Below are 115,343 nucleotides of genomic sequence, written 5' to 3'. Positions count from 1 at the left end.
TGAGACAAACCTGATTTTACAGAAACGGAGTCACATCCCCAGCGCCTTCACGCAGGACTTCGAACCCATCTTCCGACATATCGATGACAGTGGTTGGCTTTTCACCTAAATAACCACCATGAATAATCACATCCACTTGATGCTCTAACAGGTCGCGAATATGTTCAGGGTCCGACTCGGCAAATTCTGCGTTTGGCATCACTAAACTGGTCGACATCAACGGCGCATCTAACGCCTCGAGCAGTGCTAAGGCAATCACATTGTCTGGCACGCGGATACCAATGGTTTTTTTCTTGTCATTTTGCAGACGACGGGGCACTTCCTTACTCGCCTTAAAAATGAAAGTGTACGGCCCTGGCGTGCAACTTTTTAGGATGCGATAGGCCTGATTATCCACCTTGGCGTAGGTCGCTAATTCAGATAAGTCGCGGCACATTAACGAGAAATTATGATCATGCTCGATTTGACGAATGCGAGTAATGCGCGTCATTGCGTCTTTCTCACCGATCATGCAACCGAGGGCATAACCCGAATCGGTTGGATACACAATTACGCCGCCGGACTTCAGCACAGCCACGGCTTGACTAATCAAACGTGTCTGTGGATTTACTTCGTGTACATAAAAAAATTGACTCATGGTCGTTCCACCCAAGATCCCGACTGCCAGACCCAATCAATACCTTGAGGCTGGTAGAGATTTTTACCTAATTCAATCCAATTGCTTGGAAAGTGAAAATCACTTCCTATCGATGCAAGCAACTGATTTTGGACACTCAGCGCCACTAAATTGGCCCTATCATCCACCGTTTGCTGGCCGAGCACCACTTCCATGGCATCCCCACCAGCTTCTTTAAATTCTCGCACTAAACGCTTTAACCACTTGGTAGACAGCTTATAACCACTCGGATGGGCCAATACCGCGAGCCCACCCGCGTTGTGGATCACCTTAATTGCGCTGGCCATATCGCCCCAATTATTGGGCACATAACCCGTCTTACCACGGGCTAAGTAACGCTTAAATACACTGGGCATATCCACCGCATAACCGTGATCGGCAAGCCAACGAGCATAGTGACCACGGCTTAACGCTGCGCCTGCCGCAATTGCTTTTGCGCCTTCATAGGCGCCTTCGATCCCGGCTTTAGCCAATCGATGGCCGATTTCTTCGGCGCGAAGCTCACGTAACTCACGCTGGTTTTCTAAAAACGTTAATAACTCTGTGTGGGTTTCATCAAAATTGAGCGCCACAATGTGAATATCATAACTATTCCATCGGGTTGAAATCTCAACCCCAGAAATCAGCTTTAACGGTTCGGTCTGCGCTTGATTGAAGGCGCGGGCTTCACTTAAGCCTGCAACCGTATCGTGATCCGTTATCGCAAATAACTGCACGCCCTTTTCAAGGGCTCTGGCGACCAGCTCGGACGGCGTGAGATGACCGTCGGATGCGGTCGTGTGGCTGTGCAAGTCAGCCAAGATGCTTTGAGTATTCATGCCGTTATTGTACGTTAATTTAAGATGAAATGTGCATTTATCTCACACTTTATCCAGCAGGAACCGCATTTGACACAGTGAGTTAGCCACATGAATCCATCATTTTGAAAAATATTCAATTGACTTTCGCCTCAGGCTCATGTTTTCTATAGCTCAACTAACGAATTATTGAGACCCTTTTGAATGACCCATACTAACGCTTCTTTCAACATCATTTGGTGGTGGCACTTCCCAACGTAGCGGGTGGTGTGAAGCTCTGTGCTCATTTGAAAGTAACAGAATCAACAAAAGCCCGCAGAAATGCGGGCTTTTTTGTTGGTGCGAAAAATGTCTGCAACGCGGTAAACGGATAAAAGCGAGATAACAGCATGACCCTAAAGACATTTAATCAGGTTACCCAAGCCGATGGAGGGAATTTCCCCTCACCTCCGCAGACATTTGCACGTTCACATACGATCAAGGCCACCTTGGCATACCATAGCGATCCGCTGCGTTTGTACCAACACATCACTCAAGATGCGCCCCATACCATGTTGTTGGAATCAGCAGAAATAAACAGCAAGGAAAATCTTAAGAGCATGGTGATGACCCATGCGGCGCTGATGATCCGCTGCGACGGGTATTGTTTACGCTTTAGCGCACTGAGCGACAATGGTGCCAGTTTACTTGCCCCCATCGAGCAATTTTTTAGTGCTCGCTCAAGCCAAACTCAATGCCAACGCGATGGCCACAACTTAGTGGTCACGCTACAAAAAGACACTGAGCTTAAGGACGAAGATGCCCGCTTAAAGTCCACCTCGCCACTTGATGGTTTACGCTTGTTTGTTAAACATATCGACTGTGGTCAGACGCCAGCATTCGAAGACTTATTTTTAGGTGGCGTACTTTCCTACGATTTGATTGATACAGTGGAGCCACTGCCTAAAGCACCAAATGGTGCAAATGATTGCCCTGATTATTTATTTTATCTTGCCGAAACCTTAATTCTTATTGATCACAAGCAGAAACAAGCCGAAATCATCACCCACAATTTTAGTGAAGGTTCTGCAAAACTGGTTGAAGTGACCCAAGCCTTAGCCAAACGAGCTAGCCACATTAGCGCTGACTGCCAAACCTTAGCCAATGATATAGAACCTGCGCCCGCGCTGGTTGGGATAACAGCGACTGAGCAAGTCAATATCAGTGATGAGGCCTTTAAACAAACCGTTATCGATTTAAAAGAACACATTATTGCGGGCGATATCTTCCAAGTGGTGCCCTCACGCAGTTTTAGCCTGCCCTGCCCAAATACCTTAGGGGCTTACCGCGCACTACGTTTAACCAATCCCAGCCCCTATATGTTTTATTTCAGGGGCCATGACTTCACCCTGTTTGGTGCCTCGCCAGAGAGCGCGTTGAAATATGAAGCCAGCAATAATCAGGTCGAAGTCTACCCGATTGCAGGCACCCGTAAGCGCGGCAAAACCGCCAGCGGCGAGATTGATTTCGACCTCGATAGCCGTATCGAACTCGAATTGCGTTTAGATAAAAAAGAGCTCTCCGAGCACTTAATGTTGGTCGATTTAGCCCGTAACGATATCGCCCGTATCAGCCAAAGCGGCAGCCGCAAAGTGGCCGAGTTACTTAAAGTCGACCGTTATTCCCACGTGATGCATTTAGTCAGCCGCGTCACAGGTCAACTACGCCAAGACTTAGATGCACTCCACGCCTACCAAGCCTGTATGAATATGGGCACTCTGGTTGGCGCCCCGAAAGTGCGCGCCTCGCAACTCGTACGTCAGGCGGAAAAGACCCGCCGAGGCAGCTATGGTGGCGCAGTGGGTTACCTCAATGCCCTTGGGGATATGGACACATGTATCGTTATCCGCTCCGCCTTTGTGAAAAACGGTGTAGCCCATATCCAAGCGGGTGCTGGCGTGGTGTTTGATTCCGATCCCCAGAGTGAAGCCGATGAAACGCGCCAAAAGGCGCAGGCGGTGATTTCTGCCATCAAGATGGGCGCAGGCTTGGATGAAAGCCATCAAGCAACTGCGACCACTTCGACTGAACAACCAAGATAAGGAGCCTAAGATGAAACTCTATTTACTCGATAACTTCGACTCCTTTACCTACAACTTAGTCGACCAGTTTAGAAGCCTTGGCTGTGAAGTGGTGATCTACCGTAACGATGTTGCCGCCGACTATATTGCCGACAAGCTGTTGGCGGAAACCGAGCCTAGCGCCTTAGTCTTATCGCCAGGCCCAGGTGCGCCCCATGAAGCGGGCTCCATGATGGCGCTAATAGACAAAGTCGCGGGCAAAGTGCCTATGCTTGGGATCTGTCTAGGTCATCAAGCCATGGTGGAATATTACGGCGGTAAAGTGGAGCGCGCGCCTTTTGTCGTGCACGGTAAAGCCAGTCCCACCTTCCATAATGGTGAAGGCGTGTTTGCTAACTTACCTTCGCCCTTACCTGTCGCCCGCTACCACAGTTTAGTAGCCACAAAAGTACCTGATTGTCTTGATGTTATTGCCACCACAGAAGATATGCCTATGGCGATTTTGCATGCCGAGCACAGGGCAGTCGGTTTTCAGTTTCATCCCGAATCCATCTTAACGACCTTGGGCAGCACATTGTTAACCCAAACCTTAAGCTTTTTGACTCAAGACATCGCCCACAATACCGCAGGAGCGCAATAATGAATGCAACATCGATTCAGCCCCTGCTCGATATTTTGTTTCAGGGCAAGGCATTAACACGCGAGCAAACCGCCAGCCTCTTTAGCACCCTTATCCAAGGTGAAATGAATGAAACCGTGATGGCGGGCATGTTAATGGCGCTTAAAGTTCGCGGTGAAACCATTGCCGAAATCAGTGGCGCCGCCGATGCGATGCGCGCAGCCGCTAAGCCTTTCCCCTATCCAGCTTCAAGCCGTAGCCAAGGGATTATCGATATCGTCGGTACCGGCGGCGATGGTTTTAATACCATTAATATTTCCACCACTGCCGCCTTTGTCGCCGCAGCTGCTGGCGCCAAGGTTGCAAAACACGGTAATCGTTCCGTCTCGAGCAAATCGGGCTCGTCAGATTTACTCGCCCAATTTGGCATCGATTTAACTATGTCACCCGAGCTGGCGGGCCGCTGCCTCGAATCACTCAATCTGTGCTTCCTGTTTGCGCCCCACTACCATGGCGGTGTCAAACATGCAGTGCCTGTGCGCCAAGCCCTGAAAACTCGCACCTTATTCAATGTGTTAGGGCCATTGATTAACCCAGCGCGCCCAGAATTTATGTTGCTTGGGGTATATAGCCCAGAGCTAGTGACGCCTATCGCCCGCGTACTGCAAGCCCTTGGCACGCAAAGAGCCATGGTGGTACATGGCAGTGGTTTAGATGAAGTAGCGCTCCATGGCAGCACACAGGTCGCCGAACTCAAAGACGGTGAGATTATTGAATATCAATTAACACCGGCGGATTTTGGTGTGCCTCAAGCCCACATTACTGAGCTTGAAGGGGGCGAGCCTGCACAGAACGCCCAAATCACGCAATCGATTTTGCAAGGACAAGGCAGCGATGCCCACACCCATGCGGTTGCCATCAATGCGGGTTGTGCCTTATATCTGTGTGGCCTATCGGACTCAGTCAAAGCCGGCACCGCCCTTGCGCTCAATACCATAAAAAGCGGCAAAGCCTTTGAATTACTGAATCAACTCGCTAAAGTCAGCAGCGAAGCACAGGAATAATGACCATGGCACAGGTTCAACAACCCGACGCGCATCGCTCGGAAGATAATCAAGCATCGCAGGATGTAAGGGGTAGCATGCAAACCAGTACCGCAAAAGCCAACGTTTTAACCCGTATCGTCGATACTAAGGCCGCCCATATCGCCGCCCTTAAGTTGCGTTTTCCTGAAGACAGCTTAACCCCAAAAATCTCGGACCGTAGTCTATTTGCCGCCTTAAAAGCCCCGAAGGCGGGTTATATTTTAGAGTGCAAAAAAGCCAGTCCATCCAAAGGCTTAATCCGTAGAGACTTTGATGTCGAAGCCATCGCCTCGATTTATGCCAAGTATGCTGCGGGGATTTCGGTCTTAACCGATGAGCAATTTTTCCAAGGGGACATGGGCTATATCCCGAAAGTGCGGGCCAAAGTGAGCCAACCGATTCTGTGTAAAGACTTTTTTGTTGATGAATATCAAATCAAGTTGGCCGCACATCAGGGCGCCGATGCGATTCTACTGATGCTTTCTGTGCTCGATGATAAGCGATATCAGCAACTTGCCAGCGAAGCGGCCAAGTATCAACTCGATGTATTGACCGAAGTCAGTAATGAGGAAGAACTAAGACGAGCCATCGCCTTAAATGCACCAATTATTGGCATAAATAACCGTAACTTGCGAGATTTAAGTACCGATTTAGCCACCACAGAAGCCCTTGCGCCACACATCGGCAGCGATCGCGTGGTGATCAGCGAATCGGGCATTTACACTAACGATCAAGTACGCCGCTTAAGTCCATTGGTCGATGGCTTCTTGGTCGGTAGCTCGATTATGGCCGAAGAAGACATTGATTTAGCCTGTCGTAAATTGATCTTCGGTCACAATAAAGTCTGCGGTCTCACCCGACTTGAGGATATTCAAGCAGCAGCCACTGCGGGCGCAGTTTATGCTGGACTCATTTTTGCTGAAAAATCACCACGAGCACTCACAAAAGATGCCGCCAAACAGTTAGTCGAGCAATACCGTGCCGCCAACTTGCCCGCCATTGAGTTTGTTGGCGTATGTGTGAATAGCACGCCTGAGTTCATGGTGAGTATCGCCCAAGAATGTGGCTTAGCCGCGCTGCAACTGCACGGCAGCGAAACTGAGTTGGAAATTGCCGAGCTAAGCCAATTGCTGCAACAGGCCGGACTGAACACCCAAATTTGGAAGGCGATCAGTGTCGATGCTCAAAGCTGCGAACTTGCTGCTATGCCAAGAGGGGTGCAGCGTTATCTCTTTGATAGCAAGAATGACGCAGGTTTTGGTGGCACGGGGCAAGTCTTTGATTGGCAACTCCCCATTGCCCATAAAGCCGAGGCCATGCTCGCGGGTGGCCTCAATGCGGACAATGCTGCCCGTGCCAATGCTCAAGGGTTTTACGGTTTAGATTTTAACTCTGGCCTCGAAACCGCCCCTGGCATTAAGTCGGCAGAGAAGATCCAAGCGGCATTTAGTCAATTACGACTCTAGACCCACTTTTATAAAAAACTGTGCAAAGCACAGGCTAGCAAGAATTGAAACTCGATGGCGTTAACCTAAACCGCCATCGAAACAAATAAATAGGATAAGGAACAAGGTATGTCACAGTTAAAGCTTAACCCTTATTTCGGCGAATACGGTGGTATGTATGTACCGCAGATTTTAGTCCCCGCCCTCAAGCAACTTGAGGGTGCTTTTGTCGACGCACAAACCGATGAGTCCTTCCAAGCCGAGTTTACCGACTTACTGAAAAACTACGCGGGTCGCCCCACAGCGCTCACCTTAACCCGAAATTTAAGCCCCAATCCCATGGTTAAAATCTACCTCAAGCGGGAAGATTTACTCCACGGCGGCGCCCATAAAACCAACCAGGTATTAGGCCAAGCGTTACTGGCTAAGCGTATGGGTAAAAAAGAAATCATTGCCGAAACGGGTGCAGGCCAACACGGTGTTGCCACCGCCCTTGCCTGTGCACTGCTGGGATTAAAATGCAAAGTGTATATGGGCGCGAAAGACGTTGCCCGCCAATCACCTAACGTATTTAGAATGCGGCTGATGGGCGCCGAGGTTATCCCTGTAACCTCTGGTTCTGCCACCTTAAAAGACGCCTGTAACGAGGCGATGCGCGACTGGTCTGGTAGCTACGAAAAAGCCCACTATCTGCTCGGCACAGCTGCTGGACCACATCCGTTCCCGACCATAGTGCGTGAATTCCAACGTATTATTGGTGAAGAAACCAAAAAACAAATACTTGAGCGCGAAGGTCGCCTGCCCGATGCGGTCATCGCCTGTGTCGGCGGCGGCTCCAATGCTATCGGGATGTTTGCCGACTTTATTGATGAAGCCAATGTTGAGCTGATTGGCGTCGAGCCTGCGGGTAAAGGTATTGATACCCATATGCACGGCGCGCCGCTAAAACATGGTAAAACCGGGATTTTCTTTGGTATGAAAGCCCCATTGATGCAGGACAACGAAGGCCAAATCGAAGAGTCTTACTCGATTTCAGCAGGATTAGACTTTCCCTCGGTCGGCCCACAGCATGCCCATTTGAACGCCATCGGCCGTGCCCGCTATGAATCGGCCACCGATGATGAAGCCCTAGAAGCCTTCCAATTACTGGCTCGCAGCGAAGGGATTATTCCGGCGCTCGAATCGGCCCACGCCCTAGCCTATGCAATGCGTCTGGCGAAAGAGTGCACCAAAGAGACCATTTTGGTTGTCAACCTCTCAGGCCGAGGCGATAAGGATATTTTCACTGTGTCAGACATTTTAAACGGTAAAGAGGAATAACTAAGATGAGCAGCATTTCAAACCAAACTATCCCTCATCAAGCTGGCCGTTATCACGCCGCTTTTAGCCGTTTAAAAGCCGAAGGCCGCGGCGCCTTTGTGCCCTTTGTTACTTTGGGTGATCCTAGTCCTGAGCTGTCACTGAAAATTATCGACACCTTAGTGCAAAACGGTGCCGATGCGCTGGAGTTAGGCTTTCCCTTCTCTGATCCGCTCGCCGATGGCCCCGTGATCCAAGGCGCAAATCTCAGAGCCTTAGCCGCGGGTACAACACCAACAGCCTGCTTTGAATTGCTGGCCAAGATCCGCGCTAAATACCCTGAACTTCCAATTGGGTTATTGCTGTATGCGAACCTCGTATTCGCCAATGGCATAGATGCTTTTTATGCCAAAGCGCAGCAAGCGGGCGTGGATTCAGTGTTAATTGCCGATGTGCCAGTTGAAGAAGCCGCACCATTTATTCAAGCGGCCAAAGCCCATGGCATTGCGCCAATTTTTATTGCGCCGCCCAATGCCGACAGTGACACCCTTGCGAAGGTCAGCCAAAGTGGTGAAGGCTATACCTATCTATTGTCCCGCGCTGGCGTAACAGGTACAGACACTAAGGCAGGTACGCCCGTTGAAGAAATTTTAGCTAAGCTGCAAGCATTTAATGCGCCGCCACCGCTATTAGGCTTTGGGATTGCAGAGCCTGCTCAAGTGAGCGCCGCCATTCAAGCAGGCGCCGCGGGTGCAATTTCTGGCTCGGCCGTGGTGAAAATTATCGAAACCTATCAACAGGATGAAGTGAAACTGCTCGCAGCATTAGGCGATTTTACCCGCGCGATGAAAGCGGCAACCTAATCTATTCATCTGAATAACATCCCGATTTAGGGCCAAATCAGCAGAGTTGGCCCTTTTTTATATATTCCCCATAGCAGTAACAACCATGGCTAGCACAGAATCAACAGCATCTTAAAACTGTCAAACCCAAGGCTTATATTAGGATCTATGTCTCATGCGTTTACGAGATAAATGTTAATATAGCGCAAATAATATCGACGCTTTTGTTATGGTAAATGGACTTTATATGCAGTATCGGATCTATATTCTCGACGTCACACCTTGGGGCTGTGGTTTTCAAGGTGAAGTCGCTGCCCAATGGGATAATGGCGCTCCAGTGTGGTTTTACTATCAAGGCAATGATCAACAAGCTAAGCAACGTTTCCCCGTCAATCAATGGGTGACGGTTGAACTGTTTGGCCGTTTAGCCAAGGCAAATTTGCAAACCGACATTATTGAACATCGCCAAAGTCTGCAATTCCCCAAACATAATTGTCACTTTGAGGCCTCGGGACAAATTGTTGAAATCACCCAAACGCCTGATGATACTGTGTATTTACTGCAATCAAGTTTCACCCTACCCTTTGATAATGAACTCGGTACCTCACCAATTTCTCGCGGTCATTGGGTCAACGTTACTGGGGAATTATGGGCAACCAATTGGCAAGCCTAGGCGATAAAACGATTAGTTCTGATTATTCACCCAACGCAAAACGACCAGTATCGGTCTGTATCACCATAGCTTTTGCCGTGTTTTGCTCCTAAAATGGCGAACGGATTGCGCTTTGGGTTTACATAAATACATGTAAATCTTAAGCACTAATCAGCAAGCTCTTTCGCCTAAGTCACACCCTGTTGAGGTTTCCATGTCCAGCTTACACTCTGTACCAACAAATAAAAGCCGCACTATTTTTGGTACACCAAAGTTACCCGCAAAATACGCCACAGTTGTGATGCCATTTTTTCTTTCTATTTTAATGAGTTGTATCGTTTCTGGGATCAGTACTTTTAATGGTGTCGGCGCATCAGCACAATTTGTTGAGCTCTGGTTGAGCGCATGGTTTATCTCTTGGGTGGTGGCATTCCCGACTCTGCTGATGGTATTGCCCCTAGTGCGTAAACTTACCGCCGCTTTTGTGCAATTACCTTAGGCCTTTGCTTCTCCCCCTGCTTTTGACTCCACAAAAAGCCATTTTTAAGATGGCTTTTACGTTTGCTTATCCACTCTTTTATGGCTGACTAGCAGTGTTAATTGACGAACTAATTCGGATTTACAGTCGATTTACACTCAGCAGTTATTCACACTTTCGTTGCCTCCTCAAAAGCCACTAAAAGCAATTAGAGCAAAATCTCTCCAACCAAAAAAACAACTTAATCAACTGTTTTTAAATAAATATTATTTTTGTTGATATATTTAGACACCTCTTAAACCTTCCTTCTTCCCCATTGATCAACTCACTGACAAACCGTATTTCAGCCTTTTATTTGACAGTCAAAAGTACGACTCATCCGACAAGCGGCAAATGAGAATGATTTGCATTTGTAATTTTTATAATGCTAATTTATTCCTCGTTGCACTGAGCGAGTAATAGCAAAACAAGCGGTAAAGCTCCTGTTCGGCAGCACAAAAGAATGATTCATAAAGTAACAGTAGAGAGGTCCACTCATCTACTCATCCATCAGTCGATGGTGGCTGCAACCGTTTTAATAGGAATTCAAGGAGGCGTAAGTGACTACCCCAAAAAAGGAAACTGATCGTACGATTTACGATCTACTCGGCATTGGCATAGGCCCATTTAATCTAGGACTGGCGGCTCTATGTGAACCTCTTAATAACTTCAGCTGTTTATTTTTAGATACTAAAACCGAGTTTGATTGGCACCCGGGTATGCTGATCAACTCCTCTCGATTACAAACACCTTTTATGTCCGATTTGGTCACTATGGCCGATCCGACAAGTCGTTTTAGTTATCTTAACTTTGCCAAACAAACAGGCCGACTCTATTCCTTTTATATCCGTGAAAACTTCTTTCTCCCAAGGCATGAATATAACCAATATTGCCAATGGGTTAGTACACAACTATCCAATCTGAGATTCAGTTTTAAGGTCACACAATTAGATTACAACGCCGGTGAAGGCATCTACCATGTTACGGGAGTAGATAGACGCAGTGGTAAACCCCACACTTATCTCTGCCGCAAACTGGTATTAGGTACTGGCACGACTCCCTATCTACCCGATAATTGCCCAATTCAAGACCCGCGTGTCATGCACAGCGCCAGCTATATCCGGCAAAAAGCCTACTTGCAAAGCCAAAGTGCTATCACAGTGATTGGCAGTGGCCAAAGTGCTGCGGAAATCTTTTACGATCTTCTACAAGATATTGAAATATATGGTTATCAATTAAATTGGATGACCCGCTCGCCACGCTTTTATCCGCTGGAATACACCAAACTCACCCTAGAGATGACCTCGCCAGATTATGTTGATTATTTCCACGAGCTGTCGCCGGAAAAACGCCATCACTTAATCGCAGAGCAAAAGTCACTCTACAAGGGGATCAATGCCGAGCTAATCAACGATATTTATGACCTCCTTTACCAAAAGCGTTTAGTCAGCGATATCCAATGCCAGCTGCTGACTAACGTGGCACTGACAGCAATCGACACCTCGGGCGACAAGCTGACACTCAAGTTCAACCACCTCGAGCAAGAATATGCCTTCGAGCAACTGACAGGTGCCGTCGTCTTAGGCACTGGCTATCAATATCGTTTACCTGATTTTATTCAAGGAATTAAATCACAAATCGAATTTGATGATCGTGGCCAACTCGCCATCCAGCGTGACTATGGCATCGATGTCAGAGGCGATATTTTTATCCAAAATGCGGGCCTACATACCCATGGCATTAGTTCACCCGATTTGGGTATGGGCTGCTATCGCAATGCCATCATTCTGCAAGCGGTTTTAGGTTACGCCCCCTATCCGATTGAAACGCGGATCGCCTTCCAAACCTTTGACCCCAACAACATCAACGACGCGAAAAACCAACCCGTCGAAAGCAACACTCACTCAGCGGTTGCGTCTTCTAAGCCTTGTCAGGAGTTAAATCCGTCAGCCAAGCCCACGCAACAACCCAGTAATGAGCCACAAACCGTGCTACGGATAAGCCCTTCTGGTGGCAGTACATCGGCCTTAATGGCACCGAATAAGGAGGCACTGTAATGGCCAGCCAATGGAGCCAACGCTGTTTAGATTTGCTCTCAAAACAGATTGTAATCAATGAGTTTGTGCTTAAACCACTGAACCTTGAGCAAGACATTGCCATGCTGCAATCATGGCTTAACCAAGACTATGCCAAGTTTTGGGGCATGCAGGGGATGAGTCTTGATGCACTTGCTCAAGCGATGGCGCCAAGCGAGCACAAGCTCTCGCTGATCGGTGAATGGCAAACCAAACCGCTGTTTATGGTGGAGTTATACGATCCCTCCCATGACGAAATTGGCCTGCACTATCAGGTTAAGCCGCTCGATTGCGGTATGCATTTAATCCTTGCGCCGATTGAAGGCAAACCCGTTCATGGCTTATCCCGCCAAGTGATGGAGGCTATCGCCCAACTTGTCCTTGAAACCCTCGCGTTTACGCGACTGGTAGTCGAGCCAGATCAGCAAAATCACAAAATTCACCGCTTAAATTGCCAGATTGGGATCCGCTACCAAAAAGCCATCCAACTCAGTACCAAAGCTGCGTTTTTAGGTTTTTGCAGTGCCCAAAGCCGCCAGACGGCAACTCAAGCCGCCCCCCAATTGCCGAGTAAAAATCGTCCTGTTACCCAGTCACTTTTAACCTTATCACTTTGTAGGTGAACCGATGAACTTAGCCACTAACGCCTTATTACTCAAACGATGCGCCCAAACCGAGTTGCCGAATATCGAGGCCTTACCCTCTTACGCCCATGTGCCCGTCCATTTAACGCCCCAACATTGGCAGGCAGCCAATCGCCATTTAGTGAAAAAAATCCTCTGTGAGTTTACCCATGAGAAGCTCATCACCCCACAGATTTACGCCCAAGGCGCAAAGGTAAATCACTATGAGCTCAGGTTAAATCACTGCACGTATTACTTTAGCGCGCGCCATTATCAGCTCGACCACCTTGATATCGCGACAGATTCTATCCGAGTCACCAGTGCGGGCACTGAAAGACCCCTCGATGCCATGAGGCTGATAATCAGCTTAAAAAATGTGCTTGGCATCAGTGAAACCCTGTTGCCCACTTATCTTGAAGAAATCACCAGCACCCTCTACAGCAAGGCCTACAAGTTGGCCCATCAAGCCATCCCCGCCGCTACACTCGCTAAGGCCGATTATCAAACTATTGAGGCGGGCATGACCGAGGGGCATCCGGTGTTTATTGCCAACAATGGCCGCATTGGTTTTGATATGCAGGACTATTACCAATTTGCCCCCGAGAGTGCCAGCGCGCTTCAGCTAGTGTGGATTGCGGTGCGTAAGGACAAAACCACCTTCTCCTCCCTCGAAGGATTAGACCATGATACCTTGCTAAAACAGGAGCTTGGTGAACAGTTCACCGAGTTTCAACAACACTTAAGCGCACTGGGGCAAGCGGCCAATAGCTTTTATTTTATGCCCGTTCATCCGTGGCAATGGCGCGAAAAGATTGCCCGCACCTTTGCCGGCGAAATCGCCCGCGGCGACATTATTTACCTTGGCCAAAGCCAAGATTGCTACCAAGTTCAGCAATCGATCCGCACCTTCTTTAACTTAAGTGCGCCGCAAAAATGCTACGTCAAAACCGCGCTTTCTATCTTAAATATGGGCTTTATGCGCGGGCTTTCGCCGCTGTATATGAGCTGCACCCCGCAGATCAACGCTTGGGTAGCCAACCTTATCGAAAGCGACAGCTATTTTGCCGAGCAAGGTTTTGTGATCCTCAAAGAAATCGCCGCGATTGGTTATCACCACAGGTATTACGAAGAGGCACTCACCCAAGATAGCGCCTATAAGAAAATGCTGTCGGCGCTATGGCGTGAGAGCCCACTACCGCATATTGAGCCACAGCAAACCCTGATGACCATGGCAGCGCTATTACACATAGATCATCAAGAACAGGCACTTATTACTGCGCTAATTGAGCACTCAGGCTTAAGCGCCAAGGAGTGGGTCAAGCGCTATCTCAAGCTCTACTTATCGCCGCTACTGCACGCTTTCTTTGCCTATGATCTGGTGTTTATGCCCCATGGCGAGAACCTGATTTTAGTGCTTGATGCCGGTATCCCAGTCAAAATATTGATGAAGGATATCGGCGAAGAAGTCGCAGTACTCAACGGTAGCGAGCCACTACCTAAAGAGGTGCAACGCCTGGCGGTCGAGCTTGAAGAAGAGATGAAGCTCAACTATATCTTGCTCGATATTTTTGACTGTATTTTCCGTTACTTAGCGCCAATTCTGGATAAGCAAACCGCGGTGAGCGAAGCGCTATTTTGGGAGTTGGTGGCAGACAATGTACGCGACTATCAAGCGCAGCATCCGCAGTTGGCGGACAAGTTTGCACAATACGATCTCTTTAAAGACAGCTTCGTCCGCACTTGCCTGAATCGCATTCAGCTTAATAACAACCAGCAGATGATTGACCTTGCCGACCGAGAAAAAAATCTACGCTTTGCGGGCGGACTTGATAATCCGCTGGCCGCCTTCAGGCAAAGCCATGCCATTGGCTCAGCAAATAAGAAGCTAAAACCCTAAAGCATTTTCAACCTTGAGTGGGCCTGCGCCCACCCTGGGCACTCATCTGTGCCCAAAAACAACCTAGTCAATCAAACCGCCAAAATGGAATTTAAGATCATTATTATGAAAACCTTCGCCCTCAACCGACTCGCTGCTCACTGCCAACTCGCCATCACACGCCCAGAGCTTATCCTCTGCTCAGCCATACTCAGCATGCCCTATGCTTATGCAGATACTAGCGATACCCAGAAAAAATCCACCAAAGACATTGAAATTATTAATGTCGTTGGTGCTAAGGATCTCCACGATAAGCGCTACAAAACCCCAGCGATGAACACGGCAACAGGCCTAGATTTGTCTTATTTAGAGACGCCGCAATCCGTCACCTCGGTCACTCGCCAAATGATGCAAGATCAGCAGTTAAACAGTGTGATTGAAGCTATGACCAGCGTTGCCGGTATCAATGCCCGGCCGATGGATAACGACAGATACAGCATCAGCTCGCGCGGGATTGCGGTCACCAGCATTCTGTACGATGGCGTGCCAACCACCTATGACACCCGTTTTAACTACGGCGATAACCTTATCGATACCGCCATCTACGAGCGGGTGGAGATTGTCCGTGGCGCCACAGGGTTAATGACAGGTGCGGGTAATCCCTCGGCCGCAATTAACCTTATTCGTAAACGCCCAACGCAAGAATTTATGGGCAGCACTTCAGTGAGTGTCGGCTCATGGAACAATCTGCGTGGCATGGTCGATTTATCCAGCGGCTTAAACGACAGTGGCAACATTCGCGGTCGTGTTGTCGCCGCCTATCAGGATAAAGAATCCTTCCAAGACAGATACCAGCAGCAACGCACCACCCTCTATGGCATTGTTGAAACCGATATTAGCGACAGCACACTGATGACCTTAGGAGTCGATTATCAAGACACCACGCCCGAAGCCACTATGTCCGGCGGTCTGCCGCTGTTCCACAGTGATGGCAGCCGTACAAATTACGATCGCGCTACCTCCACGGCCCCCGATTGGGCCTCGGCGCATACCCAAGGGCTCAATACCTTCGCCAGCCTTGAACATCGTTTTGATAACGGTTGGGAGCTAAAAGGCACCTACAGTTATGGCGATAACTCACTGGAATATAATGTGCTGTGGGCTACGGGTTATCCAGATCCTGTGACCAATCTTGGTGCAACCGCAGGTTCCATCGCCTATATTGACGGTAGCCGAACCCAACATAACCTAGACCTACGGGCGCAGGGAATGTTTGCCCTGTTTGGCCAAGAACATCAGCTCACTTTTGGCTGGACGGGTCAGCGCCAAGAGTTTGCCAACCCTTACTATTATCCTACGGCCGCAGTGCCGCCCTTGGGAGATTTTCGCGATCCCAACTTCCAATATCCAAAACCTCAGTGGAAGGAGACTCACACCACGGGCTCCTTCGGCGAAACCGAGCAAAGCGCCGCCTATGTGGCCACGCAGCTTAATCTGACCGATGCCTTGGCATTGCTCGCAGGGCTGCGCCTTAATCAGTGGCAAACCGACCAAGATAACTTTGGCAGCATGTATGACTTTAAGGTCGACAATGAGCTCACCACCTATTTTGGCTTGACCTACGCTCTGGGCGAGCAATACTCGCTTTACGCCAGTTATACGGATATTTTCGCGCCGCAAACCTTGCAGCGCATCGATGCCAGTTACATCGACCCCGTCAAAGGCAAAAACTACGAAGCGGGCATTAAAGCCAGCTTAATGGATGAAAGCTTAGATATGTCGTTGTCGGTATTTGAAATTCGCCAAGACAATGTTGGTGAACGCACCGGAGATGTACTGCCAGGCACCACTATCCCAGTGTATCGAGAGGTTAACGGCACTAAAACCCAAGGCTTTGAGTTTGAATCCACAGGCAAAATCACCGATGACTGGAATATCTACTTCGGCTACACCCAATTCAGTACCGATGATCCTAAGGGCAATCGCATCAACACCACTTCCCCTCGCCAGCAGCTAAAACTCTTTACCACTTATACCTTTAGCGGCGATTGGAACAAGTTGCAGCTTGGCGCTGGGGTCAATTGGCAAAGCCGAGTCTATCAAACCGTGAACTCGCCCTTAGGCAGAGTCGAGGTTGAGCAAGACTCCTACGCATTAGCAAGCTTAATGGCAAGTTATGCCTTTACCGAGCAGCTAAAGCTAAGCGCCAATGTGCACAACGCCTTAGATAAAACCTATTACAGCCAAGTGGGGCAATATAGCCAGTTCCAATATGGCACCCCGCGCAGCATGAGCGTGAATTTGGATTATCGCTTCTAACAGGCTGTCGATAACCAGCTGTTCATCAATGAAAACTGCGGTGAGTAGGCTCACCGCAGTTTAATCAATTCAAGCCAAAGGAGTGATTATGGCGCGCCAAAGGGAAACGCTACCGACCTTAGCCAAGCTTTCCAGAGGAACTCAACCTGATCATACCAAGCAGTGTCATCACAAACCCTCACAGAGTGTAGGCACTGTAGGCGGCGCGCAAACAACCGACTTAACAGCGCTAAGCCCTGCGGATTTAACTCAAGTCGCCAAAGCGTTTAATCAACGACTGGCGCTGCGTGCCCCATTTTATGCCCAGCATTTTGTGGCAACCACTAAGCCCCAAGGACTCAATATTGATACTTGGAGTCAGCCAGCCGTGTATCAATCGCTATTACTGGATTTTGCCAAGGCCTATCCTCCTTTAGCAAAAACCATATCTTCCATCCCGACAGAAAATATACCCGAGCAGATTTTGCTCAGCCATAGCCATAATTCCAAAGCCCTGCACTCGCTCTGGGGACAGTGGTATTTCGGTCTGTTAGTGCCCCCCATGTTGGAATGGATTATTAACGCGCCGCACTCGCTCGCGAGCACGATTGAGCAAATTGAGCTGATTGATATAGCGCCTGAGCATTTTTATCTTCGGCCCCACAATTCGGGCAGAGTCGCAGGTTTTGAGTTTCAATTAACACCCACTCCTAAGGTGAAAACCGCCATAGTGAAAGCCGCCATAGTTAAATCCACGGTCGTAACGCCACCCCGCGAGCGACAACTTATTAAGTGGATTCAAAGCCATCTAATCCCTAGCGTTGAGCGATTAACCGGTCTAAGCCCAACTCCCGCAAAGCTGTATTGGAGCCATTTAGGCTACCTTATTCACTGGTATTTAGGCGAAATGGCATTGCCAGAAATTGAATTTGAGCACCTCAAGGCGCTGCTATTTAACACAACATCCTTTGACGATGGCGAGGTTAATCCACTCTATAACAGCATTAATCTGCTACCCGCCCTAGTTGCTGACGTGGGCAATATTCGCCGCGTGTGCTGCTTAAGGTATCAACTCACGAATAGTCATCGCTGCGGCGATTGCCCGTTAGCTACGCGCGCCCAAGCAAAATGTGCTGCTCACGCTTAGCCTTATCGGTCGCAGCTCGCAGACTTGATGGACTATATGGATTACAACAGCCGTTGCCGCCGCTTTCATGCAACAGTTAGCAATCGGTCACCTTTCACGGCTTTTTCCCTCTAGCCCCCCGTGCTACACTCAAGCCCACGTCTTCTTAACACGATTATTTATGAAACAACTGCTTGATTTTTTGCCACTCGTTATCTTTTTTGCCGTCTATAAATTTTTCGATATTTATATCGCCAGTGGCGCCTTAATCGCAGCCACCGCACTGCAATTAGTCGTGACCTATGCGCTGTATAAAAAATTGGAGAAGATGCACCTGATTACCTTCGCTATGGTGACAGTGTTTGGCACCCTCACCTTAGTGTTCCATGATGATGCCTTTATCAAGTGGAAAGTCACTATTATTTATGCATTATTTGCCCTAGCCCTTGGCGTGAGCCAACTACTCGACAAGTCGATTTTAAAGTCCATGTTGGGTAAAGAGATGAAGGTGGCCGATAAGATTTGGGCACATGTAACTTGGTACTGGGTAAGCTTTTTTGCCATCTGTGGCCTAGTCAATATCTATGTCGCCTTTAGTCTGCCATTAGAAACTTGGGTGAATTTTAAAGTGTTTGGCCTCACCGCCTTAACCCTGATTAATACCGTAATCACCGTCTTTTACCTTTATAAACATCTTCCCGAAGATCAACGCAAGGAACTCAAATAATGTGGTATATGATTTCAGCTCAAGATGTTGAGAACAGCTTAGAAAAACGTTTAGCAGCACGCCCTGCACATTTAGCACGCTTACAGGAACTGGCCGATGAAGGTCGCCTGCTCGTTGCCGGTCCACACCCGGCTATCGATAGCGAAAATCCAGGTGATGCAGGGTTTAGCGGCTCATTAGTGGTTGCAGATTTCGATTCGTTAGCCACAGCTCAAGCCTGGGCAGATGCCGATCCTTACTTCGCGGCGGGCGTATATCAAAGCGTTGTGGTTAAACCCTTCAAACGAGTTCTGCCTTAATGAAAATCGTTTCTTTCAATATCAATGGATTGCGTTCTCGCCTGCATCAATTGCAAGCGTTAATCGACAGCCATCAGCCCGATATTATCGGTCTGCAAGAAACCAAAGTGCACGATGAAGCCTTCCCGCTCGCCGAAGTTGAGGCCATGGGTTATCACGTGCATTACCACGGTGGCAAGGCACACTATGGCGTTGCCATGCTCTCCAAAGTCGCCCCACTTAAGGTGCAAAAGGGCTTTGCAACCGATGAAGAAGATGCCCAGCGCCGCATGATTATCGGCACCTTTGCTCAGGCAAATGGCCGTCCGCTAACTGTGCTGAATGGTTATTTCCCTCAGGGCGAAAGCATTGACCATCCGACTAAGTACCCTGCTAAGCGTAAGTTTTATCAGGACTTAATGGCGCATTTGCACGCTAATCATAGCAACGATGAAGATATCGCCATTATCGGGGATATCAATATTTCGCCCATCGATTTGGATATCGGCATCGGTGAAGTCAACCGCAAGCGTTGGCTAAAAACCGGAAAATGTAGCTTCCAACCCGAAGAGCGTGAATGGCTCAAAACCCTGCAAGATTGGGGACTGGTGGATACCTTCCGTCAACTGCACCCCGACCGCAGCGAGCGTTATTCATGGTTCGATTACCGCAGCAAAGGCTTCGATGATAACCGCGGCCTACGCATCGATGTGATCTTAGCTACGCCGTCACTGGCCGCGCGTTTAATCGAATCCGACGTCGATTACGATCTGCGCGGCATCGATAAACCCTCAGATCACGCGCCAATTTGGAGCTCCTTTAAAGAAGCCTAACTCGCTTGAGTGTCTACTTTAATCGATATAAAAAACATCGGCCTAAGCCGATGTTTTTGTTTGTCATTAAAATATAATCTCCGATTAATGATTGAGTGATTACATTTGATCATCGACATACTGAGATTAACCTGACACAGAAATTTGAACGGCCTCTTGGATTTCTATGTTTTATTTTCTGGTGATAGTGACGATTGTGAGGCCTTATCAATGAAGGGAGAGCGAAATTTGTCACTTAACGTTGTAAAAGAAAGCGTTAAAATTACACCATTAGAAAAATAGAAGATTTGTACAATAAAAATTTCAAAAGCGCTGTACGCCGCAACACCTTCAAACAATGAAATTGACAAGCTGATTAAACTTAGAATTGCAAATATATTCCTCGCTATCAGGTTAAAACTTAGCATAATTAAAGCCGCAACCTGCAAAGGACCAATTATGGACAATTTAAGCCAATGCGGAATTTGTGAATTAAAACCGTGCCATTCCATCGCATTGACGATGTCACTATGATACTCCCAACCACCAGTCATATAGTTCAAGAAGAAACTAGCAAAGCAAAGAATGATAATTGATATTCTATAGATTGTTTCAGACTGCATCTAAACTCCATTTCGCAATAAGAAAATAAATCCTGCCATCCGTATTAGCTCAACAACATAATGCACTTTCTGTTCTTCTACAACCTGCACAGGCCAAAGTAGCTTGGATGAGCGTCATCAAAAGTCGCAGGACCTTATCTGAGGAAAAATCGAGCTAATGCTTTAGAAAAAAATTGAGACTGACATAGCCTCAAGGTCGCACGTGAGCCTTTAGCTTTCTATCTCGACAACGTTACTCACCCTATTACCTTTGAATAGCAAAACGACTGTGGGTATAAGTTTTTTGGCCAAATGTACAGTCAATTTACAGTTAAACTAAATGAACAATATTGTCTAATTTTAAGAATATAAAAATGGCGGTACATCAGATGTAACCGCCATGTTTATTTGACTATTACGCTTCGCCAAGGGAGCGAGATTCAGCTTCAAAGCTAATGAGGACTCATAGAGCTAATCCACATAAAAGCAACCACTTAGCTAGTGCGGTACTGTTTAAGGATCCCTTCGAGTTCAACCGAGGCATGTTGCAAATCATGTGCTAGGGTGACACTGCGCTGTGCTGTTTGTTTAATGGTATCGGATTGATGACGGATCTCATTAAGCTGGCCAGCAATATCGCGAGCGGCAACGCTTTGTTCTTCCGCCGATGCAGCAATTTGGCTACTCATATCAAAGACGGCATTTACCGATTGCGCCATCCCTTCAACATCGTTACCCACTTCAACAATGGCACTGCGGCCTTCATCGGCGCGGTCCACAATCTCGGTGGTGATATTGGAGAGCTGACGAGTGCCCGATTGCAATCCTTCGATCATCGCTTGGATCTCAACTGTCGCTTGTTGAGTACGTCCCGCTAAGGTACGCACTTCATCGGCAACCACCGCAAAACCGCGACCTTGCTCACCTGCGCGCGCCGCTTCAATGGCCGCATTCAGCGCCAGCAAGTTAGTCTGCCCAGAAATACTATTGATGGTTGTCACTACCGCATCAATAGCCGCCGCATCCTTAGATAATTGTTCTACCGATGAAAAGGCTGCACCAATTTTGGTTGAGAGCAAACCAATACTGTCCACCGTATGGCTAATACGCCCTTGGTTGGCACTCATTTGGCTGGCGTTATCTTTAGTCTGTAGTGAAGTGTTACTGGCATTAACCGACACTTCTTCAATCGCCGAAGTCATTTGCGCCATGGCCACAGCCACTGAATCTAAAAATTGATGCTGGGCACCAATTAACTCACCGCTGATTTTTGCTTGCTGATTAAACTCATCGGCAGCGAGGGAAAGTGTTTGGGCATTATTGCGGATAGCGCTCACCATTTCGCTCATGTTATCGGCACAGCGGTCAATTTCGCGGGCGATTAAGCTGAAGTCATCAGTACCGAAAAAGTTTAATCTGAAACTTAAGTCGCCATCGGCTAAGCGTTTGATGGCCATGTACATATCCCACAGACCACCGCCGAGGGAAGTTGAAATCCAATAGCTTAATTGGAATAAGGGCAATAAACCGATTAATGCAAGCCAAAACATCAAATTAGCATCGCTGCGGCCATCACTTTCCCATTCGGACACATTTTGCGACAGTGCGAGCGCGCTGCCAGATGCCACCGTGGCGCTGGCGGTAACATTATCCCTTTGGCGCTGCGCCTCAGTTTGGCGAGAGACAACACTCAGCCCATTGTCTCGGGCAAATTGTGATAATGCATCGCCCTGCAACTGTTGCGCATTTGCGACTTGGGCAAAGGTATCAACCGTCGCCTGAACTCGAGCCAAAGAGGCTGCTTCTAGGTTGCGGTGAGCATGTTGGTAATTGATAAGTGCGATGGTAGCCGTGATTAACGCCACCATAGAACAGACAATCCAAAATTTGCCGTTAAGACTGAACTTGATCAATATGGCATCAATGGTGCGAAACTGGATTTGTTTCATCTTGATATTTCCTAAGACCTAAAGCTATCGGGTACTAAATCAGCATTATAGCTCATCTATTCGATCACTCAGTTACCGCATGGCTATCATGCGAACACAAAAGTGATGGAAGATTAATCGGCACTGGCGATTTCAGAACCTGTTGATGCTGACCATTTTTGGCGAAGAGTGATTAACTGCGCCGTCAATAAGCTCATGCAAAAACCTAACAGGGCGCCTAACACTAAAGGCGGCACAATATTGGCCACATCCCCAGCCATAGCAAAGGTAATACAACAGCCGATAAAGGCACCGGGAATAAAACTGAGTTTTTGATAACTGGCCTGTAGGCACATTGCCGAGGTAGCGATACCCGTAAACAGATAACCCGCCACAGGCGATACGAAAAAACTGCTACCGCTGATAATGAGCCAAGCCCAAAACACACCGGAGAGATTGGTGCACCACGCCATCATCACGCCTTGAAAACCGGCCTTCGGCTGAGCAAAAAACGTGCTACAACCTAAAAAGCCAATCCAAGTAACAAGATGAAAAGTATCTGCGATACCACACCATATTGCGGCTAATAGCCCCGCAGAAATAGCGACCTGCCAACGATTTTCCATGATGACCCCTTTATTGTTTTCACGGAAGTTAACTACTCAAATGCGCTCAAGGTGCGGCTGTATTATGGTGTTATAGCGCCCTTCACTTCCGTGTCGATCAATTTTTAGTAGGGATCTGCAATCGAAAACTGACTCACAGGCCGACTAGTAACCGATTCAAATGAATGTGTACGCGAGTCCGCATACCTTAGGTCACTTGAGTAAACATATTGGTTAAATTACCTCTATTCTGGTAACAAAAACCTGATCTATTGCTAATTTTCGGCATTAATGCCCGTAAATTTGCTAACAAGCAATTTATTTGTGGTAAAAAAACGAAAAAAGCGCTTATTAGGCGCTTTTTTGCTCACTCAGGTGTCGTTTACAACATCACACCTTTAACTGTTTATTAACCGGCAGGTCTCGGATCCTAAGGCCTGTTGCGGCAAATATCGCATTGGTCAGACTAGGCGCCACCGGCGGTACGCCGGGCTCACCCACACCCGCAGGTGGTGCATCCGAGTCGATAATGATGATCTCCATCTCGGGCACTTGGGGTAGACGTAGCAAGGGATAATCATGGAAGTTAGACTGCATCACCTTACCCTGCTGGTAACTGATCTCACCCATTAGCGCCAAGCTTAAACCAAATACTATCGCGCCTTCGGTCTGTGCTTTCACCCTATCGGGGTTAACCACAGTACCAGCATCAATCGCGGCAATGGCATTCAGCACTTTAAGCTGCTTATCCTCACCGACCTCAACTCGTATCGCCACCGCCACCACACTCACAAAACTGCGATGCACGGCAAAGCCCCAACCTTGATGTTTACCCGCTTTAGGCGCCTTAGCCTGAGCTTGTTCAACCGCCTCAATTACCTTGAGATAACGGCCAACATCGACGGGATGACGATTTAAGTCTTCACCATAGTTACCATATTTAAAGCCTTGGTTCTCAAAGGTCTCTCGCCTTGCTTGCCCCAGCAAGCTACGCCACATATCGGGGCAAGATAACTTGGCTTTATGGGCCATTTCATCGACAAAACTGCCCACGCCAAACCCGTGTTGGATGTTACATACCGAGCGCATCCAACCAATACGGCTATGGGCGCTGGCCTTTACAGCCTCATAGCGTAAATTTGCCAGAGCAAAGGGCACATCGACAAAACCTAAGTCCAACTCACCGCCGGATGGATACTCGACGCCCTCGGCAAAGGTGGAGCTGATCGACGGGAAGCCCGTACGCGCTAATAGCGCCGTCGGTTTGTTGTTGGCATCGAACAAGGCCTGATAACACTGGGCACTGATGGCATGGTAATAACCGTTTTGGATCTCATCCTCACGGCTCCAACTCACCTTCACCGGCCGTTTAAATTGCTTAGAGAGTAGCGCCGCCTCCACACTGAAATCTGGTTTGGACTTGCGCCCAAAGCCGCCGCCCAGAAGCGTGACATTCACTTTCACCGCATCCTCGGCGATACCTAAGGCCGCGGCCACATTTTGCTGGGTACTCTGCGGTGTTTGTGTCGATGCCCAAATTTCACAGCCCTTCTCGGTCACATTGGCGGTGGCCACAGGCGGCTCAATGGAGGAATGGATAAGATAAGGCACGGTATAAATCGCCTTGAGGGTATCATCCTTCGGCCAGGTTTTGACCTCATCACCAACTTGACGTACCACCTTGCCAGGGGCTTGTACCTTGTCCACCAGCTCTTGCAGATAGGTTTTAGAATCGTGGCTACTGTTGGCAGACTCAGTCCAGCTCACTTGCAAGGCTTTACGTCCCTGCAGCGCGCTCCAAGTATTTGTCGCCACCACAGCTACGCCGCCTAAGGCTTGAAAAGCGGGCGCGCCCTTGGGCGTTGGCAAACGGTACACATCGACCACGCCCGCTACGTTGCGCGCAGCACTATCGTCAAGACTTGCCACATCGCTCCCCAATACGGGTGGGCGCATAATGCTGGCATAAAGCATGTTATCCACTTGGATATCATAACCATAGATAGCCTTTCCCGTGAGCATGGCCTGCATATCGACTATCTGACGCGAAGCCCCTATTTGCTTGAAATCCTTAACCGCCTTTAATCGCAGCGAATCAGCCGCAGGCAGTGGTAACGCCGCCGCATCGAGGGCTAATTCGCCAAAGCTGGCAGAACGGCCAGATTTGGCATGCAGCACTTGATGATCTTTAGCCTGCACTTCACTCACAGGGACTTTCCAGCGGGCTGCTGCGGCTTGCTCAAGCATGGTTCGAGCCATCGCGCCCATCTCACGCATGCGATCATAGTTTTCGCGGATACTGCGACTACCATCGGTATTTTGGCTGGCGTAGCGTTTATCGGCGAGCCCTTGAATAGGCACAATTTTATCCCAATCAGCCTCTAGCTCTTCGGACAAAATTTGCAAAATCCCCGTGCGGATCCCCTGACCCATTTCGGAGCGGTGGCAGGTCAAATAGACCTTGTCGTCCTCACCGATGGCGATAAACAGATTGAGCCGCGCCTGTTGGTCCTGTGCCAATGCCATTGGACTCCAACTGAGGCCACTGGCACCAAGGGCGAGACCGCCCCCGACGGCGCCGAAGAGTTTTAACACATCGCGGCGACTGATATTTTCAACTGCGGTGAATGTACTCATCTTAGCCCTCCTGTTTGGCATAGCTTTGCAGCGCCGCTTTTATCCGAGGATAGGTACCGCAGCGACACAAATTACCCGACATCGCAGCATCGATTTGTTCCGCCGATGGTTTTGGATGCTGAGTGACTAAAGCCGCTGCTGACATTAATTGCCCCGCCTGACAATAACCACACTGAGGCACATTGTGTTCGGCCCAAGCATTTTTAAGCTTTTGATTACTCAGCCCTTCGATCGTAGTCAGTTGTTTACCCTGCACCTGGGATAAGCTGGTTAAACAGGCGCGCACAGGCTGACCATCTACATGCACGGTACAAGCGCCACAGAGTCCGGCGCCGCAGCCATATTTAGTGCCCGTTAAGCCTAAAATATCCCGTAACGCCCAGAGGATAGGCATATTGGGATCCGCATTTAAGGTAAAGGATCTGCCATTAATGGTCAGGTTTAGGGAAGGCATCGCAAGGCTCTGGTCCTGTGCCGCCTCCGAGGATGGTATTGCCATAACTCACTCCTTAAGTGCCAACCACGACGCAAGATCGGCTTTAGTATCAATATCAATCGCGGCATGGGGCAAAGGAACAGCCACTAACTCACCCACATTTGCCAGTTGTTTTAAGATGGATTTGGCGCCGCGATCGCCAGTCAAATCCGTTAATAAATCGAATATTGAGGCATTAAAAATAGCAGGGGCGCCTAATTCATCCAACGTCCCTTGTTCATCCAACGTCCCTTGTCCATTCAACATCTCAGCTTCGTTCGTATAAAGAGCGGCCACAGATTGTTGACTCGTCTGCCAAGTCTCAATCACCTGCCGATAGTCTTCAAATGTCAGCGCGACTTGATCCGCTAAGGTGAGTAACATGCCATCAAACTGCTGCGCTTTTGCAAAGTCCGCCGCAACTCGCAGAGACGACGCCAAACCTGTTTGCCAATTAGGATTATCAAGCAACGTCAGTTTTAGCGCTCCGAGAGCGTCAAGTTGCGGACGCAATAATGTTTGATGGGCACCAAGCACTACCAACAGTTCTGCAGTGACTTGATTAGATGCTCCCATTACTAATGGAGCCGAGGTGAAGCGAGCCAAACGGTCGATATGGCGTTGTAAGATACTATGCCTTTGCCCCTCACTCGCCGCTGTTGATAAACGTTGTGCCAGCTTCGCCCCCTGAAAGCGCCGACTCTCGCCTGCCGCGAGCACAGCAATGAGCAATCTTTGCCTGATGCGCATTAAGGCATCATTCCATCGAGCGAGGAAAATGCCGCGCCATGAAGCACCCCATGGCATTGGGCCAAGATACTCAAGGCAATGGCGCTCGGTAACTCGCCACCAAGAGCAAGCCCCGCAGGTGCCGAGAAAAAGCCACTAAACGACTCAGTATTGAGTTCGGCCATCGCCAGCACTTTATCCCGCCGATGAGCGGGCCCCAAGAGTGCAACATATTTAAGATCAAAAGGTTGAATAGCTTTGAGCGCCGCCGCATCCAAATTCAGGTGATGGTGCATGACCACGGCGCAATCTAATTGCGCGACAAGCGCTTCGGCATCATTAAGGCTTTGCTTGACGATATGGGCATGGGGAAAGTCGGCACTTCTCGCGTAGGCGGTTCGCGTATCAAACACGCTCACCTGCCAACCTAAACTGTGGGCAATCGCTGCCACAGGTTTAGCATCTATTCCTCCACCAAAAATCCCTAAATGAAATCGTGGTCTGAGTGGGATGATAAGCGCCTCCCCTTCAGGCTGGCTGAGTATGCCCGCCTTTGGAAAGTCCGCCGTAGGAAAAGGGGCACTTTGCGCCGGATAAAACTGTGCAGCGTAACTGCGAGCATCGCTGCCCGCAGGCACTAAGGGCAATTGATAGTAGCCCGACAGCCCCTTGCGAAACGCTTGTACTATGTCCACTAGCCCAAGATCATGATTTTCTTTAAGCAGAGGGATCAACATGATATCGACTTTACCACCACAACCTAGGCGGTAGCTGGCATCGGATTCATCGGTCGCATCATAGGTGATACAAGTAATCTGTTGCGATTGCATGGCTTGCTGCGCATGACGGCGAAGATCGGCCTCTAAACAGCCACCACTTAATATCCCTGCGCCTTGGCCAAACTCGTGGAATATCATCATGGCGCCGGGTTTACGGTAGGACGAGCCTTGGATATGGGTAATCACCGCCAGCACCCATGAATCATCCGCGAGGGGCAACCAATGTTCTAATAAGTCTTCCATTTGGTGATCCATCGACATTGACTCCCTCTCTATTTCGCTAACTTAGGGACACATTTAATGCATCCACGATTGAAATCAGCGTAACTGATTAAAAAATTATCTTTATGTAGAACAAGCTAACAAAGGAAAATTGAATTTAAAAGGGCAAAAGCGGGGAAACACAAAATAGCTAAAGGATAAAGCTGACATCCCTGTCAACAAGTGGGAGATAGCCTTGTACTAAGGGTTAAAACTGATACTCTCCAGCCTTAGTTCGTAGTGCTTGGGATTGATTATCTAAGCTAATAGAGGTGAATTCGATTTGCTCAATAATTTGTGACACTTCGCGGGAATTATCACGGATCACCATAAGACTGGTGGCAATATCCTTAGACACCAGAGATTGCTCTTCGGTTGATGCCGCTACTTGGGTATTAATCCCATGAATCGCCGCAGTGCTATGGCGAATATCATCAAAAACCGTCACGATACGTTGCAATTCACCTGAGGCTTTTTTCATTAAGTTAGCCGCTTGGGTGACTGAGCTGCCCACCTGATTGGTGCGATTTTGTAAACTGGCAACAATATCATCAATTTCCTTGGTAGAATCTTGAGTGCGCTGTGCGAGTGAACGCACTTCATCGGCTACCACCGCAAAACCACGCCCTTGCTCACCCGCCCTCGCCGCCTCAATGGCGGCATTGAGTGCCAATAAGTTAGTTTGCTCAGCAATCGCTTTAATCACACTTAATACATTACTGACTTGAGTGCTCTCATTCACCAAATGCTGCATCGAATCTTGGGTGGTCGTAAATTCACTTTCGAGCACCGCCATCGCATTCAATGCCTCTGAAACCGTATCCTGACCAACGCCCACATGGGTCTCATTTTCCGCTGCCCGAATTTCGGCGTTCGAGGTGCTCTCACTAACATGCACTAAGGTGGTCGTCATTTCTTCCATCGCGCTCGCACTGGCATCGAGCTCTTTGGCGACTCGGTTTGAGCTTTGACGGGAAACTTGAATCGAAGCTTTGGTTTGTTTAGCGAGATCTGCCACCTCCTTCGCAATACTGTCCGTCGTCGCTAATGAACTGGCTAGAGATGAAATGAATAAATTAATTTGGCTAACAATTTCCCCAATTTCACCCTGAGTCGAAACTGAGATCCTACGGGCAAGATTTTTAGACCTTTGAATATCAAGTAATTCGCGACAGGTTTGTACGAGTGGAGTCACAATCCTACTTTTAACAATAATAAAGCCGCCAACGGCAACTAAAATCACCAAAAAGAGTACAAACTGCGAACCATTGAGTGCCATATTTAAAGAATCCAATCGATTACTCACCTCACCCTCAGTGCGTTTATCCAAGGCGGTAAAAAACTGATCGATCGGCTGCATAATCTTGGCTTTTTCACTATGATATTGATCGCTATGTAGTAATTCCCTCGCCATCGCGAGATTCGGCTCACCTTTAATGCTGTAGGTTTGGGTATTTGGGTCGATAAAAATTCCTTTCACCGCGTTCATCGCCTTGACCTCAAGGGCGACTAAAGCATCAGAATTTTGCTGTGCCTGCTCGAGATAATGGAACTCCTCATCGGAAAACCCCAAAGCCTTCATTTGGCTTTTGATGGCCACTCTGGCGCCATCTGGCTTAGGTTTATCGCCATAACTGAGCACCAAATCCCAATAAATCTGGTGATATTTTTCCGGCCTAGGTTTTTCACCGTTACGAATGGCCAGAATATCCATATACATTTTTTCGTACTTTTCATCCCCAGTCACCGCATAGGTACGGGCGAGTCTGGTCAAATCATCAGAACTTTGCCGAAGTTCATCAGCAATTTGGTAGGATTGATAGCGAATATTCGCAGCATCATTAAAGAGTTCAATCTTAGATTTGACATTAAAACTCAGCACCGCCGTAATCACTGCACTAGCGACGATTGTGGAAAAAACAACACTCATCATCGTTTTTGTATTCATAGTTACCCCGATAGACACCTACAACGTTAGCTTTAAGTCTAGTCAGTAAAATGTAGCTAAAACGTAAAAAAACAGAATTTTGATGAAATAATACACAGAGTTACGAGCGATTCTCAGTTGCGTAAATAACCGATACTTGGTTTAGGTCAAAATATAATGCTTAAAAATAGATAGTTGCGGATAAATCTAACTAAAAAGACCCAAGATGTGTGTCAAGCAGAGATGAGGTCTGCAGGTTTAATCAGGCACAGTAAATATGAATTGTACCTGATTAGAACTCGCATTTTGGCTGATATTAAGTCAATCGACGCAGTGTTATGCAACTTAGAGCAGTAACTGATCAGCCACAAAGGGATTATGTTCACGCTCTTCGCCAAAGGTAGACATAGGTCCGTGGCCAGGAATAAATTCCACGTCAGCGCCTAAAGGCCAGAGTTTAGAGGTGATTGAATGGATCAAGCTTTGATGATTTGACTGAGGAAAATCAGTACGGCCAATCGAGCTTCTAAAGAGAATATCTCCGACCCATGCAAGCTTGGATGAGGCCGAATAAAACGCCACATGTCCTGGTGTATGGCCAGGGCAATGCAGCACAGTCAAACTTTGCTCGCCTACGGTGACGGTATCGCCATCACACAGGTATTGATCGGGTTCAAAGGCATCACAGTGGGGAAAACCAAAGTTTTGACTCTGTTTAGGCAGATTTTGAATCCAAAACTTATCCGCCTCATGTGGACCAACGATGGGTACATTCGTTTGTTGTGCTAATAACTTAGCACCGCCAACATGATCAATATGACCATGAGTGAGTAACACTTTTTCAAGGGTCAGCCCTAATTTAGTGACTTCACCTAAAATACGGTCAACGTTCCCTCCCGGATCGACAACCGCTGCATGCTTAGTTTTTTCACACCAGATCAAGCTGCAATTCTGCTGGAAAGGTGTCACAGGAATAATTTGGTACTTCATAGCTTCAATCTCGTGTTATCCATAGCCGATAGATTACGCTAAGAGGGTTATCATGGCTCAATTTTTTATAATAAAAATTGATCTCAACCAAAGGCTAATCAAATAATCCTAACTTGCGACAACAGGGCTTTTGTATACAATCTGCCATAAATAACAAGCCTAGCCCTTAAGGTCAATTGATGAAACCCGATATGATGCTCGCTAGTGTTTTCGCCAAGAAACACACATTTACTTTGCCACTCAACTACCAACAACCCATTGGTGAGCAGATTACTGTGTTTGCGAGAGAACTTTGCGCCATTGAAAATAAAGATAAAAAATTACCCTATATCGTCTTTTTCCAAGGAGGTCCTGGCTTTGCCGCTATGCGGCCCGCCAGCAATAGCGGCTGGATCCGTCGAGCACTCAAAGAGTTTAGAGTCTTATTGCTCGATCAACGGGGCACAGGCCTTTCTAGCCCCATCAATTATCAGAGCCTCAGTCACTTACCCCCTGAGCAACAGGCCGAATACTTAAGCCATTTTAGAGCCGACAATATCGTCCGTGACGCCGAATCCATTCGCACCCAGCTCTGCCCCGCCGACAAGTGGGCTATCCTCGGTCAAAGCTTTGGTGGTTTCTGCGTGCTGCACTACTTAAGTGCTGCGCCTCAGGGCGTAAGTGAAGCCTATATCACAGGTGGTATTCCTTCCCTCACGCGCAGCAGTGATGAGGTTTATCAAGCCACCTATCAGCGCGTACTCGCCAAGAATAAGGACTTCTTCCAGCGCTTCCACGATGCGCAGCATCTGGTGACTCGCCTCGCCAAACATTTACTCGAACATCCAGTGCAGTTAGCCACGGGTGAACGCCTCACGGTTGAAATGCTGCAACTGCTTGGCATTAATTTAGGCATGGAGCAAGGCCCTGAGTCAGTCTACTATTTACTTGAACAGGCCCTAGTGCACTCGCCCCAAGGTGATTATGTCAACCCGCTGTTTTTAAATCATTTCTGCCAATTACTCGACTATAACACCAACCCAATTTTTGCCCTGTTACACGAGGCCATCTACTGCCAACACAGTGCGTCACAGTGGTCTGCCCATAGGGTACGGGAGCAGTATCCGGCCTTTAACTATCAAGTGGGTAAGCCTTTCCTGTTTACTGGCGAGATGATTTACCCTTGGATGTTTGAACAATTTAGCCATTTAGCGCCACTTAAAGCCGCAGCCAATATTCTTGCCCATAAAACGGACTGGCCAGCGCTATACAATCTTGAGCAGCTCAGCCAAAACCGCGTCCCAGTTGCGGCCGCGATTTATAGCGAAGATATGTATGTAGAGATGGATTTCAGCCTAGAAACCGCCAAACAGGTAGCGCACCTAAAGTATTGGTTAACCTCAGAATATGAACACAATGGTATTCGAATGGATGGCGAGCGGATCTTAGATAAGCTTATCAGTCTCAACCGCGGTGAACTCTTAAGATAAATGTTAATTTTAAGGGTTAATTAAGTAAAAGCTGTCATTGTGTGCAGGCTCCTCATCCAAATGAGTGATTTTGGCTACAACGTTCAACGACCTATTTTCCGTGAGAGTAATCCGAGTTGGATTACTCTTTTTTTTGCTGAAAAAATGCACTCAACAAAGTTGAGTGCATGACAATAATCGTCAAAATACAGGGGAGCGGGTGTTTAACGAGGATGAAATTAACGTTTCATTTGAGGATAAGTAAACTCATGGCATTGATTGCAATAGACTTTACTTTCTTTGTGTTCCTGATGGCAGTAAGTACAAGGCAGATCAGTACCATAGTGCAGACTGTTATGGGGATTCGGCTCAACCGAATGACCCGCATCCGCAGGGCGCGCAGTCAACTTAGCCACGTCCTCGGGTGAACCATGACAACGACTGCAAGTCGCAGCATCGGGAACGGTTTTGCGTTTTGCATCACCGTGGCATGCCGCACAATCGACTTTACCATCGGCTCCAGTCATTACCTCTTTATGGTAATCCTTGATATTCATTGCATTAGCAGCCATAGGTGCTGCCAGTATGGCACCGAGTAATAGAATAAATACGGGTTTTAACATCAGAGTCTTCCTAGGCGGGGCATGGTGCCCCGCATCGGCGCTGCCCGCCCCCGTTAACCCGCCATCACAGAAGGTATAGAGTCATCAGGCTTGGGCGGTCGCTTTGCTCGTTCGCCGTCTAGGGACGGTCGGTTTAGCTGTTGTGGATGTGGAAGATGCTGCGGCTGAATTTCTAGCATTTCCTTTTTTAGCGCCCGTTCCGGCTTTTTTCCCGCCAGCAGCGCCTCTGGTTCCCGCTTTTCGATAGACGGACTTTTTAGCTGCTCGCTTAAAACCCTGTCCTTTTAAGCCATTGAGGGCTGAGGGTAATTGGGCGCCCGCATTTTCGATTAAGTGATTTAGCGTCCCCAGCAGTGGCTGCATAAATCCTTGATAAGAGATTTCCTTATGGCAGATGCCATTTAGGCTTGCCTCCCACAGCGCCGTCATATCGGGCGTGGTGGCACTAAGGGGTAAGCTATTGATTAAACCTTTACCCACCTCAGTTGCCACAATCGACTTTCCCAGACGCTGAATAAATCCCCGTTTAAATAGCAGTTCAATAATGCCTGCGCGGGTCGCTTCCGTCCCTAAGCCATCGGTTTCCTTTAAAATTTTGCGGATCTCGGGGTCAGTCACATAACGATTAATCCCCGTCATGGCGCTCAGCAAGGTCGCATCGGTAAAGGCTTTGGGGGGCTGAGTTTGCTTCTCGACCAATTCACCGTGGTTGCAGTGAAGGATTTGTCCTAGGGCTAAAGGCGGTAAAATGCCACAAAACACCTCATCTTCTGCATCCTTATCGGTACTTTTATCATCAGTATTTTTAAGCGATTCTCGCCCCATAGACTCTTTATGTTCATCAGCTTCCCGTGCAAACAGTTGTTTCCAACCTAGGGATTTATCCTGTCTAGCCTTCGTTTTAAAGAGACCACCTTCAATCGTCACTTCGACCGCCGTTTCACTGTAGCAATAGGCGGGGTAAAACTGCGCCAAATACTGGCGGGCAATATGTAGATAAAGCTGCCTTTCCCGCTGGCTTAAACTGCCTAAATTGGGCTGTTTTTCCGTTGGAATAATGGCGTGGTGGGCATCGACTTTTTTATCATCCCACGCCTTAGATTTAAGCCGAGGATTCGGCGCCTCAGCGTGTGCGACTAACTCGGGCGCCCCCCCCATAATGGCCGCTAATACACTGCTTGCTAGACCATGTTGCTCTGTAGGTAAATAACGGCTGTCAGAGCGCGGGTAGGTAATCAGCTTATGGCGCTCATATAAACTCTGGCAGGTATCGAGCACGTCCTTAGCGCTCATCCCAAACCGCTTGGCTGCATCAATTTGCAGTGCCGATAAGCTGTAGGGTAATGGCGGATTCTGCTGTTTATCCTTAGTGCTTAACTGGGTCACTTTGGCGGGTTTATCGGTGATCCGACGCACCACATTTTGTGCTAAGCCCTTAGCAAGCACTCGCCCTTCTTCGTCCATATAAGGTAAACAGGCTTCACTGGGTTGCCACTTCGCAGTGAAAGATTGTTGTTTATCCGTTACTAAATGCGCTAAGACTTCATAAAAGGGTTTAGATTGAAATCGCGCGATTTCCTCATCGCGGCGCACGATAAGCCCAAGGAGCGGGGTTTGCACTCGACCGACGGATAGCACGCCCTGATAGCCGACCTTTTTCCCTTGGATGGTGTAGGCCCGTGTCATATTCATGCCATAGAGCCAATCGGCACGGCTCCGGGCAAGTGCAGAAGTAGACAAAGGAATAAACTCACGGTTACTACGAAGTTGCGACAAGGCACGTTTCACCGCCTGCGGGTTTAAGTCGCTGATAAGGAGTCGCTGCGTTTGCTGTAATTTATCGCCCGTCACGCCCAAATAGGCGATTACTTCATCAACCAATAATTGCCCTTCTCTGTCTGGATCACCCGCATTCACTAAGGTATCGGCCTGTTTTACTAGCTTTTTAAGTACAGTGAGTTGGCTACGGGTCGCGACCTTAGGTTTAAGCTGCCACTTCTCGGGCACTATGGGTAAATGCTCAAACTTCCACGATTTGAACTCGGGGTTATAGGCATCGGGCTCGGCCTGTTCAAGCAAATGCCCAACACACCAAGACACGCAGTTTCCTTGGGCGTCTTCAATAAACCCGTCACCTTTTTTGTGGGGTTTTGGTAGCACATCGGCGATTGCGCGCCCAAGACTTGGTTTTTCAGCAATATAGAGGATCATATCTACATTAAACACTGGATATAATTACAGTGTAATTTAGCCCAAAGCAGACAATAGTGCAAACAGCCTTCTTTAGCTCAAGAGCCAATTTAGCTCGTTAAGCTCTAACTGAACACTAAAGCTGTGTAAATTTAGTTGAGAATAATTCTCATCTAAATTTATTATTCCTTCCATCACTTAAAGAGAAATCAGGAAAAAGAGATGAATACACTGACACTGACCTTGCCCTATCATGCTAAACCCGCATTTAAACCAGCATTAGTATTAAGATTCAATCAATTAATGCTATTTCATAGCCTCTTATTACTGGCATTAAGTCTGCTTTGTGGGATGGGTCTTGAAACATTAAATCTTGAGGTTCCGTTCCTCTCTTGGGCTTTTATCCTGTTTCTACCTGTAGCTGTAAGTCTATCTTTGCTATTAAAACATCGCGTTAGCCGCCGTAGCCTGGCATGGCTCTTTGGACTGTGGATGCTGTTATGGCTGGTAATTTAAGCCAAGTTTTCTTTGCCTTGCACAAATACCGTCCCCGCTATCCACTGTGGCTGAGTTAATAGTCTCAATCAATTCGCCTTATCTCCCCCGCTTTTCTCAATGATTCAAGTTGCTAGATTACAAATCTCAATGCAGCAGAGATAACACGCTGCAAAATAAAGCTCCTCAGTAACCCCATCAAATAAAGAACGTTAAATTATCAAATATTTAACAACCTTAGCTATGAAGTAACTAAAAAAATCGTTATGTTGAAGCTCTTGGACGCACACACGCGTTTTAACCTTAGGCCTAATTGGCTGTTTAGTACCCAAAATCACCTAAAAAAATCTTAAAAACTCTGCAAAAAACAACAGAATATTGGAGTTGAATTATATGAATGAGATTGTTAATGCGGTCAACAATATCGTCTGGAGTCCCGCGCTCGTTTATCTTTGCCTCGGTGTAGGACTCTTTTTCTCCCTGCGCTCACGCTTTTTACAGTTACGTCATTTACCCGAAATGATCCGTCTAATGTTTGATGGCAAAAGCACCGATGCTGGCGTGTCTTCCTTCCAAGCTTTAGCCATGACCTTAGCCGGTCGTGTTGGTACTGGTAATATCGCTGGTGTTGCCACGGCGATTACCTTTGGTGGCCCTGGCGCTCTTTTTTGGATGTGGATGGTAGCGTTTCTGGGCGCAAGCTCAGCATTTGTTGAATCCACCTTAGGCCAAGTCTACAAAGAAAAAATCAACGGTGAGTACCGCGGCGGCCCCGCCTTTTATATTGAAAAAGGCTTAGGCATGAAGTGGTACGCTTGGACATTTGCCATTGCGACCATTTTTGCCTGCGGGATTTTACTGCCAGGGGTACAAGCCAACTCCATTGGTTCAAGCTTAAAAACCGCCTTCAATATTGACCCTAATGTCACAGCAGCCATTCTTGCGATGCTATTAGGTTTTATTATTTTTGGAGGGGTGAAACGGATTGCGCAGTTCGCCAGTACTGTAGTGCCTTTTATGGCGCTCGGCTATATCATTGTCGCCTGCGTGATTATCGCCCTTAACATTGGCCAGCTGCCCGATATTATTCTGTTGATCCTAAAAAGCGCCTTCGGACTCGATGCAGGCTTTGGTGCGATTTTAGGTCTTGCGATTATGTGGGGGGTAAAACGCGGTATTTACTCCAACGAAGCGGGTCAAGGTACTGGGCCGCACGCTTCTTCTGCCGCCGCAGTGAGTCATCCAGCCAAACAGGGGTTAGTGCAAGCCTTCTCAGTGTATGTTGATACCCTGTTCGTCTGCTCAGCCACTGGCTTTATGCTGCTGATCACGGGCCTGTATAACGTGCAGGGCCCTGATGGCGCAGCACTTTATACTGGGATTGCGGGGATTGCGGCGGGCCCTGGTTATGTACAAACCGCAATGGAAAGCATGATGCCAGGCTTTGGTAATATGTTCGTCGCCGTTGCGCTATTCTTCTTCGCCTTCACCACCATTGTGGCCTACTACTATATTGCCGAAACAAACATCGCTTATATCAATCGCAAAGTGAATCGTCCTTGGCTTACAGTGGTACTGAAAGTGGTGCTAATGGCCTCCACAGTCTATGGTACAGTGAAAACCGCAGACTTGGCTTGGGGGATGGGTGATATTGGTGTAGGAATTATGGCGTGGTTAAACATTATTGCCATTATTCTCCTGCAAAAAATTGCCTTCACTTGTCTTAAAGATTATGAATCTCAGCAAAAACAAGGTATTGAGCCACAGTTTGATCCTGAAAAACTCGGTATTCACCATGCGGACTATTGGGTTGAGCGTAAAAATGCGCAGGATGAGCTAACACACAGCCAATCCAACGAGAATCCAAAAATCTCCTAAGGATTAAAATTCCAAACAAAAAGCCAGTGACTTATCACTGGCTTTTTATTGTGCATTTTAAAGTGTGCCGACGCTTAACGCTAAGCACACTCTTTCATCTTAAGCGTTTCGTCTTATGGATGGCAGACGTTGTGTAACTCAAGGTTAGTGCCAATATCCTTATTGCGGTCAGCTTTGGCATCATCGTTACGAAGCTGCGTTAAATGATCGAGATAGGACTGATCAACGTCGTTAGTGATGTAGTGACCATCAAATACTGACGTTTCGAAACGTTTGATCTCTGGGTTTTCCATTCTCACCGCTTCGACCAGATCCGGCAGATTTTGGAAGATAATGCCATCTGCGCCGATAAGCTTAGCAATTTCATCGGCATCACGACCGTGTGCGATAAGCTCATTCGAGGTTGGCATGTCGATACCGTACACGTTTGGGAAACGAATTTCCGGTGCAGCCGAAGCAAAGTACACTTTCTTCGCCCCTGCTTCACGGGCCATCTCAATGATTTGCTCTGAAGTAGTACCACGTACAATGGAATCATCGACTAACAGGACATTCTTACCTTTAAACTCAGTGTTGATGGCATTGAGTTTACGGCGTACCGATTTTTTACGCTCTTGTTGGCCAGGCATAATAAAGGTACGGCCGATATAACGGTTTTTCACAAAACCTTGGCGGTAAGGTAAGTCCATGCAACGGGCGATTTCTAATGCGATATCGCATGAGGTTTCCGGAATTGGGATCACCACGTCGATATCATGGTCGTACCATTCTTTTTTGATCTTTTCACCGAGCTTAGCCCCCATGTTCACGCGGCTGGCGTAAACCGAGACATTATCGATAGTCGAATCTGGACGCGCAAAATACACAAATTCGAAGATACAGGGCGAGTAGCTTGGCTCTTTTGCACATTGGCGAGTGTAAAGATTACCGTCGAGGGAAATATAAATCGCTTCACCCGGCGCGACATCACGCATCACTTCAAAGCCGACAGCATCGAGTGCCACACTCTCAGAGGCAACCATATATTCAGTGCCAGTTGGGGTTTCGTGCTTACCCAGCACTAAGGGGCGAATGCCGAAAGGATCGCGAAACGCCACTAAACCTTGGCCAACAATCAACGCCACAACGGCATAAGCGCCACGGGCTTGTTCATGCACTTTAGCGATAGTGTCAAACACTTCATCAGCCGTCAGTGCTAAGCTCGTGGTTTTTTGTAGCTCATCGGCGAGCAGGTTTAACAACACTTCGGAGTCGGATGTGGTATTCACATGGCGACGCTTTTTAATCAGGCCTTCGGCTAATTCAAGCGTGTTGGTTAAGTTACCGTTATGGGCTAATGAAATCCCAAATGGCGAGTTAACATAGAAAGGTTGCGCCTCTGACGCGCTGGAACTGCCAGCAGTAGGATAACGCACATGACCAATGCCCGCATTGCCCTGTAAGCGCTGCATGTGTTTGACTTCAAATACGTCTTTGACCAGACCATTGGCTTTACGTAGTCTGAAAGCACCACGATCAACGGTGACAATACCTGCCGCATCCTGACCTCTGTGTTGAAGCACAGTCAGTGCATCATAAATGGTCTGATTAACCGATGATTGGCCAACTATTCCGACGATACCACACATGGGTAAGCTTCCTCATTGTAAGATGTTCTATGCCCTTTCATGTGAAATATAAGTAAAACACGAAGTAACTGCCCAGCCATTTGAGCAGCGACCTTCGCCTCGATTTGAGTCTGCACCAATAGCGCGACAGAGTTCAAAGCAGACTTATTTTTCATCACTTAGGATAAATTTATTGTCTTTTTTATAGTTTGGGTACAAAGCTGGAGGTGTTTTCCAAATAGTTAAAGAACCACTGGATTACAACGCCAAATTCGGGCACTAATACAGAATCCTTCCACCATTGGGCGTTAGGTGAGCCTGTAAAAGCATCCATAAAAAACAGCAGCGCGCTGACAATCAACGCGCCCCTAATAGCACCGAAACACAGACCTAAAAGTCTGTCAGTGCCAGATAATCCGGTTTTAACCACTAATTGCCCAATGATGTAATTGATAAGGGCACCGAGTATTAATGTGGTGATAAAAAGAATGGCAATAGAAACGCCATTGCGCAGCATCTCATCGTTCATTTGTGTCAGATGGATGGCGAGGTCTTGGTAAAATTGACTGGCAACAAAGAAAGCAGCAAACCATACCACTAACGACATGGCTTCTTTGGCAAATCCACGGATCAGACTAATAAGAGTCGATAACCCGATAACGAAGATGATAGCGTAATCAATCCAAACCATTGAGATGGCTTTCCAGCATAGGCTTTAAGACGGCGCGATTCTACCAGAGACTGAAACGATTCTCACCCCTAGAGAGGTAAATAAATTATTTCAGCCTCGGCAGTTCTGCATTAAGATTCCAACGGATTAAAAGGCACAATCCGACCTTTTAAACGTGTCAGACTTTCAACTTCTTCTTGTATTTTCTTCAACTTAACTTCTGACACATCTGGCCCCACAAACACTTTAGTCAACACGCCATCCTTTGGTGTGTCTGGAATTGTGTACGCCTTGTAACCACTTTTACGCAACTGCGCCACTAGCGCTTTCACATTGGCGGCATTGCTAAATGCGCCCAGTTGCAGAGTAAGTCCGGGCTTTAATGAATCACGACTCACCACTTTTATGCCATCGTCTTTGGCAGGTTTTGCAGATTCAGTTTTCGCCGTTTCGGCCTTAGGCTTTTCAGCTTTTGCAACCGTGGTTGGTTTAACCTCTGGCTTTTTAGGTTCGGTTTTAGCTATCGCAGGCTTAGGTGCATCTTTTTTAGATTCAGACTTTGCCGTTTCAGTTTTTGCCGTTTCCTTCAACTCAGCCTTGGCATCAGTTTGTACGGCCTGTGGCTTAAGTTGCTCCTTAGCCGCAGCTTGCACGGGTTCAGATGCAGATTCAGGTTTAGACTCTGGCTTAGCATCCGCGCCCACTGCCTGTGCTAATGTCGCCTCATCATTGGGAGAAGGCTCTTCTGGCATAACATCTTTGCCATCCACTTCTTGCGCAGATAGCACTTCAAACGTGTCATCGGCATTTTTATGCGCTATCGCGGTAGGACGTAAGGGAATTTCGGCAAATTGCTCCTCTTGCCGCTCCTTCTTACCGTCTAAAATATCCGGCAAAAAAATCACCCCGAGGGCGACCAGCACCACAGTGCCGACTAATCGATTATGAAACTGGCTAGACAAAACGGTTATCCTGCTTAAAGAGAGACTTAAAACCTGCCACAGTGTAAAAGGAGCCAAACACAATTACCACATCATCGGGTTGAATTTGCGCTTTTAATGCCGTCCAAGCCGTGGCGATATCCTCGAATTCGAGGGCCTTAGTGTCTTGCGCTAAGGTTTGACGTAGCAAGCTGGCATTAGCGCCACGCTCGCCCTGTAAACTCACTAAGTACCAAGTGTCAATTAAGGGCGAAACCACAGGTAATACGCCGCCAATATCCTTATCCTTTAGCATACCGCACAGGGCAAACACTCGCTTACCCGCGACGATGGGCGTGAGTTGCTTGACTAAAAACCTTGCCGCATGGGGATTATGAGCCACATCGAGTAAAATCAGTGGCTGTTCGCTGACTTGCTCCAAACGTCCAGTTAAACGGGCGCTGCTGATGCCTTTGGCAATAATATCGGCAGCAATATGTGGCCAACCCTGTTCGACAATGGCAATCACTATCGCAGCATTGGGTAATGGCAATGTGGGGAGACTAAGCTGTGTTAATTTAAGTACTTGCCCTTGATAGTCCCAAGTGTTGCCATTTTGCTGATAGGTAAATTCTGTCCCGACTCGATACAACTTGGCGCCTAGGTGTTGGGCGACATCATTGACGGTATGGGGCAAGTTTGGCTCGCCGACAATGGCAGGTTTTCCTTGGCGAAAAATCCCCGCCTTTTCGCGGCCAACCAGCTCACGGGTATTACCCAAATACGCCTCATGGTCTAAATCAACCGAGGTCACAACGCTGATATCAGCATCAATCATGTTAGTGGCATCTAAACGGCCGCCAAGACCGACTTCTAAGATCACCACATCCAGCTTGGCCGCTTTAAATAGGATTAAGCCCGCCAAGGTGGCATATTCGAAAAAGGTCAGCGAAATCTCGCCACGTGCCGCTTCAATCTGTTCAAAAGCAGCGACAAAGGCATCATCGCTAGCGTCCTGACCGTTGATGCGCACCCTTTCATTGTATTTGAGCATATGGGGCGAGCTGTAGACGCCCACCGTCAACCCTGATAAACGCAGGATGTTCTCTAGCATGGCGCAGGTCGTGCCTTTACCATTGGTGCCAGCAACAGTGACAATTTGACTTGGCCCTAAATCCAATACATTAAGGCGCTCGGCAACCTTAGAAACCCGAGTTAATCCCATGTCGATTTCGGTTGGGTGAATCGATAATAAATACGCGAGCCATTGATCCAGTGGCGCGTTTGCTCCTGGCGCAACTAAGGCTGTCAATTCACTTGGGGCTATTGTCATCGGTTATTTCCTTCCTTCGAAACGCATTTAAGCTCTGCCACTATAAAAGCCATTAATCCAACATAAACAATGGCCCAAGCGCTAACTTTGGCAATTGATATTGCTCCGGATATGTCACATCCACAAGATAAAGTCCGTTCGGTTTAGCCGTTGCCGCGGCTTGATTTCTATCTTTTAGTGACAACAGATCCGCCATCCAAGTCAATGGCTGGTTGCCAAGCCCAATCTCCAGCAGCGAACCGACAATATTACGCACCATATGGTGCAAAAAGGCGTTGGCAGATATATCGACGATCACATACATGCCCTGACGCGTCACTTTAACACTGTGCACATTGCGAAACGGGGTTTTAGATTGACATTGAATAGCACGAAAACTGGTAAAATCCTGCTCGCCGAGCAGCGCCTGCGCCGCAATATGCATTTTATCAACGTCGATATCACCATGATAATGGCTGACGCCGTGGCGTAGGATCCCTGGGCGAAGATTATGATTGTAAATCACATAGCGGTAACGTCTAGCCGTGGCCGAAAAGCGGGCATGGAAGCTCTCATCTACCTCTTTTACCCAGCGTACGGCAATATTATCGGGTAAATTGGCATTTACACCTAAGGTCCAGGCACCTTCGTTACGTACGGCGTTGGTATCAAAATGCACGACCTGCCCCGTTGCATGAACACCAGCATCGGTTCTTCCTGCACAAAACAAGCTAATGGGCTCGTTTGCCACCTTAGACAAGGCTTGTTCTAATTGCCCTTGTACTGAATCGACTTCGGCCTGACGCTGCCAACCAAAATAGCCACTGCCGTCATATTCAATACCTAATGCAATCCGCATCACACATCCTCACAATTAATTTAGCGGCGCATTTTATCACAGCAGCCCGTAAAAAAAACGGCGCTGTGAGCGCCGTTGATCGTTAACATTAAAGCTTAATGCCAGTTCAAACTTAGCCGATCTCTTTAAGTAAACGAGCCGCTTCGTCCTGTTGACGCTCATTACCATCAATTTGAACTTCACGGAGTAGCGCTTTGGCGCTGTCACTGTCATCGATTTCGATATAGGCACGGGCCAAATCGAGCTTAGCGTTAACAGAGTTCTCTTCATCGTCTACATCAATCATGGCTGCATCACCAATCAGGGCACCCACATCACTCATCTCCACATCCATTTCAGGATAGAGATCTGTCTCTGTGTTGTCCTGCTCGGCGTCGTTAAGCAGTTTTTCAATATCGATATAGCCATGTTCGTTTTGGAAACTAGTCAAATCATGCTCAGGTACAAACTTCTTCGACTGACGTGACTCCTGCGCATCTAGCGCTGCTAATGCTTCATCGACCGTGAGAGTATGCTCATCATCGAGAGCAAAGCTATCTTCTGGTGTTAATACCTCATCATCTTCAACTTCGGTATTGGCACTAAAAGCAGCAAGCACATTGTCGTCACTTAAATCGATATCGTCATCAGTATCTAAGTCCGCCCTGAAAGCAAACTCAGGAGCGACATCCTCATCAACAATATCATCATCTTTGTCAGTGATAATCTCGAATGTAGGCTCAACCTTATCAATCGGTTCGTCTAAAACAAATTCCAGAGGTTGACGCGGGGAAACCGCCTTCGGATCGACAGCGATAGGATCCACGGGTGCAACAGGTTCGGATTTAGGATTGTCGGTTTGTGCGCTAGACGTAGGCGCAAAGTTAAGCTCAGTGTCCCAATCCAGTACATGTGGATCTTTACTCTTGTTAGCTTTTAAGTCGTTAAAGAAAGAAGCCTCTTTCTCTTTAACTTTTGCCGCTGCGGCAGCTGTCGCTGCCGTTAAAGCTGCTGTGGCGAGTACCGTATCATCCGCTTGATTATCAGCATCGAAACCGGTAAATGTTGGCTCAATTGCGATTTCGTTTGGATTATCATCTGGGCTCTTCGCAATCGTATCGCTAAGCTCAAAGGTATCATCCGTACCATCAATCGCATGGGCAGCACCGATGCCCTTGAGTAAGCCTTCATCCTCGAGCTTATTATCTGTTTCAGGGTAGGTGGTTTCGAGGTCGAAATTAAACTCATCCGCGTCGGCTTCAGCCTGCTCTGGCACATCAAATTCGGCGAGAAGAGATTCGAGATCATCATCTGCAGACGATAACTCTTCAGGTAATGCCGTTTCGAGCTCTGCTGCCAGCATATCGTGAGGGATGTCGGATTCATCGCTAGATGTTTGTTGTTCCGCCGAATCTTGGGCCTCAAAACCTGCGAGCAACTGGTCAAGATCATCATTGACTGGTGGGTCGGTGTTTAGTTCATCTTCCAATTCGGCAGCAATGGCTGCTGCAAGTGCAGGATCATGCGTGGTTGGTGCATCCAAACCTGCAAGCAGAGAATCAATATCGTCGGATTCAATGACACCGATATCATTAAGTTCAGTATCTAATTCTGCCGCGATTTCATCGCTTAAATCAGGCTCTGGCGCTGCTGGTTTATCAAAATCTGCCAGTAACGCATCAATATCGTCGGTTTGCGCGACCCCTAGCTCTGCTAACTCATTATCTAATTCAGCAGCAATTTCATCGCTAAGATCGGATGCTGTAGTGGTGTTTTCCTTACCATAATCCGCTAATAATGCATCGAGGTCGTCCTCAGCCACTGGCTCAGATACCGAATCGGTCATTTCAGATTGATTAAACCCGGCGAGCAAGGCATCAATATCATCTTCAGCCGTTTCAGTTAACGCTATATTTTCAAGTTCATTATCTAATTCCGCAGCAAGCGATACGGTTAAATCTTGATCGGTATCTAACTCTGCTGCATCAACCACCTCTTGGTCGGCTGGAATATCAAATCCCGCTAATTCATCAAGGTTCTCATTAGTAGATGGCGCATCAGGCTCTTCGGAGCCAAGCCCTGCCAATAATGCATCAAGATCCTCTTCTTCGAGAATATTACCTGATTTGGGTTTTTCTTCCGCAAAGGCTTCCTCTTGGTCGCCCATGGCCTCAGCCCAGAGATCATCTAAGGATTGGCCTTCGTCCTCTTCAAATTGTGGTTCTGCCGCAGTGTTAACACCTGGGTCAATAAACATTTCAGAAGCGATGTCCATCTGCTCATGGCCATCGGTCATTTCATGCTCGGGTTGTAAACTCACGCTACCGACATCTAATAAGCTATCGATGGAATCGGCATGGTCAGTGTCTAAATGCACAGCCATATCGTCAAGATCATCGTCATCCATCGCCAGCACTGATGCTCCCGTTGCCACACCAGCAGCACCTGTCGCCATGGCTACCTGCTGGGCTGCTAACTCACGGCGTTCTTTATTACGCTTGCGACGAAGCATCCAGAACACAAGCAGCAGTAGTAACAATGCAGGGACTACCGCTGCTGCAACCAATAACAGCGGATTATTTATCAAGTTTCGCCATAGATCTTCAGGCTCAGTAGGCGTTTGCGGCTGCGCATCGGCATCTGATGGGGCTTGAGCAGCTTCCACCTCGGCCTTCAGTGCAAGATTTTGCTTTTTACTCGCCTGTAAGGTTTCCTCTAATACCGCAATTTGTTGGTTTAAATCCTCAATTTTGGCTTTAAGGGCTTCAACATCGGCATTTCTTACCGCGAGCTGGTCTTGTGCTCTGGCTAACTCATCAGTTAAGGATAAATTTTTGCTCTCCGCGGCCTCAAGGCGAGTATTCACATCGGAACTCACCATTTTCGGCGCAGCGGGTGGCGTCGCAACGGCATCCGTTTTAGCAACTTCGGTCTTAGCCGCTTCGGGTTTAACATCGACTTTAGGTTGAGGCTCTACCTTAGGTTTATTTTCAACTACGGGAGTGACAACAGTCGGTTTAGATACTGGTTTAGTCGCCGCTTTGGCGGTATTACGGACTTGCTTATCGCTGCGTTCGGCGCGAGCAATCGCTACACTATTGGGAATGGATAACATCACTTCTTTCGAAGGGATCAGCAAAATCATGCCACGTTCTAGGCTGTTATAACTGTCGGAGTTAAACGCATGGGGGTTAGCATCAAATACTGCGGCCATCACTTGATAAACACTGACACTGGCATCAGGACGGACTTTTTGCGCAATGCTCCAGAAGGTGTCCTTAGAGGTCGTTGGCCCATATTGATGATTGACCTGACGGATCTGTCCGTCTGGACCCATGATTTTTAAAGGTTTTATTTTGGGAGTATCAGCAGCTATCGCAGGATCAATAAAAGAGGTCGTGGAAGAAACAGCTAAAACGGTGGCCATCAGGCCCACAAGATACGAAGTGCGAAATTTCATCAATCCTTCCCTTTGAAGCGCTATTTAAGTTATCTCGCTGATAACAGGCTTTAGGCAATTGTATTTATTGAGATTACTATAAACTAGAAATCCCAGCCCTGCTACTGTTCACAATTGTAAAACAAAAAAAGCCTGCTGGCAGCAGGCTTTTTCATTGGGCATCAATTGCTACTTAAGACTTAGTAATAATCTCTCACTAAAATCTCGGCAATTTGCACACTGTTTAAGGCTGCGCCTTTACGAATATTGTCCGACACTACCCAAAGGTTAATACCGTGAGAATGGGAGATATCCTTACGCACACGGCCCACATAAACAGGATCGGTACCCGCTGCATGGGTCACAGCCGTTGGATATTCGTCATCGGATTCGAACAATACCACTCCTTCGGCATTACGCAGTAAAGCTTTAATATCTTCTGCATCGGCGACTTGACGCGTTTCGATATGTACGGCTTCTGAGTGACCATAGAATACCGGCACGCGCACAGCAGTCGCGTTAACGAGAATGTCATCGTCGCCAAAAATCTTCTGGGTTTCCCAGACCATTTTCATTTCTTCTTTGGTGTAGCCGTTGTCCATAAATTTATCAATTTGCGGCAATACGTTAAACGCGATTTGCTTTGGATAAACTTCAGCGTCAGCAGGCAGACCTTGCAGCAGCTTAGTGCATTGTTTTGCCAGTTCTTCAATCGCTTTTTTACCCGTACCAGAGACAGATTGATAAGTCGCCACGTTAATACGACTGATGCCATAAGTGTCGTAAATCGGTTTTAGAGCCACCAGCATTTGGATGGTCGAGCAGTTCGGGTTGGCAATAATATTACGGTTGCGGAAATCAGCAATCGCATGGGGGTTAACTTCAGGCACAACCAATGGAATATCAATGTCATAACGGAAGTGAGAGGTGTTATCGATCACCACACAACCCGCTTCAGCTGCGATAGGCGCCCACTTGGCCGAGACATCACCACCGGCAGAGAAGAAGCCTAATTGCGCTTGGCTCCAATCGAAGGTTTCGACGTCCAAAATGGTAACTTGTTTGCCATGGAAGCTGACCGTTTCACCGGCGCTACGGCTACTGGCTAAAGGATATAAGTTCGCAACCGGGAAGTTACGCTCTTCGAGGATCTCAATCATTGTTTGACCCACTGCACCCGATGCACCTAAAACGACAACATTAAATTCCTGCGACATAATTACCGACCGACTCCTGAAAAACCTAAATTGGACAACCAATCTACCTCAGATTGGCCGTGATAAGCCAGCGCCAATGCACTAAATTCGCGTCTATGTTTGTGATTTTTTCTCATAGTGTCGAAGCCATTCGACCTTGCAAAGCCATTTCGGAATACGGCATCGTCATCACGCAGGTCGTAGACGAATCTTGCGAGCTGTAATAGGGCTTTTTCATCGGGGACTTGTTCGAGTTCAACCGCCTTAAAATGAAATGGAGGCAATAGCTCGGATAAGCGTTTAGTGGCCGGAATGGCTAACAACTCACACAATTTTTGGTACAGCATAAAAGTGCCACGAGCCTTACCTTCTAAGCTGTAACCGGCGATATGTGGGGTGGCAAACTCAGCAAAAGGCACCAACTCCGGCATGGGATTTGGCTCCCCTTCCCATACATCGAGCACCAATTTAAGATCATCCCTTTGCTGCTTAACCTTAATTAAGGCTTGATTATCAATTACATCACCGCGGCAACAGTTCACCAACCACGTATTAGGTTTAAGACTCATTAGGCGCGATTCATCGAATAAATGCAGTGTCTTATGCTCGCCAGTGCGAGTGATGGGCACATGTAGGCTGATGATATCCGCTTCAAGTAATAGGGTATCAAGGCTCACAAAATGACGGGGATCGCCCTCGGCCGCTTTGATGGGGTCATTGAGTAATACCTTAATGCCGTAGGCTTCGAGGCATTTGGCCGTCGCGCTACCAGTATTGCCCGCGCCGACAATCCCCACGACTTTGCCCTTGAGCGGCGAGTTAAACCGCGCCGCCAGTTCTAACATCGCAATAAAGGCAAACTCCCCGACTGCGGTCGCATTACAGCCGGGCGCATTCGAAAAGGGAATGCCACGCCCAGCAAGGTAGGCCAGATCCACATGATCAGTCCCTATAGTTGCGCTGCCGACAAACTTAAGTTTTGGATTGGCATCTAACAGTGCGGCATTGACTCGGGTGACAGAGCGCACCAGCAGCACATCGGCATCTTGCACCTGCTCAGGCGTTAGCGTGCGGCCATTGACTGGAATTATCTCGCCTAACGCCCCAAATAAGGGTTCGACATAGGGCATATTTTCATCGACAACAATCTTCATGGGGACCTTTCTGATAAAAATGGGCTAGAGAGTGAGTAGCCAAGGATTCTAGCAAGACTCTGATCATAAACCCAATCCCTGAGTCGCATTGCTCAATTTTAGCTAATAAAAAAGGAAGCCGAAGCTTCCTTTTTTAACAAAAATAATAGTTTACTTATATTTGCGCATCACTAACGTTGCGTTAGTGCCACCAAAACCAAAGCTGTTGCTCATGACAGTGTTTAGCTCTGCATCGCGGTATTCACGCACGATTGGCATGTCCTTCGCAGCTTCATCTAAGTTATCGATGTTGATGCTTGGGGCAATAAAGCTGTTTTCCATCATGATTAAGCTGTAAATCGCTTCATGTACGCCTGCGGCGCCTAATGCATGACCCGTCATAGACTTAGTCGATGCAATCGGTGGACACTTGTCTTTAAAGACTTCACGTAGTGCTTCTAATTCACGCACGTCACCTACTGGAGTAGATGTACCGTGGGTGTTGATATAGTCAATTGGTGTGTCCACATCGGCCAGTGCCATTTGCATACAACGCACCGCACCTTCGCCAGACGGAGCCACCATATCGTAACCGTCTGATGATGCACCATAACCAATCACTTCAGCATAAATCTTCGCGCCACGAGCCAGAGCGTGCTCTAACTCTTCAACGATTAAGATACCGCCACCGCCAGAGATAACGAAACCATCACGGTCAGCATCATAGGTGCGAGAGGCTTTTTCTGGAGTGGCATTGTATTTAGTCGATAGCGCGCCCATCGCATCAAAGCCCATGGTCAGTGTCCAATCCACTTCTTCCGAACCGCCCGCAAACACCATATCTTGCTTACCCATTTGGATAAGTTCAACGGCGTGACCGATACAGTGAGCACTGGTCGCACAGGCTGAACTGATTGAGTAGTTCATACCTTTAATTTTGAAGGGTGTCGCTAAACAAGCGCTGGCCGTGCTCGACATAATGCGTGGCACGATATAAGGACCCACGCGTTTTACGCCTTTTTCGCGTAGAATATCAGCCGCTTGCACTTGGTTAGAAGACGAAGCGCCGCCTGTACCCACAATCAACCCTACGCGAGGATCTGAATATTGCTCTTCAGTTAACTGAGCATCCTTAATGGCTTCTTGCATTGCAATGTAAGCATATGCCGCAGCATCGCCCATAAAACGCAGCGCTTTACGGTCAATCAGCTCTGAAGGATCTAATTTGATATTGCCCCATACATGACTGCGTAGTTGCATTTCTTCAAACTGAGCGGAATGTGTAATACCACTACGGCCCGCTTTAAGTGACTCAGTCACTTCTTGCTTGTTATTACCGATACTTGAAACAACACCCATTCCGGTGATCACGACTCTTTTCATTTTATTGCTATCCATTGTGTACATGTCAGTACCTACTTTTTGCTGAGCCAATAGTATCTGTTTTGCTTCAATTAAGTGGTCAGCTTTCCATAAAGGCGGGTAAAATAATGCCTAATATGAGACCGAGAGTATATTTCTTTGACTGCTAAGCCCCAAAAATCTTACCAATTTAAGCGTGATTACCCGCAACTAATCAACCTTTATCCCCCATGCGCATTGACTACTGCACAGTCTCTGGACAATTTTACTCTCCTTCAACTCTCTCGCTTACCGACGCAATCAACTCAGCTCATTCAGGGCTTGCACGTCATGGGGCAATGGGGATTAGGCGATGGACTCGAGCTACTCTCTTTACTGCATCACTGGCAAACGCATACTCAACCTCAAGGCAAAACGCGTCTGTTAGTCAAAGTGTTTGAGCCCAATCCCATTAACGATTACGAACTTAAATTACTTTGGGATCAATCGCAAAGTTTAATTTCCAAGCCTCATTTACAACCCATTGCCAATGCCATACTTAAGGCAAAGCCTGCGCGCATTATAGGGTGCCAGAGATTAATTTTTGATGACGGCCTAATCACAGTCGATTTGCATTTTGGCGATCTGAACACAGCAGTTAGCCAACTCCCCCACAGTACTTCTCATCCCATTCAGCAATGGCTGGTTTTACCGCATTTACCTGCGCAGCTAAATGGTAAGCAGCTCTGGCAAATGGCGCGCTTGAGTGCGGATGATGCCCTACTGATTGGGCTTAATCTTAGTGAAACAGCGCAACACCTTGCCCACAGTTGCGGCTTTAGCACGCTTGACGTCAGCCAAGACGCTCTCAATGAAAATACCTGCGACTCACTGCGAAGCCAGATTATCAGCGACAAGATTCTGATCCATGAGCGTAAATTGCTGCGTCAACAAGCCGATACCGTTCAGGCATTTACCCCAAAACCTTCGGCACTCGCCACTAAAGAGCAGCCAATTGCCATCATAGGCGGCGGACTCGCGTCAGCACATCTGATGCTATCACTCGCCGAACGAGGCCAAAGTAGCATATTGTTTTGTAAGGATAATGAGTTAGGCCAAGGCGCATCTGGTAATCGCCAAGGGGCGATCTATCCCCTACTCACGCCAGAAAATGATGAACTTAGCCGTTTTTTCCAACAGGCGTTTCTATTCAGTCGCCGCCGAATCGAGGCGCTGAGTCTTGCATCAACGATGGGCACGAACGGAACATCTGGCGTGACACCAATTTCCCATGATTTTTGTGGTGTGCTGCAAACGGGTCATGATGAGCGCAGCCAACAACGGCTCGATAAAATCATCCAAAGCCAAGACTGGCCAGTGGAAATCGCCTACGCCGTAGATGCGAATGAAGCCAACGAAATAGCTCAAATAGGGATTGATAAGGCTGGATTTTTCTATCCTCTTGGAGGCTGGGTATGCCCATTTGAATACGCCAAGGCGTCGGTAGATAAGGCCTCTCAACTTGCCCATGTGCAGTGCCATTTCAATACCGACATCACCGAAATCAAGTGTGATACAAATGCTTGGTATCTCCACACTCAAGGCCAACGTTTTGGACCATACAGCCAACTCGTGCTCGCCAATGGCGCGCAGCTGACACAGTTTTCGGCCAGTGAACGTTTGCAGATAAGTCCGTTTCGCGGCCAAGTGAGCCACGTCCCCGCCCAATTTAAACTGAGCCAATTGGCGACCGTGTTATGCGCGAATGGTTACCTCACGCCGAGTCATCAAGGCTTGCATTGTCTTGGCGCCAGTTATGTAAAAGCGGCAGCTCACCTCGATTTTTGCCCGCAGGAGCAACGGGAAAACCTAGGCAAAATGCAAGAAAGCTACCCCAATCAAGCCTGGGTTGACGATATCGACATCAGGGGCAATAGCGCCCGAGTTGGCGTGCGCATGGTAACGCGGGATCATTTCCCGATGATGGGCTGCGCGCCCGATGTGGCTGAAATATTGGCGCGCTATGAACAGCATCAACTCAATCAGCAGCAGGCCGAACAAAGCAAGCATTATTGGCAAACAACCCCAGCTCCCATCCTCAATGGCCTTTATATCCTAGGTGGTTTAGGGTCGCGGGGGCTAAGTTCAGGGCCGTTGGCGGCCGAATGCTTAGCGGCACAATTAACCGGTGAGCCGCTGCCACTGGATTGGCCAACCTTAAATAAACTCAACCCAAATCGGATGTGGTTACGCAAATTACTAAAGGGTAAAGCACTTTAGTAAAGTGCGGCTTGAGTAAAATAGCCAATTAAAACAAAGACTGATCATTGAGTTTAATCAGGCTTGCATCTTAACGCTTTAATAATTGGCAGCCCAATACAAAAAGGATTAAGCAGTGCTTAATCCTTTTTGTATTTAGACTGAGTATTAACTATTAAGCGTTAACCCTAGAGCGAAGTACCCTGCTTAGTCGTTTTTACTCGAGTGCGATTATTATTGTCGCGACTTTGACGGATCAAGGCATCACCATCGAACTCGGTTTGAGCAGATACTTGCTCACGATGGGCTTTCGCTAATCTATCGTACAGCAGCACATTGACCGACGCAGCCAGATTCATGCAGCCTACCGTCGGCACATAAACCACGGCATCCGCCCTATCGATAATCTCTTGGCCAATGGTGCCATCCTCAGGGCCAAACACATAAAAGGCTTTCTCGGGATGCACAAACTCAGGTAAGGGTGTCGCCCCTAGGACTAAATCCACGCACACCAGCTTAGTGTCAGAGGGGAGCGCATCGAGTAAGGAGGCCACACCAGTCAATGGAATCCGCTCGGCGGCGCTCTGCGTATCGGCGTTATATTGCTGCGGCCCACGGGCGGCATATTCATAGCGTTTACCCGTGTAGAACACGGCATCGACACCATAACAACCCGAAGCGCGCATAATGCCGCCTACGTTCGTCGGGGTTTTCGGATTGACTAGACCGATATAAACCGCTTGCGGCCCCTCAGATTCAGCCATGGCATCAACCGAAGTCGTCGTGGATATACTCATTAATTAGGCCGCTAAATGACTAACAATCTTGCCATGTAATTGTGTCCAAGCCGCTTCCACTAATGCAAAATCGGCATCATTTAATTCTTGGCGCGCGAGGGCTAAACAGTCGGTCATTTTTTCAAGTAAGGCTTCTAACGTGCTCTCGCCTTCGTCTTCGAGTTGCGATAACACCACCGCCACATGGCCTTGCAGATAACCGCAGGCAAATAAGGCGTCGTCATCACCATGGCTTACGACAGACTCAATCCACTGTTCTAGTGCTTCTTCATACTGCTCTAACATCGGGTCAAACTCTCCAATAACGTATTTCGCCCAAATGGCCGCTGGCCCCTCGGTGCTTGCAATCTCCGAGGAGAATAAATCTGATTAGTCGGGGTTGGCCACCTGATACATCACATAATCATGGTAACCCGTCGTCACTTTGTAATAGCCACAAAGCTCACGATCTAATTGAGGGTCGCCACTATCCACAATTAAGGGGCGTCCTTCAAGTGCTTTTAGCTTAGTTTTTGTGGCGAGGATAATAATATTGTCCTTACCGAGGCGGCGGATCAGCTCTGGCGACAACTGCTGGTTGCCACGACCGAGAATATGCCCCTGCCCGCCAATCAAGGTAATAACCAGTTTTGCCGGCTTATCTTGAGTAAAGTCGAGCAACTGCTTGGCGGTTAAATCACTCGCCACCAAGGCTTTATCTTGAATAAGATCAACCCCCAACAGGGTGTTATCGAGCCCAAGCTCTTCCATTACAAAGGCGACCGTGCTGCCCGAGCCCATAATGTACAGCTCGTCTTCCATTTGCTGGATAACATCGGCGGCAATATCGGCAAGCACGAGCTCATCGACCTCTTTTCCGCCCATCTTTACTGCTTGTACATAACGGGGTTCAGCGGGCACTAATAGCTCACCAAAGCGTTTGGCGCGCACCGTGCCTTGGCGAAAAGCTACTTCATCGATATCCATCACATCGGCACTCATCAGGCTGACTAACTCACCCTCAAGCAACATTTTGACCACCATACCCGCAGCATGGGGCGTGATGCCGTAAACACCTGAATGGATTTTTACTCCAGCAGGAACACCAAGCACGGGTAATTTATCGTCGATAACGGCTTGTTCAAACACGCTATACACATCACGCGCCGTGCCATCGCCCCCCGCAAACAGTAATAAATCCAACGGTTCGTTCAGCAAGGTACGCACTACGGCTTGCGTGTCGACGGCTTGGGTTTTATCCGGAGTTTGATACACCACACGGGTGTTAAAACCTAAGGCGTTGGCGGCATCCTCCCCCATCACACCTGAGGCGGTAATGATTTCGATATCTTTGGCAAAAGGGGCAATCACTTCTAAGGCTTGCATCATACGCTTTATCGCCTTGGGCTCGGCGCCTAAGGCAAGGGCTTCTTCTGCCACGCCATCGCTGCCCTTAAGACCCACACTGCCACCTAAACCCGCCAGTGGATTGATGACTAAGCCTAAACGAAACCGGATCACCTTAACCTCTCTTGTTCATTATTCTAGTTTTTACAATGAGTTACTTTCAAAATCAATATAAGCTTATGCAGCAACCGCTTGCGCCCTATCCTTAGGGATCAAAAATACCGCTAACATGGCCGCAAAGGCACAGGCCGCCGCAAATACCCAAGACCATACAGCGCCGCTACCATCACCCCAGATATAACCGCAAATCCAAGTGCCGAGTGCGCCGCCAACCCCAAAGCTTAAGCTGGCATACAGGGCTTGCCCTTGGCTGCGATGACTGGCATCAAAATTTCGATGCACAAATTGAATCGAGGCCGCATGGGTCAAGCCGAAGGTGAACGCATGCAGCACTTGGCTTAAGCCCAGCAATAACATGCTCTCTACGCCAAAGGCGACCAACAACCAGCGCACGGCGGTCATGGCAATACTGACGACAAGCAAGGTATTGACGCCATAACGTCCAAGCAAGCGAGGCGCAAACATAAACATCACGATTTCGGCCATTGCACCGAGGGCGACAAAAATCCCCGCGGCCGCTTCGGTATAACCCGCCTGCTTAAGATAGAGCACAAAGAAACCGTAAAAAGGCCCTGCGCTCATCTGTAATAACATCGCCGACACCATGAACCACAGAATGGGTTTAGTCCATTTAAGTGGCTGGCGCTCTTGTCCTTGTGGGCGCATAGCCCGATTGGCTGGCAATGGCAAGGCACACACCAGCATCCCTGTAAACAAAACTAAACCAATATAGGGCAACACCTCGGTGCCCCATTGACCAATGGCAAAACCGGCGCCGACCACTAAGCAGATATAGCCAATGCTGCCAAAGCTGCGGATTTGTCCATAGCGGCTGGCATTTTCACCTAAGGTTTCGAGGGTGATCACCTCAAGCTGCGCCAAAATCGCGTTCCAGAAGAAGGTATACAGCGCAAGGCTGAGCGCCATATACACAAAACCACCGTGGTAGAAAAAGCTTAAATACGCCAGCATCGCCGCGCCCGCGCCCATCTTAACCAATTCAGAGCGCATGCCTGTGCGATCGGCCACCTTCGCCCACACATTGGGAGCCACGATACGGGTCGCCATTAAAATCGCGAGCAAAAAACCGATTTCTTGAGGGTTAAATCCCCGGTTTTCGAAGAAGACCCCAAGGTAAGGGATCATAGTGCCGAGAATTGAAAAGAAGAAAAAATAACAGGCACATAGCCAGCGTAACTGCTGGCTTGTGCTAGAGATTGTAGGCATTAACGCATTCCATTTATTACACAGCCGCTATGCATCTTTATTCCATGCAGACTGTCTCATTCATCGCGCCTATCTCATGCCGAGAATCGGTGTATGACTGCGAACATCCTGATTTTGAGCTCTGTGTCTTAACAGATGATCCATCAACACAATCGCCAGCATAGCTTCGGCGATCGGTACCGCGCGGATCCCGACACAGGGGTCGTGACGACCTTTAGTCACCACTTCTGCCATTTCACCTTGGGCCGTCATGCTTTGACCCGGCACACTGATACTCGAGGTTGGTTTTAATGCGATATGAGCAATAATCGGTTGACCCGATGAGATGCCGCCGAGGATGCCGCCCGCATGATTAGATTCAAAACCCTGCGGCGACATTAAATCGCGCCCTTCTGAGCCCTTTTGCGTCACAACCCCAAAACCATCACCAATTTCCACGCCTTTTACCGCGTTTATGCCCATTAAGGCATGGGCGATGTCGGCATCGAGCCTATCGAACACAGGCTCACCCAGTCCAACAGGCACGCCCGTCGCCACCACCGAAATTTTTGCACCAATGGAATCACCGGATTTTTTCAGCTCGCGCATATACTCATCCAGCGCCTCGAGCTTAGTCGCATCGGGGAAGAAAAAGGCGTTCTGCTCGATTTGACTAAAATCGAGGGTCTCGGCACTAATCGGTCCAAGTTGCGACATATAGCCTTGGATATTAATCCCATGCACTTGCTTTAAATACTTTTTCGCCACAGCGCCTGCAGCAACCCGCATAGCGGTTTCGCGTGCCGATGAACGGCCGCCACCACGGTAATCACGCAGGCCATACTTTTGCTGATAGGTGTAATCGGCATGTCCTGGACGGAATAAATCTTTGATATTGGAATAATCTTGGCTGCGCTGATCGGTGTTTTCGATCAAAAGCCCAATGGAGGTGCCCGTGGTTTTGCCCTCAAACACACCGGATAAGATCCGTACTTCATCAGGCTCACGACGCGCGGTGGTATAACGGGATGTGCCAGGACGACGGCGGTCTAAATCATGCTGCATATCGGCTTCGGTGAGTTCGAGCCCTGGTGGGCAACCATCAATAATACAACCGAGCGCCACACCGTGACTTTCACCAAAGGTAGTCACCACAAAATTTTGACCAATACTGTTTCCAGACATCCGCTTTTTACACCTTAAATGATTTGCTTATCGCTCCGCGCCCAGCAATGGCTGGACAATTCTTTTTCCCGCTGCAAGCCTAACTGGCAGCGGGAAAAGACTCAACCTAATTTATTATTGCGCGTCGCGATAAATAGCAAAAAGCGATTGATGTTCGACCAGTTGGTCGCGCGTCAACACAAACACACCGTCACCGCCGTGTTCAAAGTTAACCCAGGTAAACGGCACTTCAGGGAATTGCTCCATCAGATGCACCATAGAGTTACCCACCTCAACCACTAAAATCCCTGTTGGTGTCAGGTATTGAGCCGCATTCGCTAAAATGCGTTTGGTTAAGTCAAGGCCATCACGACCGGAAGCTAACCCAATGGCTGGCTCATGGTGATATTCATCTGGCATATCGCCGATGTCTTCTTCATCAACATAAGGCGGATTAGAAACAATCAAATCGTATTGTGGACCTTCAGGAATGGCTGAAAACAGATCCGATTGCATCGGGAAAACTCTGTCCATCACCCCTAAGGTTTCAACGTTGATTTGCGCCACATCGAGGGCATCTTCGCTGATATCGAGCGCATCGACCTCTGCTTCATCAAATTCGTAGGCACAGGCAATCGCAATACAGCCACTGCCAGTGCATAAATCTAAAATACGATTAACGGGTTTGCCATATAACCAAGGACCAAAGCGATTGGCAATCATCTCGGCGATAGGTGAACGAGGTACCAATACGCGCTCATCCACATAGAATTCAAGCCCTGCAAAGCGCGCTTTATTGGTTAAATAAGGCACAGGCAAACGCTCACGTACGCGGCGAATGATCAGCTCAACGATTTTGTGTTTTTCACTGCTGGTTAAGTTACTTAAAATCACTTGTTGACCGATTTCTTCGGGCAAGTGCAGCGCATGAAACACTAATGCGATGGCCTCATCCCACGCGTTATCCGTCCCGTGGCCATAGTACACATTGGCATCATTAAAGCGGCTCACCGCCCAACGCAACATGTCACCTATGGTGCGTAACTCTGTCACAGCTTCATCTACAAAGATCTTATCCAAAACGCTCTCCCGCTTGTGTGTTCGTAAACATTGTAACTGAACTCTGTTCAGAAACCATAGGATTCAATAGAATACCCGCCATGAATAAAGACGATGATAAAGAAGGCATGGCGATGTTTTCGGCGCTGATCGAGGGGATAAAACCTATCGACCAAGATAAGCGGCATTTTCGCACGCCCCTAAAAACCAAACAGGAAATAGAACTGAAAGAGCAGCAACTGCATGCTGACAGTTATTTCTCAGATACTTATCAACCTCTGCTGCCCGTTCAGGGGCCAATGCGTTGGCTCGACGAGGGTGTCGACAGTCTCGAGCTTAAACGCTTAAGACGAGGTGATTACCAACCGGATTTATTGCTGGACTTACACGGTTACCGCCAATCCGAGGCTAAACTCGAACTCGCGGCGCTGATCCAAGCCTGCGTAAAACAGCAAAGCCAATGTTGTTGTGTGATGCACGGTTACGGCACTGGCATACTAAAACAGCAGGTGCCTATGTGGTTGGTGCAACATCCTATGGTAAAAGCCTTTCATCAGGCCCCCAAAGAATGGGGTGGCGATGCGGCGCTGCTAGTACTTATCGATATTGGCGACCAGCCGCATCGACGTTAATGGACGAATTAATCCTCTAAAAACAAAGGGCCCACTGATGTGAGCCCTTTGTTTTATCGAAGAAATTAACTAATGCTGTGGGGCGCATGCTGCCAAACAATGCAGGCCTGCTCGGCATGTTTATCTATCAGAGTAATTCCTGAGGTGGCAAATAAGGGCGGCTCAACACCTGCGACTAACTCACTAACCAAATAGCCTAAGAGCGGCATATGGGAAATCACCAGCACTTTATCGGCCTTATACAACTCGGCATAGGCAACAATTAAGGCGGCCACATTGGCGGGATCGCCTGAAGGCACTAAATCATCCACGACCAGCCATTTGCGTGGTTCGGGGAAATGCTGACTCAATTCTTGCCACGTTTGCTGCGCACGTAAATAAGGGCTGACCAAAACAAGATCAAAATCGCTGACACTTCGGGCTAACCAGTTACTCATTAAGACAGTATGGTGTCTTCCTAAATCGGTAAGCGTTCTGTCCCTATCCGACTGAGCATTAAATCCAGCGTCACCATGTCGCATCAAAAATAGCTGCATACTTCTCTCGCTACCCACACTTGTTTTTGTTTTATCCCAATTGTAGCCCTAAAATGGATTTCAACAAACCTTGTAAGGGTTAATCTTTAGTCGATAAACACAAGAGATATTTGCCAAAAACCATTAAGACTATCAATATATAACAAGCCATCGTTACCGGAGTGTCTCTTTGCAAGCCTCTCAGTCTATTTACAAAAGTCCAAACGATCATCGTCAGTACCGTTATCTCGTGTTAGATAATGCCCTGCGGGTATTATTGGTCGAAGATTTGGACGCCAGCCAAGCCGCCGCTTCCATGGCGGTGGCCGTAGGACATTTTGATGATCCTGTGGATAGACCCGGTATGGCGCATTTTTTAGAGCATATGCTCTTTTTAGGCACGGAAAAATTCCCCGACTCCGGCGAGTATCATGCCTTTATCAATCAGCATGGCGGCAGTAACAATGCTTGGACCGGCACAGAGCACACCAATTTCTTTTTTACGATCAACGCCGACGTATTTGCCGACTCCCTAGACAGATTTAGCCAATTCTTTATCGCCCCCAAATTTGACCTCGACCTAGTCGATAGGGAGCGCCAAGCGATTGAATCTGAATTTAGTTTAAAGCTGAAGGACGATATCCGCCGCACCTATCAAGTGCTTAAAGAAACCGTCAATCAACAGCATCCGTTTTCAAAGTTTTCCGTGGGCAATTTAGTCACGCTAGGCGGAGAACAGGCGCAGGTCAGAAGCGAGCTATTAGCATTTTATCAAAGCCATTACAGCGCCAATTTAATGACGCTCTGTTTAGTCGCACCTATGCCGTTAGATGAGCTTCAGGCGCTTGCAGTGCAATATTTCAGTACAATCAGAAACTTAAACTTAGTCAAACAGTATCCCGATGTACCGCTGTTTTCTGAAAACGAACTGCTTAAGCAAATCAATATTGTCCCCTTAAAGGAACAAAAGCGTTTAAGTATCAGTTTTAACTTTCCTGGCATCGATCACTACTACAAACGTAAACCACTCACCTACATTAGCCATATTCTCGGTAATGAGAGTAAAGGCAGCCTGTTGTCGTATCTTAAAGAACAAGGTTTAGTGAATAATTTATCGGCAGGTGGCGGTGTCAATGGCTATAACTTCAAGGACTATTGCATTGGCCTACAGCTCACAGATAAAGGCATGAGCAATATTGAAGACATTGTTTGCAGCTGTTTTGAGTATATTGAGTTAATCAAAACTCAAGGCCTTGAAGACTGGCGCTATTTGGAGCGAGCAAATCTGCTAAAAATGGCATTTCGCTATCAAGAACACGTTAAATCCCTCGATTTGGCCAGCCACTTAAGCATCAATATGCACCACTATGAAGTGGAAGATCTGCTCTTTGGTGATTATCGTATGGATGGTTTAGACGTGCCCGAAACACTCGAGTTATTGGCACTAATGACACCGCAAAACATGCGGTTGCAACTTATTGCACAGTCCGTTAAGAACGACCGTAAAGCTAACTGGTATCACACGCCATACCAAATTTTGCCGATAAAGCCTGAGTCCCTCGCCCGTTGGCAAGTCACTCAGATTCGTCCAGAACTCCAGTTACCCACAGCGAATCCCTTCATTGTGGCTGATTCTATTGCTCGTCCCGATAAAAGCGAAGTCGCAGTCCCTGTTATCGTTGCGGAATCCACGGGATACCGGATTTGGCATAAAAAAGACGATGAATTTAATGTCCCTAAAGGGCATATGTATTTATCACTCGACTCTGAGCAAGCAAGTAAAACCCCCAAACATGCCGCTCTCACCCGCTTGTATGTCGAGATGTTACTGGATTATCTAACCGAGCCTACTTATCAAGCTGAAGTCGCAGGATTAAGCTACAACATCTATCCACACCAAGGGGGCATAACGCTACATTTATCCGGTTTTACCGGTAATCAAGAGACGCTGTTAGCTTTGCTTATCCATAAAGCAAGAGAACGTAATTTCACCGAAGAACGGTTTGCCTTAATCAAGTCTCAGCTGTTACGTAGTTGGCAAAATTTAGCTCAAGCTAAGCCGATTTCACAACTGTTCACCAGCCTGACAGCAACATTACAGAAGCGCAGTTACGAACCAGCCAGAATGGCCCAAGCACTTGAAAATATAACCTTAAATGATCTACATAACCATGTAAGGGCATTTTACGAAAAAATTTATCTAGAAGGATTAATTTACGGCGATTGGTTAGTCTCAGAGGCGCAGGCACTCGGCAAACGTCTGGAGCATATCTTGTCCCTCGTCTCTAGCCCTAGCGCAGAATCCACCCGTGAATTAATTAATTTAACCGGACAAGGCACCCTTTTAAGAGAACTGGCGATAGATCATCAAGACAGCGCCATTATCGTCTATTACCAATCAGCAAGGGCAACGCCAGAAAAAATGGCACTGTTTAGCTTACTAAATCACGCGATGTCCTCAACCTTCTTCCATGAACTGCGTACTGAAAAACAATTAGGCTACATGGTTGGCACAGGTTACCTTCCGCTGAATCGCCATCCTGGACTCATTTTCTATATTCAATCACCCACAACGGGTCCACTGCATTTACTGGAAGCAATCGACGAGTTTATCGCGGACTTTAACTATGCAGTTATGCAAATAACGAATGAAGAATGGGAAAGCACAAAACAAGGACTCATCAACCAGGTAATGGAACATGATGCCAATCTTAAAACTCGTGGCCAACGTTATTGGGTGAGTGTAGGTAATCGAGATTATCAGTTCAATCAACGGGAACTGGTTGTGGCTGAAATCAGCAAGCTCACCCGCCCCGATTTAATCAAGTTTATGATGCAAAAAATGCGCACGAAGCATAGTGATCGCTTAGTGCTTTTTAGTACCGGTTCTGAGCATGTATCTCAATCAGCCCTCAAATCTGACAATATGATTACCGATCTAAAACTGTTCAAACAAAACGCTGAAAAGTTCAATTTTTAACCTAAAAAAAGCTGCTAGATCATTAATCCAGCATTTACTGTAAACAAACAAAACCGCTGCATTCATGCATTTGTGCAGTAGTATCTCTGGTCTTTGTAGTAAAAATTAATGTAAAACATGGTCAATCCATCCCTCAGATCAAATGCTGCACACTATCTAACGCCATCTGTCTGCAATTTAAAGGAATTTTTACATTATCACTTTTGACAAAAGCTTCTATTTCTGGAAAAGTGATGTAACACAATTGTTTCATGGCATCCTCGGACAATACTAAGAACAACACTATGCCAAAAGCACTCTTACAAATAATTATCCTTCATTGCTTGTTTTTAAGTACTTTGATTCTATCTTTCTATACTTCAGCATTTTCTAGTGAGGCCTCCCCTCAAGTGATTTTACAGTCACAGTCATTCGGAGTGGCACAAGGCCTTTCGCAAGGCACTGTAACCTCAATAGTTCAAGATAATGATGGTTATCTCTGGATTGGTACATTTAACGGCCTTAACAGATTTGATGGAAGAAACTTCAAAAATTTTTATGCTGATGAAACAAGTTCCGGATTACCTAGTTCATTTATTCGAAGTTTACAATTAGATAAGAATGGTAAACTTTACGTAGGTACAGATAAAGGTTTGGCAGTATATGATAAAAGTAAAGATTCATTCATAACATACGGCCCTCCATTTGAAAATAAGCCTATTTGGAGTATAAACACCACTTTAGATAGCCTAATCATTGGTACCGACAACTCAATAATAGAAATTAATGGGAATAATAGTTTTAAAATATTTTCACCAAAAGGAATTGGTGAAATAAAAAAAATAATAAAGAGTGGTGATAGTTATGTATTTAAAGACTACTCAGGAAAGTTGTTTGAATTAAATAAAAACAAACTAAAACTTATTAAAGAAAATATTATAGATATTGAACAAAAAAATGCAGACACTATTATACTATCCTCAGAAGATGGTCTTTTTGAATTTAATGGAAATATTATAAAAAAAATAGACAATCGCCCATTCTCACAACTAGGAAAAAACCATCAAAATATATACGGAATTTCAGAAAACTCTATAGTTGACATTACTTCAACAAAAAAAATAGGTTTGATACCAGCATTCGCTCCAGACAAAAACACTTATTTTTATATAAATAAAAGCTACTTTACATTTGGCAGTATTGACCAAGGTTTTTCGATTATAAAAAAGCAAAACAATCTAGTAAAGCAAACTACTCTTGTTAACAACAGCATTTGGCATTTAACTAAAAATGAAAATGGTTTTCTCGTTTCATCGGATTCAGAATATATAACTCTTTTTGATGAAAACTTCCAGAAAAAAAAGGACTTCAATACACATACCGTAGGATATAAATATGCAGTATTGATCGGGAATAACCTTTTTTACGGAACGAGGCATGGTTTGTTTTTACAAAATAATGAATCAGTTACTATGCTTAGTTCAGAAACTATCTCATCATTATCCCAAAGTGATGATGGTTCGCTTTTATCTGCGGGCACACCTAATGGAAAGATATTAATAATAAAAAACTCTAGTATAATAAAAACCATTGACACAAAAAGAAACGAGCCAATTTTTGATATAGAAATAATATCTGAAAATTTACTTTACGTTGCAAGTCAAGGTGGTTTAAGAAAATATGAAAATAGCAATGAGACTATAATTAGCGAACAATTAACCTATAGTATTGAAAAAGATAAAAATAATATTTTATTTGGTACATCCACAGCACTAATGCGTTATAACCCATTAACTGAAAAAAATGAAAAAATACTTTCTAACAATAAAGAAATATATTCAATTGTGAATGATGCTGATTTCATCACACTATCTTCACTAGGTGAGGTAATTGTTTACAACAAGAATAACCAGACTTCATACACGTTGAATACATCAAATGGAAGTCAATATGAGTATAACTCACCCAGCGCAATAAGAATTAATAATGTTATTCTATTAGCAGGTGTAAATGGGATAAGTATTGTATCTCCAGAAGAAGTTACACATTATATAAAAAACCAAAAAATAAGCAAAGCTGAGATAATAAATTTTTCAGTTTTCAATATAGCACAAGAAAAAAATGGAAAGTACTTAAAACAACCAATTGATGTAACAAGTGAAATAACACTTAAATATTCCGAATATCCTTTTTCATTTGACTTCTTAACACCAATGTCAGATGAGTTCTCTACAAACTATTATTATAGAATGCAGGGACTGTCGGATACATGGATTTATTCTAATGGAAATAACTCTGCAACTTATACTAACTTATCTCCTGGGAAATACGTTTTTCAAGTTTATGCTATAAACAAGCTTTCTGGAGAAAAGTCACCTGAAAAAGAAGTGAATATAATAATAACGCCACCTTGGTGGTCTTCAACTCAAGCTAAAATATTTTACTTTATTATTCTAATTTTTATCACCCTATTCATCTTTAAAGCTATACTAAGAAAAAGAGAAGTCCAGCGACAAATAGCTTTAAGTGAGGAGCGCCTAAAGCTGTCTCTCTGGGGAAGTGGCGATGAAATGTGGGACTGGGATATAGAAACGGGTAATATTTTCCGCTCGAATATTTGGGGTGCATTAGAGTTTCCAAGGGATGGCCACCGTTCAGGTAATAATGATGAAGAAAGTAACATTCACCCCATGGATCAGGAACGCGTCAGAGAAGCACTGAATAAACATTTCTATGGTGAGACAGATCACTTTGAAGCGGCATATAGAGTTAAGGGCAAAGATGATAGCTGGATCTGGATTTTAGATAGGGCCAAAATTGTAGAAAGAGATGATAAAGATAATGCCCTTCGAATGACAGGTACTATTAAAAATATCAGTCAATTTAAACAAAAAGAAGAACAATTAAAACTGTTCGAAAAAGCCATCGAAAATATTTCAGAAGGCATGTTTATTCTCGACAGCGAGTATCGTTTTGTCGAGGTCAACGAAGCATGTTGTAGAATTTCACAGCGAAATAGAGCTGATTTTATTGGTAATTTGCTTACCTTTGAATTATATCCAGAGTCCTTCTCAAATCAGATCCGCAGTATGCTGAAGCAGCAAGGTCGATGGGCGAGTGAAGTCGAAGCTAGTCGTGGTGATAAAAGCCATTTCCATATGGAGCTCACCATAGACGCGATTTACGATGAGTCGGGCGAACTATCACACTATGTAGGTGTTTTCTCCGACATATCAAGACGTAAACAGCAGGAAGAAGAGCTTCGAAAACTCACCAACAATGATTTACTGACTGGCCTGCCAAACCGTTCAAACTTACAAGTCACATTAGGGAACTTAGTCAATAAAGAAATTAATCATGCATTAATGGTACTCGATTTAGATAATTTTAAGCGTATTAATGACTCATTAGGTCATCAAATTGGCGATCAATTACTTAAACTGGTATCTGTCAGAATAAAATCCTCCGTACCGAAAAACACGAGCATCTATCGTTTAGGTGGAGATGAATTTGCCATTGTGCTCGATAAAACCTCTGATATAAGTGCCTGCGCGGCAATTGCGGGACGAATTATTGAAGCTTTTAAAGCTGTATATGAAATAGGCAATGAGCAACTTGTTTTGGGTGCAAGTATCGGGATTGTACTTTATCCAGAGGATGAACAGAGTGAACAAGCATTACTGAGAAAGGCGGATATTGCCATGTACCATGCAAAATCGGCTGGCGGTAATTGTTACCAATTCTACTCAGAATCTCTTAACCAACATGCGATTAAGCAATTAGAAATTGAAAATCTTATCAGGGAAGGTTTAAAAGATGATTTATTTGAGGTGTATTACCAGCCTAAAGTTGATCTAAAGCATGGTCATGTTACCGGAATGGAAGCCTTAGTGAGATTAAATCATCCAATCTTAGGACTTATTCCACCGAATGATTTTATTCCTCTTGCAGAAGAAAATGGCCTCATTATTGAAATTGGTGAAATTGTACTCAGAAAAGCCTGTTTTGCCGCCCAAAAATGGCGTGAACTGGGTCTGTTTAAAGGGAGAGTCGCCGTCAATTTATCGTCACGTCAGTTTGCACTGCCCGATCTGCAACAACGAATTGAATCTATTTTACGATTAACACAATTGCCAGCAGCACATCTTGAACTCGAAATCACCGAAGGGACGGTGATTAAACAACCGGAAATGGCCATTACCGTTATGCAGCAACTGACGAAAATGGGTGTCAATCTAGCATTAGATGACTTTGGTACGGGTTATTCGTCACTTTCTTACTTAAAACGATTCCCTATCCATACGCTAAAAATCGATAAAGCCTTTGTCGATGATATTGATAAGTCAGATCGTGATTTGAAGATGGTCGATTCTATTATCACCATTGCTCATAATATGGGACTATCAGTGGTTGGAGAAGGTGTTGAACAAGCAGCACAGCTAAATATCCTACGCGCCCTAAACTGTGAAGAAATACAAGGTTATATCTTTAGCAAAGCGATTAATGAGACCGAGTTTACTCAATTGCTGCAAGATGACCGGAGTAAATTCATGCCCCACCACAACATTATTTGATCATCTAATTATCTCTCTGTCGGTAGTTTGAAACATTGGCACAACATCTGCAAATAGATGTCCAGTGTCAAAAAATAAAATATTATCAACTACCCTGAGAGATAAAACGATGAAAGGAATTCTTACCGCAGCAGCTTTACTGTCTACTATCGGCTTTGTAACAACTGCCGCAGCCATTGAAACAACTGTAACTGTAGAGAAAAGCCTCTCTCAAACTGTTGTGTCATCTGAAGCGACTAAAGAAGTTGATCAAGAAGTCGCTGGTCATCCGTATGTCAAATTCAAACCATTTGAAGTCGCTGGCCACCCGTATGTCAAATTCAAACCATTTGAAGTCGCTGGTCATCCGTATGTCAAATTCAAACCATTTGAAGTCGCTGGCCACCCGTATGTCAAATTCAAACCATTTGAAGTCGCTGGTCACCCGTATGTCAAATTCAAACCATTTGAAGTCGCTGGTCACCCGTATGTCAAATTCAAACCATTTGAAGTCGCTGGTCACCCGTATGTCAAATTCAAACCATTTGAAGTCGCTGGTCACCCATATGTGAAATTCAAACCATTTGAAGTCGCTGGTCACCCGTATGTCAAATTCAAACCATTTGAAGTCGCTGGTCACCCATATGTGAAATTCGCTAACTCAAATACTGAAATAGCGTAATTTAACTGTAAATTGAGGTCACAGAATATGATTAACTCACTAAAAAAAGCACTTGGTTTCGCAAAGCCTGTTCGTAAAAAAGTAAAATTACCAGAAGGCTTAAACCACCTTGAAGTGATCCCAGCAAAGGGTTGGTGGAATTAATTCCATCTAAATCTGAAAACATTATCGTTTAGATAGTCTAGAGCTACTCAGCTAGCGCGCGGCCTAGACCAATAAAAAAGGAGCATCAAGCTCCTTTTTTATTAGTCACATTTACGACAAATCATATCTATATTAAGCGGTTAGACTTCCGTCAGAACTCTGACACACTCTTCTTAGTGCAATACGCTTATGGGAGGAAAAGAGTGGAAATGCTAAGGGCCCTAGTATAAATCCCATTACAGCCCAATAGCTTACCGTTAACCCAGCTCTAAAAGCCGCAATCCCAAAACACCACGAACAACTCACCGACAAGGCAGCAACTATATAAAACATCAATCCCACAGCAACCTCTTTAATCGACTAAGTCCTGATATTGAAAACCCAAAATAGCAGTTTGCTATACAAATGGACTCCGAGCGAGGCTACTTATAAGCATTAATCAACATCAGATATGCACATACGGTATAACAGCACAACTGCCGTAATAGGACGCCATAATACAAGATCCCCCCAATAAATGTGAACGTTTTTTAGGCAAAACGTAGCCTTGAGGCAATAAAAAAGCGGCATAGCATTGCCGCTTTTTTGACCAAAACATCTAAGTATTAGAAGAAGCGAGCTTTTTCTGCCGCCATCCCCTTAAGGCGTGGGCAAGGCTCAAATCGATCGCCATATTGCGTTTGATAACGTTCAAGTATTTTGACTAAGTTATCCGCGCCTAAAGTATCGATATAATGGAATGGGCCACCTAAGAATGGTGGGAAACCAATACCAAAGATTGCGCCAATATCACCATCGCGCGGTGAGGCAATAATGCCTTCATCTAAGCAGCGCACAGCTTCATTGAGCATTTGCACTACACAGCGTTCCGCTACCGCGCTCATTTCTTTATCGACACCAGGCTTGATGCCTAATACGCCATACACACTTTCATCGACGGCTTTTTTCTTGCTGGCAACACCATACTGATAAAAACCTTTGCCGTTTTTACGGCCCTTTCTATCGTCGCTTAACAGCTTGTCGAAAGCAGCTGGGGCTTTAAAACGTTCGCCAAGCTCTTTTTCAAGAATGGGAGCGATTTTAGCGCCCACATCAATACCGACTTCATCAAGCAAAGTGATAGGGCCAACGGGGAAACCAAACTTCACTAACGCTTTATCGAGATGTTCAACACTTTGCCCTTCTAGCAGCAATTGTGCGGCTTCGTTCATATAAAGCGCGAGGATGCGGTTAACATAAAACCCCGCACCATCTTGTACTACGATTGGTGTTTTACCCTGTTTACGGGCAAAGGCAACCGTGGTGGCAATGGTTTCTGGGGAGGTTTTGGCGTGGGAAATCACTTCCACCAGCGGCATTTTTTCTACTGGCGAGAAGTAATGTAAGCCAATCACATTTTCAGGACGGCTAGCCGCTTGTGCAATTTGACCAATGGGTAACGATGAGGTGTTAGACGCAAAAATCGTGTGCTCACCGCATTCACGCTCAATGTCTTTTACCATTTGATGTTTGAGCGCTAAATCCTCAAATACCGCTTCCACAACGATGTCGGCATCTTTAACGCCTTTATACTCAGTGGTTGTAGTCATCAGCGCCATTAAATTGTCGCGTGCAGCTGGCGTCATATGACGACGTTTAACACCTTTATCCAATAATTTATAGGCGTAGGAAAGCGCGTTGCTTAAGCCCTTTTCGTTAATGTCTTTTACCCGCGCAGGAATTTTAGCCTTAGTCGTCGTTACCGAAGCAATACCACCGCCCATCAAACCGCCCCCTAAGATCACGGCTTTTTTGACTTTACGTGGTGTTGCCCCTTCGGCGCCAGTTTCTTTCTTCATCTCTGTGGTGGCAAAGAAAATACTGCGTAGCGCCTCTGATTCTTTCGACACCACCAGCTCAGCAAAATGGCTGGCCTCCACCTCAAGCCCTTTTTGCATCCCCTTCGCCATACCTTGGCGCACACAATCGATAATTTTTGCCGGCGCAGGATAGTTACCTTGGGTTTTCTTAGCGACTTGCTTGGCGGCTTGATCGAAAATAATGTTACGACCAAACCCTGTGCCTTCGAGTAATTGATTGACCAGCGATTTTTTAACTGGTTTCGCCGTGCGCTTACCCGCAAGCGCCATTTCCACCGCGGTTTGAAGTAGAATCGTCTGTGGTACTACGTCGTTGACTAAGCCCATCTTTAACGCTTGTTTAGGACGAATTTGTTTGCCAGTCAACATCATATCTAGCGCAGTGGTAATGCCCACTAAACGAGGCAAACGCTGAGTACCGCCGCCACCGGGTAATAAACCGAGTTGCACTTCGGGTACGCCCAGCATGGTCTTGCCATCATCACTGCATACACGTTGATGACAGGCAAGCGCAAGCTCTAAACCGCCTCCTAAACAGGCGCCATGAATAGCTGCAACCACAGGGATATTTAAGGCTTCTAACTCGTTAAACACCACATGCCCTTGCTGGGATAAGGCTTTGGCATCGCCCGCCGTTTGGCAAGCATCGAGCATAGAGATATCAGCACCGGCAACAAATGAATCTTTTTTACCCGAAATCAGCACTAGGCCACGGATACTACTATCACGTTTAATCTCAGACAGGATCTCACTGATCTCAGGGCCAAACTCTGCCTTGAGGGTATTCATGGTTTCGCCGGGTACGTCCATCGTTAGAATGGCGATACCGTCTTCACGGCGGGTTAAATTAAATGTCTTTTCCATCGCCATTACTCCACTTCCACAATCATTGCAGCACCAAGACCACCCGCAGCACAGGCCGTTGCCAGACCCGTTCCGCCGCCACGACGTTTAAGTTCACGACAAACCTGAGTGATTAAACGCGTACCTGTAGCCGCAAATGGATGGCCATAGGCTAAGGAACCACCGAGCACGTTAAATTTGCTCATATCGATGTCGCCAATGGCGCGGTTGCGGCCAAGTTTTTCTTCGGCAAATTTTTTGGAGGCAAACATCTGCATATTCGCTAGGGTTTGCGCTGCAAAAGCTTCGTGCATTTCGATGAGGGTTAAATCCTCTAATTCCATGCCGGCGCGCTTTAATGCCAATGGCGTCGCATAAGATGGGCCCATTAGCATGTCTTGCCATACATCAATGGCGGTAAATGCGTAGCTCTTAATATAACCAATTGGTTGATAACCTAAGGCTTTAGCACGCCCTTCACTCATCAAAATGATCGCCGAGGCGCCATCGGTCAGCGGCGTACTGTTCGCTGCAGTCACACTGCCATGCTTTTTATCGAAAGCGGGACGCAGTTTGGCGTAAGAGCTTAAATCGGAGTTTTCACGAATATTATTATCGCGCTCAATAAACTGTTTGTAGGGTGGGACATGGGCCACCATCACTTCTTCACGCAGATGGCCTGAAGCCCAAGTTTCACTCGCCAGCGTGTGGGAGCGGTGCGCCAGCGCGTCTTGGTCGGCGCGGCTGATGTTGTAAGTCTTGGCCATTTGCTCGGCGGTTTGTCCCATGGACAAACCCGTTGAATACTCGGCAACGGCAGGTGGCACAGGCAATAAATCTTTAATGCCTAAACGGCGAAAAATCTGTAATTTTTGGCCAAATGTACGGGCTTTGTTCAGATCGACTAAAGCATGAGCAAGTTTTTTAGACACACCAATAGGTAATACAGAAGAGGAATCGGCGCCGCCAGCAATGCCGATGTCGATATTGCCGGTCATGATTGACTCGGCCACATTCACCGCGGATTGGAAACTGGTCGCACAGGCACGGGTCACGCTATAGGCATCGGTAGACACATCCATACCCGTTCCTAATACGATTTCACGGGCAATATTCGGTGCCGCAGGCATTTGTACCACCTGACCATACACGAGTTGCTCAATCAATTTAGGATCCAGTTCGCTACGAACAAGCAGTTCGTTAACCACCATTTTACCCATATCGAGCGCCGATACTCCGTGGAATGCGGTCGCCTGTTTCGCAAATGGCGTTCTTAAGCCCGCCACAATAGCGATACGCTCACCCTTTGCATTAGTTACCTGTTGTCTATCACTCATTTGTCACCCTCTTTATGTGCGCTATCGCTGAGAGATTTCAGGCGGCGCTATCGATTTCCATGTTTGCCCTGCTGTTTGGCACCAAAAAAGCCTAATAACAGGTCTGACCATTAAAGTGTGATCTGATTCTAACTTCTTGTCAGCAAGTTTTAAACACCTGTTTGTTTTTTTAACACTAGCCAAACCCTTAGGGAATTCTTTACCATATTCGTTGTCTTAAGCCCACACACGTATTTTCAATTGATATTTTCAACCTAAAAACGAGTAGCATCATGCCTTTGAGTCGCTTCCATGCATTACGCACTTACCTAAATAAGGTTGTTTTAGGGCAGCCAGTACTGACCGAAAATCTGCTCATTGCCCTCATCGCCAATGGCCATTTATTAGTAGAAGGTCCACCAGGACTTGCCAAAACCCGCGCGGTTAAAGCCCTTTGCGACGGAGTTGAAGGCGATTTTCACCGGATCCAATTTACCCCCGACTTGCTGCCTGCCGACTTAACAGGAACGGATATCTATCGCTCCCAAACCGGTACCTTTGAATTTGAAGCTGGTCCGATTTTCCATAACCTGATCCTCGCCGATGAAATCAACCGTGCCCCCGCTAAGGTGCAGTCGGCGTTATTAGAGGCTATGGCCGAAGGTCAAGTGACTGTGGGGAAAAATAGTTATAAATTGCCACCGTTATTTTTAGTGATGGCAACGCAAAACCCCTTGGAAAACGAAGGCACTTATCCGCTGCCTGAAGCTCAACTCGACCGTTTTTTAATGCACCTGAATTTGGATTACCCAAGTGGCGACACTGAGATCGAAATCTTGCGTCAATCCCGTAAGGAAGCACTCACCCACGAGTTGCCAACCACAGAGCCGATTGCTCAAGCGGATATTTTTGCCGCCCGTGATGAAGCAATGGAAATCTATCTAGCTGAGCCGCTAGAGAAATACATAGTCGAAATTATTATGGCAACCCGCCAACCCGCGCGTTACAGCGACGAACTGGCCAAATGGTTAGAGTACGGTGTGAGTCCTCGTGCGACGATTTCGCTTGAACGCTGCGCCCGCGCCAGAGCCTGGTTACACGAGCGCGATTTTGTCTCTCCCGAGGATATTCAAGCTGTTGCGCCCAATGTATTAAGGCACAGACTGCTGCTGAGCTATCAAGCGCAGGCCGAAGGGGTCAGCCGCGACCAAGTGATTAACCATATTTTGACTCAAGTCGCCGTGCCTTAGACCTGAACGCCATAAAACAGTCCCATAGCTATGTGTTCAGGTGGCGAACAAACTAACGTTAAGTTAAATAAATGGCTTTAAATGAGTGACTTTGAATGAATAACAGTGCGCTAAACGCATCCCTACATAATGATGTTGCACAACATGGCTTACCTCTTAATGGTTTGCCCTTGTTTGCCGACGGGTTGCATTTAACCGAGAAAGAACTGCTCGCCTGCCAGACCATAGCTCGGGCGATCCCAGAGCGTCACAGCCGGGCACGCGCCAATCTGGCAGGTCATCGCAGCAGTCTAATCAAAGGCCGCGGGATGGAATTTGCCGAAGTGCGCCATTATCAGCAAGGTGATGATGTCCGCACCATAGATTGGCGCGTCACCGCCCGCACTGGGCAAACCCACACCAAACTCTTTATCGAAGAGCGCGAGCGCCCTATTCTGCTGCTGCTCGATTTAAGCCAGAGTCTGTATTTTGGCTCGAGTTTGCTGTTACAGTCGGTTCAAGCGGGGCATCTGGCTACCACGCTTGGCTGGAACGCAATTAACCACGGCGACCGACTCGGCGCCTTAATCGCCTGCGAATCGGAGCACCTTGAATTAAAACCCCGCAGTCGCCGCCAAGGGATATTGCAGCTCATCTCAGGCCTGCGCCGAGTGCACGAGCAGCAACTCAATCAGCTCGGCAGTCATCCGCGCGATCCTGATCATATCCTGCGCGCCTGCCAGCGGTTGCAACGCATCGCTAAACCGGGCTCATTAATTTGGATCATCACCGATGGCAGCCATTTTACGCCGCAATGTATCGCGCCGCTGACAGAACTCAAACGCCACTGTGATATTGGCGCGTATTTGATAACAGACCCTTTGAGGCAAGGTAACCTGAATTTGCCTAAACAGTTCAGTTTACCCGTCCGAGATGGGGAGCAAGACTTAGTGTTGACTCGCCATAGCTATCAGGCGTGGCTTGCGCTGCAACACCAGCAACAGAATGACTTTATTACCATGATGCAAAAGCTTAGGGTACACACCCAATTTATCGATGCAGGCTTACCGCTTGCAGAGCAATTAGCATTGCTGCAGTAACCACATGGCAGAGAAGCAATTCAGTTGACAATGAACAGAAAGAATAAGTGAGTCCAAAGCGTGAACCCACAAACTTTACCGCCAGCCTCGGATAAGGCTGTAACGCCAAATCCCATGTTGGCGGATTTGCAGGATATTATTCTCCCCGATCCTATTGGTGCTTGGCCATGGGCCGTAGGCTATTGGTTAGTACTTGCTATCCTGCTGGTGCTAATCATCAGCGCGATCCTTTGGCTTAAAAAACGCGCCGCTTACTTAGCGCCGAAAAAAGCCGCCCAAGGTTTGTTTGCAGCACTTGACCCCAATTCAAGCCAGTACGCCTCGGAAGTCAATCAGCTATTAAAACGAACTGCACTGAGTTACTTACCAAGGGAAGAAATAGCGAAACTCGACGGCCCCGCTTGGGCAACTTGGTTAGATAGCCATTTGCCCGCAAAACAGCGCGGCCGCATTGGACCCTTATTGGAAAAGCGCCATCAGGCTAAACCACTAAACGCCGACGAGGCCCGTGAGTTACAGGCCCTCGCCCGCAGCTGGTTTGCCTCAAAAGCCAAATTAAGCGCACCGATAATGCACGCGGCTACAAACCCAAACCCGGCTACGTCAGCAGCATTAACACCGGCTCCAGCAAAGCCTGCGGAGGAGCAATGTTAACTTTAGCCTGGCCTTTTGCATTCATTTTACTGCCTTTACCTTTTATTTTTTGGCGTCGCCAATCAGTACATGCCGAAGGTGCGCGCCTGCAACTGCCCGGTATTAGTCAAACGGGCAAGGCCAATATCACTAGCCACAACCGCCAAAGCCGTAAACGCTATTGGTTAATGTGGTGCTTGTTAGTGCTTGCTATCGCCCGTCCACAATGGCTTGGTGATCCAATTGAGCTCCCTAGCCAAGGTCGCGATCTCATGCTGGCGGTGGATTTATCCGGCAGTATGCAGATTGAAGATATGGTGATCGACGGCAAAGTGGTCGACCGTTTTACCCTCATCCAACACGTGGTCAGTGAGTTTATTGAACGCCGCAAAGGCGATCGTATCGGTTTGATTCTATTTGCCGATCACGCCTATTTACAGGCACCACTGACTCAAGATAGACGTTCCGTTGCCCAGTTTTTAAAAGAGGCCCAAATCGGCCTCGTTGGTAAACAAACGGCGATCGGCGAATCGATTGCACTCGCGGTAAAACGTTTCGATAAAATGGATGAGAGTAACAGAGTATTGATTTTATTGACTGACGGTTCAAACAACGCCGGCAATATCGATCCTGAGCAAGCGGCCCAAATTGCCGCCAATCGTAAAGTGACGATTTATACCGTTGGCGTGGGCGCCGATGTCATGGAAAGACGCACCCTCTTTGGTCGTGAGCGCGTCAATCCGTCAATGGATTTGGATGAAAACCAACTGCAGCAGATTGCCGATGTCACCCACGGCCGCTATTTCCGCGCCCGTAATAGTCAGGAGTTAGAGCAGATTTATCAAGAAATCGATAAACTTGAACCCGTTAGCCGCGATCAACTCAGTTATCGCCCTCAAGCGGAGCTATTTTACTGGCCGCTCGCATTAGCACTGCTCACCAGTCTCTGGATTGCACTAGCGCAGTTACCGTTTTTTACTCGCGCTAAAACCCTTGTTTTATCAGCCACACCGCGGGGGAATGTCCGTTAATGAGCCTGCATTTTATTCGTCCTGAATGGTTACTCGCCCTATTGCCGTTAGGGATTATTTTATGGACGCTTTGGCGCCAGCATGCAACTAACAGTGCATGGAATCGTTATATTGCGCCACATTTGGCCAAAATATTAGTCACAGAAGGTGCGCAAAAGTCCCGCAGGCCGCTGTATATCTTGGCCTTTTCTTGGTTTATCGCCGTGTTAGCGTTAGCGGGACCCGCCCTCAATAAACAATCTTTGCCCGTCTTCGCCGCGGAGCAAGGCCGAGTGCTGGTGATGGATATGTCCGTCTCCATGTTTGCCACCGATTTGGCACCTAACCGTTTAACCCAAGCCAAGTTTAGGGCGACGGATTTATTACGCGGCCTAAAAGAAGGGGAAACCGGGCTCATCGCCTTCGCCGGCGATGCCTTTACCATAAGCCCCTTAACCCGCGATACGGGCACACTACTCAATTTATTACCCACCTTAAGCCCTGAGATTATGCCCGTGTTAGGGTCAAACTTAGCCGCCGCATTAACTCAAGCCAAAAACCTGCTGGCACAGGGTGGACATCTTCGTGGCGATATTATTGTGATGACGGATGGCATCACGCCTAAACAATTCGATGAGGCCAACTCAGCCTTATCAGGCAGCCAATATCGCCTCGCGATTATGGGATTTGGTAGCCCCCAAGGCGCACCAATTCGCTTACCCGATGGTCAACTACAACGAGATAGCAGTAATGAGGTTGTCGTCGCGAAAACCGACTTTGGCTTGCTGCAGAAATTAGCCGATAACCATAGTGGCACTATGATCCCCAATCGCGCCGATGGTGAGGATCTTGTCCAACTTCAACATTGGTTAAGCGATAGTGGTGATGCCAAAGCCACGGATCTCGATGGTGAAACCTGGCAGGATCTCGGCCCTTACCTCGCCTTATTCTTACTCATTCCTGCCCTGCTGAGCTTTAAGCAAGGTATGCTCGCCAACTGGCTGTTGATGGGATTAACTGGTTTATTATTCGGCGCATTGCCGCAAAACGCCCACGCCAGCGCCTGGGATTCGCTCTGGCACACCCAAGAGCAGCAAGCGATGCGGGCCTATCAAGCCGAAGATTATGCCAATGCCGCCCAAAAATTTGAAACGCCCCAATGGCAAGGCGCTGCGCAATATAAGGCAGGCAATTTCGAACAAGCGCTAAAAACCTTTGAGCAAGATAATTCAGCCAATGGGCTTTACAATCAAGGCAACGCGCTGATGCAAATGGGCAAACCCGATAAAGCTAAAGAACGGTACCAAGCAGCGCTCGACAAGCAACCCGATTTCCCACAGGCCAAGGCCAACCTTGAGTTAGCGGAAAAACTGCTGGATCAGCAACAATCCCAGCAAAATGCTGACAACCAAGATCAGCAGTCTCAGGGCGACCAAAACCAACAGGGACAGAACCAAAACGATCAGCAGCAAGGACAAAACCAGCAGCAAGATCAGCAATCCTCGCAAAACGACCAAGCTCAAGAGCAGTCTCAAGAGCAACAGTCCCAACAGCAAAATAATACCGACCAAGCGGACGAAAAACCGTCGCAGGATCAAGACACCTCATCCGAGCAGCAGGATAATGCTGAGCCAGGCGCGCAGGATAAACAGCAAGATGCTGATAAAGCACAACGAGATCAGCAAGAAGCTAAAAATGAACAACAGCAGGCACAGCAAGAAGCCAATCAGCAAAATGGCGCCGATAACAATGCTGAAGATAATGCAGAAGAGCAAGCCAGCAACGAAGCCCAAATGCAGGCAAAGGTCGCGGATGATAAGTCCAACACTGAGCAAGAACAACAAGCCCTAGCGCAAAAAGCGGATAAAGAGAAACAGTCGCAGGCAGATAAAGACACTGAAACCGCCATCAGTGAAACACTAGAAGCCCCGCACAGTAACAGTGAACCTTTGCCCGCGGAGATGCAGCGAGCACTGCGAGGCGTGAGTGAAGATCCGCAGGTGTTGCTGCGAAACAAAATGCAACTCGAATATCAAAAACGCCGTCAAAATGGCCAAATATCAAGGGATAACGAACAGTGGTAATCAGACAATTTTTTATCCTCCTCATTCTTTGCATCGCGGTTATCAATCCCGCCTTTGCCCTGAGCAAACTCGAGGCGTCGGTCGATCGCAATCCAGTAATGGAGGGAGAGTACTTTGTGCTCAATGTCAGTGCCGACGATGAGGTCGACACAGGTAAACTCGACACCTCCATCCTGCTAAAGGATTTTATTGTGGGTCGCACCAGCGTGAGCCGCAGCACTCAGATCATGAACTTTGACGCGGTTAAAGAAACCCGCTGGCAAGTGCTGCTAGCGCCAAAGCAAAAGGGTCAACTGACCATTCCATCCTTTAGTATTGATGGCGTCAGCTCCGCCGAAATTCCCCTCAAAGTAGTCGAAGCCGGTGCGCAACCTGAGCAGGCTAAGAATCTGTTTATCGATGCTAAGGTATCGAGTGATGAGGCCTACGTCGGCCAGCTTATCACCTATAAAGTGAAGCTCTACCTTGCGGTCGAACTGCAACGCGGTGTGCTTAATGCTCCCGTTATCGAAGGCGCGCAGATTAAGCAAATTGGCGAAGATAAAGACGGCTCGGAGATCATCGATGGCCGTCGTTACCGCGTCATTGAGCGCACCTATGGCATCATTCCCGATTTGCCCGGCCAAGTGAACATTAAAGGCGCCACCTTTTCTGGTGATGTATTAGTAGAATCACAACGCCGCGGCGGCATGTTTGGCTTTAATGAAAGCCGTCCTATGCAAGCAGGTGCGCCGTCCTTAAGCATTCAAGTAAATCCGGCCCCAGCAAGCTTCCTTGGGCAATGGCTTGTAGCTGACTTGGTGGTATTAAAAGAGAGTTTTCCTGAGGATGTAAAAGAGTTTACTGTTGGTAGTCCCATTACCCGCACAATCACCCTGTTGGCATCCAATGCCGATGAGAATAGTCTGCCGGATATTGTGCAAGGGCTGCCGCCAGAGCTCAAATCCTATCCCGAAAAACCCCAGCGCCAGAGCTTTGTGCGCGACGCGCAGATAGTGTCCCAATACAGTATTACCTCAGCGATTGTGCCCAGTAAAGCAGGCACTTTTACCTTACCTGAAGTGAAAGTACCTTGGTGGAATCCACATCTTAAACGCCAAGAAATCGCGACCCTGCCCGCTCGCACTATTGAAGTAAAAGGTGGCGCCATTATCGATACACCCGTCGAACCCAACTGGCAGGCAAACACCAGCACCCGCAATGAAGGTAGTTGGAGCGCCAATCTGTTTGCCCTGCTATGGCTAGTAACATTGATTGCATGGGGCGTGACCTTGGTTGCTTGGCGCCGTGCACTTAAGCGCCAAAGACCTGTTAACACTCAGGTTCAACCTCAACCACTCGTCCTTGGCTATGGTCTTAAAGGCTTGGAGCAGGCCTGCGCTAGAGGTCATGTCAGCGATATTTTGCAGCAATTACAGCAATACTTTAGTGAGCAGGCCGCTCGCCCTATGACGCTCGATAAAATTGCCGCGCAATCGAATGAATTAGCAGAGGCGATTCGCCAATTACAAGCATTGGCCTACGGCGGAAAAGCCAATAGCAGTACACAACTGGCTGACGCGGTAAAAGCATTGTTAAGCGCGGTAAAAAGCGGCAATCTAAAAACCATGGTACAGCCATCTACGCCATTACGGCCGCTAAATCCAAACAGCTAATCCTAAACGGCGCGACGGCTTACTCGAATGAATAAGGTGTAATATTTTGAATCGTAAAATAAAAAGAAAAAATCAAAAAAATGTTTACTAACTGGCGAAAGAAATCCGTTGAGCCTGCGGTCTCTTCTGACATGCTGAGTAAACAACGACGATATAACAGCCTAGTCAAGGCGCTGCACGCCGATATTTTCCGTTATGCCTTTTGGTTGTGCGGTGACAAGCCGGTTGCTGAAGATATAACCCAAGAAACGTTCTTGCGGGCGTGGCGCTCTTTAGATTCCCTTCAGGATGATAAAGCGGCGAAGGCTTGGCTGATCACGATTTTAAGACGTGAAAATGCCCGTCGATTCGAGCGCAAACAATTTGATTACGCCGATGTCGAGCAAGACAGCTTAGAAGATCACATAGCCTCCAGCACTGAAGAGCAAACCGAGCAGTACTGGTTGAGAAGGCAAATCGCTAAGTTGGATATCGAATATCGAGAGCCATTACTACTGCAATTGATTGGTGGTTTTAGTGGGGATGAAATCGCCGAACTGTTGGAACTGAATCGTAACACAGTAATGACGCGCTTATTTCGGGCGAGGAACCAATTGAAAGAATTACTTGAGAAAACAGAGGTAAGAGGTCAATCCAATGGATGAGCTTAAATTTAGACGTCAAGCTTATGAAGATCCTCATAATCAAGACCCAGAGTTTCTTGAGCAAATGCGTGCCAAACCTGAGCATCAGGCCCTAGTTTCTGAGCTTAAACGCTTCGATGCTAAGCTCAAACAAGCCTTAAAAGTGGAAGTACCGGAAGACTTAGCCGATAAACTCATCCTACGCCAACAACTACAACAACACCACAAACAGCGCCGTCAAACGGGCTTTTTAGTGGCGATGGCTGCCTCTATAGCCTTTATCGTGGGCATCAGTTTTAGCCTGCTACGTTTAGGTCCGGTGGATTTAGCTGAGCATGCATTAGCCCATGTCTACCATGAAGGAGTGGCATTGCAGGTTGATCAGAATGTCAATTTCAGCCAAGTGAATGCGCAGCTTGCCTCGATGAAAAACCTTCAAAATGCAAAATTTATCGAACAACCAGGCAAAGTTTACTACACCTCTTACTGTGATTTTCAAGGTGTTAAGAGTCTGCATTTAGTTTTACAAGCAGAAAAAGGCAAAGTCACACTGTTTATTGTGCCGATTGAAAAACGCATGGTGCTGGATAACACCTTTGCCGATGGCAAATATAAAGGAATGGGATTTGAAACCCGCGATGCTTATATTTTGCTTGTGGGTGAGGATCAAGCAGACCTTAGCTTTGTAAAAGACGAAATCAACAACACCTTTATATAACCAACTAATATATAAACCTTTCTTAAATCCACCTCCGATATTTTTTCACGTTCGGAGGTCGGATTTCGATCACATCTCCATCTACTAATGGGTTCTTGCTCAAACATCTGGTAGCATGCTTGCCACTTTTAATAATAACAAGATGGGATAAAAACAATATGACGATTGAAACCCCAATTTTAATCACATTTGTTGGCTATTTAGTATTGATGATGGGCATTGGATTTTGGGCTTACCGTGCTACCGATACTGTGGATGATTATATTTTAGGTGGCCGCAAAATGGGCCCCGCCGTAACCGCGCTCAGCGTTGGCGCCTCCGATATGTCAGGTTGGTTACTGTTAGGCTTACCCGGCGCGGTATATTTAGGTGGTTTAGGTGAAGCGTGGATTGGTATTGGCTTAGTGATAGGTGCTTGGCTGAACTGGTTATTTGTAGCAAAACGCTTACGCATTTATACCCAATTAGCAGATAACGCTCTCACCCTACCCGACTTTTTCGAGAAACGGTTTCACGATAAACAGGGGTATCTCAAGCTGGTTTCCGCGATCACGATTCTAGTGTTTTTTACTTTTTACGCTTCCTCAGGCATGGTGGGCGGTGCCATTCTATTTGAAAAGGTCTTTGGCTTAGATTACAACGTAGCCTTGGTAATAGGTTCAGCCATTATCGTAGGTTATACCTTTATTGGCGGTTTTTTTGCCGTGAGTTGGACCGACTTCTTTCAGGGCTGTTTGATGTTAATTGCCCTGCTGATCATCCCATTTGCGGTATTTTCTCATCCCGAGAGTCATGCAGGCATTGAATCTATCGATCCTGCCATGCTGGCATTAATCAGCGATAAAACTACCGTGATTGGTTTGTTATCACTCTTGGCTTGGGGACTAGGTTATTTTGGTCAGCCACATATTTTGTCGCGCTTTATGGCGATCGGTAGTGCCGATGCGCTGCCTGTGTCACGCCGAATTGCCATGAGCTGGATGATTTTATCCCTGCTCGGTGCCCTAGCGACAGGCTTGGCGGGATCATTGTATTTTGCCAATGAACCACTCGCAAATGCCGAAACTGTCTTCATTCACTTAGCTCAGGCGGCATTTAATCCTTGGATAGGAGGCTTACTGATTGCGGCCATTTTATCGGCCATTATGAGTACCATTGATTCTCAATTATTGGTGTGCTCGAGTGTGATTACCGAAGACTTTTACCGCAAATGGTTACGCCCTAAAGCAGATGATCGCGAACTTATGATGGTTGGTCGCATGGGCGTACTTGCAATTGCAGTGATTGCCGGTGTTATCGCCTTGAATCCTGAAAGCAGTGTATTAAACCTGGTGAGTTATGCGTGGGCGGGATTTGGTGCGGCCTTCGGCCCAGTTGTGCTTTTGTCGCTGTTTTGGAAGCACTATAGCCGTAATGGCGCTATCGCAACGATTATCGTCGGTGCGTTAACCGTGGTGTTTTGGAAGCAACTTTCTGGCGGTATTTTTGACTTATATGAAATTTTGCCAGGATTTATGTTTGCCATTATCGCCGGTGTAATTGTGAGTAAACTCACTCGACCAAGCGATGAAATCACCGCCGAATTTGAGCAATTTAAGTCAGCGTTATAACCGCCGAATATCGCTTCTTCTTGTAAAAAGCGTACAAGTGTACGCTTTTTACAATTTGTATAATTTTATTAACCTTCGCCTCATTACAAAGTATTAACCTAAATTAAAACCACCTCACCAATTAAAAGCCATAGATACCAAGCATCTGGCCAGACCATTCGTTCAAGCTAAAGTACAACCCAGTTTTAATTAACTGAAATTTAACAAATTTTAAATCTGGTCGGACTTGTTGAGATTACACACAATCCCTAACATGCCGAAGACTATAAAAGGATTTGCGCGTTGTTCTGGTAACTAGGACCGAACAAAATCCAATATCAAAATAATGAGAGAATAATAATGAAATCATTCAACAAGACGTTGCTTGCTGTTGCTGTTGCATTGGCGAGCTCACAGACTTTCGCTTCGGGTTTCCAATTAAACAGTCAATCGGCCACGGGTATGGGTCGTGCTTTTGCAGGTGATGCTGTTATTGCTGACAACGCTTCCGTGTTATCGCGTAACCCCGCAGCGATGGCATTATTTGATAAAGATGCGATCTCTTTCGGCTTAACCTATGCCGATATTACTGTTGACGTTAAAGACGTTAACTTTGCCGGTGGCGCCGTTGACTTAGGCAGCATCGACGATGCGGGTAGCTCTAAAGTTATCCCAAACATTTTCTACATCCACCCTATCGACGATAAATTCGCCGTGGGTTTTGCGGCATTCTCTAACTTTGGTACAGGTACTGACGCAAGCTCTTTGTCTAAAAACAAGCCTGCTGCGCCTTTCGATCTACTTGGTGAAACAGAAGTAACAACAGTCAACTTTAACGCCAGCGTGTCTTACCGCATCAACGATATGTTCAGCATCGGTGCGGGTGTAGATGCCGTCTATGGTGAGGGTCGTTTAACCCGTAACGCGGGCGCAACACCTCTGGTTGACGTAGACGCAGACGGCTGGGCATTTGGTGGTATCGTGGGTGCCACTGTTGAGTTAGATAAAGATAACCGTTTCGGTATCAGCTACCGTTTCAGCCCAACGGTCAATGTTGAAGGGGATATCAACACCATCACCTCAACAACAATACCTGGCGTGGGTACGGTTCCTGTTACGACCAGTTTTGATAGTTTAGATGTACCGCTAGCAGATATTTTCCAAGTTGCGGGCTTCCATCAGATTACACCTAAGTTTGCACTGCACTATACCGCGCAATACAGTAAGTGGGGCAACTTTGATCAAATCACAGCTAAAGACGGTACAGCAACAATTGCAGCTGTAGGCGCCACTAAAAGCGTAGGTGATATCGCCCTTAAAGAATACCAATGGAAAGATTCATGGTTATTCAGCTTAGGTGGTACTTACACCATCAACGAACAATTCACCGTTCGTGCGGGTTATATGCATGACCAAGGCGTTGTAGACGAGATTAGTTCGATTTCATTCCCAGACTCTGACCGTAACTGGTACACAGCAGGTATGAGCTACCACATCAATCCACAAAACACCCTTGACTTTGGTATTGCCTTTATTAAGGGTGAAGAAGTTCACCTGATTGAAAACAGCGCAATCACAGGCCCTGTGAACGCGGTAACTGAATCAAGCGGTATGTACTACTCAGTACAGTACAGCTACCAGTTCTAAACTGTTTCGAACACAAAAAAGCCGCATTTTTGCGGCTTTTTTGTATCTTGCGTATTTATTGCCTAAAGTTAATCCATATTCCTCTCACTCTATAACCCTTATGGCAAAAGTCATTGGACTTGGTGGTATTTTCTTCAAAAGTACCGATCCCGTTGCCTTAGCAACCTGGTATAAAACTCACCTTGAGATCCCTATTGAAAACTGGGGAGGCGCGGCGTTCTATCATAGTGATAAATCCATCCCGAGTTACCATGTATGGACACCGTTTGACGATAACACGACCTATTTTGCCCCCACTAATAAAAGCTTTATGGTGAACTTTATCGTGGACGATCTTGAGCAAGCCCTACTTCAAGTCACGCTGGGTGGTGGCGAGCAAATCGGCGATATTGAAGACTCTGAATTCGGCCGTTTCGGCTGGTTTATTGACCCCGATGGTAATAAAGTCGAATTGTGGCAACCTAGCGCAATCCCACCCATGAGCTAACAGGTTAACTTACAAGCCACTTTGCGACTGCATGACGCGAATCCTGAATAACACCTGAGCATTTAGTATAAAGTTGAATGTGTTAGGCATTTGCCTATGCACAAAGCTAGCTAATTGAAGTAAGGTATCTGAAGGAATTCTATCAAGAGAGTCTGTTATGCAACGCAATTATCTACTTCCCGCCATCGTGCTCGGTGGTTTTTTATGTGCAGGCATGGTTTATGTTGGACAAAGCGCCAGCTCAGCGCTACTAGAAATGAAAGCACTAGAACGCACAGTCACCGTAAAAGGCCTTGCAGAAAAAGAAGTCAAAGCCAACATCGCTATCTGGCCGATTAACTTTACTGAGGTCGACAACAACCTCCCTAAACTTTATGAAACCGTTCAGCAAAAAACCGACAGAGTCGTCGCCTTCCTTAAAGAAAGTGGATTTAGCGACAGTGAGATTACGGTGTCATTGCCATCCATCGAAGACCGTCAGGCCCAAGGCTATGTCGACCCCAATGTCAGGTATCGTTACTCGGCTAAGATTAATCTCTCTGTCTATACCTCACAAATTGATCTCATGCTAAGCACCCGTAAGCAAATGATAAACTTAGTTAAAGAAGGCATTGCTATCGCCAGCCAAGACTATGAAAACCGCACTGAGTTTTTATTTACGGCGCTCAATGATGTCAAACCGATCATGGTGCAGGAAGCAACGCAAAATGCGCGGGAAGTGGCCGAAAAGTTTGCTAAGGACTCACAATCGCGTCTGGGTAAGATTAAGAGTGCCAGCCAAGGCCAGTTCACGATTTCCGATCGTGACAGCAGCACGCCTTATATAAAACAAATTCGCATTGTTTCTACGCTGACCTATTATTTAAACGACTGATATTTAAGCCGCTCTGATTGCGGCTTAAAAATGATGACGATGGCGATTGATGTAAGGGAAAACGCATTCGCCTTTCCCCTATATTAGTGAAATCGATTACATTAAATTTTTCTAATAAATATTGATTGCCTATTGAAACCAACTCCATTAGAATTTACTCATGAATTACTTTTGGGATGATTTGTTATGGCAGCAATATCACGAACTCTGTTCACATTATTAGCATTTTCTACCTTCACGACGCAGGCATCTTCTTTAGAAACTCTCGAAGTGATGAGCAAACCCTACGCGAATTGGGTGACTTTAGATGCCAATATTGAGGCGGTAAAAGCTGCCACGGTATCAGCGCAAACCTCAGGGCGTATCGTCAAACTCAACTACGATGTCAATGATGTGGTACCAGAAGGCGCAGCCTTACTCGAGATCACCAGTAAAGAGCAAGGCGCTGAACTCGCAAGCTATGAAGCAGATCTCGCCAAAGCCACCGCACTAAATGTGGAGGCGCAGGCACAATATAAACGCTACAAAGAACTCTTTCCCCAAGGCGCGATTTCAAAAGGCGCTATGGATGAAGCAACCGCCAATGCTAAAGCTGCCGAACAAGCCGTGAGTGCGGCTAAGGCGCGGGTTATCAAGGCGACTGAGTCACTCAAATATACTGTGGTATCGGCTCCATTTAGCGGGATTGTTACCGAGCGTTTAGTCGAATTAGGTGAAACAGTGATTGTCGGTCAGCCGCTACTCTCTGGATTTTCACCAAGCCAAATGCGCGCTATCACCCAAGTGCCACAACGCTATATTGAACAGCTAAAAAACGCCCCAGAATTTTTAGTACGCTTAAATGATGGTCGTGAAATCCTCTCTAAGGACCTCACCATCTTTAGCTTTGCCGATCCCGTGAGCCATAGCTATCAAGTGCGGATTAACCTGCCAAAGGATGAACCTAACCTGCAACCCGGAACTTGGGCCAAGGCGCTGTTTAAAAATGGCGAGCGAGAAAAAATCCAGCTACCGACCTCAGCGCTAATCACTATGAATGAACTCAGTAGCGTTTACCTGAAAAAAGGCGAGCAATTTGTGCTCACTCAGGTACGAGTATCAGAACCTGTCAATGGTGAAGTGGAAATACTCGCAGGACTTAAATCTGGAGATATTGTCGCCATGGATGCTTACCAAGTGTTGCTTGAGCAAAAGCAATAAATTCCCTAGCGATATCAATTTGATGAGGTTGTTGAATGAAACACGCTAATGAATCTCCGATGACACTTGGTATTTCGGGTCGGATTGCGGCCGCCTTCCAAAACAGTGCCATCACACCGCTGCTGGCACTTTTAGGCTTATTGCTCGGCTTATTTGCTATTTTAGTGACCCCAAAGGAAGAAGAACCGCAGATTGACGTTACCTTTGCCGACGTCTTTATCCCCTTTCCTGGCGCCACTCCGGCCGAAGTTGAAAACTTAGTCACCCTGCCCGCCGAGCAAGTGATATCTGAAATCAAAGGGATAGACACGCTCTATTCTTTCTCCCAACCCGATGGCGCCATGATCATTGTGATCTTTAAAGTCGGCGTAACCCGCAATGATGCCATAGTGAGTCTCTACAACCAGATTTATTCCAATATGGATAAACTGCCGCAGGGCGCGGGTGTTGGCGAGCCATTGATTAAACCACGCGGTATCGATGATGTGCCTATTGTCAGCCTAACACTCTGGTCCAAGGACAAACAGGTCTCGGCCGAACAATTGACCCATGTTGCGCAAGGGTTAGAAACCGAAATCAAGCGTATCCCTGGCACGCGGGAGATATACACCGTCGGCCAACATGAGATAGTGGCCAATGTACGCATCGATCCCGCCAAAATGAATAGCTTTAATCTCACCTACGACAAGTTGAGACAAAGCCTAAATGACAATAATCACATCTCGATGCCTGCGTCTTTAGTACAAGGTAATCAAGAGATTAAGGTTCAGGCTGGGCAATTTTTACAAACAATAGACGATGTAAAACAGCTCGTTGTGAGTATTTCGCAGGATAAAAACGGCAGGCCTACCCCGGTTTATTTGGCCGATATCGCCGACATCAGTTTAAAGAGTGATATTCCCACTCAAAGCGTTTGGCACAGTGACAAGACAGATATTTATCCTGCGGTGACGATTGCCATAGGTAAGCAACCAGGGCAAAACGCTGTCGATATCGCCGATGCAACCCTCGCGCGCATTGCTAAGGTCAAGAATGTGTTGATCCCCAGCAATGTCGAAGTGACTGTTTCGCGCAACTATGGTGAGACGGCGGCAGATAAATCTAACACCCTTATTCTTAAGCTGATTTTTGCCACCAGCGCCGTTGTCGTATTGGTATTTTTAACCATGGGCGCACGCGAGTCCTTAGTGGTCGGTGTCGCCATTATTATCACCTTGGCGATCACTCTATTCGCCTCATGGGCGTGGGGATTTACCCTCAACCGAGTGTCACTCTTCGCGCTGATTTTCTCCATCGGGATCTTGGTCGACGATGCCATTGTGGTAGTGGAAAACATTCACAGGCATATGGCGCTGGGTAAAAAATCCTTTAGTGAACTCATCCCCGTTGCGGTGGATGAAGTCGGCGGCCCGACGATTCTCGCCACCTTTACGGTTATCGCCGCTCTGCTGCCCATGGCATTTGTGTCAGGACTAATGGGCCCATACATGAGCCCGATTCCCATCAACGCCAGTATGGGCATGCTGATCTCCCTTGTGGTTGCCTTTGTGGTCACACCCTGGCTAAGCCGTAAGCTGCTCAAACACCATAGTGGCCCAGCGACCGAAACTGTCCACAGCGACGATGCCGTGATAAATGAAAGTAAAATGGTGCGCCTGTTTACCCGTCTAATTGGCCCCTTCCTATTAGGTAAAGGCGCCCGTAAAGCACGGATTGGACTCGCTGCGGGTGTATTTGTATTGATCGGTATCGCCGTGGCCTTGCCCATAGGTCAGCTCGTGGTGTTAAAGATGCTGCCCTTCGATAATAAGTCAGAATTCCAAGTGATGGTGGACATGCCAGAAGGCACACCAGTGGAACAAACCCAACGCGTACTTCAGGATTTAAGTCGTTACCTTGCCACTGTGCCTGAGGTGGAACATTTGCAGCTGTATGCTGGCACCAATGCGCCAATGAACTTTAACGGCTTAGTGCGTCACTATTTCCTGCGTAATAGCCAAGAACTAGGTGATATTCAGGTCAATTTAGTCGATAAAAAGCATCGCAAACGCGATAGCCATAGCATTGCACTCTCAGTGAGAGAGGAACTACAGCAAATAGGTGCGCCATATCAAGCCAATATAAAAGTGGTTGAAGTACCACCAGGCCCACCAGTCTGGTCGCCGATTGTGGCCGAAGTCTATGGCCCAAGTCCTGCGATTCGTGAACAAGCAGCTTATGATCTGCAGTCACTGTTCCGTGAGACTCAAGATGTGGTCGATATTGATATCTTCTTACCCGCAGCACAGCAAAAATGGCAGGTGATGATCGACCGCTCGAAAGCTAGCCTGATGGCGGTGCCCTATAGCAATATCGTTGATTTAATTGCGACCTCAGTGGGCGGTAAGGATGTAAGCTACTTGCATATTGCTCAGCAAAAACACCCCGTGCCTATCCGCCTGCAACTGCAAGAAGGGGCGAAAATCGATTTAGAGCAAGTGCTAAACATGAAGTTACAAAGCCAAACTGGGCAATCCGTGCCCGTGTCTGAGCTGGTGACCATCAAGCGCGGTAAAATCGATGCCCCTATTATCCATAAGAATATGATCCCTATGGTGATGGTGGTTGCCGATATGGCTGGCCCGCTTGACAGTCCGCTCTATGGCATGTTTGACATGGCAGGCAAAATCGACGGCGACGGTGGCTTAGGTTTCGATCAGCATTATATCCACCAACCAACAGGCTTAGACTCTGTCGCCGTACTTTGGGACGGGGAATGGAAGATCACCTATGAAACTTTTAGAGATATGGGTATCGCCTATGCCGTGGGCATGATTGCAATTTACTTATTGGTCGTCGCCCAATTTAGATCCTATCTCGTGCCACTTATCATTATGGCGCCCATCCCACTGACGGTGATTGGAGTGATGCCGGGTCATGCCCTGCTTGGTGCACAATTTACCGCCACCTCGATGATTGGCATGATTGCCTTAGCGGGGATTATTGTCCGTAACTCGATATTATTAGTGGATTTTATCAATCAGGAAACCGCCTCAGGTGTGCCCTTTGAGCGCGCTGTCATCCACTCGGGTGCGGTGCGGGCCAAGCCGATTATGCTGACCGCTTTAGCGGCCATGATTGGCGCCCTGTTTATCTTGGACGACCCAATCTTCAACGGGCTTGCGATCAGTCTGATTTTCGGGATTTTTATCTCGACCTTACTGACCCTAATCGTGATCCCTGTGCTTTACTACGCGGCGATGAAAAATCGCATAAACTTAACTCAAACAGCCGATTAACCCACAATAGGCAGCCATCGCGCTGCCTCTAGGAGCAAGCTATGTCACTCGAACGCAGCATTATGGCCTTTGCCGGATTTATGGTGTTACTGTCTTTGGTATTAACCGCTTTTGTTCACCATAACTTTTTGTGGTTAACCGCCTTCGTAGGCGCTAACCTATTCCAAAGCGCTTTCACGGGTTTTTGCCCAGCGGCAATGGTATTACGCAAACTCGGCATCAAATCCGAAGCTGAAATCGCTAAACAACGTTAATGCAGATTTGCAAAGGAGAAAGTCAGTGTTTAACAAGTTACTGTTTGGCAGTAAAAAATTACTTGGAGTAGCCCTATTGAGTCTTTTGTCACTCTCCATAGTACCTCATGCAGCAAATGCGGCAGATCAACAGCCTCAAGTAGCATGGGAGAAAATCGCTGCTGGGGCCATGGTGCTTGATGTTCGCACCCCTGAGGAATTTGCCGCGGGCCATTTAGCCAATGCGGTTAATATTCCCTTTGAGCAAGTCGCCGCAGAATTCGCTAAACGCGGTATCGCCAAAGATGCGCCAGTGGTGTTGTATTGCCGCAGCGGTCGACGCAGCAGTATCGCGACCGAAGCCTTAGTCGCGGCGGGTTACACTCAAACCTATAACGGTGGCGGTTATCAGACCTTAGCCGACGCTCAGCCTAAAACAGAGTAACTTGCTGTTTCGATTCACGATGGAAAAGCGCCTGTTGGCGCTTTTTTATATTTCTGCCGAGATTCATGTATCTCACCCACCACTCACTAGTCGATTATCCTGTTGCGCTCATGCATAAAAGCCAATAAATTGGCAAATGCCAAACTGCCGACGCATTAACTCAATAAAATTGCATAATCAATCACTTGAATTAAACTCAATATCAAACACCGAAAAACACTACAGATTTCTCACATTTTAATTCCAAAAAATTATAAATTTAAATTTCAACCACTTAAACAATACCCTTAACTCATTATTCGCTGTTGAAGCCGCTAGAATTCACTTTTACTTATTCACCTTTTCCACATAAATAAACATAAATAGTGCCAACACATTCGTTACAAGTTGTAACAATTGATTATTTATTCAATAAATTCGCTTATTACCTCAGACAATTTTACCAACCGCCATACCATTAACATTTAATTTACAAATACTTACACGAAAGATAAATTCACTAACCGAGTAGCATCTGAGTCGTAGTTATTCTTTAAAAGCACAAAATAATAATGATTAACTCTAAATTGAACATGGAAGAAAAACATGACAATCAACCGAACCACTAAAATAGCCCTGAGTTTATCCAGCTTAGCTATTGCAATTTCAGCAAGTGTTCATGCTGCCCCCGACGTACCGGGTTTCAACGCAGCGATGCAAGCACAGACCTCTCCTTTGCCTAAGCGCTATATCGTTAAATTTAAAAATGCCGATGCTCCCGCTCTGATGTCTGTCGATAGTGCTCAAGTCAGCGACCAATTACCCACCACCATGAACTACCAGCCTAAAGTGGCTGAAATTAGCGCCCAGCACAGTGTGCTGAACAAGGCGCAAGCCAAAGAAATGAAGCGTATCGGCCGCAGTAACAGCTACTCGGTCAAGCTAGATAACAATGGCATTAAGGCATTAAGAGCCCGCGCCGATGTGGAATATGTGGAAGAAGACATGCCACGTAGGCTCTTAAACGAAACAACACCCTGGGGACAAACCTTTGTGGGTGCGACCCAATTAAGCGATAGCCAAGCGGGTAACCGCACCATCTGTATTATCGACTCAGGTTATGACCGTGGTCACAGCGACTTAAGCGGTAACAATGTCACAGGCACCAATAACTCCGGCACCGGTAATTGGTTTGAACCTGGCAATAACAATGCCCATGGTACCCACGTTGCCGGTACTATCGCAGCGATCGCCAACAACGACGGCGTTATTGGCGTGATGCCAAATCAAAATGCCAATATCCATGTGATTAAAGTATTTAATGAAGCTGGCTGGGGTTACTCATCTTCACTCGTATCGGCGGTCGATACCTGTGTTAATAATGGCGCCAATGTGGTCACCATGAGTTTAGGTGGCGCAGGCTCAAGTACAACCGAGCGCAATGCCTTAGCCGCCCACTACAATAACGGCGTACTCTTGATTGCAGCCGCGGGTAACGATGGTAACAATACCCATAGCTACCCCGCTTCGTACGATGCGGTAATGTCAGTAGCGTCTGTTGATAATCACAAAGACCACTCAGCCTTCTCGCAATACACCAACCAAGTCGAGATCTCTGGTCCTGGTGAAGCCATTCTCTCTACCGTTACACGCGGTGAAGGACGTTTAGCCGATATTACTATCGGTGGTCAGTCATACTTTAACTCCGGCGTTGTGCCACACAATCGCTTTACGCCATCAGGCACTAACTATGCGCCCAATCCATACAATGGCACGGCAACCGCAACCTTAGCCGAATGTACGGTTAGCGGCTCAACCTTCAACTGCGGCAATATGACCAACAAAGTCTGTCTAGTTGAGCGAGTGGGTAACCAAGGCACTTCTTATCCAGAAATCAATGCGGTAAAAGCCTGTAAGAATGCGGGCGCTAGCGCTGTTATCGTGTACAGTAACACCGCCTTACCTGGACTACAAAACCCCTTCTTGGTCGATGCTAACAGCGAAATCAACATGGTGTCAGTGTCTGTTGACCGTGCAACCGGTCTAGCACTGCGTAACCAGTTAGGTGCAACCGTTACCGTAAGCAACCAAGGTAATAAAGACTACGAGTACTACAACGGTACATCGATGGCGACTCCACATGTGTCAGGCGTAGCAACCTTAGTGTGGAGCTATCACCCAGAATGTAGCGCTGCTCAGGTGCGTAATGCACTCAAGCAAACGGCTGAAGACTTAGGCACAGCTGGCCGTGATGATTACTATGGTTATGGTCTGGTCAATGCCGTTGCAGCGAAAACCTTCTTAGATGCGTCCTGTAATGGTCCTACGGATCCGGTTGACCCTACACCAACTGACAGCGTGTTAGTGAACGGTGTGCCAAAAACAGGTCTAAGCGGCGCCGCCAGTGAAGAACTGCATTTCTCTTTTGAAGTACCACAGGGTGCAACTAACTTAGGCTTTGTGATGAACGGTGGCACGGGTGATGCGGATCTGTACGTACAGTACGGCGCAGCGCCAACGACCTCAAACTACGATTGCCGTCCATACAAAGGTGGTAACAGTGAATCTTGCCCAATCAGCAACGTTCAATCTGGTACTTACTACGCGATGGTGAAAGGCTATTCAGCCTTTAGCGGTGTATCATTAACCGCAAGCTACACAGCCCAAAGCGGTGGTGGTACTCCTACCACGCCAGCAAGCTACACCAACACCGATAACTACAATATTCCTGATAACAAGACCACAGGTATCACGAGCCCAATCACAGTTACTCGCACGGGTAACTCAGGCACAGTGACTGCCGTGGTGAATATTGTTCACCCTTATATTGGTGACTTAAAAGTGCAGCTCATCAGCCCTACAGGCCAAACGGCAACACTGCATAGCAACACTGGCGCAGGCGCAGATAATATCAATAAGAGCTACACAGTGGATATGACTGGCGTTGAGTCAAGCGGTGTGTGGAAACTTAAAGCGGTAGATAGCGGCCGTGGTGACGTAGGCTATATCGATAGCTGGGAATTGAAATTCCAATAATCACAGCGAATTAACACAAGAGCCTGCAATCACAGGCTCTTTTATTATTGATAATCCTTAAGCATCTCTGGTTCGATAAGCAGACTATGCTCATTGTCAGATAGCCAGACTTGCCCTTCACTGATAGACGCTTGCAGCGACATAGTGCGGCTCACTAACGCCTCCATCGCCGTCACTGACTCTTCGGCAATATTCCATACTTTCAAATTTTTATAGCGCTCTAATGCCGCTTGATTCTGTTTCCACCAAATAGGAACACTACGTCCGCCGTAGGTAAACAGCTGCACCGCTTTCGCGCGGCCGCTCGCCTTACGCAGCCATTTTTCATCGGCTTGGCCAAACTCAATCCACAGGTTTACTTCCCCTGAGAGACTCTTATCCCACAGTTCGGGTTCGTCATCCACACACAATCCCTTAGTAAAGCTTAAGGTCTCGGAAGCATTGAGGATAAAAGCCAGCAAACGCACCATCATGCGACCATCGGTTTCCGAAGGATGCTGAGCTAACGTCAGTTGATGATCTTGATAATATCCCCGGTCCATATCAGCGATCTGAAGATTGACCTTAAACACGGTCGCTTTAAGCGCCATAGTAAATCCTAAGCTTAATGATAAAAAATAACGGCGAGTCTACCTAAGACTCGCCGTCAGCTCAAACAAACTACGATAAAGAAGACTAAATCGCCCCGGGGCGTAAATGCTTCGCGACAGGAAAGTGGGCCTTTAGCTGATTAATTTTCTGAGTATCGGCAACAATCAGCATTCTTGTGCCCTGCTCATATTCGTGAGTTATTTCGCTCAGAGCGAGTAATCCGCCGCGGTTAGCATCACGGCGAACGAATTCTGATAATTCATCCGTTAAGGTCTCTTGGCTATAAATCCAGTCAAGGCGTTGCAGTAACGGCATGGCCGCCAGCGGCAATAACTCGACGGGGGTAGCCTCATCCAATAACAGGATTTCTCCACGGCTGACGATATGGTTAAAAGCATTTTGGTAATGCTCTAGCGTACGTGCATCAAACCTATCACCATTGGTATCGAAAAAACGTTCCCAAAATAATCGACGTGTCGCGGTTTTGGTGAGGCGTTGTTGTACTTCGAGACGTTTGTCGGCCACAAAGTCAAATAGCGGTTTCAAGGATTGCGGTAGACTGGCTTCTAATCTCGCTCGGATGGTACGGGCAAATACAGGCGCGGCCCCTGCCGTACTGATCGCCACAACAAGGCGCCCTCTATCCACGATGGACGGCGTAATAAAACGGCAAAAAGCGGGATTGTCCACGGCATTAACCCAAATGCCACGCTCAGTGGCTAAGGTCGCTAATTCACTATTGAGTTTATCGTTGGCCGTTGCGAGATAAATAAGATCGTAATTTTGAATATCAGCCTGCACGACTGATCGTTGTGACAATAATATCCGTCCCTTATCAGCATAGGCTTGCACCTCAGAATTTACCTCTGGCGCAATAACATGGATATTCGCTTCGGTACGCGTCAGCAAGGCAAGTTTACGACTCGCTACATCCCCTGCCCCAACAAGCAGAACATTCAGATTAACGGTATCAATAAATAACGGGAAATATTGCATCGTATAAGCCTAATAAATATTGAGTAAAAACAAACTTCAATTATTTTCATGCACAGGGTTAACATCTGTTTTGGCCTATAAAAATCAAGGCTCTGATTCTAAACAGCGTTAACTCAACATTATGAATAAACGCATTATCTGACAGAATAATGCAGGCATATCTTATCGTACTAACTAAATGATAAGTCAGCGTAGATTAACACGATACTCAACAATAAATACTTAATAATATGAATAAGTTAGAAAATTTTTATCTAAATAAAAATATGCAATGATAGTCGGGAATATGGATCCCGACGATAGATGGATTGATGAGTAAATTAATTATGGCTCTCGCTACGCTCAGCACTACAATGCCAACACAATTCGAAGCTGCCCTCATTCATCTCATGGCACTGTACACATTGCCATTGGGGACTAACCACATCCAAGCCGCTTAATTGCGCTTGTGCGTTAGCCAGCTGCGACTCTCGAACCCAAAGCTCAACATTGTGAAGATTGGCAGGTAACTCACCGACGCCACCCAACAAGGCCTCTCCACGCAACTCCACATGAATACCGCAGGCTTCTAATAATCCCTTCCATGTATGGGCCTGTAATAGGTTTCCACCAGCAATTAATGTTTTACGTTCTTCCATGCGACTTCCTACTGCATTTATCTTTTAAAAATAGCGGCAGCCGACATCCTACAGTGAAATAACTGAGCCTGTCGAGTGCTGTTTTTTACGCCAGTTGTTAATCAATTTAACATTTACGTTTTACAGCATTAGTCACTATAAAGTTGTGAGTTTGATAGCAGATTATCGAAAGCGCGTAATCATGGCGAAAAAAATGCCACTTTAAAAGTGGCATTTTTATTAACAATATTGGTATCTAAAATAGATTAATTTGAGACCAATTTACGGCATCATCGGTGGTTGATCTGCACCTTCTTTCTCTATCTCAACTGGCATCATATGCTCGCGGCAAATGCCGAGTTTGATCGCTAAGAAACTCGCCACATAGATAGAAGAGTAAGTACCAACGAAAATACCCAGTAACAGTGCGGTCGCAAAGCCATGGATCATGGTGCCGCCCTTCAGGAACAGCGCAACAACTGTCACCAGCGTCGTACCCGTCGTGATAATGGTACGGCTCATGGTTTGGGTAATTGAAACGTTCACGACTTCTTCAGGATCGCTCTTACGCATCTTGAGGAAGTTTTCACGGATACGGTCAAATACCACGATGGTATCGTTCAGTGAGTAACCGACTACCGTTAACACACCAGCTAATACTGTTAGGTCAAACTCCAGTTGAAATACTGAAAACACCCCTAAGGTCACAATCACGTCATGGGCCAATGCCGCGACTGAACCCGCAGCCAAACGCCATTCGAAACGAAACGAAACGTAGATCATGATACAGATTAGTGCAACTAACACGGCTAAACCGCCCTGCTCAGCCAGTTCTTTACCCACCTGAGGACCGACGAATTCAACCCGTTTTTGTTGAACGCCTGCATCCACTTGCTGAGCAGCTGTCATCACAGATTTAACCTGAGCATCGCTGCTCACGCCTTCTTTCACCGACAGACGAACTAACACGTCGCGACTTGAACCAAAGTTTTGCACAATCGCGCCATCTAATTCAGGCGATGACAGTTTTGTACGCAACACGTTCAAATCAACAGGTTGAGTGAACTCCATCTCAACCACAGTACCGCCAGTAAAGTCTAAGCCCCAGTTGATACCCTTAGTCGCCAGAGAAACAAGCGAACCCAATACCAAAATGGCCGACATAATACTGATAGGCAGCGCATGACGGAGGAAGTTAACCGTACGTTTTAAAGATAAAATTTCTAACATTATCGCTTCCCCTTAGATAGACAGCGTCTTCACGCGCTTACCGCCCCAAATCGCGTTAACGATTGCGCGGGTTCCCACGATAGCGGTAAACATTGATGTCGCAATACCGATCATCAGGGTCACTGCGAAGCCTTTGATCGCGCCCGTACCTACGGCGAACAGGATCAATGCTGTTAAGAAGGTAGTAATGTTAGCGTCGGCGATAGTAGAGAATGCGTTGCCGTAACCTTCGTGAATGGCCTGCTGCACGCTGCGACCAGCACGTAACTCTTCACGGATACGCTCGTAAATCAGTACGTTACCATCAACCGCCATACCCACAGTTAACACCATACCCGCAATACCTGGCAGGGTTAACACGGCGCCAGGGATCATAGACATCACCCCAACCACCATCACTAAGTTGGCCGTTAGGGCCAAGTTGGCGATAAAGCCAAAACTGCGGTAGTAAACCAACATGAAGATAAGCACGACTGCCATACCCCAGATCATGGCTTGCACACCGCTTTCGATGTTTTCCGCACCTAGGCTTGGACCAATGGTACGCTCTTCCACAATCGATACTGGCGCGATCAAAGCACCCGCACGTAGCAATAACGCGAGGTTTTGTGCTTCACCGTGGCTTAACCCAGTGATCACAAAGTTGCGGCCTAAACGTGCTTGAATTGTCGCTACTGAAATCACTTCTTGGATTTTCAGCATTTTGACGCTGCCATCGGCGTTACGTTCACCACTGTCTTTATATTCAATGAATAAGGTCGCCATCGGTTTACCGATATTGTCCTTAGTCACATTAGAAAAAATGGTACCGCCTTTAGCGTCGAGGTTAATGCTTACCTGTGGACGGCTATATTGGTCAAAGCTGGGTTGTGCGCCAGTGATATGATCACCCGTTAGCATCACTTCCTTCTTCAGCACCACTTGACCGCCTTCACGGCGTTGATACACCTCAGAACCCGCGGGTATACGGCCAGATTGCGCCGCATTAGGGTCAGCCTTATCGTCCACCATATGGAATTCAATCGATGCGGTTGCACCTAAAATTTCCTTGGCGCGAGCGGTATCTTGTACACCAGGTAACTCAACGATAATACGCTCAGCACCTTGGCGTTGTACCACAGGCTCAGCTACCCCTAACTCGTTCACACGGTTACGGATAGTGGTAATGTTTTGCTGCAACGCTTCTTCTTTAATCTGCTTGAGATAGGTTTCGCTCATCACGGCTTGCAGGGCAAAATCTTCACCCTTGCTCACATCGGTGAACACCATATCGTTGCTGCGAGATTTTAAGAAACGTTCTGCACTGGCTAAACTTTCAGCATCACGGAATTTAATCTCGATACCTTGAGCATTGTTGCGAATGCCCGCGTAACGGATTTTTTCTTCACGTAATTGTGAACGGAAATCAGCCACTTTGGCTTCTTCCATCTTACGAATGGCTTCGCCCATGTCCACTTCCATCAGGAAGTGCACACCACCACGAAGATCCAAACCGAGTTTCATTGGGCTACCACCCATAGACTCGAGCCATTTAGGTGTTGCAGGGGCAAGGTTAAGTGCTACGGTAAACTTATCACCTAAGTCTTCGGCGATAGTTTCCTTGGCCAACAATTGTTGATCCGCGTTTTGTACGCGAACCAACAATTGGCCTTTTTCAAGCTCAGAACGCTTTACCGCAATGCCCTTACTGGCTAACAGCTCGTTCACTCTGGCTTGGGTAGATGCCGTGACTTCAGCACCTCGAGTCGCCACTACTTGCACCGCATGATCTTCACCGAACAGGTTAGGTACGGCATAGAAACAACCTATGGCGATGATAAACATCACCATAATGTTCTTCCACATTGGGTATTTATTTAACACGCCTGAGCCCTCTTGGCTTACAACGACTGGATAGAGCCCTTAGGCAATACAGCTGCAATGTAATCTTTTTTAATTGTAATTTGAGTCGTGTCGTTCAAGCTCAGTAACACGTAGTCATTGTCATCGCTGATCTTTGCAATCTTGCCTAAAATGCCGCCGCTGGTCAGCACTTCATCACCTTTTCCAAGTGATGACATCAGGTTTTTGTGCTCTTTAACACGCTTCGATTGCGGACGGAAAATCATGAAATAGAAAATCAGGCCGAAAATCACCAGCATGAAAATCAATTCCATAGTGCCACCACTCTGTGGAGTGCCAGCAGCATTTGCATATGCATTTGAAATGAACATAGTTTTCTCTTCTTATTAGCAAAAAATCAATCGACTAACTCTGGTACTTCGCGACCTTGACTGGTATAGAAGTCCTTCACAAAGGCGTCTAATGTACCCGTCTCAATCGCACCGCGCAAACCTTCCATTAACATTTGATAGTATCTCAAGTTGTGAATGGTGTTTAAACGCGCACCCAGAATCTCATTACAACGATCTAAGTGGTAAAGGTACGCCCGTGAATAATTTTTACAGGTATAACAATCACACTTAGGATCGAGCGGTGAAGTGTCATCACGATGACGCGCGTTGCGGATCTTGATGACACCTTCACTGGTAAACAGATGGCCGTTGCGGGCGTTACGGGTTGGCATCACACAGTCAAACATGTCGATACCACGACGCACACCTTCAACTAAATCCTCTGGCTTACCGACCCCCATCAGATAGCGCGGCTTGTCAGCAGGAATTTGTGGACAGACATGCTCAAGAATGCGGTGCATGTCTTCCTTAGGCTCACCTACGGCCAAACCACCGACGGCATAACCGTCGAAACCAATTTCGACTAAGCCTTTTAAGCTCTCGTCGCGTAAATCTTCATAAACACTGCCTTGGATAATCCCAAATAATGAATTGGGGTTTTCCAGGCGGTCAAACTCGTCGCGTGAACGCTTAGCCCAACGCAGTGACATCTGCATTGACTTGCGCGCTTCATCTTCGGTTGCTGGATACGGAGTACATTCGTCAAAAATCATTACCACATCACTGCCCAATGCATGTTGAATTTGCATTGACTTTTCAGGATCTAAGAAGATTTTCTCGCCGTTAATTGGCGAGCGGAAATGCACACCTTCTTCAGTAATCTTACGAATGTCACCCAAACTGAACACTTGGAAACCGCCCGAATCGGTCAGAATAGGACGCTGCCAATTCATAAAATCGTGAAGGTCACCATGCTTACGCATGATTTCTTCGCCAGGGCGTAACCACAGGTGGAAAGTGTTACCGAGCAGAATATCGGCGCCAGTAGCACGCACTTCTTCTGGCGTCATCCCTTTTACCGTACCGTAAGTCCCTACAGGCATAAATGCTGGGGTTTCCACTGTACCACGTTCAAAAATCAAGCGACCACGGCGCGCACGGCCGTCGGTAGTGTCAAGTTCAAATTTCATCATTCACCTCGCCAGATAAACAGTCTGACTACATTTTTAATGGCAAGCGCCATTTTGATTAACAATAGAGATAGGGACAGTTCAAAAAGGTTCAACCTTTGGCTGAAAAAAATACCCGCCCAAACTCAATGTGGGCGGCTATTTTAAAACAAAATCTTGGTCTAGTGAGCTTTTTTCGTCACAAACATGGCATCGCCATAGCTAAAGAAGCGATATTTTTGCGTGATTGCGTGTTGATACGCCGCCATAACATGATCAAAACCGGCAAAGGCACTAACCAACATGATGAGCGTCGATTCCGGCAGGTGAAAGTTAGTGATCATGGCATCGACGATTTGGAACTGATACCCAGGGTAGATAAAGATATCGGTATCACCGCTAAAGGCTTTAAGTTCGCCTTCACTTGCACGGGCCGCACTCTCCAGTGAACGTACAGACGTCGTGCCCACAGCAACCACACGTTTGCCTGCCGCTTTCGTTTGGGCAATTAAATCCACCACATCCTGCGGCACATTGGCCCACTCAGAATGCATTTTGTGCTCGAGCACATTATCGACGCGCACGGGTTGGAAGGTGCCTGCGCCGACGTGCAAGGTCACAAACGCGATATTTACGCCCTTGGCTTTTAATGCCTCAAGCATGACATCATCAAAGTGTAGACCCGCCGTAGGCGCGGCAACCGCACCGGGGTTCTGGTTATACACGGTTTGATAGCGCTCTTTATCGGCATCCTCATCGGGACGGTCGATATAAGGTGGCAATGGCATATGCCCTACTGCTTCGAGCACTTCTAAAATTGTGAGATCGGATAAGAGTTCGAGTTCAAATAAGGCGTCATGGCGAGCAGCCATCTTCATCTCATAACCGCCGTCGAGATGAATAATGCTATCTACTTTCGGGGATTTAGAGCTGCGCACATGGGCGAGGATACGTTTATCATCGAGCATACGCTCAACTAAAATCTCGAGTTTGCCACCACTGGCCTTTTGGCCAAATAAACGTGCTGGGATCACCCGGGTATTGTTAAATACCATTAAATCGCCGGGATTAATCATCTCCAGCAGATCGGTAAACTGTTTATCGGCGAGCGTGCCAGTATTGCCATCTAAGGTTAACAGACGTGACGCCGTACGTTGCGCCATGGGATAACGAGCGATAAGTTCGTCGGGAAGATCGAAAGAAAAGTCTGTTACGCGCATGCAAAGGCCTCTAGATAGCTTAGAACGGCGGCTAGTCTATGGTTAGAGGCCAATAAGATCAAGATTACTTGTTCACGATATCCATATCGGTCACTGCATCCTGCTCATTGAGCGTATTTGAGCTCAATGCGTCATCCACATCATATTTAGCCCGAGTGCGAGCAAAATGATCGATGCTGAAACTATGTTGCTCATAGGGAATATCAACCAGCATTTTTTTACGTTTGGGACGCTCGTCTTTACCAAGCATTTTGATGAACCAGTTCCACATCGTCCATGATCCTTAACAGGTTAGTTGATTAGCGCATTTTCTGTCTTTAGCATCAGCATTTACACTCCTGTTAGAAATGCTGAATCTAGCACTACCTTACAAAAGCACACGATTTTTGCCTATTTGCACTTTCCTCAGCGCGCCTGCCCATGATAACGTGAACCAACGCGATTAACCAAGCACAAAAAATGAACATTCTTACACACTTACATCTGGCTGATATCAGTAAAACCCACCTTGGTGCCAATCTAGCAGGCAATTTTATTACCGCGTCGATAGACAATGCCCCACAAGCACTACGCCAAGGACTGTGGTTAAACCATGAAATCAATCAGCTCTGTGCGACCCATGAGTTGACTCAAGAACTCATCGCATTGTTTCCTAAACAGTTAACAAGTATAGCAGCAGATTTGATGTTCATCAGTTTCGATTATTATTTAGCCTTCTACTGGGAAGAATATCATCATCTGTCACTGCCTGATTTTAGCCAAAAAGCCTATAGTGAACTGGCAGAATTTGCCGCGCAAAGCGATGTGTATCACCCTCAGCTATGCCTAGACATTATCGCCGATATGCGCCGTCAAGATTGGTTAAACGGGTACGCCACACCTAAGGGCATTCAACAGGCATTAACCCAAAGGGCCAAAGGTCATCCGCACAGTGCCTTATTTAACGGTGCGGATAAAATTTTAGCCCAAATGCAGATTGAGACAGAAACCGCCTTTCGTACCTTCTACCCCCAGTTGATGGCCTATACCCGTATTTGGAGCCGTAAAACTCCGAGTGACTATTTACCCGAATAATCCCGAGGAGACCATCTCAGTGATAAGAGCAAGCTCAAGGGAGCAATCACCTCATCCAAAGGGATGGAAACAAAAACTGCAAAGCCCTCGATTTTGGCTAAAGCAGCTTAGGGATTTAACCATTATGGCGCTACTGCTCTATGGGGTAAGCCTCTATTTACAACGGGATATGGTCACAGGCCAAGCGCCAGTATTAAGCGGTATTACCATTGATGGCGGCAAGTTTGCACTTAATACAGCCCAAACTGAGCCAACATTAGTCTATTTCTGGGGAACCTGGTGCCCAGTATGCCGCGTAACATCGCCGATGGTTGAGACCATCAGCCAAAATCATCGGGTGATTTCAGTCGCCGTTGCTTCAGGTAGTGATAGTGAGATTCAAACCTTTATGGATGAACATCAATATCACTTTCCGGTACTTAATGATGATAGTGGAACGCAGAGTGCTCTCTGGGGCGCGATGGCATTTCCAGCCATTTATGTTATCGATACGCAAGGAAATATTCGTTACGTTACCTCAGGAGTAACGTCTACCTGGGGGATGAAGTTTAGATTATGGTTAGCGCAGTTTTAATGCCCCATGACATTGTTGAGAATATACTGCTTAGTAACTGATATTTTGCTAGTATGGCCACGCAAAAGATGAGGATACGATGCAGATATTTGATTACCAGCCCCCTTCAGTCCCTTGGTTAGATCTTCGCTATCAAGATAGAGATGTGATCGTTATTAATAAACCTTCGGGCTTATTGTCTAATCCCGGCAGAGCCGCACATACCTTCGATTGTGCCCTCACTCGGCTGCAACGTCTTTATCCTGAAACGATTCTGGTGCACAGACTCGACTGCGCCACCTCAGGAATTATGGTTTTTGCGCGCAATAAAAAAGCCGAATCCCACTTAAAAACCCAGTTTCAAGATCGACAAAGTGAGAAAGTGTATATTGCTGAGGTCATGGGACTGGTCGAGCTGGATGCAGGTATAATTGATTTAGCTATCGCCCCCGACCCCGAGCATCCACCCTATCAAAAGACCCAAGCGGCGGGGACGGCTGGCGCGAAAAGTGCTCTTACCCATTACCGAGTGCTTGAAAGACGCGAAAACAGCACCTTAGTGGAATTAACCCCAGAAACGGGCCGAACCCACCAGCTTAGGGTACATATGCTCGCCCTTGGGCATCCCATTTTAGGGGATGAATTTTATGGTAATGCTGAGGTGATCAAGGCCAGACCGAGGCTGTGTCTCCATGCCCAAAGCTTGAGCTTTACCCATCCGTATTCGGGTAAAAGGATGCATTTTTTCAGTCAGCATCCTTTCAATGAATAATCGGCAAAAATACAAGAGGTCGCGTTAAGCGACCTCTGTTTTAACCAAACCTGACCATCCCGCTACACAGGGATAAGCTTGAGAGGGAATATTATTCGCCCAACTCAGTTGCCATTAAAAAATCACAACCGTTTTAAGCAACACGCTGATTAAAATCAATATCCGCAACTAATTTATCTACTTGAAAATAACTGCCCTGTTCGTTGCAAAATTGCAGTTGCATATTAGGCGTTACCATAAAATACTCACCGAAGAAATTACCGCCCACATCTTCTACTTTTTTGCCCTGTGGCGTATCAGTTAAATTGACTTCATCTAAGCTATGGCAGCCATCACTGAACCAAGTTTCTAAATAATATTTATCCGCTTCTTTATAGAGGGTAATTTTGTCACCTAGCAGTGGACGCTCATCTAACCAACGACCAATAATTTCACGATTTTGCATATCTGTCTCCCGCCAATGTAGGCGACGGCGTTTTTCAATCCCAGACATCCTGATATCCTTATGCAATACCCACTCACCTAAAGTGAACGTCAGTTGTGGTAGTACATTAAGCATAGAACCCATTTACCGCTTTACTCCCCCGAGTCGCAAATTACGTCAAACTCATCAAAAAATGTAATTTTTTGGTTAAATTTAATTTGCTAAACATTTAAAAACTAAAAGATAATTTAGCTTGATTAATTAATGGGCAGTGTAGCTTAATTAGAAAATAAAAACGCGATCTTTATCACTATTTACCTATCGCTAAAGTAAAGATAAATAACCTGTTGCAATACGGTTTATTTAATTACGTATGAATGAGCTTGTTACATCTTTTAATGTCCACTTACAGTGAGATTCTGATATAACAAGATGGATTAAAATCGCCCTACAAATAAACAACAATAAAGCAGGAAGCCTATGCACAATATTCATCGCCGCCATTTTCTGAAAGCCGCAGGCGCCGTCACTGCCGGCCTTGTTACGGCCAATATTGCCCTCGACGCTACCGCCAGTAACGTTGCCCCGAAACCCAGTCGTGGGAAATCAGTTATTGGACTCATTGCCCCTAAAATGGAGGTGGTTAGAGTTGGTTTTATCGGTGTGGGAGAGCGTGGATTTAGCCATGTCGAACAGTTTTGTCACTTAGACGGCGTGGAGCTAAAAGCCATTTGCGATACGCACCAAGCGGTTATTGATAGAGCGGTTGAGCATATCGTTAAACAAAAACGGCCAAAACCTGCGATCTATACTGGCAATGATCTGAGCTATCGCGAGCTATTAAACCGTGATGACATTGATATTGTGATTATTTCCACTCCGTGGGAATGGCATGCTCCAATGGCTATCGACACTATGGAAAGTGGTAAACACGCCTTTGTTGAAGTTCCACTCGCCCTCACCGTCGAAGAGTGCTGGCAAATCATCGATACCGCCGAGCGTACCCAGAAAAACTGCATGATGATGGAAAACGTCAATTACGGCCGTGAAGAATTGATGGTGCTTAACATGGTGCGCCAAGGCTTATTTGGCGAATTACTCCACGGCGAAGCCGCTTATATCCATGAACTGCGCTGGCAAATGAAAGAAATTGACCATAAAACCGGCTCATGGCGCACTTATTGGCATACTAAACGCAATGGTAATTTATATCCCACTCACGGTTTAGGGCCTATTTCCCAGTATATGAATATCAACCGTGGTGACAGATTCGATTACCTGACCTCCATGAGTTCGCCAGCTTTAGGTCGTGCTTTATATGCTAAGCGAGAATTTCCCGCCGATCATGAACGTAATCAGCTCAAATACATTAATGGCGATATGAGCACTAGCCTGATTAAAACCGTGAAAGGCAGAACCATTATGGTTCAACACGATACCACCACCCCAAGACCCTACAGTCGCCATAATCTAATCCAAGGCACTAACGGTGTGTTTGCTGGCTTCCCTAATCGTATCGCAATCGAAAATGGGGGTTTTGGTCAGAGTTACCACGAGTGGGATATGGACATGCAAAAGTGGTATGACAAATACGATCACCCACTGTGGCAACGTATTGGTAAAGAAGCCGAAATCAACGGCGGTCACGGCGGCATGGATTTTGTGATGCTTTGGCGAATGATCTATTGCCTACGTAACGGCGAGGCACTCGATCAGGATGTCTATGATGGTGCGGCTTGGTCTGTGGTCAATATTTTAAGTGAACAATCACTCAATAACCGCAGTAACTCAGTAAACTTCCCCGACTTTACCCGCGGCGCATGGGAACATGCTAAGCCCCTAGGGATAGTGGGAGCCTAAATCGCGCTGAGTTGAGCGTGTAGCAGTAGATTAAGGGGACAAGCATTAGCTTATCCCCTTATGACTCAATAACAGCCTATTGATTTAATTTTTAATGCAAAATCACCACTTTGCTGCGCACCAATCACTAGCCCAATACTTGTGAGACGGCTCAAATCAATCTCAGCACGCTCAATCGGCTTGCCACGGCACTGGGGATGAAACGCTGTAAAGGGGATTTCAATACGTTGCCAGTGAATAATACTGCCACCATTAACGCCAAAAGACTGATGCTTAGCATCGGGCATCGGTGCTTGATAAACCGTACTCTGCGGCGTGTCGGCATCTTTGAGATTCACTTTGTAGTGCTTGCTTCTATCACGGTCGAGTTCGAGATAAATCCCAGTGAATTCACTCACATTTTTGGGTTCAAACTCACAGCGCACCGAGGCAAACCCGCCACCATTGGCGAGTGACACATGGCCGCTAAACATCCCATAGCCTAACGGAGAGATGGTGAGCTTACTGCGTGACAAACCGCCCATCACAGTATCATTAACGCCATACCAAGACTTTGCCGCATTTAACTCTTTAAAATCGAAAAGGATCATAACTACTCCCATAAAAAAAGCAGCCACCGAAGTGACTGCTCCTATGATACTTTCTTCTACACTAACAACAGCACACTTTATCCAAGTTTAGCTTTGTTTTCAGCGGCTTCACAAGCAGCAGCGGTAAAAATCACGTCCGTAGAGCTATTCAGTGCCGTTTCGGCTGCATCTTGGATCACGCCGATAATAAAACCAACAGCAACCACTTGCATCGCCACATCGTTAGAAATGCCAAACAAGCTACAAGCAAGCGGAATAAGCAATAACGAACCACCCGCCACACCAGATGCACCACAGGCAGAAATCGCAGCTACCACGCTAAGCAGCAAGGCAGTCAGCAGATCAACTTGAATCCCCAAAGTATGTGCCGCTGCTAAAGTCAGTACGGTAATCGTAATCGCAGCGCCGCCCATATTGATGGTTGCCCCTAACGGGATAGAGACTGAATAAGTATCTTCGTGCAGATTTAACTTTTCACACAATGCCATATTCACTGGAATATTGGCCGCACTTGAGCGGGTGAAAAATGCCGTCACACCACTCTCACGCAGACAGCGGATCACAAGTGGATAGGGATTACGTTTGATTTTAACGTAAACAATCAGCGGGTTAATAATTAAGGCGATAATAGCCATCGCACCGAGCAATACGGCTAATAACTGAGCGTAGCCCGCAATTGCCGCAAAACCGGTTTCAGCAAATGTGGCAGCAACTAGACCGAAAATACCAATAGGCGCTAACCGAATGATAAAATGCACCATTTGCGAAATACCATGGCTCACATCCGCAAACACTTGTTTGGTTGAATCACTCGAATGATGTAAGGCTAAGCCAAGACCCACACCCCAAGCCAAAATACCAATATAGTTCCCCGTCATCAGGGCATTCACGGGGTTATCAACCAGTTTAAACAACAGGGTGTTAATCACCTCACCAATTCCCTGTGGCGGACTGGTGCCTTCAACACCCGCAACTAACACCAGATTAGTCGGGAACATCATACTTAAAATCACTGCGGTTAATGCCGCAGCAAAGGTACCCAATAAGTACAACACCACGATTGGGCGCATATTCGTTTGAGTATTTTTCTTTTGATTCGCAATGGAGGATGCCACGAGAATAAAGACTAGAATAGGCGCTATCGCTTTTAATGCACCAACAAATAAACTACCTAAAAAAGCGACTTGTTTGGCCCATTCATGTGAAAAACTGGCTAAAGCGACACCAGCGATAATCCCGACGAGAATTTGCAGCACCAAACTGCTATTAGCCAACTTGGCTAAAAAAGATGATTCTTGTTTCATTACTTAACCTATCGTTATTATATTTCGGCTGAGTTTCCCCATCCCACACCTTCAAAATTGAGGCCAATAAGGTTTTATAGGATGTGATGGAACTTGTCTAGCTTTGCAGGGAAATAAGCGAATTAAATTACCCAGTCCCTGCAAAACCCTTACAAAAATCCAACACGCTCTAATTTGACCGCTTAGCCGCTAAATCAGCCCCCCGTAGCATGGCTTCCACAAGCTCATGGGCATCAAACTTAGTCAGCGCCTCATTTGCCCCCACTTGATGGGCTTGGCTGACGCTGATTTCGCTCGACAACGAGGTATGGAGAATAATATAAGCATTAGCCAACAGTGGATTATCTCGGACTTCAAATGCCAGCTCATAGCCATCGAGCCCCGGCATTTCGATGTCACTAACTAAAATATCAATCGGGTGACGCTCGGCAGCCGCCTGCTCCATAATAGAGAGCGCTTCTCTTCCATCAGGGGTCACGAAATAGGGAATATTAATACTATCGAGCGCATCGGAAAGTTGCTTACGGGCCACCTTAGAATCATCGACCAACAGAATCCGCATGGGTTTTAACTTCTCCCGCTGCACATCCGTTAGGATTGCTCGATTGGCCTCAGGTGCATCGGGGAACACCTTAGACAGTAACAGCTCCACGTCAAGTAACTGCACTAACTGGTTATCGTAGCGCGTCACTCCAGTTAAAAAGGCATTTCTCCCTAAATTTGCCGATGGCGCTTCAATGTCACGCCAATTGCACTCAATAATCTTATCAATGGCGCGCACTAAAAAGCCGATAATCATGCGCTGGCAATCAGTAATGATGATATAGCAATGTTTACGTTCTTCATCACTGATTGGCCGATAACCAATGGCAGCCGCCATATCCACCACCGGGATAGTATGACCACGAATGGTCGCGGCACCCATGATTGTCGGATGAGATTTAGGGATCTTACTCAGCGGCGTGTAAGGCACTAATTCACGAATTTTGAGCGTGCCTAAGGCAAATACCTGATGTTGAGATAACCGAAAAAGGAGTAGCCCTTGTGACTGATTTGCCTTACTTTTCATGATAAAACTAAGCGCTCACTCAAATTAAACTGCCAGTATATTAACCTTAACATGCCTTAAAAGTTATGACTAAGGTCAAATGTGATCAAATCAGCCAATTACTTTATCTTTGGAACAATCTTCCCTTCTCAAGGACTAATCCTGCAAAGCATAGAGCACATCGAAGGCAAACTGATCCCACCCCTCAGCGCTAAAAGCAATGTCGCGAATGCTGCGCACTTGGCTAACGGCATGCAACGGCGCAGCACCATTAACCATGAGGTAATAAGCCATAATGAGCCCGGTACGATCTTTTCCCGAACGGCAATGGATTAACACGGGTAAATCATCGGCTTCACATTGTTGAATAAAGGCTAGCGCTCTGGGTAATTGGGCGACACAAATGGCGATATCCCCTTCCTGTGGCGGCACGTTTCTGGAAAACGGGATACATTCATAACGCAAACCATGGTGCTGAAAACTACCGGGCTCGCAGCCTTCTCCGCCATTAACGGATAACACGGCGCGGATCCCCGATGCTTTAAGCTCTGCTAAATCCCAAGGGTCCTTATTAGGGCCACTGCGGCCCGCGATTTTACCTTCAACTAACCAAAATAAATGCTGCATACTGCCTCTACCAAACCAATTCGAAACAACCTGAAGATATGCTAAGCATAACTCACACCTGAGGAATTAAGACTTTTTACCCCAAAACTCAACATTCGCCACGGGTAACTGTTTACGCTTTTTCTTGCCAGAGCCTTCGGGCTTGGCCTGAGGTTTTTCCTGCGCTAACACATCCAGCGGTATTTCAGCATTGGCTTCAAATCCGGGGATTTGTTCACGCACCAGTTTGATTTTGTTTTTCTTTTCAATCACACCAAAGTGGTGATATTCCTCATGGGAAATTAAAGTCACCGCGAGGCCCACCTCGCCAGCACGACCGCTACGACCAATACGGTGCATATAATCGGCTGGACTTCTTGGTAAATCAAAGTTAATCACGACGGGGAGTTTATCAATATCAATACCACGGGCTGCGATATCAGTCGCAATTAGCACACTAATGTCACCATTTTTAAACCCATCAAGGACGCGAGTCCGCGCACCTTGAGCTTTATCGCCATGGAAAACTTCGGCGCTAATTCCCCGTTTTGACAACTTTTGCGCGAGGTGGTTACAGGTATTTTTAGCACTGACAAAAATTAACGCCTGTGACCATTGATGCTGTTTAATCAAATGGGCCAATAACGCTGTTTTTTGCTCGCGGTTAACGGTTATCACACGCTGCACAATGGTGCTTTCTTGCTCACTTTGCAGATGAAACTCAAGCGGTTGATGGAGTAATTGGGTCGTTAGCGCGCGCACTTCTTCGGGGAATGTCGCCGAAAACAGTAAGGTTTGTTTTTGGGCAGGGAGCGCCTCAAGCACTTGATTTAATTCATCAGTAAACCCAAGGCTTAACATCCGGTCCGCTTCATCCAGCACTAAGGCCGAGACGCGATTTAACTTAAGCGCATTGCTGGCTAATAAATCTAGTAAACGCCCAGGAGTTGCGACCAACACATCGGCGCCAGCGCGTAAGCTTTGCATTTGCAGATTGACAGACACACCACCAAAGGCCGCGACAATCTTAAGCTGACCATTAAAATGGGATGCATAGGATAAAAAGCTGTCGGCGACTTGCTGCGCCAATTCGCGGGTAGGTACGAGCACCAAACAACGCACTTGGCCTGCTGACTTATCAGCACTTTTTGCTTCACTCAATCGCTGCAATAACGGCACTGCAAAAGCAGCGGTTTTTCCAGAACCTGTATTCGCCCCTGCTAACACGTCCTGTCCACTGAGTACGGCAGGAATGGTAGCCGCTTGTATCGGTGTGGGAAAAACATAACCCAGCTCAGAGAGTCGATTACATAAGGGGGCAATAATGCCAAGTTCGGCAAAGCTGGCAACGGCGGAAGAAGCTTGGGTCATAAAAAATTACATGGCTCATCAATAACAAATATGACCGCTATTCTAACGTAAAATGCGCGTCCTTGCTTGTCGATTCCAGCATTAACAGTTGTTGTTTCATCGTAAGTCCATAGGCATAACCCGTTAATTGGCCATTTTTACCAATGATGCGGTGACAGGGCACAATAATCGCGATGGGATTGGCGCCATTGGCGGCACCGACTGCCCTGACGGCTTTTGGCCTGTCGATACGCTGGGCGATCTCGCCATAACTGCAACTCTGACCATAACCGACCTGCACCAAGGCCTGCCACACCTGCTGCTGAAATTCGGTTCCTTTGGGCGCTAAGCTTAAGTGGAACTGGGTTAGCTCACCGCGAAAATAATCCAGAAGCTGCGCCTTTGCCTGCTCAATATGACTTTTAGCCCGCGCGAGTTCGTCATCACTTGCGACCTTTAGGGGGATCTCGGTACGACTCGACCCGACGACCGTTAAATGGCTCAATCCGTAGGCATTGGCATTAAGTTGTAGTACGCCCACAGGGGTACTTAAGATATCGACAGCGCAGGGCTGATAATCTTTGGCCGTTGGGGCGCTAATCAGTTGCGATAAATTCGGGCTCATAGTGGTTCTCGTCAACGGCTTTAGTACAGTGTTTTCGTACTGTGTTTCAAATAGTGGCTCTCATATAGAGCCTCGGTACTGAATCAATAAACATGGCCTGAAATGCCCTATGCATTGGACCACAGCAGGAAGGTCAAATAACTCCCCCAAGGGGCGATATCCGCACTTACCCGCTCAACAATCGCTGAATAATCCAGTTGTTTTTGCGCTTCAGTATCTAACCCTGTCTGCTCACCCATCGTCGCCAGTAATTGCTTTTTCACAATTAAATCCGTGTGCAGGAAGATATTTGGATCGCCAAGCCCACGTAATTTGGCATAGGCAATGGTCCAGGGGCCAATGCCTTTTACCCTAATCCACTCATCGGCTGTGGCTTCTGGGTGGTCACAGATAAACGCCGCAAGCGCATTAAGCGCCAGTTTGCGCGCGCCAGGCATTTTAAGCTCATCGAGGCAGGCATGACGGATCACCTGCGGTGTAGGGAACAAGCGATACTCTTGCCCGTTTAAGCTAAAGCGTTCGCCATAGGCTTCGACTAATAAATTGAGTAACTTAGTGGCCTGCACTACGCTCACCTGCTGACCTAAAACGGCTCGGCAACCCGCCTCAAATAAAGATCCTGCTCCCGGGATCCTAAGACCTGATTTAGGGATTAACTTAAGATCGGTCAAACGCTGTAGGTTGTGCTCAATCAGCTGCATATCGGCATCGAGATCTAAAATGCGCCGCACTTGGGTGATGAGTTTTTGTAGGCCCGCCAAGGGCGAGTCGGGCGTTAATGTCAGCGTGATTTTAAAGCGATGCAAATGTGCCTCATGGGCGATACGCACCACTGCGCGGATATCCTCAAGTTGCAAGGTGCGACCATACTCAAGTGTATCTTGGGACATCATGTCGTTGGAGTCATGATTTGCCCCCTCACTAAACCACTCCATTCCCGCCACGGCGCGCAGGCGATAAAAGGCTAACTGCGCCGGCCAATCGAGCGGCGGTCGGTAATACTGATATAAACTCAAACTGTGCGCTGGCATCTGCTGCGGACTAGCCTTATTAGTTCTCTCCCCTTCCTCTAACTTGGCAGTCGACTTCAGACTGGATTTTCTTAACTGTGTGGGCGTTAATTGCAGAGTCTGTTGAAATGCCTCGTTGAAACGGCGAATACTGTTAAAGCCTGCGGCAAGCGCAACCTGAGTGATGGGCAGCTGCGTCTGATGCAACAACTGTTTTGCGAACATTAACTGACGATAGAGTGCAAATTGCTTAGGCGAAGTGCCAAATCCAGAGGTAAATAACTTATTTAGATAACGGCTGCTGATCCCCAGTTTGTCCGCCAAGGCCTCGACCGTTAATCCATGCTCACCCGATAAGGCGCCAGCTTCAATCAAACCTATAGCTCTGTCTAGGGTTGTGCCTGTCCCTTTCCACGGATTAGAGCCTGGTGCACTGTCGGGGCGGCAACGTAGGCAAGGCCTCAGCCCCGCCTGTGCGGCTTTAATGGCCGAGTCGAAATAACGTACGTTTTCTTCTTTAGGTGCAACGGCAGGGCACACCGTTCGGCAGTAAATGCCCGTACTTAACACGCCCACAAAGAACTTACCGTCAAAACGTGGATCACGGCTGATGCGAGCCTCGCGGCAAATCGTCGCGGATAAGTAGCACTCTTGCAAATCGTTTACTACCGGCACGACTAGTGGTTTAGTGGTTGGTTTTGGACTCACTGCTATCAGCTTCATTTGGCTATCCGACAATCTTATTCACAATTTTGTACTTGTCGGTTACTGTACGTCACCCTATGCTAGCACACTCGCGGAAAACGGAACTGGATCATCGCGTGCTTTTAAAGTGCAAGATCCTATATGCTAGACACCTCGACGTTTTCCCCCATTCACTTTTCTCAATAAAATAGAGTCAATTCATGTTTAAACGATTTGAATCTTGGGTTGAAGCCCTGCCCGATGGCGAACCAACCAAGCCTCCCACGGGGGTGTATGCGTTCTGCCGGCATTACACTAAGGGCTATGAATTACCGCTTATCTTAATGTCGGTGCTGACGGCATTAATCGCCATGCTCGAAGTCTCGCTATTTGGCTTTATGGGACAATTAGTCGATTGGTTAGTGAAAAAAAGCCCTGAGACACTCTTTCAAGATGAAGGCTCAACGCTGATATTAATGGGTGTAATGGTCTTAGTGGTGATGCCACTATTAGTGCTATTCCATGCGCTGATCATGCATCAAACCTTGCTGGGTAATTATCCCATGTCGATTCGTTGGCTTGCGCATCGCTATCTGCTCAAGCAAAGCGTGTCCTTCTATCAAAATGATTTTGCCGGCCGCATTGCCACTAAAGTGATGCAAACTTCCCTTGCGGTCCGTGAGACCGTGATGAAGCTCCTCGATGTGCTGGTGTACATTTTAGTGTATTTCACTTCCATGCTGGTGATGGTGGCCAGTGCCGATGTGCGTCTGGTGATCCCCATGCTGATCTGGCTGGCGCTCTATATCGGTTTACAGTGGTATTTTGTGCCTAGGCTGAAAACAGTCTCAACCGAACAGGCCGATGCACGCTCGACAATGACAGGACGTATTGTCGACAGTTACACCAATATCACCACGGTGAAACTCTTCGCCCATACGGATAAAGAGGCCGAGTATGCCAAGGCGAGTATGCGCAGTTTCCTCGACACAGTGTACCGCCAGATGCGCCTCGTCACGGGGATCAGTGTCAGTGTGCAAGTGATTAACTATATGCTCGCCTTCAGCATTGCCGCTGTGTCTATCCTACTCTGGAGTGACAATGCCATCTCCGTTGGAGCGATTGCAATTGCCGTAAGTTTAGCGCTGCGTCTCAATGGCATGTCGCAATGGATCATGTGGGAAATCAGCTCGTTATTTGAAAATATCGGCACAGTGACCGATGGGATGAATACCCTTTCCAAGACGACACTGATCCAAGACTCACCCAATGCCAACACCTTAGTGGTTGAGCAAGGACGTATCGATTTTAATCAGGTGAGCTTCCATTATGGTGAAAATACTGGCGTAATCGACGAACTCAACCTCACGATCAAAGCGGGCGAAAAAGTCGGTCTAGTTGGCCGCTCGGGCGCGGGTAAGTCTACCTTAGTCAATCTGTTAATGCGCTTTTACGATGTTGAGAAAGGCCAAATTTGTATCGATGGACAAGACATTAAGTCCGTCAAACAGGATTCGCTACGTTCACAGATTGGTATGGTCACCCAAGACACTTCCCTACTGCACCGCACGATTCGTGAAAATATTCTGTACGGCAATCCAGGGGCGAGCGAAATCCAACTCGAACATGCGATTAAACAAGCTCAGGCCCATGATTTTATTAATGAACTAACCGACCCTAATGGCAATCATGGTTTAGATGCACAAGTCGGTGAACGCGGCGTGAAACTCTCTGGCGGACAAAGACAACGTATCGCGATTGCTAGGGTGCTATTAAAAAATGCCCCTATTTTACTGCTCGATGAGGCCACTTCTGCCTTGGACTCTGAAGTTGAAGCTGCGATTCAAGAAAGCTTGTACGAATTGATGCAGGGCAAAACCGTAATTGCAATCGCCCATCGATTATCGACTATTGCCGCAATGGATAGATTAATCGTGCTCGATCAAGGTCGGATTGTTGAACAAGGAACCCATCAAGAGCTGATTGCTGCTGGCGGTATCTATGCCCAGTTATGGGCTCACCAAACTGGCGGATTTTTAGGGGTTGAATAGTGTCGAGTTGTAACTTAATGAACTGATTTTAAAGGCGACATTAAGTCGCCTTTTTATTTTGTTCTGCCCCGTCCTAAATAGCGTTGTTGCATACTAACAGCGAGACATCGTTCCAAGACTTTATCCGTCATTCCGCACCTAATTTTCGATTTAAAAAACTTGACGGCGATCGGTCATTCTGATCTATTACTCTCTTTTGCAGGTAATTCATCATGGCCGCTCCCGCTATCTCTATCCGTAACCTCGACCAC

General features: G+C 47.0%; 94 protein-coding genes and 1 other annotated feature. Of the genes, 46 read left to right on the top strand and 48 right to left on the bottom strand.

Translation table 11 applies throughout. The features are described from left to right. Nucleotides 1–16: 16 nt before the first annotated feature. Nucleotides 17–637 (bottom strand): L-threonylcarbamoyladenylate synthase, encoded by a 621-nt coding sequence (locus AEA42_RS21220; protein ID WP_037420004.1) that lies wholly within the window; start codon nt 635–637, stop codon nt 17–19. Next, a complete protein-coding gene (locus AEA42_RS21215) occupies nt 634–1,494 on the bottom strand; it encodes a PHP domain-containing protein (RefSeq protein ID WP_055648773.1) in 861 nt (286 codons plus the stop codon). The genes AEA42_RS21220 and AEA42_RS21215 overlap by 4 nt, the downstream gene beginning before the upstream one ends. A 210-nt stretch (nt 1,495–1,704) precedes the next feature. After that, nucleotides 1,705–1,810: a sequence feature (Trp leader region), on the top strand. Nucleotides 1,811–1,862: 52 nt separating this feature from the next. On the opposite strand from AEA42_RS21215, the gene AEA42_RS21210 reads away from it, so the two are divergent. The 16 genes from AEA42_RS21210 to xthA all read left to right on the top strand — a co-directional run bounded on the left by AEA42_RS21210 (nt 1,863) and on the right by xthA (nt 19,828). After that, the gene (locus AEA42_RS21210) at nt 1,863–3,554 is read left to right on the top strand and encodes an anthranilate synthase component 1 (RefSeq protein WP_052183955.1); all 1,692 of its coding nucleotides are present in this window, start codon (nt 1,863–1,865) and stop codon (nt 3,552–3,554) included. A gap of 10 nt (nt 3,555–3,564) precedes the next feature. Then, nucleotides 3,565–4,173, top strand: coding sequence for an aminodeoxychorismate/anthranilate synthase component II (locus AEA42_RS21205; protein WP_037420014.1), 609 nt, complete (start codon nt 3,565–3,567; stop codon nt 4,171–4,173). Further along, nucleotides 4,173–5,216: an anthranilate phosphoribosyltransferase gene (gene trpD, locus AEA42_RS21200; protein WP_047533857.1), complete on the top strand. Its 1,044-nt coding sequence runs from the start codon at nt 4,173–4,175 to the stop codon at nt 5,214–5,216. The genes AEA42_RS21205 and trpD overlap by 1 nt, the downstream gene beginning before the upstream one ends. 77 nt (nt 5,217–5,293) lie before the next feature. After that, nucleotides 5,294–6,703 (top strand): bifunctional indole-3-glycerol-phosphate synthase TrpC/phosphoribosylanthranilate isomerase TrpF, encoded by a 1,410-nt coding sequence (trpCF, locus tag AEA42_RS21195; RefSeq protein ID WP_231640426.1) that lies wholly within the window; start codon nt 5,294–5,296, stop codon nt 6,701–6,703. A 108-nt stretch (nt 6,704–6,811) separates the two neighbouring features. Further along, entirely contained in the window at nt 6,812–8,002 is a 1,191-nt protein-coding gene (trpB, locus tag AEA42_RS21190) for a tryptophan synthase subunit beta (protein ID WP_037428614.1), read from the top strand. Between the two features lie 5 nt (nt 8,003–8,007). Further along, nucleotides 8,008–8,844: a tryptophan synthase subunit alpha gene (gene trpA / locus AEA42_RS21185; RefSeq protein WP_055648772.1), complete on the top strand. Its 837-nt coding sequence runs from the start codon at nt 8,008–8,010 to the stop codon at nt 8,842–8,844. A gap of 226 nt (nt 8,845–9,070) precedes the next feature. Next, nucleotides 9,071–9,496 (top strand): hypothetical protein, encoded by a 426-nt coding sequence (locus AEA42_RS21180; RefSeq protein WP_037420023.1) that lies wholly within the window; start codon nt 9,071–9,073, stop codon nt 9,494–9,496. A 193-nt stretch (nt 9,497–9,689) separates the two neighbouring features. Next, on the top strand, nt 9,690–9,974 hold the full coding sequence (locus AEA42_RS21175; RefSeq protein WP_037428620.1) for a DUF2798 domain-containing protein: 285 nt from the start codon (nt 9,690–9,692) through the stop codon (nt 9,972–9,974). A gap of 578 nt (nt 9,975–10,552) precedes the next feature. Next, entirely contained in the window at nt 10,553–12,049 is a 1,497-nt protein-coding gene (locus tag AEA42_RS21170; protein ID WP_055648771.1) for a SidA/IucD/PvdA family monooxygenase, read from the top strand. After that, nucleotides 12,049–12,690, top strand: a complete 642-nt coding sequence (locus AEA42_RS21165) for a GNAT family N-acetyltransferase (protein WP_050991358.1) — start codon at nt 12,049–12,051, stop codon at nt 12,688–12,690. The genes AEA42_RS21170 and AEA42_RS21165 overlap by 1 nt, the downstream gene beginning before the upstream one ends. Before the next feature lie 4 nt (nt 12,691–12,694). Beyond that, nucleotides 12,695–14,587, top strand: a complete 1,893-nt coding sequence (locus AEA42_RS21160; RefSeq protein WP_055648770.1) for an IucA/IucC family siderophore biosynthesis protein — start codon at nt 12,695–12,697, stop codon at nt 14,585–14,587. 84 nt (nt 14,588–14,671) lie between these two features. Beyond that, the gene (locus AEA42_RS21155; RefSeq protein WP_055648785.1) at nt 14,672–16,885 is read left to right on the top strand and encodes a TonB-dependent siderophore receptor; all 2,214 of its coding nucleotides are present in this window, start codon (nt 14,672–14,674) and stop codon (nt 16,883–16,885) included. A gap of 88 nt (nt 16,886–16,973) precedes the next feature. Continuing rightward, nucleotides 16,974–18,011 carry a siderophore-iron reductase FhuF gene (gene fhuF / locus AEA42_RS21150; RefSeq protein ID WP_055648769.1) on the top strand — a complete coding sequence of 346 codons (1,038 nt, stop codon included), beginning with the start codon at nt 16,974–16,976 and terminating at the stop codon, nt 18,009–18,011. 160 nt (nt 18,012–18,171) lie between these two features. Further along, entirely contained in the window at nt 18,172–18,717 is a 546-nt protein-coding gene (locus tag AEA42_RS21145; RefSeq protein ID WP_037428627.1) for a septation protein A, read from the top strand. Next, nucleotides 18,717–19,016 carry a YciI family protein gene (locus tag AEA42_RS21140; RefSeq protein ID WP_011072939.1) on the top strand — a complete coding sequence of 100 codons (300 nt, stop codon included), beginning with the start codon at nt 18,717–18,719 and terminating at the stop codon, nt 19,014–19,016. The genes AEA42_RS21145 and AEA42_RS21140 overlap by 1 nt, the downstream gene beginning before the upstream one ends. After that, the gene (gene xthA / locus AEA42_RS21135; RefSeq protein WP_055648768.1) at nt 19,016–19,828 is read left to right on the top strand and encodes an exodeoxyribonuclease III; all 813 of its coding nucleotides are present in this window, start codon (nt 19,016–19,018) and stop codon (nt 19,826–19,828) included. The genes AEA42_RS21140 and xthA overlap by 1 nt, the downstream gene beginning before the upstream one ends. Nucleotides 19,829–19,992: 164 nt before the next feature. Here xthA and AEA42_RS21130 read toward each other — a convergent pair whose 3' ends face one another. The 9 genes from AEA42_RS21130 to AEA42_RS21090 form a co-directional block, all read right to left on the bottom strand. Continuing rightward, a complete protein-coding gene (locus tag AEA42_RS21130; RefSeq protein WP_037431528.1) occupies nt 19,993–20,430 on the bottom strand; it encodes a hypothetical protein in 438 nt (145 codons plus the stop codon). Between the two features lie 473 nt (nt 20,431–20,903). After that, nucleotides 20,904–22,358 carry a methyl-accepting chemotaxis protein gene (locus AEA42_RS21125; RefSeq protein ID WP_055648767.1) on the bottom strand — a complete coding sequence of 485 codons (1,455 nt, stop codon included), beginning with the start codon at nt 22,356–22,358 and terminating at the stop codon, nt 20,904–20,906. A gap of 113 nt (nt 22,359–22,471) precedes the next feature. After that, nucleotides 22,472–22,963 (bottom strand): DUF1097 domain-containing protein, encoded by a 492-nt coding sequence (locus AEA42_RS21120; RefSeq protein WP_037420065.1) that lies wholly within the window; start codon nt 22,961–22,963, stop codon nt 22,472–22,474. Between the two features lie 369 nt (nt 22,964–23,332). Then, nucleotides 23,333–25,579 (bottom strand): molybdopterin cofactor-binding domain-containing protein, encoded by a 2,247-nt coding sequence (locus AEA42_RS21115; protein ID WP_055648766.1) that lies wholly within the window; start codon nt 25,577–25,579, stop codon nt 23,333–23,335. A 1-nt stretch (nt 25,580) separates the two neighbouring features. Next, entirely contained in the window at nt 25,581–26,078 is a 498-nt protein-coding gene (locus AEA42_RS21110; RefSeq protein ID WP_037431089.1) for a (2Fe-2S)-binding protein, read from the bottom strand. A gap of 3 nt (nt 26,079–26,081) precedes the next feature. Then, nucleotides 26,082–26,804 (bottom strand): nucleotidyltransferase family protein, encoded by a 723-nt coding sequence (locus AEA42_RS21105; protein ID WP_037431091.1) that lies wholly within the window; start codon nt 26,802–26,804, stop codon nt 26,082–26,084. Further along, nucleotides 26,804–27,817, bottom strand: a complete 1,014-nt coding sequence (locus AEA42_RS21100; RefSeq protein ID WP_055648765.1) for an XdhC/CoxI family protein — start codon at nt 27,815–27,817, stop codon at nt 26,804–26,806. Before AEA42_RS21100 ends, AEA42_RS21105 begins: the two co-directional genes overlap by 1 nt. Nucleotides 27,818–28,031: 214 nt before the next feature. Next, complete coding sequence (locus AEA42_RS21095; RefSeq protein WP_055648764.1) at nt 28,032–29,771, bottom strand: methyl-accepting chemotaxis protein; 1,740 nt, start codon at nt 29,769–29,771, stop codon at nt 28,032–28,034. Between the two features lie 324 nt (nt 29,772–30,095). Continuing rightward, nucleotides 30,096–30,740: an MBL fold metallo-hydrolase gene (locus tag AEA42_RS21090; RefSeq protein WP_055648763.1), complete on the bottom strand. Its 645-nt coding sequence runs from the start codon at nt 30,738–30,740 to the stop codon at nt 30,096–30,098. Nucleotides 30,741–30,919: 179 nt separating this feature from the next. Between AEA42_RS21090 and AEA42_RS21085 the strand changes: the two genes are divergently transcribed. Next, nucleotides 30,920–32,209: an alpha/beta fold hydrolase gene (locus AEA42_RS21085; RefSeq protein WP_055648762.1), complete on the top strand. Its 1,290-nt coding sequence runs from the start codon at nt 30,920–30,922 to the stop codon at nt 32,207–32,209. Nucleotides 32,210–32,427: 218 nt separating this feature from the next. Here the strand turns inward: AEA42_RS21085 and AEA42_RS21080 are convergent, their stop codons facing one another. Continuing rightward, nucleotides 32,428–32,811: a cytochrome c3 family protein gene (locus tag AEA42_RS21080; protein ID WP_055648761.1), complete on the bottom strand. Its 384-nt coding sequence runs from the start codon at nt 32,809–32,811 to the stop codon at nt 32,428–32,430. 84 nt (nt 32,812–32,895) lie between these two features. Beyond that, complete coding sequence (locus AEA42_RS21075) at nt 32,896–35,022, bottom strand: DNA topoisomerase III (RefSeq protein ID WP_055648760.1); 2,127 nt, start codon at nt 35,020–35,022, stop codon at nt 32,896–32,898. 201 nt (nt 35,023–35,223) lie between these two features. Between AEA42_RS21075 and AEA42_RS21070 the strand changes: the two genes are divergently transcribed. Both AEA42_RS21070 and AEA42_RS21065 read left to right on the top strand, forming a co-directional pair. Further along, nucleotides 35,224–35,517 (top strand): hypothetical protein, encoded by a 294-nt coding sequence (locus AEA42_RS21070; protein ID WP_055648759.1) that lies wholly within the window; start codon nt 35,224–35,226, stop codon nt 35,515–35,517. A gap of 372 nt (nt 35,518–35,889) precedes the next feature. Continuing rightward, nucleotides 35,890–37,374, top strand: coding sequence for an alanine/glycine:cation symporter family protein (locus AEA42_RS21065; protein ID WP_055648758.1), 1,485 nt, complete (start codon nt 35,890–35,892; stop codon nt 37,372–37,374). Between the two features lie 113 nt (nt 37,375–37,487). Here the strand turns inward: AEA42_RS21065 and purF are convergent, their stop codons facing one another. From purF to fabB, 9 genes are all read right to left on the bottom strand, one after another. After that, nucleotides 37,488–39,002: an amidophosphoribosyltransferase gene (gene purF / locus AEA42_RS21060; protein WP_037420099.1), complete on the bottom strand. Its 1,515-nt coding sequence runs from the start codon at nt 39,000–39,002 to the stop codon at nt 37,488–37,490. A gap of 181 nt (nt 39,003–39,183) precedes the next feature. Next, nucleotides 39,184–39,672 (bottom strand): CvpA family protein, encoded by a 489-nt coding sequence (locus tag AEA42_RS21055; protein WP_011072963.1) that lies wholly within the window; start codon nt 39,670–39,672, stop codon nt 39,184–39,186. Nucleotides 39,673–39,782: 110 nt separating this feature from the next. After that, nucleotides 39,783–40,613 (bottom strand): SPOR domain-containing protein, encoded by an 831-nt coding sequence (locus AEA42_RS21050; RefSeq protein WP_037430088.1) that lies wholly within the window; start codon nt 40,611–40,613, stop codon nt 39,783–39,785. Continuing rightward, the gene (gene folC / locus AEA42_RS21045; protein ID WP_055648757.1) at nt 40,606–41,904 is read right to left on the bottom strand and encodes a bifunctional tetrahydrofolate synthase/dihydrofolate synthase; all 1,299 of its coding nucleotides are present in this window, start codon (nt 41,902–41,904) and stop codon (nt 40,606–40,608) included. The genes AEA42_RS21050 and folC overlap by 8 nt, the downstream gene beginning before the upstream one ends. Nucleotides 41,905–41,956: 52 nt before the next feature. Beyond that, the gene (truA, locus tag AEA42_RS21040; RefSeq protein ID WP_037420111.1) at nt 41,957–42,742 is read right to left on the bottom strand and encodes a tRNA pseudouridine(38-40) synthase TruA; all 786 of its coding nucleotides are present in this window, start codon (nt 42,740–42,742) and stop codon (nt 41,957–41,959) included. 112 nt (nt 42,743–42,854) lie between these two features. Beyond that, nucleotides 42,855–46,181: a FimV/HubP family polar landmark protein gene (locus AEA42_RS21035; RefSeq protein ID WP_055648756.1), complete on the bottom strand. Its 3,327-nt coding sequence runs from the start codon at nt 46,179–46,181 to the stop codon at nt 42,855–42,857. 179 nt (nt 46,182–46,360) lie between these two features. Next, complete coding sequence (locus AEA42_RS21030) at nt 46,361–47,377, bottom strand: aspartate-semialdehyde dehydrogenase (protein ID WP_055648755.1); 1,017 nt, start codon at nt 47,375–47,377, stop codon at nt 46,361–46,363. A 2-nt stretch (nt 47,378–47,379) separates the two neighbouring features. Next, on the bottom strand, nt 47,380–48,510 hold the full coding sequence (locus AEA42_RS21025) for a 4-phosphoerythronate dehydrogenase (RefSeq protein ID WP_037430081.1): 1,131 nt from the start codon (nt 48,508–48,510) through the stop codon (nt 47,380–47,382). A gap of 150 nt (nt 48,511–48,660) precedes the next feature. Continuing rightward, on the bottom strand, nt 48,661–49,872 hold the full coding sequence (gene fabB / locus AEA42_RS21020) for a beta-ketoacyl-ACP synthase I (protein ID WP_037420122.1): 1,212 nt from the start codon (nt 49,870–49,872) through the stop codon (nt 48,661–48,663). 138 nt (nt 49,873–50,010) lie between these two features. Between fabB and mnmC the strand changes: the two genes are divergently transcribed. Next, complete coding sequence (gene mnmC, locus AEA42_RS21015; RefSeq protein ID WP_055648754.1) at nt 50,011–52,110, top strand: FAD-dependent 5-carboxymethylaminomethyl-2-thiouridine(34) oxidoreductase MnmC; 2,100 nt, start codon at nt 50,011–50,013, stop codon at nt 52,108–52,110. 167 nt (nt 52,111–52,277) lie between these two features. Here the strand turns inward: mnmC and AEA42_RS21010 are convergent, their stop codons facing one another. From AEA42_RS21010 to prmB, 6 genes are all read right to left on the bottom strand, one after another. Then, the gene (locus AEA42_RS21010; protein ID WP_055648753.1) at nt 52,278–52,886 is read right to left on the bottom strand and encodes an RNA methyltransferase; all 609 of its coding nucleotides are present in this window, start codon (nt 52,884–52,886) and stop codon (nt 52,278–52,280) included. Between the two features lie 3 nt (nt 52,887–52,889). Further along, on the bottom strand, nt 52,890–53,171 hold the full coding sequence (locus AEA42_RS21005) for a YfcL family protein (RefSeq protein WP_011622202.1): 282 nt from the start codon (nt 53,169–53,171) through the stop codon (nt 52,890–52,892). A gap of 84 nt (nt 53,172–53,255) precedes the next feature. Then, nucleotides 53,256–54,386, bottom strand: a complete 1,131-nt coding sequence (locus AEA42_RS21000) for an ATP-NAD kinase family protein (protein WP_047536568.1) — start codon at nt 54,384–54,386, stop codon at nt 53,256–53,258. A 63-nt stretch (nt 54,387–54,449) separates the two neighbouring features. Continuing rightward, a complete protein-coding gene (locus AEA42_RS20995; protein WP_037431454.1) occupies nt 54,450–55,619 on the bottom strand; it encodes an MFS transporter in 1,170 nt (389 codons plus the stop codon). Nucleotides 55,620–55,688: 69 nt separating this feature from the next. After that, nucleotides 55,689–56,783: a chorismate synthase gene (gene aroC / locus AEA42_RS20990; protein WP_037431452.1), complete on the bottom strand. Its 1,095-nt coding sequence runs from the start codon at nt 56,781–56,783 to the stop codon at nt 55,689–55,691. 114 nt (nt 56,784–56,897) lie between these two features. Further along, the gene (gene prmB / locus AEA42_RS20985; RefSeq protein WP_037420141.1) at nt 56,898–57,842 is read right to left on the bottom strand and encodes a 50S ribosomal protein L3 N(5)-glutamine methyltransferase; all 945 of its coding nucleotides are present in this window, start codon (nt 57,840–57,842) and stop codon (nt 56,898–56,900) included. 80 nt (nt 57,843–57,922) lie between these two features. Between prmB and smrB the strand changes: the two genes are divergently transcribed. Further along, a complete protein-coding gene (smrB, locus tag AEA42_RS20980) occupies nt 57,923–58,453 on the top strand; it encodes an endonuclease SmrB (RefSeq protein WP_037431201.1) in 531 nt (176 codons plus the stop codon). Between the two features lie 65 nt (nt 58,454–58,518). On the opposite strand, the gene sixA is transcribed toward smrB, so the two are convergent. Beyond that, nucleotides 58,519–58,989, bottom strand: coding sequence for a phosphohistidine phosphatase SixA (gene sixA / locus AEA42_RS20975; protein WP_011625784.1), 471 nt, complete (start codon nt 58,987–58,989; stop codon nt 58,519–58,521). A gap of 169 nt (nt 58,990–59,158) precedes the next feature. Between sixA and AEA42_RS20970 the strand changes: the two genes are divergently transcribed. From AEA42_RS20970 to AEA42_RS20960, 3 genes are all read left to right on the top strand, one after another. Next, nucleotides 59,159–61,948, top strand: a complete 2,790-nt coding sequence (locus AEA42_RS20970) for an insulinase family protein (protein WP_055648752.1) — start codon at nt 59,159–59,161, stop codon at nt 61,946–61,948. Nucleotides 61,949–62,232: 284 nt separating this feature from the next. Further along, nucleotides 62,233–66,501 (top strand): EAL domain-containing protein, encoded by a 4,269-nt coding sequence (locus tag AEA42_RS20965; RefSeq protein ID WP_055648751.1) that lies wholly within the window; start codon nt 62,233–62,235, stop codon nt 66,499–66,501. A gap of 109 nt (nt 66,502–66,610) precedes the next feature. Further along, on the top strand, nt 66,611–67,162 hold the full coding sequence (locus tag AEA42_RS20960; protein WP_055648750.1) for a hypothetical protein: 552 nt from the start codon (nt 66,611–66,613) through the stop codon (nt 67,160–67,162). Nucleotides 67,163–67,911: 749 nt separating this feature from the next. Here the strand turns inward: AEA42_RS20960 and fadJ are convergent. Together fadJ and fadI are read right to left on the bottom strand one after the other, a co-directional pair. After that, nucleotides 67,912–70,029 (bottom strand): fatty acid oxidation complex subunit alpha FadJ, encoded by a 2,118-nt coding sequence (gene fadJ / locus AEA42_RS20955; protein ID WP_055648784.1) that lies wholly within the window; start codon nt 70,027–70,029, stop codon nt 67,912–67,914. Between the two features lie 5 nt (nt 70,030–70,034). After that, a complete protein-coding gene (gene fadI, locus AEA42_RS20950; RefSeq protein WP_037428244.1) occupies nt 70,035–71,345 on the bottom strand; it encodes an acetyl-CoA C-acyltransferase FadI in 1,311 nt (436 codons plus the stop codon). Between the two features lie 272 nt (nt 71,346–71,617). Here fadI and AEA42_RS20945 point away from each other — a divergent pair, with 272 nt between their 5' ends. The 17 genes from AEA42_RS20945 to AEA42_RS20865 all read left to right on the top strand — a co-directional run bounded on the left by AEA42_RS20945 (nt 71,618) and on the right by AEA42_RS20865 (nt 93,144). After that, complete coding sequence (locus tag AEA42_RS20945; protein WP_037420187.1) at nt 71,618–72,574, top strand: MoxR family ATPase; 957 nt, start codon at nt 71,618–71,620, stop codon at nt 72,572–72,574. Between the two features lie 95 nt (nt 72,575–72,669). Then, entirely contained in the window at nt 72,670–73,653 is a 984-nt protein-coding gene (locus AEA42_RS20940; protein ID WP_037420190.1) for a DUF58 domain-containing protein, read from the top strand. A gap of 60 nt (nt 73,654–73,713) precedes the next feature. Next, the gene (locus AEA42_RS20935) at nt 73,714–74,307 is read left to right on the top strand and encodes a DUF4381 domain-containing protein (protein WP_037428243.1); all 594 of its coding nucleotides are present in this window, start codon (nt 73,714–73,716) and stop codon (nt 74,305–74,307) included. Next, entirely contained in the window at nt 74,301–75,317 is a 1,017-nt protein-coding gene (locus AEA42_RS20930) for a VWA domain-containing protein (protein ID WP_037428241.1), read from the top strand. Before AEA42_RS20935 ends, AEA42_RS20930 begins: the two co-directional genes overlap by 7 nt. Further along, nucleotides 75,317–77,380, top strand: a complete 2,064-nt coding sequence (locus AEA42_RS20925; RefSeq protein ID WP_055648749.1) for a VWA domain-containing protein — start codon at nt 75,317–75,319, stop codon at nt 77,378–77,380. Before AEA42_RS20930 ends, AEA42_RS20925 begins: the two co-directional genes overlap by 1 nt. Further along, the gene (locus AEA42_RS20920; protein ID WP_055648748.1) at nt 77,374–79,035 is read left to right on the top strand and encodes a BatD family protein; all 1,662 of its coding nucleotides are present in this window, start codon (nt 77,374–77,376) and stop codon (nt 79,033–79,035) included. The genes AEA42_RS20925 and AEA42_RS20920 overlap by 7 nt, the downstream gene beginning before the upstream one ends. A gap of 80 nt (nt 79,036–79,115) precedes the next feature. Next, complete coding sequence (locus tag AEA42_RS20915) at nt 79,116–79,679, top strand: sigma-70 family RNA polymerase sigma factor (protein ID WP_037420204.1); 564 nt, start codon at nt 79,116–79,118, stop codon at nt 79,677–79,679. Further along, a complete protein-coding gene (locus AEA42_RS20910) occupies nt 79,672–80,376 on the top strand; it encodes a DUF3379 domain-containing protein (RefSeq protein ID WP_055648747.1) in 705 nt (234 codons plus the stop codon). Before AEA42_RS20915 ends, AEA42_RS20910 begins: the two co-directional genes overlap by 8 nt. A gap of 158 nt (nt 80,377–80,534) precedes the next feature. Beyond that, entirely contained in the window at nt 80,535–81,986 is a 1,452-nt protein-coding gene (putP, locus tag AEA42_RS20905) for a sodium/proline symporter PutP (RefSeq protein WP_037428237.1), read from the top strand. A gap of 339 nt (nt 81,987–82,325) precedes the next feature. After that, nucleotides 82,326–83,612: an outer membrane protein transport protein gene (locus AEA42_RS20900; RefSeq protein WP_055648746.1), complete on the top strand. Its 1,287-nt coding sequence runs from the start codon at nt 82,326–82,328 to the stop codon at nt 83,610–83,612. A gap of 100 nt (nt 83,613–83,712) precedes the next feature. Further along, nucleotides 83,713–84,099, top strand: coding sequence for a VOC family protein (locus tag AEA42_RS20895; RefSeq protein ID WP_055648745.1), 387 nt, complete (start codon nt 83,713–83,715; stop codon nt 84,097–84,099). Between the two features lie 157 nt (nt 84,100–84,256). Beyond that, nucleotides 84,257–84,973: an SIMPL domain-containing protein gene (locus AEA42_RS20890; protein WP_055648744.1), complete on the top strand. Its 717-nt coding sequence runs from the start codon at nt 84,257–84,259 to the stop codon at nt 84,971–84,973. Nucleotides 84,974–85,159: 186 nt separating this feature from the next. Further along, a complete protein-coding gene (locus AEA42_RS20885) occupies nt 85,160–86,173 on the top strand; it encodes an efflux RND transporter periplasmic adaptor subunit (RefSeq protein ID WP_055648743.1) in 1,014 nt (337 codons plus the stop codon). A gap of 35 nt (nt 86,174–86,208) precedes the next feature. Next, nucleotides 86,209–89,451 carry an efflux RND transporter permease subunit gene (locus tag AEA42_RS20880; protein WP_055648742.1) on the top strand — a complete coding sequence of 1,081 codons (3,243 nt, stop codon included), beginning with the start codon at nt 86,209–86,211 and terminating at the stop codon, nt 89,449–89,451. 41 nt (nt 89,452–89,492) lie between these two features. Beyond that, entirely contained in the window at nt 89,493–89,705 is a 213-nt protein-coding gene (locus tag AEA42_RS20875) for a DUF2892 domain-containing protein (protein ID WP_037428231.1), read from the top strand. A 25-nt stretch (nt 89,706–89,730) separates the two neighbouring features. After that, nucleotides 89,731–90,129: a rhodanese-like domain-containing protein gene (locus AEA42_RS20870; RefSeq protein ID WP_037428230.1), complete on the top strand. Its 399-nt coding sequence runs from the start codon at nt 89,731–89,733 to the stop codon at nt 90,127–90,129. Between the two features lie 585 nt (nt 90,130–90,714). Next, nucleotides 90,715–93,144, top strand: a complete 2,430-nt coding sequence (locus tag AEA42_RS20865) for a S8 family serine peptidase (RefSeq protein WP_055648741.1) — start codon at nt 90,715–90,717, stop codon at nt 93,142–93,144. 44 nt (nt 93,145–93,188) lie between these two features. Here AEA42_RS20865 and AEA42_RS20860 read toward each other — a convergent pair whose 3' ends face one another. The 9 genes from AEA42_RS20860 to AEA42_RS20820 all read right to left on the bottom strand — a co-directional run bounded on the left by AEA42_RS20860 (nt 93,189) and on the right by AEA42_RS20820 (nt 101,412). Next, nucleotides 93,189–93,734 carry a YaeQ family protein gene (locus AEA42_RS20860; protein ID WP_037420235.1) on the bottom strand — a complete coding sequence of 182 codons (546 nt, stop codon included), beginning with the start codon at nt 93,732–93,734 and terminating at the stop codon, nt 93,189–93,191. A gap of 85 nt (nt 93,735–93,819) precedes the next feature. Further along, nucleotides 93,820–94,731, bottom strand: a complete 912-nt coding sequence (locus tag AEA42_RS20855; protein ID WP_055648740.1) for a bifunctional precorrin-2 dehydrogenase/sirohydrochlorin ferrochelatase — start codon at nt 94,729–94,731, stop codon at nt 93,820–93,822. Between the two features lie 320 nt (nt 94,732–95,051). Beyond that, nucleotides 95,052–95,369, bottom strand: coding sequence for a DUF2007 domain-containing protein (locus AEA42_RS20850; RefSeq protein WP_037420242.1), 318 nt, complete (start codon nt 95,367–95,369; stop codon nt 95,052–95,054). A gap of 261 nt (nt 95,370–95,630) precedes the next feature. Beyond that, nucleotides 95,631–96,578, bottom strand: coding sequence for a protein translocase subunit SecF (gene secF / locus AEA42_RS20845; RefSeq protein ID WP_037420245.1), 948 nt, complete (start codon nt 96,576–96,578; stop codon nt 95,631–95,633). Between the two features lie 12 nt (nt 96,579–96,590). Continuing rightward, nucleotides 96,591–98,441: a protein translocase subunit SecD gene (secD, locus tag AEA42_RS20840; RefSeq protein WP_037428225.1), complete on the bottom strand. Its 1,851-nt coding sequence runs from the start codon at nt 98,439–98,441 to the stop codon at nt 96,591–96,593. 17 nt (nt 98,442–98,458) lie between these two features. Continuing rightward, entirely contained in the window at nt 98,459–98,791 is a 333-nt protein-coding gene (gene yajC / locus AEA42_RS20835; RefSeq protein ID WP_037428220.1) for a preprotein translocase subunit YajC, read from the bottom strand. A 26-nt stretch (nt 98,792–98,817) separates the two neighbouring features. After that, entirely contained in the window at nt 98,818–99,942 is a 1,125-nt protein-coding gene (tgt, locus tag AEA42_RS20830; protein ID WP_011622165.1) for a tRNA guanosine(34) transglycosylase Tgt, read from the bottom strand. 161 nt (nt 99,943–100,103) lie between these two features. After that, complete coding sequence (gene queA / locus AEA42_RS20825) at nt 100,104–101,141, bottom strand: tRNA preQ1(34) S-adenosylmethionine ribosyltransferase-isomerase QueA (RefSeq protein WP_037428218.1); 1,038 nt, start codon at nt 101,139–101,141, stop codon at nt 100,104–100,106. Nucleotides 101,142–101,205: 64 nt separating this feature from the next. Then, on the bottom strand, nt 101,206–101,412 hold the full coding sequence (locus tag AEA42_RS20820) for a hypothetical protein (protein ID WP_037420254.1): 207 nt from the start codon (nt 101,410–101,412) through the stop codon (nt 101,206–101,208). A 188-nt stretch (nt 101,413–101,600) separates the two neighbouring features. On the opposite strand from AEA42_RS20820, the gene AEA42_RS20815 reads away from it, so the two are divergent. The 3 genes from AEA42_RS20815 (at nt 101,601) to AEA42_RS20805 (ending at nt 103,540) form a co-directional block, all read left to right on the top strand. After that, on the top strand, nt 101,601–102,215 hold the full coding sequence (locus AEA42_RS20815; RefSeq protein ID WP_037428216.1) for an acyl carrier protein phosphodiesterase: 615 nt from the start codon (nt 101,601–101,603) through the stop codon (nt 102,213–102,215). 124 nt (nt 102,216–102,339) lie between these two features. Beyond that, complete coding sequence (locus tag AEA42_RS20810; protein WP_172588067.1) at nt 102,340–102,789, top strand: protein disulfide oxidoreductase; 450 nt, start codon at nt 102,340–102,342, stop codon at nt 102,787–102,789. A gap of 79 nt (nt 102,790–102,868) precedes the next feature. After that, on the top strand, nt 102,869–103,540 hold the full coding sequence (locus AEA42_RS20805) for an RluA family pseudouridine synthase (protein ID WP_037428215.1): 672 nt from the start codon (nt 102,869–102,871) through the stop codon (nt 103,538–103,540). A 133-nt stretch (nt 103,541–103,673) separates the two neighbouring features. On the opposite strand, the gene AEA42_RS20800 is transcribed toward AEA42_RS20805, so the two are convergent. Continuing rightward, a complete protein-coding gene (locus AEA42_RS20800; RefSeq protein ID WP_037420263.1) occupies nt 103,674–104,108 on the bottom strand; it encodes a hypothetical protein in 435 nt (144 codons plus the stop codon). Nucleotides 104,109–104,444: 336 nt separating this feature from the next. Here AEA42_RS20800 and AEA42_RS20795 point away from each other — a divergent pair, with 336 nt between their 5' ends. Further along, nucleotides 104,445–105,824, top strand: a complete 1,380-nt coding sequence (locus AEA42_RS20795) for a Gfo/Idh/MocA family oxidoreductase (protein ID WP_047537287.1) — start codon at nt 104,445–104,447, stop codon at nt 105,822–105,824. 65 nt (nt 105,825–105,889) lie between these two features. On the opposite strand, the gene AEA42_RS20790 is transcribed toward AEA42_RS20795, so the two are convergent. From AEA42_RS20790 to AEA42_RS20760, 7 genes are all read right to left on the bottom strand, one after another. Next, nucleotides 105,890–106,414: a CIA30 family protein gene (locus tag AEA42_RS20790; protein ID WP_037428213.1), complete on the bottom strand. Its 525-nt coding sequence runs from the start codon at nt 106,412–106,414 to the stop codon at nt 105,890–105,892. Nucleotides 106,415–106,491: 77 nt separating this feature from the next. Further along, nucleotides 106,492–107,718, bottom strand: a complete 1,227-nt coding sequence (sstT, locus tag AEA42_RS20785) for a serine/threonine transporter SstT (protein WP_037420273.1) — start codon at nt 107,716–107,718, stop codon at nt 106,492–106,494. Between the two features lie 169 nt (nt 107,719–107,887). Further along, nucleotides 107,888–108,787 (bottom strand): chemotaxis protein CheV, encoded by a 900-nt coding sequence (locus tag AEA42_RS20780; protein ID WP_055648739.1) that lies wholly within the window; start codon nt 108,785–108,787, stop codon nt 107,888–107,890. Between the two features lie 135 nt (nt 108,788–108,922). Further along, nucleotides 108,923–109,393 carry a dual specificity protein phosphatase family protein gene (locus AEA42_RS20775; protein ID WP_037420279.1) on the bottom strand — a complete coding sequence of 157 codons (471 nt, stop codon included), beginning with the start codon at nt 109,391–109,393 and terminating at the stop codon, nt 108,923–108,925. Between the two features lie 66 nt (nt 109,394–109,459). Further along, complete coding sequence (locus AEA42_RS20770) at nt 109,460–110,743, bottom strand: DEAD/DEAH box helicase (RefSeq protein WP_055648738.1); 1,284 nt, start codon at nt 110,741–110,743, stop codon at nt 109,460–109,462. Between the two features lie 37 nt (nt 110,744–110,780). Further along, nucleotides 110,781–111,347 (bottom strand): methylated-DNA--[protein]-cysteine S-methyltransferase, encoded by a 567-nt coding sequence (locus AEA42_RS20765; protein ID WP_055648737.1) that lies wholly within the window; start codon nt 111,345–111,347, stop codon nt 110,781–110,783. A 107-nt stretch (nt 111,348–111,454) separates the two neighbouring features. Continuing rightward, entirely contained in the window at nt 111,455–113,080 is a 1,626-nt protein-coding gene (locus tag AEA42_RS20760; RefSeq protein ID WP_055648736.1) for an AlkA N-terminal domain-containing protein, read from the bottom strand. 182 nt (nt 113,081–113,262) lie between these two features. Between AEA42_RS20760 and AEA42_RS20755 the strand changes: the two genes are divergently transcribed. After that, on the top strand, nt 113,263–115,092 hold the full coding sequence (locus tag AEA42_RS20755; RefSeq protein ID WP_055648735.1) for an ABC transporter ATP-binding protein: 1,830 nt from the start codon (nt 113,263–113,265) through the stop codon (nt 115,090–115,092). Nucleotides 115,093–115,343: the final 251 nt, after the last annotated feature.

Origin of the sequence: Shewanella sp. Sh95 (assembly GCF_001308045.1) — a bacterium.
In the GTDB taxonomy this organism is placed as follows: domain Bacteria; phylum Pseudomonadota; class Gammaproteobacteria; order Enterobacterales; family Shewanellaceae; genus Shewanella; species Shewanella xiamenensis.
This window is presented reverse-complemented; position numbering and strand designations above follow the sequence as displayed.

What these genes read in the sequence shown, in the direction of transcription:
- AEA42_RS21220 (WP_037420004.1), bottom strand. Translation starts at nt 637, where the DNA reads ATGAGTCAATTTTTTTATGTACACGAAGTAAATCCACAGACACGTTTG.
- AEA42_RS21215 (WP_055648773.1), bottom strand. Translation starts at nt 1,494, where the DNA reads ATGAATACTCAAAGCATCTTGGCTGACTTGCACAGCCACACGACCGCA.
- AEA42_RS21210 (WP_052183955.1), top strand. Translation starts at nt 1,863, where the DNA reads ATGACCCTAAAGACATTTAATCAGGTTACCCAAGCCGATGGAGGGAAT.
- AEA42_RS21205 (WP_037420014.1), top strand. Translation starts at nt 3,565, where the DNA reads ATGAAACTCTATTTACTCGATAACTTCGACTCCTTTACCTACAACTTA.
- trpD (WP_047533857.1), top strand. Translation starts at nt 4,173, where the DNA reads ATGAATGCAACATCGATTCAGCCCCTGCTCGATATTTTGTTTCAGGGC.
- trpCF (WP_231640426.1), top strand. Translation starts at nt 5,294, where the DNA reads ATGCAAACCAGTACCGCAAAAGCCAACGTTTTAACCCGTATCGTCGAT.
- trpB (WP_037428614.1), top strand. Translation starts at nt 6,812, where the DNA reads ATGTCACAGTTAAAGCTTAACCCTTATTTCGGCGAATACGGTGGTATG.
- trpA (WP_055648772.1), top strand. Translation starts at nt 8,008, where the DNA reads ATGAGCAGCATTTCAAACCAAACTATCCCTCATCAAGCTGGCCGTTAT.
- AEA42_RS21180 (WP_037420023.1), top strand. Translation starts at nt 9,071, where the DNA reads ATGCAGTATCGGATCTATATTCTCGACGTCACACCTTGGGGCTGTGGT.
- AEA42_RS21175 (WP_037428620.1), top strand. Translation starts at nt 9,690, where the DNA reads ATGTCCAGCTTACACTCTGTACCAACAAATAAAAGCCGCACTATTTTT.
- AEA42_RS21165 (WP_050991358.1), top strand. Translation starts at nt 12,049, where the DNA reads ATGGCCAGCCAATGGAGCCAACGCTGTTTAGATTTGCTCTCAAAACAG.
- AEA42_RS21160 (WP_055648770.1), top strand. Translation starts at nt 12,695, where the DNA reads ATGAACTTAGCCACTAACGCCTTATTACTCAAACGATGCGCCCAAACC.
- AEA42_RS21155 (WP_055648785.1), top strand. Translation starts at nt 14,672, where the DNA reads ATGGAATTTAAGATCATTATTATGAAAACCTTCGCCCTCAACCGACTC.
- fhuF (WP_055648769.1), top strand. Translation starts at nt 16,974, where the DNA reads ATGGCGCGCCAAAGGGAAACGCTACCGACCTTAGCCAAGCTTTCCAGA.
- AEA42_RS21145 (WP_037428627.1), top strand. Translation starts at nt 18,172, where the DNA reads ATGAAACAACTGCTTGATTTTTTGCCACTCGTTATCTTTTTTGCCGTC.
- AEA42_RS21140 (WP_011072939.1), top strand. Translation starts at nt 18,717, where the DNA reads ATGTGGTATATGATTTCAGCTCAAGATGTTGAGAACAGCTTAGAAAAA.
- xthA (WP_055648768.1), top strand. Translation starts at nt 19,016, where the DNA reads ATGAAAATCGTTTCTTTCAATATCAATGGATTGCGTTCTCGCCTGCAT.
- AEA42_RS21130 (WP_037431528.1), bottom strand. Translation starts at nt 20,430, where the DNA reads ATGCAGTCTGAAACAATCTATAGAATATCAATTATCATTCTTTGCTTT.
- AEA42_RS21125 (WP_055648767.1), bottom strand. Translation starts at nt 22,358, where the DNA reads ATGAAACAAATCCAGTTTCGCACCATTGATGCCATATTGATCAAGTTC.
- AEA42_RS21120 (WP_037420065.1), bottom strand. Translation starts at nt 22,963, where the DNA reads ATGGAAAATCGTTGGCAGGTCGCTATTTCTGCGGGGCTATTAGCCGCA.
- AEA42_RS21115 (WP_055648766.1), bottom strand. Translation starts at nt 25,579, where the DNA reads ATGAGTACATTCACCGCAGTTGAAAATATCAGTCGCCGCGATGTGTTA.
- AEA42_RS21110 (WP_037431089.1), bottom strand. Translation starts at nt 26,078, where the DNA reads ATGGCAATACCATCCTCGGAGGCGGCACAGGACCAGAGCCTTGCGATG.
- AEA42_RS21105 (WP_037431091.1), bottom strand. Translation starts at nt 26,804, where the DNA reads ATGCGCATCAGGCAAAGATTGCTCATTGCTGTGCTCGCGGCAGGCGAG.
- AEA42_RS21100 (WP_055648765.1), bottom strand. Translation starts at nt 27,817, where the DNA reads ATGGATCACCAAATGGAAGACTTATTAGAACATTGGTTGCCCCTCGCG.
- AEA42_RS21095 (WP_055648764.1), bottom strand. Translation starts at nt 29,771, where the DNA reads ATGAATACAAAAACGATGATGAGTGTTGTTTTTTCCACAATCGTCGCT.
- AEA42_RS21090 (WP_055648763.1), bottom strand. Translation starts at nt 30,740, where the DNA reads ATGAAGTACCAAATTATTCCTGTGACACCTTTCCAGCAGAATTGCAGC.
- AEA42_RS21085 (WP_055648762.1), top strand. Translation starts at nt 30,920, where the DNA reads ATGAAACCCGATATGATGCTCGCTAGTGTTTTCGCCAAGAAACACACA.
- AEA42_RS21080 (WP_055648761.1), bottom strand. Translation starts at nt 32,811, where the DNA reads ATGTTAAAACCCGTATTTATTCTATTACTCGGTGCCATACTGGCAGCA.
- AEA42_RS21075 (WP_055648760.1), bottom strand. Translation starts at nt 35,022, where the DNA reads ATGATCCTCTATATTGCTGAAAAACCAAGTCTTGGGCGCGCAATCGCC.
- AEA42_RS21070 (WP_055648759.1), top strand. Translation starts at nt 35,224, where the DNA reads ATGAATACACTGACACTGACCTTGCCCTATCATGCTAAACCCGCATTT.
- AEA42_RS21065 (WP_055648758.1), top strand. Translation starts at nt 35,890, where the DNA reads ATGAATGAGATTGTTAATGCGGTCAACAATATCGTCTGGAGTCCCGCG.
- purF (WP_037420099.1), bottom strand. Translation starts at nt 39,002, where the DNA reads ATGTGTGGTATCGTCGGAATAGTTGGCCAATCATCGGTTAATCAGACC.
- AEA42_RS21055 (WP_011072963.1), bottom strand. Translation starts at nt 39,672, where the DNA reads ATGGTTTGGATTGATTACGCTATCATCTTCGTTATCGGGTTATCGACT.
- folC (WP_055648757.1), bottom strand. Translation starts at nt 41,904, where the DNA reads ATGACAATAGCCCCAAGTGAATTGACAGCCTTAGTTGCGCCAGGAGCA.
- truA (WP_037420111.1), bottom strand. Translation starts at nt 42,742, where the DNA reads ATGCGGATTGCATTAGGTATTGAATATGACGGCAGTGGCTATTTTGGT.
- AEA42_RS21035 (WP_055648756.1), bottom strand. Translation starts at nt 46,181, where the DNA reads ATGAAATTTCGCACTTCGTATCTTGTGGGCCTGATGGCCACCGTTTTA.
- AEA42_RS21030 (WP_055648755.1), bottom strand. Translation starts at nt 47,377, where the DNA reads ATGTCGCAGGAATTTAATGTTGTCGTTTTAGGTGCATCGGGTGCAGTG.
- AEA42_RS21025 (WP_037430081.1), bottom strand. Translation starts at nt 48,510, where the DNA reads ATGAAGATTGTTGTCGATGAAAATATGCCCTATGTCGAACCCTTATTT.
- fabB (WP_037420122.1), bottom strand. Translation starts at nt 49,872, where the DNA reads ATGAAAAGAGTCGTGATCACCGGAATGGGTGTTGTTTCAAGTATCGGT.
- AEA42_RS21010 (WP_055648753.1), bottom strand. Translation starts at nt 52,886, where the DNA reads ATGAGTATATCCACGACGACTTCGGTTGATGCCATGGCTGAATCTGAG.
- AEA42_RS21005 (WP_011622202.1), bottom strand. Translation starts at nt 53,171, where the DNA reads ATGTTAGAGCAGTATGAAGAAGCACTAGAACAGTGGATTGAGTCTGTC.
- AEA42_RS20995 (WP_037431454.1), bottom strand. Translation starts at nt 55,619, where the DNA reads ATGCCTACAATCTCTAGCACAAGCCAGCAGTTACGCTGGCTATGTGCC.
- aroC (WP_037431452.1), bottom strand. Translation starts at nt 56,783, where the DNA reads ATGTCTGGAAACAGTATTGGTCAAAATTTTGTGGTGACTACCTTTGGT.
- smrB (WP_037431201.1), top strand. Translation starts at nt 57,923, where the DNA reads ATGAATAAAGACGATGATAAAGAAGGCATGGCGATGTTTTCGGCGCTG.
- sixA (WP_011625784.1), bottom strand. Translation starts at nt 58,989, where the DNA reads ATGCAGCTATTTTTGATGCGACATGGTGACGCTGGATTTAATGCTCAG.
- AEA42_RS20965 (WP_055648751.1), top strand. Translation starts at nt 62,233, where the DNA reads ATGCCAAAAGCACTCTTACAAATAATTATCCTTCATTGCTTGTTTTTA.
- AEA42_RS20960 (WP_055648750.1), top strand. Translation starts at nt 66,611, where the DNA reads ATGAAAGGAATTCTTACCGCAGCAGCTTTACTGTCTACTATCGGCTTT.
- fadJ (WP_055648784.1), bottom strand. Translation starts at nt 70,029, where the DNA reads ATGGAAAAGACATTTAATTTAACCCGCCGTGAAGACGGTATCGCCATT.
- fadI (WP_037428244.1), bottom strand. Translation starts at nt 71,345, where the DNA reads ATGAGTGATAGACAACAGGTAACTAATGCAAAGGGTGAGCGTATCGCT.
- AEA42_RS20945 (WP_037420187.1), top strand. Translation starts at nt 71,618, where the DNA reads ATGCCTTTGAGTCGCTTCCATGCATTACGCACTTACCTAAATAAGGTT.
- AEA42_RS20940 (WP_037420190.1), top strand. Translation starts at nt 72,670, where the DNA reads ATGAATAACAGTGCGCTAAACGCATCCCTACATAATGATGTTGCACAA.
- AEA42_RS20930 (WP_037428241.1), top strand. Translation starts at nt 74,301, where the DNA reads ATGTTAACTTTAGCCTGGCCTTTTGCATTCATTTTACTGCCTTTACCT.
- AEA42_RS20925 (WP_055648749.1), top strand. Translation starts at nt 75,317, where the DNA reads ATGAGCCTGCATTTTATTCGTCCTGAATGGTTACTCGCCCTATTGCCG.
- AEA42_RS20915 (WP_037420204.1), top strand. Translation starts at nt 79,116, where the DNA reads ATGTTTACTAACTGGCGAAAGAAATCCGTTGAGCCTGCGGTCTCTTCT.
- AEA42_RS20910 (WP_055648747.1), top strand. Translation starts at nt 79,672, where the DNA reads ATGGATGAGCTTAAATTTAGACGTCAAGCTTATGAAGATCCTCATAAT.
- putP (WP_037428237.1), top strand. Translation starts at nt 80,535, where the DNA reads ATGACGATTGAAACCCCAATTTTAATCACATTTGTTGGCTATTTAGTA.
- AEA42_RS20900 (WP_055648746.1), top strand. Translation starts at nt 82,326, where the DNA reads ATGAAATCATTCAACAAGACGTTGCTTGCTGTTGCTGTTGCATTGGCG.
- AEA42_RS20895 (WP_055648745.1), top strand. Translation starts at nt 83,713, where the DNA reads ATGGCAAAAGTCATTGGACTTGGTGGTATTTTCTTCAAAAGTACCGAT.
- AEA42_RS20890 (WP_055648744.1), top strand. Translation starts at nt 84,257, where the DNA reads ATGCAACGCAATTATCTACTTCCCGCCATCGTGCTCGGTGGTTTTTTA.
- AEA42_RS20885 (WP_055648743.1), top strand. Translation starts at nt 85,160, where the DNA reads ATGGCAGCAATATCACGAACTCTGTTCACATTATTAGCATTTTCTACC.
- AEA42_RS20880 (WP_055648742.1), top strand. Translation starts at nt 86,209, where the DNA reads ATGAAACACGCTAATGAATCTCCGATGACACTTGGTATTTCGGGTCGG.
- AEA42_RS20875 (WP_037428231.1), top strand. Translation starts at nt 89,493, where the DNA reads ATGTCACTCGAACGCAGCATTATGGCCTTTGCCGGATTTATGGTGTTA.
- AEA42_RS20865 (WP_055648741.1), top strand. Translation starts at nt 90,715, where the DNA reads ATGACAATCAACCGAACCACTAAAATAGCCCTGAGTTTATCCAGCTTA.
- AEA42_RS20860 (WP_037420235.1), bottom strand. Translation starts at nt 93,734, where the DNA reads ATGGCGCTTAAAGCGACCGTGTTTAAGGTCAATCTTCAGATCGCTGAT.
- AEA42_RS20855 (WP_055648740.1), bottom strand. Translation starts at nt 94,731, where the DNA reads ATGCAATATTTCCCGTTATTTATTGATACCGTTAATCTGAATGTTCTG.
- AEA42_RS20850 (WP_037420242.1), bottom strand. Translation starts at nt 95,369, where the DNA reads ATGGAAGAACGTAAAACATTAATTGCTGGTGGAAACCTATTACAGGCC.
- secF (WP_037420245.1), bottom strand. Translation starts at nt 96,578, where the DNA reads ATGTTAGAAATTTTATCTTTAAAACGTACGGTTAACTTCCTCCGTCAT.
- yajC (WP_037428220.1), bottom strand. Translation starts at nt 98,791, where the DNA reads ATGTTCATTTCAAATGCATATGCAAATGCTGCTGGCACTCCACAGAGT.
- tgt (WP_011622165.1), bottom strand. Translation starts at nt 99,942, where the DNA reads ATGAAATTTGAACTTGACACTACCGACGGCCGTGCGCGCCGTGGTCGC.
- queA (WP_037428218.1), bottom strand. Translation starts at nt 101,141, where the DNA reads ATGCGCGTAACAGACTTTTCTTTCGATCTTCCCGACGAACTTATCGCT.
- AEA42_RS20820 (WP_037420254.1), bottom strand. Translation starts at nt 101,412, where the DNA reads ATGTGGAACTGGTTCATCAAAATGCTTGGTAAAGACGAGCGTCCCAAA.
- AEA42_RS20815 (WP_037428216.1), top strand. Translation starts at nt 101,601, where the DNA reads ATGAACATTCTTACACACTTACATCTGGCTGATATCAGTAAAACCCAC.
- AEA42_RS20810 (WP_172588067.1), top strand. Translation starts at nt 102,340, where the DNA reads ATGGCGCTACTGCTCTATGGGGTAAGCCTCTATTTACAACGGGATATG.
- AEA42_RS20805 (WP_037428215.1), top strand. Translation starts at nt 102,869, where the DNA reads ATGCAGATATTTGATTACCAGCCCCCTTCAGTCCCTTGGTTAGATCTT.
- AEA42_RS20800 (WP_037420263.1), bottom strand. Translation starts at nt 104,108, where the DNA reads ATGGGTTCTATGCTTAATGTACTACCACAACTGACGTTCACTTTAGGT.
- AEA42_RS20795 (WP_047537287.1), top strand. Translation starts at nt 104,445, where the DNA reads ATGCACAATATTCATCGCCGCCATTTTCTGAAAGCCGCAGGCGCCGTC.
- AEA42_RS20790 (WP_037428213.1), bottom strand. Translation starts at nt 106,414, where the DNA reads ATGATCCTTTTCGATTTTAAAGAGTTAAATGCGGCAAAGTCTTGGTAT.
- sstT (WP_037420273.1), bottom strand. Translation starts at nt 107,718, where the DNA reads ATGAAACAAGAATCATCTTTTTTAGCCAAGTTGGCTAATAGCAGTTTG.
- AEA42_RS20780 (WP_055648739.1), bottom strand. Translation starts at nt 108,787, where the DNA reads ATGAAAAGTAAGGCAAATCAGTCACAAGGGCTACTCCTTTTTCGGTTA.
- AEA42_RS20775 (WP_037420279.1), bottom strand. Translation starts at nt 109,393, where the DNA reads ATGCAGCATTTATTTTGGTTAGTTGAAGGTAAAATCGCGGGCCGCAGT.
- AEA42_RS20770 (WP_055648738.1), bottom strand. Translation starts at nt 110,743, where the DNA reads ATGACCCAAGCTTCTTCCGCCGTTGCCAGCTTTGCCGAACTTGGCATT.
- AEA42_RS20765 (WP_055648737.1), bottom strand. Translation starts at nt 111,347, where the DNA reads ATGAGCCCGAATTTATCGCAACTGATTAGCGCCCCAACGGCCAAAGAT.
- AEA42_RS20760 (WP_055648736.1), bottom strand. Translation starts at nt 113,080, where the DNA reads ATGAAGCTGATAGCAGTGAGTCCAAAACCAACCACTAAACCACTAGTC.
- AEA42_RS20755 (WP_055648735.1), top strand. Translation starts at nt 113,263, where the DNA reads ATGTTTAAACGATTTGAATCTTGGGTTGAAGCCCTGCCCGATGGCGAA.